The organism is Amaricoccus macauensis, from assembly GCF_014201905.1.
Classification (GTDB): Bacteria; Pseudomonadota; Alphaproteobacteria; order Rhodobacterales; family Rhodobacteraceae; genus Amaricoccus; species Amaricoccus macauensis.
Genome location: NZ_JACHFM010000002.1, coordinates 458,710 through 570,290, shown reverse-complemented (window position 1 = coordinate 570,290; position 111,581 = coordinate 458,710). Strand labels below are relative to the sequence as shown.

104 protein-coding genes and 2 tRNA genes (2 of these 106 only partly in view) are annotated in these 111,581 nt (G+C 68.9%); 55 read left to right on the top strand and 51 right to left on the bottom strand.

Going from position 1 to position 111,581, the window contains the following annotated elements; translation table 11 throughout:
* On the bottom strand, positions 1-925 hold the 5' portion of the coding sequence (locus tag HNP73_RS10270) for an aldo/keto reductase (protein WP_184148558.1). 71 nt of this gene lie to the left of the window's left edge; 925 of the gene's 996 nt are visible here — the first part of the coding sequence; it begins with the start codon at positions 923-925; the stop codon falls past the left edge of the window.
* Between the two features lie 272 nt (positions 926-1,197).
* Here HNP73_RS10270 and HNP73_RS10265 point away from each other — a divergent pair, with 272 nt between their 5' ends.
* Positions 1,198-1,767, top strand: a complete 570-nt coding sequence (locus HNP73_RS10265) for an HNH endonuclease (protein ID WP_184150597.1) — start codon at positions 1,198-1,200, stop codon at positions 1,765-1,767.
* Here the strand turns inward: HNP73_RS10265 and HNP73_RS10260 are convergent.
* Together HNP73_RS10260 and HNP73_RS10255 are read right to left on the bottom strand one after the other, a co-directional pair.
* Positions 1,740-2,213: a disulfide bond formation protein B gene (locus HNP73_RS10260; protein WP_184148557.1), complete on the bottom strand. Its 474-nt coding sequence runs from the start codon at positions 2,211-2,213 to the stop codon at positions 1,740-1,742. The two genes, HNP73_RS10265 and HNP73_RS10260, sit on opposite strands and share 28 nt — an antisense overlap.
* A complete protein-coding gene (locus HNP73_RS10255; protein ID WP_184148556.1) occupies positions 2,210-2,791 on the bottom strand; it encodes a VTT domain-containing protein in 582 nt (193 codons plus the stop codon). Before HNP73_RS10255 ends, HNP73_RS10260 begins: the two co-directional genes overlap by 4 nt.
* 104 nt (positions 2,792-2,895) lie before the next feature.
* Here HNP73_RS10255 and HNP73_RS10250 point away from each other — a divergent pair, with 104 nt between their 5' ends.
* The gene (locus HNP73_RS10250; protein WP_184148555.1) at positions 2,896-3,690 is read left to right on the top strand and encodes a neutral zinc metallopeptidase; all 795 of its coding nucleotides are present in this window, start codon (positions 2,896-2,898) and stop codon (positions 3,688-3,690) included.
* Between the two features lie 3 nt (positions 3,691-3,693).
* On the opposite strand, the gene HNP73_RS10245 is transcribed toward HNP73_RS10250, so the two are convergent.
* Entirely contained in the window at positions 3,694-4,008 is a 315-nt protein-coding gene (locus tag HNP73_RS10245) for a BufA1 family periplasmic bufferin-type metallophore (protein WP_246399713.1), read from the bottom strand.
* 159 nt (positions 4,009-4,167) lie between these two features.
* Between HNP73_RS10245 and ligD the strand changes: the two genes are divergently transcribed.
* The gene (ligD, locus tag HNP73_RS10240) at positions 4,168-5,022 is read left to right on the top strand and encodes a non-homologous end-joining DNA ligase (RefSeq protein ID WP_184148554.1); all 855 of its coding nucleotides are present in this window, start codon (positions 4,168-4,170) and stop codon (positions 5,020-5,022) included.
* Between the two features lie 40 nt (positions 5,023-5,062).
* The gene (locus HNP73_RS10235; RefSeq protein ID WP_184148553.1) at positions 5,063-5,560 is read left to right on the top strand and encodes a hypothetical protein; all 498 of its coding nucleotides are present in this window, start codon (positions 5,063-5,065) and stop codon (positions 5,558-5,560) included.
* Between the two features lie 58 nt (positions 5,561-5,618).
* On the opposite strand, the gene HNP73_RS10230 is transcribed toward HNP73_RS10235, so the two are convergent.
* Genes HNP73_RS10230 through HNP73_RS10210 form a run of 5 tightly spaced genes read right to left on the bottom strand, consistent with a single transcriptional unit; the run spans position 5,619 to position 12,139 of the window.
* Positions 5,619-7,817, bottom strand: coding sequence for a GumC family protein (locus HNP73_RS10230; RefSeq protein WP_184148552.1), 2,199 nt, complete (start codon positions 7,815-7,817; stop codon positions 5,619-5,621).
* Positions 7,818-7,825: 8 nt separating this feature from the next.
* Positions 7,826-8,923 (bottom strand): glycosyltransferase family 4 protein, encoded by a 1,098-nt coding sequence (locus HNP73_RS10225; protein ID WP_184148551.1) that lies wholly within the window; start codon positions 8,921-8,923, stop codon positions 7,826-7,828.
* Positions 8,920-10,023: a glycosyltransferase family 4 protein gene (locus tag HNP73_RS10220; protein ID WP_184148550.1), complete on the bottom strand. Its 1,104-nt coding sequence runs from the start codon at positions 10,021-10,023 to the stop codon at positions 8,920-8,922. Before HNP73_RS10220 ends, HNP73_RS10225 begins: the two co-directional genes overlap by 4 nt.
* Positions 10,020-11,000: a glycosyltransferase family 2 protein gene (locus HNP73_RS10215; protein ID WP_184148549.1), complete on the bottom strand. Its 981-nt coding sequence runs from the start codon at positions 10,998-11,000 to the stop codon at positions 10,020-10,022. The genes HNP73_RS10220 and HNP73_RS10215 overlap by 4 nt, the downstream gene beginning before the upstream one ends.
* A complete protein-coding gene (locus HNP73_RS10210) occupies positions 10,997-12,139 on the bottom strand; it encodes a polysaccharide biosynthesis/export family protein (RefSeq protein WP_184148548.1) in 1,143 nt (380 codons plus the stop codon). The genes HNP73_RS10215 and HNP73_RS10210 overlap by 4 nt, the downstream gene beginning before the upstream one ends.
* Before the next feature lie 369 nt (positions 12,140-12,508).
* On the opposite strand from HNP73_RS10210, the gene HNP73_RS10205 reads away from it, so the two are divergent.
* From HNP73_RS10205 to HNP73_RS10185, 5 genes are all read left to right on the top strand, one after another.
* A complete protein-coding gene (locus HNP73_RS10205; protein ID WP_184148547.1) occupies positions 12,509-13,786 on the top strand; it encodes an O-antigen ligase family protein in 1,278 nt (425 codons plus the stop codon).
* Complete coding sequence (locus HNP73_RS10200) at positions 13,779-15,986, top strand: right-handed parallel beta-helix repeat-containing protein (RefSeq protein ID WP_184148546.1); 2,208 nt, start codon at positions 13,779-13,781, stop codon at positions 15,984-15,986. Before HNP73_RS10205 ends, HNP73_RS10200 begins: the two co-directional genes overlap by 8 nt.
* 157 nt (positions 15,987-16,143) lie before the next feature.
* Complete coding sequence (locus tag HNP73_RS10195; protein WP_343063256.1) at positions 16,144-17,037, top strand: WecB/TagA/CpsF family glycosyltransferase; 894 nt, start codon at positions 16,144-16,146, stop codon at positions 17,035-17,037.
* Positions 17,038-17,136: 99 nt separating this feature from the next.
* Positions 17,137-18,978 (top strand): glycosyltransferase family protein, encoded by a 1,842-nt coding sequence (locus tag HNP73_RS10190; RefSeq protein WP_184148545.1) that lies wholly within the window; start codon positions 17,137-17,139, stop codon positions 18,976-18,978.
* 31 nt (positions 18,979-19,009) lie between these two features.
* Positions 19,010-20,461: a lipopolysaccharide biosynthesis protein gene (locus tag HNP73_RS10185; protein ID WP_184148544.1), complete on the top strand. Its 1,452-nt coding sequence runs from the start codon at positions 19,010-19,012 to the stop codon at positions 20,459-20,461.
* Between the two features lie 19 nt (positions 20,462-20,480).
* Here HNP73_RS10185 and glgX read toward each other — a convergent pair whose 3' ends face one another.
* From glgX to HNP73_RS10165, 4 genes are all read right to left on the bottom strand, one after another.
* Positions 20,481-22,562, bottom strand: a complete 2,082-nt coding sequence (gene glgX, locus HNP73_RS10180) for a glycogen debranching protein GlgX (RefSeq protein ID WP_184148543.1) — start codon at positions 22,560-22,562, stop codon at positions 20,481-20,483.
* An 88-nt stretch (positions 22,563-22,650) separates the two neighbouring features.
* Positions 22,651-23,337, bottom strand: coding sequence for an isochorismatase family protein (locus HNP73_RS10175; protein WP_184148542.1), 687 nt, complete (start codon positions 23,335-23,337; stop codon positions 22,651-22,653).
* Positions 23,334-24,026, bottom strand: a complete 693-nt coding sequence (locus HNP73_RS10170; protein ID WP_184148541.1) for a J domain-containing protein — start codon at positions 24,024-24,026, stop codon at positions 23,334-23,336. The genes HNP73_RS10175 and HNP73_RS10170 overlap by 4 nt, the downstream gene beginning before the upstream one ends.
* Positions 24,023-24,724, bottom strand: a complete 702-nt coding sequence (locus HNP73_RS10165; protein WP_184148540.1) for a VWA domain-containing protein — start codon at positions 24,722-24,724, stop codon at positions 24,023-24,025. Before HNP73_RS10165 ends, HNP73_RS10170 begins: the two co-directional genes overlap by 4 nt.
* A gap of 168 nt (positions 24,725-24,892) precedes the next feature.
* On the opposite strand from HNP73_RS10165, the gene HNP73_RS10160 reads away from it, so the two are divergent.
* The 5 genes from HNP73_RS10160 (at position 24,893) to HNP73_RS10140 (ending at position 26,729) form a co-directional block, all read left to right on the top strand.
* Positions 24,893-24,967: transfer RNA gene (locus HNP73_RS10160), tRNA-Asn, on the top strand.
* A 253-nt stretch (positions 24,968-25,220) separates the two neighbouring features.
* On the top strand, positions 25,221-25,373 hold the full coding sequence (locus HNP73_RS10155; RefSeq protein ID WP_184148539.1) for a transposase: 153 nt from the start codon (positions 25,221-25,223) through the stop codon (positions 25,371-25,373).
* Between the two features lie 335 nt (positions 25,374-25,708).
* Positions 25,709-25,939: a hexameric tyrosine-coordinated heme protein gene (locus HNP73_RS10150; protein WP_184148538.1), complete on the top strand. Its 231-nt coding sequence runs from the start codon at positions 25,709-25,711 to the stop codon at positions 25,937-25,939.
* Between the two features lie 26 nt (positions 25,940-25,965).
* Positions 25,966-26,175: a hypervirulence associated TUDOR domain-containing protein gene (locus HNP73_RS10145; protein WP_184148537.1), complete on the top strand. Its 210-nt coding sequence runs from the start codon at positions 25,966-25,968 to the stop codon at positions 26,173-26,175.
* Entirely contained in the window at positions 26,175-26,729 is a 555-nt protein-coding gene (locus HNP73_RS10140) for a DUF488 domain-containing protein (RefSeq protein WP_184148536.1), read from the top strand. The genes HNP73_RS10145 and HNP73_RS10140 overlap by 1 nt, the downstream gene beginning before the upstream one ends.
* A 13-nt stretch (positions 26,730-26,742) precedes the next feature.
* On the opposite strand, the gene HNP73_RS10135 is transcribed toward HNP73_RS10140, so the two are convergent.
* The 4 genes from HNP73_RS10135 to HNP73_RS10120 all read right to left on the bottom strand — a co-directional run bounded on the left by HNP73_RS10135 (position 26,743) and on the right by HNP73_RS10120 (position 29,970).
* Positions 26,743-27,483 (bottom strand): 2OG-Fe(II) oxygenase, encoded by a 741-nt coding sequence (locus HNP73_RS10135; protein WP_184148535.1) that lies wholly within the window; start codon positions 27,481-27,483, stop codon positions 26,743-26,745.
* Positions 27,480-28,079, bottom strand: a complete 600-nt coding sequence (locus tag HNP73_RS10130; protein WP_246399712.1) for a methylated-DNA--[protein]-cysteine S-methyltransferase — start codon at positions 28,077-28,079, stop codon at positions 27,480-27,482. Before HNP73_RS10130 ends, HNP73_RS10135 begins: the two co-directional genes overlap by 4 nt.
* Positions 28,080-28,186: 107 nt before the next feature.
* Positions 28,187-29,203, bottom strand: coding sequence for an AraC family transcriptional regulator (locus tag HNP73_RS10125; RefSeq protein WP_184148533.1), 1,017 nt, complete (start codon positions 29,201-29,203; stop codon positions 28,187-28,189).
* 59 nt (positions 29,204-29,262) lie between these two features.
* Positions 29,263-29,970, bottom strand: coding sequence for a CDP-alcohol phosphatidyltransferase family protein (locus HNP73_RS10120; RefSeq protein ID WP_184148532.1), 708 nt, complete (start codon positions 29,968-29,970; stop codon positions 29,263-29,265).
* 134 nt (positions 29,971-30,104) lie between these two features.
* Between HNP73_RS10120 and HNP73_RS10115 the strand changes: the two genes are divergently transcribed.
* The 4 genes from HNP73_RS10115 (at position 30,105) to iolB (ending at position 35,609) form a co-directional block, all read left to right on the top strand.
* A complete protein-coding gene (locus tag HNP73_RS10115) occupies positions 30,105-30,938 on the top strand; it encodes a MurR/RpiR family transcriptional regulator (RefSeq protein ID WP_184148531.1) in 834 nt (277 codons plus the stop codon).
* Positions 30,939-31,043: 105 nt separating this feature from the next.
* Positions 31,044-32,963: a bifunctional 5-dehydro-2-deoxygluconokinase/5-dehydro-2-deoxyphosphogluconate aldolase gene (locus HNP73_RS10110; RefSeq protein WP_184148530.1), complete on the top strand. Its 1,920-nt coding sequence runs from the start codon at positions 31,044-31,046 to the stop codon at positions 32,961-32,963.
* On the top strand, positions 32,960-34,789 hold the full coding sequence (iolD, locus tag HNP73_RS10105) for a 3D-(3,5/4)-trihydroxycyclohexane-1,2-dione acylhydrolase (decyclizing) (protein ID WP_184148529.1): 1,830 nt from the start codon (positions 32,960-32,962) through the stop codon (positions 34,787-34,789). The genes HNP73_RS10110 and iolD overlap by 4 nt, the downstream gene beginning before the upstream one ends.
* Before the next feature lie 13 nt (positions 34,790-34,802).
* Entirely contained in the window at positions 34,803-35,609 is an 807-nt protein-coding gene (gene iolB, locus HNP73_RS10100; RefSeq protein WP_184148528.1) for a 5-deoxy-glucuronate isomerase, read from the top strand.
* Between the two features lie 114 nt (positions 35,610-35,723).
* Here the strand turns inward: iolB and HNP73_RS10095 are convergent, their stop codons facing one another.
* Positions 35,724-36,773: a quinone oxidoreductase family protein gene (locus HNP73_RS10095; protein WP_184148527.1), complete on the bottom strand. Its 1,050-nt coding sequence runs from the start codon at positions 36,771-36,773 to the stop codon at positions 35,724-35,726.
* 214 nt (positions 36,774-36,987) lie between these two features.
* Between HNP73_RS10095 and HNP73_RS10090 the strand changes: the two genes are divergently transcribed.
* Complete coding sequence (locus HNP73_RS10090) at positions 36,988-38,028, top strand: aldo/keto reductase (protein WP_184148526.1); 1,041 nt, start codon at positions 36,988-36,990, stop codon at positions 38,026-38,028.
* 9 nt (positions 38,029-38,037) lie between these two features.
* Here the strand turns inward: HNP73_RS10090 and HNP73_RS10085 are convergent, their stop codons facing one another.
* From HNP73_RS10085 to HNP73_RS10055, 7 genes are all read right to left on the bottom strand, one after another.
* Positions 38,038-38,379 (bottom strand): tRNA-binding protein, encoded by a 342-nt coding sequence (locus tag HNP73_RS10085; RefSeq protein ID WP_184148525.1) that lies wholly within the window; start codon positions 38,377-38,379, stop codon positions 38,038-38,040.
* 64 nt (positions 38,380-38,443) lie between these two features.
* Complete coding sequence (locus HNP73_RS10080) at positions 38,444-38,911, bottom strand: phasin family protein (RefSeq protein ID WP_184148524.1); 468 nt, start codon at positions 38,909-38,911, stop codon at positions 38,444-38,446.
* A 45-nt stretch (positions 38,912-38,956) separates the two neighbouring features.
* Positions 38,957-39,778, bottom strand: coding sequence for a pyrroline-5-carboxylate reductase (gene proC / locus HNP73_RS10075; protein ID WP_184148523.1), 822 nt, complete (start codon positions 39,776-39,778; stop codon positions 38,957-38,959).
* A 72-nt stretch (positions 39,779-39,850) separates the two neighbouring features.
* Entirely contained in the window at positions 39,851-41,152 is a 1,302-nt protein-coding gene (locus HNP73_RS10070; protein ID WP_184148522.1) for an MFS transporter, read from the bottom strand.
* Between the two features lie 145 nt (positions 41,153-41,297).
* Positions 41,298-41,801, bottom strand: a complete 504-nt coding sequence (locus HNP73_RS10065; RefSeq protein ID WP_184148521.1) for a type III secretion system chaperone family protein — start codon at positions 41,799-41,801, stop codon at positions 41,298-41,300.
* 182 nt (positions 41,802-41,983) lie between these two features.
* A complete protein-coding gene (locus HNP73_RS10060; RefSeq protein ID WP_184148520.1) occupies positions 41,984-42,232 on the bottom strand; it encodes an accessory factor UbiK family protein in 249 nt (82 codons plus the stop codon).
* 107 nt (positions 42,233-42,339) lie between these two features.
* The gene (locus tag HNP73_RS10055; protein ID WP_184148519.1) at positions 42,340-43,416 is read right to left on the bottom strand and encodes an anhydro-N-acetylmuramic acid kinase; all 1,077 of its coding nucleotides are present in this window, start codon (positions 43,414-43,416) and stop codon (positions 42,340-42,342) included.
* Positions 43,417-43,520: 104 nt separating this feature from the next.
* Here HNP73_RS10055 and tyrS point away from each other — a divergent pair, with 104 nt between their 5' ends.
* The 6 genes from tyrS to ade all read left to right on the top strand — a co-directional run bounded on the left by tyrS (position 43,521) and on the right by ade (position 50,997).
* A complete protein-coding gene (gene tyrS, locus HNP73_RS10050) occupies positions 43,521-44,774 on the top strand; it encodes a tyrosine--tRNA ligase (protein ID WP_184148518.1) in 1,254 nt (417 codons plus the stop codon).
* An 86-nt stretch (positions 44,775-44,860) separates the two neighbouring features.
* On the top strand, positions 44,861-45,997 hold the full coding sequence (locus HNP73_RS10045) for an MlaE family lipid ABC transporter permease subunit (protein ID WP_343063255.1): 1,137 nt from the start codon (positions 44,861-44,863) through the stop codon (positions 45,995-45,997).
* The gene (locus HNP73_RS10040; RefSeq protein WP_184148517.1) at positions 45,994-46,806 is read left to right on the top strand and encodes an ATP-binding cassette domain-containing protein; all 813 of its coding nucleotides are present in this window, start codon (positions 45,994-45,996) and stop codon (positions 46,804-46,806) included. The genes HNP73_RS10045 and HNP73_RS10040 overlap by 4 nt, the downstream gene beginning before the upstream one ends.
* Before the next feature lie 10 nt (positions 46,807-46,816).
* Positions 46,817-48,535 (top strand): MlaD family protein, encoded by a 1,719-nt coding sequence (locus HNP73_RS10035; protein WP_184148516.1) that lies wholly within the window; start codon positions 46,817-46,819, stop codon positions 48,533-48,535.
* Between the two features lie 2 nt (positions 48,536-48,537).
* A complete protein-coding gene (locus HNP73_RS10030; protein ID WP_184148515.1) occupies positions 48,538-49,188 on the top strand; it encodes an ABC-type transport auxiliary lipoprotein family protein in 651 nt (216 codons plus the stop codon).
* Positions 49,189-49,278: 90 nt separating this feature from the next.
* Positions 49,279-50,997 carry an adenine deaminase gene (gene ade / locus HNP73_RS10025; RefSeq protein WP_184148514.1) on the top strand — a complete coding sequence of 573 codons (1,719 nt, stop codon included), beginning with the start codon at positions 49,279-49,281 and terminating at the stop codon, positions 50,995-50,997.
* Positions 50,998-51,019: 22 nt separating this feature from the next.
* Here ade and HNP73_RS10020 read toward each other — a convergent pair whose 3' ends face one another.
* Positions 51,020-51,901, bottom strand: a complete 882-nt coding sequence (locus HNP73_RS10020) for a DUF2218 domain-containing protein (protein WP_184148513.1) — start codon at positions 51,899-51,901, stop codon at positions 51,020-51,022.
* A gap of 129 nt (positions 51,902-52,030) precedes the next feature.
* Between HNP73_RS10020 and secG the strand changes: the two genes are divergently transcribed.
* Positions 52,031-52,555 carry a preprotein translocase subunit SecG gene (secG, locus tag HNP73_RS10015; RefSeq protein ID WP_184148512.1) on the top strand — a complete coding sequence of 175 codons (525 nt, stop codon included), beginning with the start codon at positions 52,031-52,033 and terminating at the stop codon, positions 52,553-52,555.
* 176 nt (positions 52,556-52,731) lie between these two features.
* Complete coding sequence (pyrG, locus tag HNP73_RS10010; protein ID WP_184148511.1) at positions 52,732-54,378, top strand: CTP synthase; 1,647 nt, start codon at positions 52,732-52,734, stop codon at positions 54,376-54,378.
* Between the two features lie 129 nt (positions 54,379-54,507).
* On the opposite strand, the gene HNP73_RS10005 is transcribed toward pyrG, so the two are convergent.
* Positions 54,508-54,969 (bottom strand): sigma-70 family RNA polymerase sigma factor, encoded by a 462-nt coding sequence (locus HNP73_RS10005; protein ID WP_343063254.1) that lies wholly within the window; start codon positions 54,967-54,969, stop codon positions 54,508-54,510.
* Between the two features lie 265 nt (positions 54,970-55,234).
* Here HNP73_RS10005 and HNP73_RS10000 point away from each other — a divergent pair, with 265 nt between their 5' ends.
* Genes HNP73_RS10000 through HNP73_RS09980 form a run of 5 tightly spaced genes read left to right on the top strand, consistent with a single transcriptional unit; the run spans position 55,235 to position 59,789 of the window.
* Entirely contained in the window at positions 55,235-56,455 is a 1,221-nt protein-coding gene (locus HNP73_RS10000; RefSeq protein WP_184148510.1) for an ABC transporter substrate-binding protein, read from the top strand.
* A 14-nt stretch (positions 56,456-56,469) separates the two neighbouring features.
* Positions 56,470-57,276, top strand: coding sequence for an ABC transporter ATP-binding protein (locus HNP73_RS09995; protein ID WP_343063253.1), 807 nt, complete (start codon positions 56,470-56,472; stop codon positions 57,274-57,276).
* On the top strand, positions 57,269-57,973 hold the full coding sequence (locus HNP73_RS09990) for an ABC transporter ATP-binding protein (protein ID WP_184148508.1): 705 nt from the start codon (positions 57,269-57,271) through the stop codon (positions 57,971-57,973). Before HNP73_RS09995 ends, HNP73_RS09990 begins: the two co-directional genes overlap by 8 nt.
* Positions 57,973-58,860, top strand: coding sequence for a branched-chain amino acid ABC transporter permease (locus tag HNP73_RS09985; protein WP_184148507.1), 888 nt, complete (start codon positions 57,973-57,975; stop codon positions 58,858-58,860). Before HNP73_RS09990 ends, HNP73_RS09985 begins: the two co-directional genes overlap by 1 nt.
* On the top strand, positions 58,860-59,789 hold the full coding sequence (locus tag HNP73_RS09980; RefSeq protein WP_184148506.1) for a branched-chain amino acid ABC transporter permease: 930 nt from the start codon (positions 58,860-58,862) through the stop codon (positions 59,787-59,789). The genes HNP73_RS09985 and HNP73_RS09980 overlap by 1 nt, the downstream gene beginning before the upstream one ends.
* 2 nt (positions 59,790-59,791) lie before the next feature.
* On the opposite strand, the gene HNP73_RS09975 is transcribed toward HNP73_RS09980, so the two are convergent.
* The 3 genes from HNP73_RS09975 to HNP73_RS09965 form a co-directional block, all read right to left on the bottom strand.
* The gene (locus HNP73_RS09975; RefSeq protein ID WP_184148505.1) at positions 59,792-60,646 is read right to left on the bottom strand and encodes a 1-acyl-sn-glycerol-3-phosphate acyltransferase; all 855 of its coding nucleotides are present in this window, start codon (positions 60,644-60,646) and stop codon (positions 59,792-59,794) included.
* The gene (gene olsB / locus HNP73_RS09970) at positions 60,643-61,425 is read right to left on the bottom strand and encodes an L-ornithine N(alpha)-acyltransferase (RefSeq protein ID WP_184148504.1); all 783 of its coding nucleotides are present in this window, start codon (positions 61,423-61,425) and stop codon (positions 60,643-60,645) included. Before olsB ends, HNP73_RS09975 begins: the two co-directional genes overlap by 4 nt.
* Before the next feature lie 23 nt (positions 61,426-61,448).
* A tRNA-Arg gene (locus tag HNP73_RS09965) sits at positions 61,449-61,524 on the bottom strand.
* 148 nt (positions 61,525-61,672) lie between these two features.
* Between HNP73_RS09965 and HNP73_RS09960 the strand changes: the two genes are divergently transcribed.
* Positions 61,673-62,986 (top strand): M48 family metalloprotease, encoded by a 1,314-nt coding sequence (locus tag HNP73_RS09960; protein WP_184148503.1) that lies wholly within the window; start codon positions 61,673-61,675, stop codon positions 62,984-62,986.
* A gap of 3 nt (positions 62,987-62,989) precedes the next feature.
* Here HNP73_RS09960 and HNP73_RS09955 read toward each other — a convergent pair whose 3' ends face one another.
* Both HNP73_RS09955 and HNP73_RS09950 read right to left on the bottom strand, forming a co-directional pair.
* Positions 62,990-64,888 (bottom strand): potassium transporter Kup, encoded by a 1,899-nt coding sequence (locus HNP73_RS09955; RefSeq protein WP_184148502.1) that lies wholly within the window; start codon positions 64,886-64,888, stop codon positions 62,990-62,992.
* 537 nt (positions 64,889-65,425) lie between these two features.
* Complete coding sequence (locus tag HNP73_RS09950; protein ID WP_184148501.1) at positions 65,426-66,346, bottom strand: hypothetical protein; 921 nt, start codon at positions 66,344-66,346, stop codon at positions 65,426-65,428.
* Between the two features lie 159 nt (positions 66,347-66,505).
* Between HNP73_RS09950 and HNP73_RS09945 the strand changes: the two genes are divergently transcribed.
* The 6 genes from HNP73_RS09945 to HNP73_RS09920 all read left to right on the top strand — a co-directional run bounded on the left by HNP73_RS09945 (position 66,506) and on the right by HNP73_RS09920 (position 71,151).
* Complete coding sequence (locus HNP73_RS09945) at positions 66,506-67,756, top strand: Zn-dependent hydrolase (RefSeq protein ID WP_184148500.1); 1,251 nt, start codon at positions 66,506-66,508, stop codon at positions 67,754-67,756.
* 46 nt (positions 67,757-67,802) lie between these two features.
* A complete protein-coding gene (locus HNP73_RS09940) occupies positions 67,803-68,120 on the top strand; it encodes a hypothetical protein (protein WP_184148499.1) in 318 nt (105 codons plus the stop codon).
* Positions 68,121-68,124: 4 nt separating this feature from the next.
* Positions 68,125-69,576, top strand: coding sequence for a dihydropyrimidinase (gene hydA / locus HNP73_RS09935; protein ID WP_184148498.1), 1,452 nt, complete (start codon positions 68,125-68,127; stop codon positions 69,574-69,576).
* 1 nt (position 69,577) lies between these two features.
* Positions 69,578-69,946: a hypothetical protein gene (locus HNP73_RS09930; protein WP_184148497.1), complete on the top strand. Its 369-nt coding sequence runs from the start codon at positions 69,578-69,580 to the stop codon at positions 69,944-69,946.
* A complete protein-coding gene (locus HNP73_RS09925; protein WP_425486630.1) occupies positions 69,943-70,770 on the top strand; it encodes an ABC transporter ATP-binding protein in 828 nt (275 codons plus the stop codon). Before HNP73_RS09930 ends, HNP73_RS09925 begins: the two co-directional genes overlap by 4 nt.
* Positions 70,771-70,833: 63 nt before the next feature.
* Entirely contained in the window at positions 70,834-71,151 is a 318-nt protein-coding gene (locus HNP73_RS09920) for an antibiotic biosynthesis monooxygenase family protein (RefSeq protein WP_184148496.1), read from the top strand.
* A 53-nt stretch (positions 71,152-71,204) separates the two neighbouring features.
* Here the strand turns inward: HNP73_RS09920 and HNP73_RS09915 are convergent, their stop codons facing one another.
* Both HNP73_RS09915 and HNP73_RS09910 read right to left on the bottom strand, forming a co-directional pair.
* Positions 71,205-71,651, bottom strand: a complete 447-nt coding sequence (locus HNP73_RS09915) for a DsrE family protein (RefSeq protein WP_184148495.1) — start codon at positions 71,649-71,651, stop codon at positions 71,205-71,207.
* Between the two features lie 193 nt (positions 71,652-71,844).
* A complete protein-coding gene (locus HNP73_RS09910) occupies positions 71,845-73,194 on the bottom strand; it encodes an MFS transporter (RefSeq protein ID WP_184148494.1) in 1,350 nt (449 codons plus the stop codon).
* Positions 73,195-73,546: 352 nt separating this feature from the next.
* Here HNP73_RS09910 and HNP73_RS09905 point away from each other — a divergent pair, with 352 nt between their 5' ends.
* A complete protein-coding gene (locus tag HNP73_RS09905) occupies positions 73,547-75,142 on the top strand; it encodes a lysine--tRNA ligase (RefSeq protein WP_184150580.1) in 1,596 nt (531 codons plus the stop codon).
* Positions 75,143-75,146: 4 nt separating this feature from the next.
* Here the strand turns inward: HNP73_RS09905 and HNP73_RS23655 are convergent, their stop codons facing one another.
* Both HNP73_RS23655 and HNP73_RS09895 read right to left on the bottom strand, forming a co-directional pair.
* Positions 75,147-76,325 (bottom strand): calcium-binding protein, encoded by a 1,179-nt coding sequence (locus tag HNP73_RS23655; RefSeq protein ID WP_184148493.1) that lies wholly within the window; start codon positions 76,323-76,325, stop codon positions 75,147-75,149.
* A gap of 88 nt (positions 76,326-76,413) precedes the next feature.
* Complete coding sequence (locus HNP73_RS09895; RefSeq protein ID WP_184148492.1) at positions 76,414-77,586, bottom strand: calcium-binding protein; 1,173 nt, start codon at positions 77,584-77,586, stop codon at positions 76,414-76,416.
* 151 nt (positions 77,587-77,737) lie between these two features.
* On the opposite strand from HNP73_RS09895, the gene HNP73_RS09890 reads away from it, so the two are divergent.
* The 3 genes from HNP73_RS09890 (at position 77,738) to speB (ending at position 80,485) form a co-directional block, all read left to right on the top strand.
* Positions 77,738-78,325, top strand: a complete 588-nt coding sequence (locus HNP73_RS09890) for a hypothetical protein (RefSeq protein ID WP_184148491.1) — start codon at positions 77,738-77,740, stop codon at positions 78,323-78,325.
* 293 nt (positions 78,326-78,618) lie between these two features.
* Positions 78,619-79,545: a polysaccharide deacetylase family protein gene (locus HNP73_RS09885; protein WP_184148490.1), complete on the top strand. Its 927-nt coding sequence runs from the start codon at positions 78,619-78,621 to the stop codon at positions 79,543-79,545.
* Positions 79,535-80,485, top strand: coding sequence for an agmatinase (speB, locus tag HNP73_RS09880; RefSeq protein WP_184148489.1), 951 nt, complete (start codon positions 79,535-79,537; stop codon positions 80,483-80,485). The genes HNP73_RS09885 and speB overlap by 11 nt, the downstream gene beginning before the upstream one ends.
* Positions 80,486-80,623: 138 nt before the next feature.
* On the opposite strand, the gene HNP73_RS09875 is transcribed toward speB, so the two are convergent.
* From HNP73_RS09875 to mprF, 7 genes are all read right to left on the bottom strand, one after another.
* Positions 80,624-80,812 (bottom strand): hypothetical protein, encoded by a 189-nt coding sequence (locus HNP73_RS09875; protein WP_184150737.1) that lies wholly within the window; start codon positions 80,810-80,812, stop codon positions 80,624-80,626.
* Positions 80,813-81,217: 405 nt separating this feature from the next.
* Entirely contained in the window at positions 81,218-81,913 is a 696-nt protein-coding gene (msrA, locus tag HNP73_RS09870) for a peptide-methionine (S)-S-oxide reductase MsrA (protein ID WP_246399710.1), read from the bottom strand.
* A gap of 11 nt (positions 81,914-81,924) precedes the next feature.
* Entirely contained in the window at positions 81,925-82,404 is a 480-nt protein-coding gene (gene msrB, locus HNP73_RS09865; RefSeq protein ID WP_184148487.1) for a peptide-methionine (R)-S-oxide reductase MsrB, read from the bottom strand.
* A gap of 68 nt (positions 82,405-82,472) precedes the next feature.
* Positions 82,473-83,378, bottom strand: a complete 906-nt coding sequence (locus tag HNP73_RS09860) for an alpha/beta hydrolase (protein ID WP_184148486.1) — start codon at positions 83,376-83,378, stop codon at positions 82,473-82,475.
* Positions 83,378-84,319 carry a glutathione synthase gene (gshB, locus tag HNP73_RS09855; RefSeq protein WP_184148485.1) on the bottom strand — a complete coding sequence of 314 codons (942 nt, stop codon included), beginning with the start codon at positions 84,317-84,319 and terminating at the stop codon, positions 83,378-83,380. Before gshB ends, HNP73_RS09860 begins: the two co-directional genes overlap by 1 nt.
* 82 nt (positions 84,320-84,401) lie before the next feature.
* Positions 84,402-85,790, bottom strand: coding sequence for a virulence factor family protein (locus tag HNP73_RS23905; protein ID WP_184148484.1), 1,389 nt, complete (start codon positions 85,788-85,790; stop codon positions 84,402-84,404).
* The gene (mprF, locus tag HNP73_RS09845; protein WP_184148483.1) at positions 85,787-88,402 is read right to left on the bottom strand and encodes a bifunctional lysylphosphatidylglycerol flippase/synthetase MprF; all 2,616 of its coding nucleotides are present in this window, start codon (positions 88,400-88,402) and stop codon (positions 85,787-85,789) included. Before mprF ends, HNP73_RS23905 begins: the two co-directional genes overlap by 4 nt.
* A 297-nt stretch (positions 88,403-88,699) precedes the next feature.
* Here mprF and HNP73_RS09840 point away from each other — a divergent pair, with 297 nt between their 5' ends.
* From HNP73_RS09840 to HNP73_RS09820, 5 genes are all read left to right on the top strand, one after another.
* Complete coding sequence (locus HNP73_RS09840; RefSeq protein WP_184148482.1) at positions 88,700-90,196, top strand: OpgD/OpgG family glucan biosynthesis protein; 1,497 nt, start codon at positions 88,700-88,702, stop codon at positions 90,194-90,196.
* On the top strand, positions 90,184-92,304 hold the full coding sequence (mdoH, locus tag HNP73_RS09835; RefSeq protein ID WP_184148481.1) for a glucans biosynthesis glucosyltransferase MdoH: 2,121 nt from the start codon (positions 90,184-90,186) through the stop codon (positions 92,302-92,304). The genes HNP73_RS09840 and mdoH overlap by 13 nt, the downstream gene beginning before the upstream one ends.
* Positions 92,305-92,401: 97 nt before the next feature.
* Positions 92,402-93,913: a Do family serine endopeptidase gene (locus HNP73_RS09830; protein WP_184148480.1), complete on the top strand. Its 1,512-nt coding sequence runs from the start codon at positions 92,402-92,404 to the stop codon at positions 93,911-93,913.
* Between the two features lie 59 nt (positions 93,914-93,972).
* Entirely contained in the window at positions 93,973-94,659 is a 687-nt protein-coding gene (locus tag HNP73_RS09825; protein ID WP_184148479.1) for a response regulator transcription factor, read from the top strand.
* A gap of 99 nt (positions 94,660-94,758) precedes the next feature.
* Entirely contained in the window at positions 94,759-96,141 is a 1,383-nt protein-coding gene (locus HNP73_RS09820) for an ATP-binding protein (RefSeq protein WP_184148478.1), read from the top strand.
* Positions 96,142-96,244: 103 nt separating this feature from the next.
* On the opposite strand, the gene HNP73_RS09815 is transcribed toward HNP73_RS09820, so the two are convergent.
* The 4 genes from HNP73_RS09815 to HNP73_RS09800 form a co-directional block, all read right to left on the bottom strand.
* Entirely contained in the window at positions 96,245-96,415 is a 171-nt protein-coding gene (locus HNP73_RS09815; protein WP_184148477.1) for a YdcH family protein, read from the bottom strand.
* A 62-nt stretch (positions 96,416-96,477) separates the two neighbouring features.
* A complete protein-coding gene (locus HNP73_RS09810) occupies positions 96,478-97,353 on the bottom strand; it encodes a DMT family transporter (protein WP_184148476.1) in 876 nt (291 codons plus the stop codon).
* A gap of 52 nt (positions 97,354-97,405) precedes the next feature.
* A complete protein-coding gene (locus HNP73_RS09805) occupies positions 97,406-98,137 on the bottom strand; it encodes a tRNA1(Val) (adenine(37)-N6)-methyltransferase (protein WP_184150576.1) in 732 nt (243 codons plus the stop codon).
* 68 nt (positions 98,138-98,205) lie between these two features.
* On the bottom strand, positions 98,206-98,427 hold the full coding sequence (locus tag HNP73_RS09800) for a putative signal transducing protein (RefSeq protein WP_184148475.1): 222 nt from the start codon (positions 98,425-98,427) through the stop codon (positions 98,206-98,208).
* Between the two features lie 112 nt (positions 98,428-98,539).
* Here HNP73_RS09800 and HNP73_RS09795 point away from each other — a divergent pair, with 112 nt between their 5' ends.
* A complete protein-coding gene (locus HNP73_RS09795; protein WP_246399781.1) occupies positions 98,540-99,478 on the top strand; it encodes a polyprenyl synthetase family protein in 939 nt (312 codons plus the stop codon).
* 11 nt (positions 99,479-99,489) lie between these two features.
* Here HNP73_RS09795 and HNP73_RS09790 read toward each other — a convergent pair whose 3' ends face one another.
* The 4 genes from HNP73_RS09790 to HNP73_RS09775 all read right to left on the bottom strand — a co-directional run bounded on the left by HNP73_RS09790 (position 99,490) and on the right by HNP73_RS09775 (position 104,930).
* Positions 99,490-100,380, bottom strand: a complete 891-nt coding sequence (locus tag HNP73_RS09790) for a DMT family transporter (protein ID WP_184148473.1) — start codon at positions 100,378-100,380, stop codon at positions 99,490-99,492.
* Entirely contained in the window at positions 100,380-101,678 is a 1,299-nt protein-coding gene (locus tag HNP73_RS09785) for an NAD(P)/FAD-dependent oxidoreductase (RefSeq protein ID WP_184148472.1), read from the bottom strand. Before HNP73_RS09785 ends, HNP73_RS09790 begins: the two co-directional genes overlap by 1 nt.
* Positions 101,679-101,776: 98 nt before the next feature.
* Positions 101,777-103,444, bottom strand: coding sequence for a hypothetical protein (locus HNP73_RS09780; RefSeq protein WP_184148471.1), 1,668 nt, complete (start codon positions 103,442-103,444; stop codon positions 101,777-101,779).
* Between the two features lie 58 nt (positions 103,445-103,502).
* Entirely contained in the window at positions 103,503-104,930 is a 1,428-nt protein-coding gene (locus HNP73_RS09775) for a hypothetical protein (protein ID WP_184148470.1), read from the bottom strand.
* Positions 104,931-105,016: 86 nt separating this feature from the next.
* Here HNP73_RS09775 and HNP73_RS09770 point away from each other — a divergent pair, with 86 nt between their 5' ends.
* The 6 genes in view from HNP73_RS09770 to HNP73_RS09745 are tightly spaced (each overlapping or abutting the next) and all read left to right on the top strand, a layout consistent with a single transcriptional unit that may run on beyond the window.
* The gene (locus HNP73_RS09770) at positions 105,017-106,126 is read left to right on the top strand and encodes a glycosyltransferase (RefSeq protein ID WP_184148469.1); all 1,110 of its coding nucleotides are present in this window, start codon (positions 105,017-105,019) and stop codon (positions 106,124-106,126) included.
* Positions 106,105-107,001, top strand: coding sequence for a glycosyltransferase family 2 protein (locus HNP73_RS09765; protein ID WP_221288445.1), 897 nt, complete (start codon positions 106,105-106,107; stop codon positions 106,999-107,001). The genes HNP73_RS09770 and HNP73_RS09765 overlap by 22 nt, the downstream gene beginning before the upstream one ends.
* Positions 107,001-108,413: an oligosaccharide flippase family protein gene (locus tag HNP73_RS09760; RefSeq protein ID WP_184148468.1), complete on the top strand. Its 1,413-nt coding sequence runs from the start codon at positions 107,001-107,003 to the stop codon at positions 108,411-108,413. The genes HNP73_RS09765 and HNP73_RS09760 overlap by 1 nt, the downstream gene beginning before the upstream one ends.
* Positions 108,410-109,417 (top strand): acyltransferase family protein, encoded by a 1,008-nt coding sequence (locus HNP73_RS09755; RefSeq protein ID WP_184148467.1) that lies wholly within the window; start codon positions 108,410-108,412, stop codon positions 109,415-109,417. Before HNP73_RS09760 ends, HNP73_RS09755 begins: the two co-directional genes overlap by 4 nt.
* The gene (locus tag HNP73_RS09750; protein ID WP_184148466.1) at positions 109,417-110,166 is read left to right on the top strand and encodes a sulfotransferase family protein; all 750 of its coding nucleotides are present in this window, start codon (positions 109,417-109,419) and stop codon (positions 110,164-110,166) included. Before HNP73_RS09755 ends, HNP73_RS09750 begins: the two co-directional genes overlap by 1 nt.
* A protein-coding gene (locus tag HNP73_RS09745; RefSeq protein ID WP_184148465.1) for a Wzz/FepE/Etk N-terminal domain-containing protein crosses the window boundary here: on the top strand, positions 110,163-111,581 show its 5' portion. Its footprint extends 834 nt past the window's final position; 1,419 of the gene's 2,253 nt are visible here — the first part of the coding sequence; the start codon lies at positions 110,163-110,165; its stop codon lies off the right edge, out of view. The genes HNP73_RS09750 and HNP73_RS09745 overlap by 4 nt, the downstream gene beginning before the upstream one ends.

Here is a 111,581-nt window from a genome sequence, read left to right as displayed (position 1 = left end):
GGATCGTCTCGATGCGCCGCAGGTCTTCGGCGTCAAGTTCGAGCTCGGCGCCGGCTGCCAGTTCCTTCAGGTGGCCGACGGTGCGGGTGCCGGGGATCGGCACCACCGCGGGGCTGCGCGCCAGCAGCCAGGCGATGGCGAGGGCGGCGGCGCTCGTGCCCATGTCGGCAGCGAGGCGGCGGAACTCGTCCGTGCGGGCGAGGTTCAGCGAGAGGTTTGGCTCGGTGAACCGCGGGTTCGACAGCATGAACTGCGAGGTCATGGCATGCTCGGGCGTCGGCGGCCGGTCGGTCAGGAGCGCGCGGGCAACCGGCGAAAAGGCGACGAGCGTGACCCCGAGCGCCTCGCAGGCCTGCACGAGGCCAAGCTCCGGCAGGCGGGTGGCGAGCGAATATTCCGACTGCACCGCGGCGACGGGCTGCACTGCGACAGCACGCCGCAGGGAATAGGGTGCGATCTCGGAGAAGCCGATCGCGCGGATCTTTCCGGCCTTCACGAAGCCGGCCATGGTCTCGGCCACGTCCTCGATCGGCAGCGACGGATCACGGCGGTGCACGTAGTAGAGATCGACCGACTCGACGCCGAGCCGCTTCAGGCTGCCGTCGAGTTCACGGCCGAGGTGTGCGGCGGTATTGTCATAGCGTCGGCGCCCATCAGCGTCGCGGGTGATCGCCCCCTTTGTTGCAATGCGGAATGGAGGCGGCCCCTTGCGGCCCCTGAGAAAGCTGCCGATGACAGTCTCCGAGACTCCCATGCCGTAGACGTTCGCGGTATCCACGTGGTCGATGCCGAGATCGAGCGCCGCCGCGAGAAGCGCGTGGGACTGAGGTTCCGTCGTCGGGCCATAGAAGCCGCCGAAAGACATGGATCCAACCCCGATCGCTGATACCTCCGGTCCGCCTGCTCCGAGCCTGCGCCGCTCCATGTGTCTCTCCGTGCATCGTTTTCCGGGCACGAGCTAGCCAATCGGTGACCGGCACCGCAAGGGCGAAGCTTCACGTCCCGCGCTGCGGCAAAATATCAGAGCAGCAACATTTAGCGCAAACGCCCGTACTGTTCACAAAATCGTCTCTATCTAGAGGCTTGTCAGCAAAACCCGACCAGATGTAGCCTGTACGTGGTCGTGCCGAAGCGCCGTACCCCATGGCGCGTCGCAGAGGCCCCGACGAGGATCCTTGGATGCTGCACTGCACGAACATGCCCAGCTTCGTCCGGCATCCCGGTGGCCTCCGGGATCATCCGGCGCTGGTGCTCAATGCGGACTTCCGCCCGCTCTCCTATCTGCCACTGTCGCTCTGGCCATGGCAGGAGGCGGTGAAGGCGGCGGTGCTCGACCGGGTGTCGGTGGTGGCGGAGTACGACACGCTGGTCCACTCGCCCTCCATCGCCTTCCGAATTCCCTCGGTGGTGGTGCTGAAGGAATACGTGAAGCCGGCGCGTTCCAGCGCCTTCACCCGCTTCAACCTGTTCCTGCGCGACGAATTCACCTGCCAGTACTGCCCGAGCCGGGAACATCTCACCTTCGACCATGTGGTGCCGCGCTCCAAGGGCGGGCGTACCACATGGGAAAACGTCGTGGCGTCCTGCGGGCCGTGCAACCTGCACAAGGGCTCGAAGACCCTGAAGCAGGCGGGCATGAACCTGCGGCGCAAGCCCGTCCGCCCGACCCCCGAGCAGTTGCAGAACATCGGCAGGAAGTTCCCGCCGAACCACCTGCACGAGAGCTGGATGGACTATCTCTACTGGGACGCCGAGCTGGAGGCGTAGGCCCGGAACCAGAGCCAGCCGAGCACGAGCGAGGCAATCGCGTTCCAGCCGGCCATGGAGATGCCAAGCCAGCTCCACGCGATCGCGTCGCAGAGCACGGTGGGCGTCGCGAGGATCTGGTCGAGGAGCGCCCCGGGGTCGCCGGTGACCGGCGCCGCCGACGTGCAACTCGCGGGACCCGCCCACCAGTGCTGTTCCACACCCACGTGGTAGCCGGCGATCACGGCGCCCGCGAGCACCACGAGCCCGGCGAGCAGCGCGAACCCGCGCACCGGCCAGGCCAGGATCAGGATCCCGATCAGGATCGCGATGCCGTGCGGCGCGCGTTGCAGCAGGCAGAGGTGGCAGGGCTGGAGCCCGCCGATGTACTGAAAGCCATAGGCCCCGAGAAGCAGCGCGAGCGAGCCGAGGGTCGGCCCGAGCGCCCGAAGTTGCAGAGTGTTCATCCGACCAATCCGACCAGGAGGAAGCCGCCGACCAGAAGCGCGACGGCGATGCTGAAGACAAGACCAAGGCGACGTTCGATGAAGTCGCGGATCGGCTCACCGTACTTCCAGAGCAGCCCCGCGATCAGGAAGAAGCGGATACCACGCGAGATCATCGCCGACACCGCGAAGATGAGCAGCGGAAAGTGGAACGCGCCGCTCGCGATCGTCACCAGCTTGAACGGAATCGGCGTCGCGCCCTTGATGATGATGAGCCATGCCCCGTACTTCGCATAGAGCTGCTCGAGGTGCAGGTACTGCTCCGAAATGCCGTAGAAGCGCAGCAGCGGCTCGCCGATCGCACTGAAGGCATAGTAGCCGATGGCGTAGCCGAGAAAGCCGCCGAGCACGGACGCCACGGTGCAGATCAGTGCCAGGCGCCATGCGCGCGAGCGATCCGCGATGATCATCGGGATGAGAAGCGCATCCGGCGGGATCGGGAAGACCGAGCTCTCGATGAAACTGACGGCTGCGAGCGCCCAGACCGCATGACGCGAGGATCCGAGCGACAGCGTCCACTCATAGACCCGTCGTAGCACTTGTTTCAGACCTTTGCGTCAGTGTCGCGCACAACCACCACGATGGCCCGCGACGCGTCAAGACCGTTCCGCCGGCGCCTCGCGGCATCGAGAGGGTAGCGGACATGACGAGGATTGACCCGACACACACGCCCTCGTCGACCGCTTTGCGCATCTGGTCGGTTCTTGCCGTCCTTTTCGGCCTTGCGGGGGTTGGTGCGGTCTGGGGCTGGGCGACGGCGCCCATGCGCGTCGTGCCCCCCGCTGCCGATCTCAGCTTCAGCAGCGAGGCGATCGCCCGCCGTGCCGAGGCGGCCTTTGCCGAGGCCGATGCGGCAACGAGGCGCGCGGTACCCGGTGCGAGGCGCGCGGAGCTCATGTTCTTCCGTGGCGCCACATCTTCGGTTTGTGCTGCCGGCGTGAGCGGGCGGGGCGTCTTCTACTGCCCGGAGACCGGCACGGCGGCCTTCGATCTCGGCTACCTCGAGTCGCTGGTCGCCCGTCTCAAGGGCGATGCCGAACTCGCGGTGGTGCTGGCGGCCGCACGCCTCGCGGCCGAGCACCGCCAGCGCGAGAGCGATATCCTCGACATGGCCGCGCTCGACATGATCGGCGCGCGCAAGAAGCGACGCACCGACATCATGCTGGGTCTGGCGTTGCAGGCAGACTGCCTGACCGGCGCCTGGGCGTGGGGGACCCGGTCGAGCCTCGGGGGAGTGCCGGATGCTTTCTGGGGCCGGCTGGTCCGCTCGACCCGGACGATCGCCGCGGATTTCGCGTCCGTCGGGCGGCCGATCCCGCCCGAGCTCGACACCTTCGGCGAAGGCACGGTGGAGGAGCGAGAGGCGGCGTTCCGGCGAGGCTATGCCGACGCGAGTGGCACGGCCTGCCCGAGCCCGGTGACGCTCGTGACACGCTGAGGCTCAGCCCCGATCGCGGGCCAGCGGCTGGATCGCGCCACGCCGCGGGGTGCCGTCGCCCTGCACCGGCAGGGTGATGGTGGCGCAGGAGCCCGCCGGAACCCAGACCCACGCATCGCCCTGAAAGTCGATCGTGCTCTTGCCCGGCCCGGATGCAAGACCCTCGTTCTGGCCGGCCTTCGCCACGCCGAAGCACTTCTCACGCTCCTGCGCCCGAACCGGCGCGACCGTGAGCCCGGCCGCCAGAAGGCCCGCGGCGACAAGCCCCGTGGCGACGAGCCGAGGGGCGAGAACCTTTGCCAGACTGAAACGCATCATCACCATATCACTCCCGGGCGGGGTCATCCTTCCGCGGGATCTTGGATACCACGCCCGTCCGGGCAAGTCGCCGCCGACGGATGCCGCCCGGCCGAGGCATATCCGCCACAACCGGAACCCCTGCCGGAACCCTGTGGCCGTCGCTTGCGTTCATTGCGGATGCGATCGCTGGCCCTTACCCATCCCGACCGGGTCTATTGGCCCGACGTCGGTCTGACCAAGCAAGGGCTTGCGGACTACTACGTGCGGGTCTGGCCGCGCATCGCGCCGCATCTCATCGACCGACCGATCGCACTCCTGCGCTGTCCGGAAGGGATCAACGGCACGTGCTTCTTCCAGAAGCATCCGTGGCGCGGCATGGGCGACGAGATCGAGGCTTTCGACGATCCGGGCGACTCGAGCGACGCACCGATCATCGCGGTCGATGATCTCGACGGACTAACGGCGCTGGTGCAGGGCGCCGCCCTCGAAATTCACACCTGGCAGGCGACGCGGGCCGATCTCGAGCACCCCGACCAGCTGGTGATGGATCTCGACCCCGGCGAGGGCGTGGACTGGCAGGCGGTGATCGACGCTGCCCGGGAAATCCGCGAGCGGCTGGAGGCGGCCGGGCTCGCCGCCTTCGTCAAGACGTCCGGGGGCAAGGGGCTTCACGTGGTCGCACCGCTCGTCCCGCGCGCAGGATGGGATGCGGTCAAGGCGTTCACCGACCAGATGGCGCACGCCATGGCGACGGAGGCGCCCGAGCGCTATGTGGCGACCGTCGCCAAGGCGGACCGCAAGGGGCGCATTCTCATCGACTATCTGCGGAACGGGCGCAACAACACGGCGGTGGTTGCCTGGGGCGCGCGCGCCCGGCCGGGTGCGCCGGTCTCGATGCCACTCGCGTGGGGCGAGCTCGGGACAGCGATCGGCCCCGATCATTTCACCGTGCGGAATGCCCCGGCCCGGCTTGACGCGCCCGACCCGTGGTCGGAGTTTCGCGACGCGGCCCGGCCGCTGCCAGCGGGTTAGGCCGGGAGCAGCCGCGTCCGACCTGACGGGGAGACGGCTGATGCGAAGCGCAGGCAGACTATCGGCGATGACCGCGGTGGCGGTGGTGGTCACACTTGGCCTCGGAACCGGCGTCCGGGCGGCGCCGCGGACGGTGGTGGAGGACCTCATCGCCGCGCAGAACCCTTGTCAGGGACTGCGGACCAAGCAGTTCGGAATGACGATCGGCGTGGATCGGCTGAAGGATGTGCGCCTCGACACCGCGACACTCCGGCTTGAAGGCGATCGCCTGTCGATGGATCTCGACGGGAGGCTCACCTGCGAGACGTCGCCCGACAGCGGCTTTTCCGGCGATGCAGCCGCCACGGTAGAAGCCGAAGCCGGACTTACCCTCGCCGATTGCGCAATCGAGACGATCGACGTGCGCCTCAGCGACTTCGGCGGCAGCCTCGGGCCGATCCTCGCGGCCTTCGCGCCGACGATCGAGGCGGAACTGAAGAAGAGCGCGGAGCCGAAGCTCCGCGACGCATGCCGCGACATTCGCGGCCCCGGCAACTGACGCCCGCTGGGGACACGGCCCGGGGACACGGCCCGGGGACACAGGCGGACGACCGCCGTCAGCGGCCGCCCGGGTAGTACTTGGCCAGCCGGCCGGCAAACATGCCCGCGTCGTGATAGCCGTACTGGGCGTGACGCGCGAGATCGACCGCATTCATCGTGGCGAGAATCGGCCCCGACGTCTGCGCACCGATCTCCGCCACCGCGAGATCGGCAGCGCGGCGGGGCGTCTTGCCCCAGCGCAGGACGAGGAGCGAGCGTTCGGCGACGCCGGCGAGGATTGCCGTCTCGGTGGTGGCGAGCACCGGCGCGCTGTCGAAGATCACCACCGCACCGCGCGCCTTTGCGACGCGGAGGAGTGCGGCCAGTTGCCGCGGCTCGCGCAAGGCGCCGAACGCCTCGGCACTGCCCCGGGTCACGAAGTCCACCCGGCTCACCGGGTCGTGACGGATGATCTCCTCGGCAGTCACGTCTCCGGCGATCAGATCGAGCAGGCCGGACGCGCCGCCGACGCCGAAGGTCTCGGCCAGGTGTCCCTGCCGCAGGTCGGTATCGACGAGCAGCACCTTGCGCCCGCCTGCCGCGAGTTCGAGCGCCAGTGCCAGCGAGAGGGTCGACTTGCCCTCGCCCGGAAGCGCCGAGGTCACGAGGATGCTCTCCGGCAGGACCCCGTCGTTCGATCGCTCCAGCGAATGGATGAGACCGCGCGCCGCCTCGGCGAACATGCCGCCGCGCCGCCTGCGCAGGGTCTCGCGCAGGTCTTCCACCTCGTCCTTGCCGAGCGCCGGCACGAGGCCGCCGCTCATCACGCCGGGCAGGCGCGCGAGCTGCTGCGGACTGCGCAGGCCTGTGTCGAGCATCTCGCACACGAGCGCGACGGTGAGCGCGATACTGCCGGCCGCCACCATGGCGCCGATCAGGTAGATGAGTTTGCCGCGGCCCGCAGGCTCGAGCGGCACCGACGCGGGCGACAGGATCTCGGCCTCGGCCACCGGCACGTCGCTCCTGCGGCTCAACTCGCGGCGCTGGTCCTCCAGCAGGTCGAGCGCCTTCTGCTCGCGGTCGACCGTCGAGGTGAGCGCCGCGAGCTGGTTCTGGGAACCGTTCAGCCGCGTGAGTCGTCCCCGTGCCTCATCGAGACCGCTCGCGTTGGCGACGCTTTCCCGGTCGAACGAGGCGAGCTTCGCCTGCAATGCCTGAATGGTGCGGTCGACCTCGCCGACGATCGCGCTCTGGGTCTCGCGGATCGAACTGCGGGCGTCGAGGACCGGCCCGTAGTTTTCGCCATAGACTTCGAGCAGGCGCTGAAGCTGGCTCTGCTGCTGTTGCAGGCTGCGGCGGAGCCCGGCCATGGCCTCGGTGTCGACCGCCTGAGCGGCCTCGGGCGTGCCGCGCCTTGCCTGCAGGCTGGCGAGCGCGGCCGCCGCGTCGGCGCTCTCCGTCGAAAGCTCGGCCTGCCGCGCGGTGAGCACGGAGATCGTCCGCGCCGCATCGCTGCGGGCATCATCGGAGACAAGGCCGGAGGAGTCGCGGAACGCCTTCACTTCGGTGAGCGCGCTTTCGAGCCGCTCCCGCTGCGCTTCGATCTGCGGCGCGAGCCAGGCTTCGGCCTCGCTGACGCGGCCCCGAACGCCGCTGTCGCGGGCATCGAGGTAGATGCGCACGAGAGCATTCGGGATGTCGGCCGCGAGCTGCGGGTCGAGCGAGCTGAAGCCGATCTCGATCACGTCGGTGGTGCCGCTGCGCCGCACGACGAGCCCGTTGTAGTAGCCCGCGATCACCTCTTCCATGATGTCGGCCTGGCTTGGCGCCACCGGTTCGGCTTCGCCCTTGAGCCACCGTTTGGCCCCGTCCACCCACGCGGTGAACGCCGGCACCGGCTTCAGGCTCGGGTTGAACTCCTCCAGCCGGTCGAGGTGAAACTCCTGAACCATCCTGACGGCGATCGGCCGGGCGAGCAGACGCTCGATCTCGGTGTTCGGGTCGAGCGGCGCCGGTCGGCTGTTGGGATCGGTCCCGAGCGCGCTGGTGATCGGCTGCTGGATCAGGAGCCGCGACTGGCCATAGTAGGGCCGTTCCATCCCGAGGATGGCCGGCAGCGCCAGTGCGGTCAGCACCGCACCGACGATCAGGATCAGCCAGATCCTGCGTCGGATGAGCCTGAACACCGAAAAGAGGTCGAGTTCCTCCTCCCGGAGCTGCACCGGCGTCGGCGCCGGACGGATCATGGATCGGGACAGCTTGTCGAAATGTGTCATACCGGTACTCACTCCGCCGGGATGGCGCGGGCAGTCTCGACGAGGCGGTCATAGAGGCCGTCGAGACGCCGCATGTAGGCGGACATACTGAAACGGGAGAGGAAGAGCGCGCGGCCCTCGGAACCAAGGCGGGCACGCTCGGTCGGATCGGCGACGAGGCGCGCGAGCGCCCCGGCAAGCGCCGACACGTCGCCGACGGGGACAAAACGGCCGGTCCGGCCGTCGGTGATGGCTTCTTCGTGGGCGCCGACGCGGGTCGTCACCACCGCGAGCCCATGGGCGAGGCCCTCGATCACCGCCATGGCCATGCCCTCGGAGTATGACGGCAGGACGAGGATATCGGCGTCGGCGCAGAGCGCGCGGGTATCGGTGAGCCCGAGCCAGCCCGGCATCGACACGCGGTTTGCAAGCCCGAGGCGATCCGCGTCGGCCCGGTAGCCCTCGACCGGACCGTCGCCGGCGAGGACCGCCTGCCAGTCGAGCGCGGCGAGGCTTGGGCTTGCCAGTGCCTGAAGCAACTCCGGCACGCCCTTGCGCTCGCTGAGCTGGCCGAGAAAGACGATACGGGGCGCCGCGCCCGGGCGACGGGGCGGCGTCTCCCCCGGATCGGGGACGCAGTTGTGAAAGATCTCGACGCGCTCCGCCGGCACCCCGAGAAGGCCTGTCATCGTGCCCGCATCGCGATTGCCAAGCACGATCACCCGCTCGGCGGCGGCGAACATGGCGCGGATCGCGGCCTGCAGGCGCGGCGAGCGGCGGGTATAGTCCCGGGCATAGTCGTAGTCGTGCAGGTGCAGGACATACGGCGCGCCGATCGACCGGGCGGCGGCGGTCAGCACGAGCTTGCGCGCGGTCGAGCCGCGACCGGCGATGTGGATATGCTGGATGCGCCTCGGCGCGGCAAGCCGGTCGCCTGCGAGCGTCGCAAGCGCCGCCGAGAGGCGGAGCGGCGAGCCCGGCACGGACCAGCGGGGACCACGGGTGTCGGTGACGAGATGTTCCACTCCACCCTCTGCCGCCGCATCGACGATGTTGCCGACCAGCCGGCCGATGCCACCGCCCCGCTCGCGGCCGCCGGAGACGTAGTGTCGGACCGTGGCGGTCATCGGCCGTGCTCCCTGATGATGCGGCGATAGAGGTCGACGGCATGGGCGCCAACGGTTTCCGGCGCGTTCGGGCCATCGGCCCAGGCGCGGGCCTGGGTGCCGAGCGCGGCCAGCCGCTCGGGTCCGTTCGCGAGGCTCGCGATTGCGTCCGCGAGGGCGGCGGGGTCGTCCGGCGGCACCACGAGGCCGAGGCCATTCGGCTCGACGGTGGCGCGCAGCTCCCCCACGTCGGTCACGATCACCGGCTTGCCGAAGGCAGCGGCGAGGTTCAGCACGCCGCTCTGCGATGCCTCGGAATAGGGCAGCACCACCGCGTCGCAGTCGAGAAAGAGCTGGGCGGTCTTGCGGTCCTCGACATAGCCGTGGTGCACCTCGTAGCGCGCCGGATCGCCCATTTCGTCGCGGAACATCATCGGATCGTCACCGCGCCCGGCGATCACCACGCGCAGATCCGGCACCCGGTCGCCCAGCGCCTTCTCCGCCCGGAGCAGCGTCGTCAGGCCCTTGTAGGCCATGATCCGACCGAAGAGCAGCAGGGTGAAGGGCCGGTTCAATGCGGGCCGCAGCCCCTCGTTCGCCGCAAGCTCGGTGTAGCGCTGGATCGAGGGATGCGCGAGGACATGCACCCGCTCGGCCGGCTTGCGGAAGCGATCGACCGCGAGCGTGCGCAGTCCTTCGCCATGGACGACGATGCCGTCCGACTGCCGCGCGATCATCGTCGTTGCCCAGTTCGGCAGGACTTTTGTCTCGTGATCGCCGGGGTGGACGCGCACGTCATGCACCGTCGTCAGGAGCGGGATCGGCCGCCAGAGCGGCGCGGCGAAGTTGAGCCAGATCGTGTTGTTGGACAGAAGATGCACGATACTCGGCTGCTCGCGCCGGACGAGCCGGGTGAGCGACATCAGAAACGCCGGATTCTTCGGGCTCGAGTGCCGCGGCCAGTCGAGCAGGCGCAGATCGACGCCCGGATGAAAGCAGCTCGCAAAGCTCGCATAGCGGCGCGCAGGAACGCCGAGGATCACCGGCACGTGCCGGGCGAGCCCGTTGGCGAAGGAGATCGTGTAGTCCTCGATCTCGGAGACCAGAAGAAGCGGCTTCATTCGGAACTCTCGGTCAGCGCGGCACCGGCGCCACGGGACGGAAGATCACGGGCGGTGACGAGTGTCCGGCGCACGCGGCGCGCGAGGTCCGCCTCGCCCCGGAACGTCAGGCCCGCCAGCAGCAGGCCAAGGCGCTCGCGGACGGTGACGCCCGAGAGCCGCGCGGCGGCCACATGATAAGGATGGTGGTCGGCGAGGCTCAGCCGTTCGGGCCGCCCCTGGGCAATCAGCCAGCGGTTCGTCACCTGCACCGTGGCCTTCCAGTGTGCCATGCGCTTGCGAAGCGTGCCCGCGTCCTCAGTCGCCCGGTACCAGGTGTTCTGGTGAATGCGGTAGGCGCCAAGCGCCTCCGGCAATGCCACCACCGGGCCGATGAAGGGCAGGATGCCGACGATCCAGGCGTCGGCCGAAATGCGGAACTCCGGCGGGATCGGCCCGGCCGCATACCACGCGCCCTTGCGCACGGCGAGCGCGGAGGTCAGCGGAAAGTCCCACCAGCCGGCGCTTCGCACCAGTTGCGGCACGAGATTGCCCGCGCCCAGCGTGCGCGGGATCGTCTTCATGACCAGCGTGCCATCGGAACGCATCGGTTGCAGACGATGGTAGACGAGCGCGGCCTCCGGATTGGCCGCGAACGCCGCATCGACCGCCCTGAGGCGACCGGGCAGGATCCAGTCGTCGGCGTCGAGGAACAGGAGCACGTCGCCGCGGGCAGCGCGCACCCCGGCGTTGATCGCCGCCGCCTGCCCCTGGTTCACCTGCAGCACCGTGGCGATCCGGTCGCCGTAGCTCGCGAGAACCTCGCGGGAGCCGTCGGTCGAGCCGTCGTCGACGACCACGATTTCCGTCTCCGGGTGGCCTTCGGCAAGGACGCTGTCGATCGCGCGCGAGACGAAGCCCGCGTAATTGTAATTGTTGATGATCACGCTCAGGCGCGGCGTCTGTGCCGCCGCTGACGATGCAGTGGCCTCGGTCATCCCGCGCTCCCCCCTGTCGCGACCGAGACGTCGAGGACGTCGGCCGGCAGGATCTCGGTGTCCATATCTGCGTCGATGGTCTGATCGTGGCCCTCGACATTCCGGTGAATGATGACTTCCGGTGTCACCGCGTCGAACGCGTCATCACCGACGAGCGACACCCCCGCGGCGACCAGACTACCGGCGATGACCTCGGACTCGGCCTTGAGTTTCATGCGATGCACGAGTGCGCCGCGCAGCTTCTCCTGAAGGTCCACGCGCCATTTCGCATCGGCCGACCGGAGATCGTACTCGCTTGACGCCTTATTCTGCTGCGCCCGCGCGGTGAAGGACTGGTTCTCGAGCAGGTCGCGCTGCAGCCGCGAGCGCTCGCGCTCCAGCTCCTGCACGCGCGGCAGCGGCAGGAGCCCCTTTTCATGGAGCTTTGTCGCAGTCTCGACCTCCGATTGCTGCGACTTCTGCTCTGCTTCCTGCAGTGTCGCCTGCTTCGCGAGAGTGTCGATCTCGAAATCGACGAGACTTACCAGATCCTCGAGGTGCGCGGCATCGGCGGCGCGCGTCGCGAGCTCGTCGCGCAACAGGTCGTCGTCAAGCGACAGGATCGACGCGGTGTCCTGCGGCGCGACGCCGGCCCGCGCCACACCCGCGGTGTCCATCTTCGGCGACTCGGTCAGGGCCGCCCGCAGGCGGGCGATCGACCCGTCGACGTCGACGAGCTCCGCGGCGTTGGTCTTGAACTTCGCCTTCAGCTCCAGCAGGGCCTCGGTGGTCGGCAGCTTCGGGTCACCGGAGCGGTCGACCCCGCCGGCGAGGACCAGCGCCTGCCGCACCGTGAGCCCGACGTCGAAGCCGATCGCGCCCGGACGGGCGACCGCCCCACCCACGTAGACCGGGCGGTAGGTCGAGACCTCCACCACGACAGTCGGCTTGCGGATGATCGCCTGATCGCTGAGCGAGGATTCAATGCGGTGCCGGATGGTGTCGAGGTCACTGCCGGCGACCATGACGCCGCCGATGTGCGGCAACATGATCCGGCCATCGGCGTTCACCTTCGCCTCGCGCCCGGCGTCATGATCCTCGGCGATGGAGACGAAGAGCACGTCGCCGCGCTGTACCAGATAGTCGGCGCGTGCCTGCATCGGCAACGCCACCCAGAGCGCGGGCCCGAGAAGCCACGCGGCAGACGGGTTGAACCCAACTCGCAACAAACCTGACACTGGCGTAACCGGACCCACTCATACGGATGCAGCCGCCACCATATCCCGGGCGCGCCCGCCGTTGAACGTGGCAACCGGGCTAAGGCGGGCCGCGGGCCTCACACCTTCGGTCGATCCCGGGCCACCCGGGGCCGGGAACCTTGGCCATTCGGATGAAGCGGCGGTCCGCCACGCCCGCTTGACCGCCGCGAGCCACTCGGGGGATCCTCGGCTGGTATTGTCGAGCTGCGCGGGTACCAAGGTGTTGTCGAGCCGCTTCTTCCGATCACGCCCCAGGCCGGGGCGCCGGTCATGAGCATCGTGGACCGGAGTGGGTCCGATGGCCCGGTCGTGCGCTGGCGCACGCTGGAGTGGCTGGGTGCCGGCCTCTGCCTCTTCATCCTCAGCGGGGCGATCTTTCCGCTTCTGCTGACCGGAGGTGCGACGTCCGTCGACGACGGCAGCCGCTCGCTGCTGCGGATCCTGCCGCTGCCGGTCTACGCGATCTCGGCCGGCCTTCTGCTGCGGCATCCGAAGCAACTTCTGGCGGCGGTCCGGCGAAACCTGCCGATGCTCCTGCTGATCGCGCTGCCGTTCCTCTCGGTGCTCTGGTCAGTCGGCCCGTCGGTGACGCTGCGCCGGGCGATCGGCCTCGTCGGGTCGATGTTTCTCGCCTACCTGCTTGCGATCCGCTTTACCCCGAGCCAGCTCCTGCTGCTCATCGTGGCGACGCTCGCGCCCTGCATGGTGTTGAGCGTCCTGCTCATGGGGGCGGTGCCGCATCTGGGCATCATGGAAGACGGAGCGGCACGCGGCGTCTTCATCCACAAGAATGTCCTCGGCTGGGCGGCGGCGCTCTCGACGGTGGGCGCGGGGATCATGCTGATCGATCGATCCCACGGCCTGCGCCTGTTCGGGCTTCTGGCACTGCCGGCGAGCCTCGCGTGCCTCCTCGCGTCAAAGTCGATGACCGGGCTGCTTGCCACCACCGCGGCCGTGGGGCTCATCTGGTTCTTTCTCGCCCTCGGCAAGAGCCGCGGCACCAGCCGCCTGGTGCTGATCACCGTCTTCCTGCAGTTCGTGGCGCTGGCCCTGCTCGCGCTCGGCGAGTTCCTCGTGCCGCTGCTCGAAGCCCTCGGCAAGGACGCGACCCTGACCGGGCGGGTGCCGCTCTGGCATCTGGTCGACGCGATGATCAGCCATAAGATCGTGCTCGGACACGGCTACGCCGCGTTCTGGACCCCCGGTAACGGCGATGCCTGGCGGATATGGGAGGCGATCGGCTGGCAGGCGCCGCACTCCCACAACGGCTACCGCGAGGTCCTGCTCGGCCTTGGCCTCGTCGGCTTCCTGACGCTCGGTGTCGTCCTCGTGCGCGCCTTCTGGCAGGGGGCGGTGCTCTACTGCACCCGGCCGTGGGAAGGCTGGCTCTGGCTCAACGTCTTCGTCGGCATGTACCTGGTGATGAACCTCACCGAAGCGATCTTCCTTTTGCAGAATGACCTCTTCTGGACGCTGTTCTCGGCGGTGATCCTGATGATTGCCCTGCGGTATCCCGAACGCACGCAGATGGACCCGGGGCATGGCTGACGCGCGCCGGCCGGCGGAATACACGTTCGCCACGCTTGTCGCCGCCGCCATCGGGATCATCTTCTGGGCGCAGACGGCCACCGTCGCGCGCGGGGCAGACTATGTCTGCCAGCCGCCCGGCGCGGCGCTGTCGGTCGCTCCGGACCTCTCTCCGCTGCCGAGTCTTACCGTCGAGGCGGGCGCGCTCTATGTTGCGCCCGGGGGCGACGACACCCGCAATGGCCGCCAGCCCGCGCCATCCGGGGACGACGGGCCGCTCGCAACGCTCGGGCGCGCGCGCGATCTGGCACGGGCCGACCCTGCGATCAGCCGGATCATCCTGCGCGGCGGCGACTACTGGCTGGACGCGCCCGTCACCTTCGGGCCAGAGGACAAGGGTCTCTCCCTCGGCGCTGCCCCGGGCGAGACCCCGATCCTGCACGGCGGGCCGAGGGTCACCGGCTGGACCGAGGATGCGGACTGCCGCTGGTCGGCCCCCCTGCCCATACCCGATGGAGTTTCTCCGGGATCGCTTTTCGCCGATGGCCGACAGGAGATCCAGGCGCGCTGGCCGAACCTGCCCGAGGGGGGCGGCTGGCGTGATGGCTGGCTGTTTGCCGCCGCGCCACCGGACGGCTCCGAATGGGAGGGCAACCTCCGCTTCCGCTTCCACGACGGCGACGTGCCGCCCCTCGATGGTGTCGAAGGTCTGACGGCGCACATTGTCGGCGGCTTCAATCCGTCAAGCCAGTGGGGCAGCGACACCCTGCCGGTGACCGGGATCGACCGCGACTCGCACAGCGTCACCACGCTTGGCACCGCATACTTCTTCACCGGCGACGGCAGCCGCTACTTCCTTGCCGGGCGCCGGGAGTTCCTCGATGCGCCCCGCGAGTGGTGGTACGACCCGGCCGCCCGTCGGGTGCACTACGTCGCGCCGCCCGGCGCGTCTCCCGCGACGTTTTCCGCAGGCACGCTGCCGACGCTCCTGACCCTCGACGGCGCCGACCGCATGAGCATCACCGGTCTCACGCTCCGGGACGGCTCGCCGATCGGCACCGGCAAGGTCGGGACCGACACCCGCGGCGGCGGGGCGATCCGCGTGGCGCGTTCCGCCGACGTCCACATCTCGGGGAACACCTTCGAGGATGTCGGCGTGGCGATCCACGTCACCGAGAGCCCAGCCGCGACGATCACCGGCAACCACATCGCCCATGTGGCGGGCAACGCCATCTACCTCGGCACCGACTACGGCAGCTTCGGCCGCTCGGACGGCGCCCTCATCGCCGGCAACCACATCAGCGACGTGGGCGAGGTCTACTTCGAGTCGGCCGGCATCTGGTTTCAGGCGACGACCGGCACGCGGGTCGCGCACAACCTGATCGAACGGGCGGCACAGTTCGGCATTGCCGGCGGCTCGCTCTGGGGGCCGGAGGATGCGGTCTACGACGCGGTGATCGAACTCAACGAGGTCCGTGACGCCAATCTCGCCACCGCCGACGGCGGGGCGATCAAGCTGATGGGCGAACAGGCCGACCCGCTGCGCAGCGTCATCCGGCAGAACCTCGTGACTGGCACCGACCAGTTGATGAACCGCCCCGACGGCAGCTTCTGGCCCGCCCGCTACGAGAGCGTCGACGAGTGGCCGACGCCGATAAGCTGGGCGATCTACCTCGACGGCAAGGCGAGCGGTGTCACGATCGAGAACAACCTCGTGCTTCGCAACGTCGCGGGGATCGGCCTGAACGGCGGCTGGTCGAACGTGGTCCGTGGCAACATCGTCGCCGCGGGCAGCGGCACCGCGATCCGCATCGACGACGGCACCGGCCGCGACTGGCACCCGCCCTGGGCCGAGCCGAACCTGATCTCCGGCAACCTCCTCCAGATCGAGACGCCGGGCACCCCGGTCACCTACGTCTACGCACCGGGCCACGGCGCGGACTATGCCCGCTTCGCCGGCAATCTCTACGCCGGCACCATCGACGACAAGAGCTTCAAGGTCTGGCCGGAGGTGATGGGGCACGGCAGCTACGGCAGTCCGGCAGACGCCGCCGCGGCGGGACTCGACGAGGGCAGCCGTGTGGTCCCGAACGCAGGCTTCGTCGATGCCGCGCAAGGCGACTACCGCCTGCGTGCCGACTCCGTGGCCCGCGCCATCGGCATCGGGGATTTCCCTCTCGATCAGATCGCCCCGACAGGCTGCGCCCGGGGCGAGTGCTGACCCCCGGCTTCATCCTCCGGTTCACAAGCGCGTGGAGCCGGATCAGCCCTTGGGTCACCCCCTTGCCCAACGCGCTACGTCGATTAGCCGACTGCCCGCCCGGGTCCCCGCCGCCTAATCTGGTTGCAATACCAAGTCAGAGCGATCGGAGTAAGCGGTGCAGCACCAAAAGATTTCCGCCGAGATGGCAGAGCCGCTGGGTGCGGCACCCGCCACTCTTGCCAGGTTCAACCGACACCCGGTGCCGTGGATGAACCTGCTGGGCGTGCGCGTCTCGGCCGTCAACATGACCTCGGCGGTCAGGAGCATCCTCGGCGCCATCGCCGCCGGGCGGAAGGGCTATGTCTGCCTGCGCGACGTCCACGGCGTCGTACGGTGTCAGAACGACGAGGCGTTGCAGCGCGCCCATAACCGCGCCTTCCTGGTGACGCCGGACGGCATGCCGCTCGTCTGGGCCCTGAAGGCCGCCGGTCACAAGTCCGCCGATCGTGTTTACGGCCCCGATCTGATGCTTGCGCTCTTTGACAAGGGCCGCGAGACCGGCACCCGGCATTTCCTTTACGGCACGACCCCGGAGGTGCTGGAAAAGCTCTCCGCGCGGCTGACCGAGGCCTATCCCGGCGCCGAGATCGTCGGAACCTATGCGCCACCGTTCCGGGCGCTGACCGAGTCCGAGAGCGAGGAAATCGCGGTGGCGATCAACGCCACGAAGGCGGACATCGTCTGGGTCGGCCTCAGCACCCCGAAGCAGGAGCTCTGGATGGCCGAGATGCGCCCGGCTCTCGATGCCGGGATGCTGATGGGCGTCGGCGCCGCCTTCGATTTCCACGCGGGCGTAAAGAGCCAGGCGCCGCGTTTCATCCAGCGGTCGGGCTTCGAGTGGCTCTACCGGCTCGCGAGCGAGCCGCGGCGGCTCTTCCGTCGCTACGCGGTGGTGATCCCGAGCTTCCTCAGCCTGGCGGCGCTGCAGGTCACCGGCCTGCGCGAGTTCCCGATGGCTCCGAGGTCGCCGGCGCCGCGACCGACCCTTACAGCCGTCCAGCGCAAGTGACCCGTGCCTGAGAGCACCGAGTAGCAGGATTGTCATGACGCCCGGCGATGGTTCGCGCCGGGCGCCGTACTTTACCGAGGGTAGATCGAGGGTAGATCCATGAGTTCCATCAGCACCGGCCCGAAACCGAAGCTCGTGTTCTTCCAGTGGGACCATACGCCAAACGCCGGCGCGGCGAAGTTTCTGCTGTTGCACATGCAGGACCACGTGAAATGCCTGTCGCAGTCCTTCGACGTGACGGTCGTGAACGAGGACTGCGACTTCGCCGAGGTCTGCGATCGCATCCAGCCGGACATCGCGCTCTTCGAGAGCGGCTACCGCACGCATGGCTCGCGGCGGATCGACATCCGCAACGTTCACGCCGACTCGAGCATTCCGAAGATCGGTCTGCACAACGGTGATCCCTGGTGCGACCGGCGGGCCGGTTTCCTCTCTGACATGGAGCATTGGGGGGTCGAGACGTTCTTTGCGATCTGCACCATGACGCCGGCCTATACGCCGGAGGCCGCCGGTCACTTCTTTGCCTGGCCGAACTTCATCGATCCGACGATCTTCCACGACTACGGGATCGACAAGACCGTGCCGGTGATGCTGGCGGGACAGTCGTATTGCCTCTACCCGTGGCGGCAGAAGGTCTATCCGCTCCTTGCCGGCAACTACCCCTCGCTCATCTGCCCGCAGTTCAAGTACGAGAGCCGCGCAGCGCAACGGATGTTCGTGGGCGAAGCCTATGCGCGTGCACTGAACGCGAGCAAGGTCGTGCCGACCTGCGGCACCATGGGCAAGGAGGTCGTGCGCAAGCATTTCGAGATCCCGGCCGCCATGTCGTGCCTCCTGACAGAGCGCACGCCCGGGCTCGAGATGGCGGGTTTCGTCGATGGCGAAAACTGCATCTTCGTCGATGGCGAGGACGTGCTCGACCGGCTCGATCATCTGTTCAGCCACCCCGAGGAACTCGAGCGGATCACCCGCGCCGGCCATGATCTGGTCCACGCGCGCCACACGCTCGCGCACCGGCCCCAGATGCGTGAGTGGTACGAACTCAGCCGCCAGCTTCGGCCGGGACAGCGCATCGTGCAGGAAAACCCGTTCGAGCCGCTGCGGATCGCCGACGCGGCCCATGCCCCGCAGCGTCCGCTGGCCATCACAGCGCTCGACCGCCTCGACATCGCGCGAGGCGACGCGGCGCTGTCGCGGGGCGACGTGGTCGCGGCGCGCGGGCACTACGACACGGCGCTTACCTACGTCACCTATCTTCCCGAGGCGCGCCTGCGTCTCGCCATCTGCGACCTGCTGGAAGGCAAGGCGCAAGCCGCGCTCGATCGCGCCAGCGACCTCGTCGGCACGACCACGATCGACTATGGCGCGGCCGACCCCGATCCGGCTGAATGGGCTTTCGTGCTCGTGAGCATGATCTGCCTCGGCCGGCTGGCGGACGCAGAGCGCCTCGTCGGCTGGTATCCGGCGCTGAAGGGGGGCGAGCTCGGCTATGTCCGGGCGGCGCTCGATCGCCTCGCGGGGCGTCCGGTGACGGCACCCGATGAGGCACCGTTCACCCGCGCCAGCGTTCACGCCCTGCCGCATCTCGGTTTCTCAGAATGGCTCGAACGGCTGGCGCACTGTGCCGCCGCGGCCGGGCAGGACGAAATCGCCCGGGCGTTGCGCGAGCAGGCGGCGCCGGTGGGCGGCGAGAAGCGTCGGCTGAAGGTTCGCGGCTATACCGGCATCGAGCGCGCCCTGCGCGTCGTCGGCCTCGGCACGGTGCTGCCGAATGTCCCGCCGCTGCCGGAGTTCGCGTTTCTCCCCCGTCTCGGGCGCAGCACCGCGCGCACGGTGCTGCGGAGCCGCTTCGGACAGCCGCTGAACCGGCTCCGGCAGAGGCTCATCGCCCTGCGGGAGAACGCGTCGCGCGACGGCAGACAGCATCGGACCTCGGTTTGACCCGCAGTACCCTTCTGGTCGCGAGGACCGCATGATCCGTCGCTCGATTGCGTTCTCTCTCATCGACAAGTACGCCGGCATCGTCCTCGGGCTCGGGACGATGGCGATCGTGTCGCGCATCCTCTCGCCTGAGGAGGTCGGCCTCTTCATGGTGGCGAGCGCCGCGGTGATCCTCATCGAGGCATTCCGGGACTTCGGCGTCGGCGCCTGCATCATCCAGGCACCGAAGCTGACGCCCGAACTCGTGCGGACCGCGTTCACCGTGATGGCGCTGCTCTCCGCCGTCTTCGCCGCGTTGCTCTGGCTGGGGGCAGCGCCCCTTGCCGCGTTCTATGGCGATCCACGGCTGACCGGCATGATCCACATTGCCACCCTCGGCTTCATTGCCGCGCCGGTCAGCAACCCGCTCCTGTCGCTCATGCGCCGGGATCTCGCCTTCAGCAGGGTCGCCGTCGTCAGCATCACCGCGGCAACGGCGAATGCGATGGTGACGATCGTGCTCGCAATCATGGGGTTCGGCGCGGCGAGCTTCGTCTGGGCCTCGGTCGCGGCGGCGGCGGTGATGGCGACCGGGGCCATCATCATGCGGCCGGAGCCCTGGGTCTTCCGGCCGACGCTCCGGGAATGGCGGCACGTGCTGCCGTTCGGAGCCTGGTCGAGCGTCGTGACGCTGCTCGGCCTGCTTTTCGACTACATGCCGCGTTTCATCCTAGGCCGGGTGATCTCGATTGCGGCGGTCGGGCTCTATTCCCGGGCGCTCTCGATCTGCCAGCTGCCGGACCGCGCATTGCTCTCGGCCGTCCAGCCGGTGGTACTGCCGGCGCTCTCCGCCCGGGCGCGGGACGGCGGCGACATGAAGGAGCCGTACTTTCTCGGGCTCGCCAGCATCACCGCGCTGCAGTGGCCGGCGCTCATCTGCCTCGCACTCCTGGCCGAGCCAATCGTGCGCCTGCTGCTCGGGCCGCAGTGGACCGAGACCGTCCCGCTCATCCGCATCCTGTCGCTGGCCTCGCTCTGTCTGTTTCCGTCCTATCTCACCTATCCGGTGCTGGTGGCGGTCGGCCGGGTGCGTGACCTTGCGACCGCAAGCCTGATCGCGCTGCCGCTCTCCATGGCGATCATGCTCGGCGCGGCGCACTTCGGCCTGACGGCGGTGGCGCTCAGCCTCTTTGTCACCGCACCACTGCAGGTGGGGGTCGGCGTCCACTTCGTCCGACGGCATATCCCGTTCGGCTGGGGCGAGTTCGTGCGCGCGCTGCGCCCGAGCGCGGTGGCGACCCTCGGCGCCGCGGCGGTTCCGGCGGCGCTTCTCGCCGCCTCCGGCGGCACCCTCGGCCTCGGGGCGATGGCTGTCGCCGTGGTCGGCTCGGCGATCGGCTGGCTCGCCGCACTCCGGTTCGGCCGCCATCCGCTTGATCCGGAGGTGCGCCTCGTGGTGGCGAAACTCGGCTCGATGATCGCTCGCCGGCGGCTGCGGGCCTGACACCCCGCGCGCGCCGCCGTCAGACTGAGAAGATCTGCAGGCTGCGACCACCCAGCACGACCTCGGCACCCGCAGCCTGCGGCTCGGCGTCGGAATCGATTGCCCCGGTGGCGCTGTCGAGCCGAAGACGCCAGCGCCGCCCCTCACCCGCATCGGGCAGGACGAAGGGCACATCCTCATGGGCGCCGTTCGAGAGCAGGAGCAAACCGTTGCCCCGGGCATCCGCCAACACCATCGCAATCGCCAGCACGTTTCCGTCGGTCCATTCCGCCTCGGTCATCGGCTCGGCATCGGTGCGGAGCCAGCGCACGCCGGGCAGGCCGCCTTCGCTGACCGGATCGCCCCGGAGCCACTGCGGTGAGGTGAGGAGCGGGAGTTCGCGCCGAAGCGCGAGGGCGCCGGCGACGAAGCCGCGAAACGCTTCCTCCCGCCCGGCCGGGCTCCAGTCCATCCACGCGAGCTGGTTGTCCTGGCAGTAGGCGTTGTTGTTGCCATCCTGCGTGCGGCCGTTCTCGTCACCCATCAGGATCATCGGCACGCCCTGGCTCACGAGCATCGTCGCCATGGCGAAGCGGCGCATCCGGTCGCGCAGATCGAGCACGCCTTCATCTTCGGTCGGCCCCTCGACGCCGCAGTTCCACGAGCGGTTGTCGTCGTGCCCGTCGCGATTGTCCTCGCCGTTCGCCTCGTTGTGCTTCTCGTTGTAGGCGTAGAGATCCGCGAGTGTGAAGCCGTCGTGGGCGGTGACGAAGTTGATGCTGGCCCACGGCCGCCGCCCGCGCCGGTCGAAGATGTCGCCCGAGCCGAGCACGTTGCGCGCGAAGCTGTCGACCGTCCCCTGATCGCCCTTCACGTAGGCGCGGATATCGTCGCGAAAGCGGCCGTTCCACTCGGCCCAGCCGGGCGGGAACGCTCCCACCTGGTAGCCGTGGTCGCCCAGATCCCAGCTCTCGGAGATCATCTTCACCCGGGCCAGCACCGGGTCCTGCGTCACCGCGTCGAGAAAGGGCGAGTTGAAATCGACGTTCTGCCGGTCGCGGGTGAGCGTCACCGCGAGATCGAAGCGAAAGCCGTCGACGTGGCACTCCTCCACCCAGTAGCGGAGCGAATCCATCACCATCTGCACCACCCGCGGGTGGCGCAGGTTCACGTTGTTGCCGCAGCCGGTGGTGTCGAAGTAGTAACGCGGTTCGTCGCCGAGCACGTAGTAGCTCGCGTTGTCGAGCCCGCGAAACGACAACGTCGGCCCGAGCTGGTTGCCTTCGGCGGTGTGGTTGTAGACCACGTCGAGGATCACCTCGATGTCGGCCTCGTGCAGCCGCTGCACCATGGTCTTGAACTCGGCGATGTCGCCGCCCGGCATCAGATAGCGCGGTGCTGGCGCGAAGAAGCCGATGGAGTTGTAGCCCCAGTAGTTCGCGAGCCCCTGCTCGACCAGATGGCGGTCGTCGAAGAACGCCTGGATCGGCATCAACTCGATCGCGGTCACGCCAAGCTTCGAGAGGTGCTCGACCACCGCGGGCGAGCCCAGTCCCTCGAAGGTCCCGGCAAGCGGCGGATGGATGCCCGGATGGCTCATGGTCATGCCCTTGACGTGCGCCTCGTAGATCACCGTATCCGACCATGCCCGGTTGCGCGGCCGCTCCGGTCCCCATGTGTGGGCCTGGTCGATCACCCGGGCCTTCGGCATCGCCCGCGCGCTGTCGCGCCGGTCAAAGGAGAGGTCCTGATTGCGGTGCCCGATTCGATAGCCGTAGAGCGAGTCGTGCCAGCGTACTTCGCCGGAAAGGGCGGGGGCATAAGGATCGAGCAGCAGCTTGTTCGGGTTGAACCGATGCCCCGCGTCCGGCTCGTAGGGTCCGTGCGCGCGCAGTCCGTAGAGCTGACCGGGCCGGAGGTCGGGGAAATAGCCGTGCCAGACTTCGTGGGTGAACTCGGGCAGCGCAATCCGGTCGGTCTCGCGCTTGCCCTCGGCATCGAACAGACAGAGTTCGATCTTCGTGGCGTTCGCCGAGAAGACCGCGACGTTGACGCCCGAACCGTCCCAGCTCGCGCCGAGGGGGAATGGCAAGCCGGCCGAGACGCGGGTCGCGGACGCCATGGTGAACCTCGTTTTTCAGGAATTCCTCGGGGTTAAGCCGCCACGGTCCACATGGTTCCAACACAAGTCGGCGGCGGACGCTCGCTCGTCAGGATGGCAGGAACGGCAGAAGCTCTTCAGTCTCCATCACACGGCAGTAGACGAGGTTGAGCGTCGCAAGCTCGGACGCGTGGATCTCGTCGGTCCCGGCAGCACAGGCATCCTCGACCAGGATGATCCGGAAGTTTTCGTCCGCAAGCCCACGCACCGTGGAGGAGATGCACTGGTCGGTCAAAACCCCTGCCACCACCACGTCCGTGATGCCGAGGGTCCTGAGCGCAAGACAGAGGCCGGTTCCGGCCAGCGCGCTGTCGCCGGTCTTGGTGGCCACGAACTCGCCCGGCAATGGCGCCACCAAGTCCGGGATCTGCGCCGCTGGCTCGGTGGCGAGGAGCGGTGCGTTTCCTCCGGCACGGCGGGCGCGCGGCCGGTCGCACCCGTCCTCGCGCCAGCTTCCCACCCTGACGTAAGCGACTTCGAGGTCGGCCCCGCGGAACCGGGCGAGCAGCCGCGCGACGTTCGGCACCACCACGTCGCGCATCCGCACATGAAACGGTGCCCAGGCGCGGTATCCGACAAGTTCGTCCGCTTCCAGCGTGGCGGGGTCGGGGAAATCCAGATAGACGTTCTGCACGTCGACCACGAGCAGAGCCGTGCGCCTCGGGTCGAGCTCGGGATCCTCCGGCTCGGGCCAGGCCTCGGTATAGAACGACCGGTGCCGGTGCTTCCAGCTCACGCTCCGCCCCCCTCGCCCGGGTCGAGCACGTCCTTCGCGGCGTTCAGCATCGCCGCGAGCGCATCCGAGCCGCCGAGGTCGGGATGCACCCGCCGCATCAGCCGGCGGTAGGCCGCGCGCACCTCGTCGAGGCTTGCCCCGGGCGTGAGGCCGAGCACGCCGTAGGCCTCCGCCTCGGTCATCGGCGCGCCCGAAGCCGCCCCACCCGGCGCGGCCTCGCCCCGCCGGCCGGCACGGTCCAGCCAGGCGAGAAGCAGCGCGAGGCTTTCCTCATCGCCCGCCGCCTCGAATGCCGCTGCGAGCGCGCGGATCGCATCCGGGCCGAGATCGCTGAGGCGCCGCCCGACGTCAGGCCCCTGCAACACCTCGCCGTCCATCTCGCCGCTCACGCGATCAAGCGTCATGCGGAGCCCCGCGCTCCGCACCTCGGCGTGCTCGGGGGCCGGCCGACTGGCCCAACCGGGCAATGGCCGGCTTGTCGAGGCTCGCCCCGTCGGCATGCCGCGCCAGAGCCAGAGCCCACCCAGCACCGCGGCCACCGCGAGGGGTACCAGCCGCAGCGCCGCGAAGACGGCCGCGAGAACGAAGACGAGGATCGCAAACGCACGCTCGCGCGGCTGGGTCTGGAAGAGGATGGCGATTGCCCCGAAGGCGAGGAGCGCGAGACTGGCCCAGATCGGGGCAGTCATGGCCCAAGGTCCGCGAGAAGCCGCCGCGCCCCCGGCGTGCCGCGCGCCTCGAGCGCGGCGAAACCGCCGCCCGCGAACGCGGCTATTGATCCGAGCAGATCGGCGAGCCCGGCGGCCGACCCCTCGTCGAACGGCAGATGCGCCCCGCGGGTCAGCCGGGCGATCTCGCTGAACGTCCGCGCCGCTGCCTTGTCGGCACCCTCCTGAAACAGGAACGCCCGCGTCCCGCGCAGGGCGAGACGCGCGGCCGCATCCGCGAGCAGGTCCGGGTTCTCCTCCATGGCATCGCCGATGAAGACCAGCGCGGCCACCGGCGCCCTCTGCCCGGCGCTTTCCGCGTGTTCGAGCACCCGGCCGATCTGCGTCCGCCCGCCGCGGCAGTCGATCCGGGTCATCAGCCGCTTCAGCTGCTGGGCGCGCTCCACCCAGCCGGATGCGCGCGCCTCGCCCACGCCGCGGTAATAGACAAGCTGCACCGCGAGCCCGCCCTCCCCGACCGCATCGAACATCGCCGCCTGCAGGTCGCAGGCGATGTCCCAGGTCGGCTGCCGGCTGAGCGTTGCATCGAGTGCGAAGACGAGCCGCCCCCGCGCCCCGGCACCGGGCCGGCCGATCGCCCGCGCCTCGGCGAGAAACGCCTCGACTGCCGAGCCCTGCTGCCGGGCGGGAGCGGCCGGCACATCGCGTCGCGTATTCATCGTGATGCCTTCATTCTCCACGCATGATCTGGCGACATCCCCGCACAATGCAAGGCACGCCGTCCGCTTGGCCATCGACTTGCGCGCAACATGAAACTCCCGGCAATTCCCGCTGGACGCCCGGAGTCGGCCTTGCTATAGGCTGCTCCACCCTCAAGGGGGCGGCATTCCGGCGTAGCTCAGCGGTAGAGCAGTTGACTGTTAATCAATTGGTCGTAGGTTCGATCCCTACCGCCGGAGCCAACTAAATCATATACATAGCGGGTGAATTGGTGAGGCTCTTAGGAGCCGAGTAGCCACTCGCAAATGCCTAAGGAGGCTACCTCCATGCTTTTCGGGCACGGAGGGAAAGCTGATGCACTGACGCTGCACACGTTGCTGGCGGACCGCGCACGGGAGGCCGAAGGGCTCGAATTCAAAGCAGCGCTCTCCTTGGCGTCGGAGCGCGACCGAAAGGAATGCCTGACCGACGTCTCGTCGACGAAGGCGCGGGCGCTTGCCTGCGCCTTCGCATGGTCTCTTCGCCACGCTGAAGCGCAGCTACGGCCGGGTTCGGGTCCGATATCGCGGCCTCGTTCGCAACGCCGCCGATCTCGACCTGCTCTGCCTCGCTCTCAACCTGCGCAGGCTCGACGTCCTCACCCGATGACACGGGCCGGGGCTCGCCGCCCCCAACCCGGGGACGGCCTTCCAGTGTCCCGCGCCTTCGGGACATCGACCCGCTATCTCCCCCGAAAAACCACCCGGCAACTGTCGATCGCCCCTCTACCAGGTTCGCAGAGGTCTCTCTGACACATGACCACGCCGCTCTCGTGCTCGCCATGGCCTTGGCGGCGGGATATTGATGCCGCTCTGTTGAGTGGGAATAAAAGGCACCTCCGGGTGGTCTTTAGCGAAGAGAGCAACATATCACAGTTCCCGGGGATCAGGTGACCGGTAAGCCCGGCAGCCCGGCCTCACAATACTGCATGGAGGGAATGAGAAATGGCTGATAGCTGGCTTCCGTCGCTCAGGACGGCAACGGCGCAGGAGGGGTTCGAGCTCGCGACGAAGCTGGCTCGCGTCGGTGTGAAGCTGACGCAGCCCTCGGCGGAGGTGCGGGACAGGGTGCGTGCCGCTTACGAGCAGGATGCGGCGCAACTGATCGCCTCGTCGCAGGTCATCGCCATCCATTTCCAGACGGTGGCCGCGGCCAACAACTATTGGCGCGACTGACCGGTCGGTCGCGAAGCGAGGCGGTCATGGACAGATTTGCGGTTGGCGATCATGTGAGCTGGAACTCGGAGGCCGGTCGCGTCACTGGCCGGATCATCCGGGTTCACCATGCGGATTTCGACTACAAGGGTCACACGCATCGGGCCTCGAAGGACGATCCGCAATACGAGATCAAGAGTGACAAGACCGACCACATCGCCGCCCACAAGGAAGGCGTCCTGACGAAGATCGACTGATGGCCGCACGGATCGTCACCATCGGCCATTCCAGTCGGAGCCTTGATGACTTCATCGACATGCTGCGCGCGGCCCGGATCGGGATGGTGATCGACGTGCGCGCCTTTCCCCGCTCGCGCAGCAATCCCGACTTCAACATCGACCGTCTGCCGCAGGAACTGGCGCGCGTGCAGATCGGCTACCGGCACATCCCGGCCCTCGGCGGCAGGAGGCCGAGGCAGCGGAGCGTCGACGAGAGCCTCAATGCGCTGTGGCGGGTTCAGAGCTTCCACAACTACGCCGACTATGCGCTCGGCGACGCGTTCGCGGCCGGGTTTCGTGAACTGGTCGAACTCGGCCGTGACCACCGGCTCGCCCTCATGTGCTCGGAAGCCGTCTGGTGGCGTTGCCACCGCCGCATCATCGCCGACCATCTGCTGCTGAACGGCCACGCCGTCGATCACCTGCTCGGGCCGGGGCATCTCGAACACGCCTCGCCGACGCCGGGCGTGGAGAAGGATCCGCTGGGACGCGTCATCTATCCTGCACCCCCGACCGTCGGCGGGGAGCAGTAACGCTTCCTGCCATTCACCGGGCGTCGTGGAAGATGACCCCAAGCGTGTGGCGCATCCCGGAACGCACGCGGCTGACCCCGTGGCGCAGGTTCACCCGGTAGGTGCCCTTCGTTCCCCGGACCGGGCGACTGTTGACCGCGAACGCGACCGCATCCCCCTGCCGGAGCGGGACGACCTCGACCCGGCTCTGCATCCGCGGTCGCTGTTCGGTCAGGGCGAACTCCCCGCCGGTGAAATCGCGATCCGGTTCGGAGAGAAGGATCGCGACCTGGATCGGGAACCACAGATCGCCGTAGAGATCCTGATGCAGACAATTGAAGTCGCCGGCGACGTACTGCAACAGCAGCGGCGTCGGCCGCGTCTGGCCGGCATCGTGGCACCGCCGCAGGAATGCGGCGTGGTCGTCGGGGAACCGCTGCTCCATCCCCATCCGCTCGCTCCATGCGTTGGCGACGCCCGCGAGGCGCGGATAGAGCGCCGTGCGGATGCCGCCGATCAGATCGGGCAGCGGGTACCTGAAGTAGCGGTACTCGCCCTTCCCGAAGCCGTGACGCGCCATGATGACGTGGCTTCGGAAATGGTTCTCGTCCGGATAGAGCGCGACGACGCCCCGGCATTCCTCCGGCGTGAGGAGCCCGGACAGGACGGCGCACCCGTAGCTGTCGAGATCCCCGGCGAGTGCTGTCCAGTCGAAGGCGGCAACCCGCGCCTCCGCGGAAACCGGGGCATTGGCGTCAACCACCAGCCGGTTCATGCGCGGGCCTCCCTGCGCAGCAGTTCGCGCTTGCGCCCGACACCCCAGCGATAGCCGGCCAGGTCGCCGTCGTTGCGGACGACACGATGGCAGGGGATAGCCAATGCCACCGGGTTGGCGGCGCACGCCCCGGCGACGGCGCGCGTGGCACGTGGCGAGCCGATTCGGCGGGCGAGCTCCGAATATGACACGCGCTCGCCGACCGGGATTTCCTGAACGGATTGCCAGACGCGCCGCTGGAACGCCGTGCCGCGAACATCGAGCGGCAGGTCGAGCCTGGTGCGCGGGCTCTCGATGAAGTCGCAAACCCGCGCGATCAGGGCGCGGGCCTCACGACCTATTTCACGGGCCATCTCACCGCGCATCTCATGGCCCATCCCGATCAGCCGCGCCCTCGGGAAGCGATCCTGAAGATCGCGCGCGAGATCATGCGGGTCGTCTCCGAGCAGGATCGCCACGACGCCCCGCGTGCTCGATGCCACAAGGATCGCGCCGAGGCAGGACTGGCCGAGCGCGAACCTGATTTCCTCGGTGGCACTGGCACCGGACACGCCGGAACGGGTCGGCGTACCGGGGTGCGGTTGTGTGATGATCATCATTGTCATCCCTGATGTCTCTGACTTGTCTTCTGGTCAGAGCTTGCCTCCGAACCGGGCCCGTCGCACTCCGATCCTTGCGCATTGAGCACGCCGGTCGGGGGTCCCTACCCTTGCGCCGCCCGGCGGAAGTCGGCCGGGGTCTTGCCGGTCCAGCGGCGGAAGGCCCGGCAGAAGCTCGACTCGTCGCGATAGCCGGAGAGGCTTGCCACGCGTTTCAGAGGCAGGTCGCTGCTGCGCAGCAGCTCTTCCGCGCGAACGCGCCGCGCCCGCAAGGCAAGATCGAGAACGGAGGTGCCCTCCGCCTGCAGGTACCGCTGCAGGCTGCGGAGCGAGATGCCGAAATGGCGGGCCACCTCCTCCGCGTCCCGCGGCTGGCCGAGGTTCGCGGCGATGAACCCGGCGATGCGCTGCGAGAGTTGCCGGTCCTGGCGATACTGCCGGGCCATGAGCGGGATCGGCCGTTGCAGCACGCGCCGGAGGGCCGCATCGTCCCGCACGACCGGCAAGCCGAGGTAGCCCGCGTCAAACCGCAGCTCCGCCGCGGTCGCGTCGAACGCGATCGCACCGCCGAACATCCGCCCGCAGACCTCGGCGTAGGTCGGCGCCGGAACCGGGAAGCGCGTGTCCGTGATCGCGATCCGCGAATCGGCGAGCCAGCAGGCGATGCCATGCAGGTTCCGCAGCAGGCTCATCAGGCAGAATTCCCGCAGGTCGCCGAGCTCCGCCCGTTCCTCTACCCGGACAACGGAGGTGCCGCCCTCGACCCGGAGACTGATGCTTACGTCGTCGGTCAGGAGCCCGTGGTGGCGTGTCCAGCGTCCGAGCGCCACGCCGAGCGTGGGCGAGGTCAGCGACGCACGCAGCAGCATCCCGTAGCTGCCCCAGGGCAGGCGCCGCGAGAACCAGCCAAGCGCCTCGTCATCAAGCTCGCGCATGGCATGGGCGGAGAGCGTCTCGAAGGCCTCGAGCGGAATGCGTGCGTCAGGATCGAGGTGCTGCGCCGACACGAGCCCCGCCGCGCGCAACGCCACCGACGGATCACGCCCGCGACGCGCATAGCCCCGGACGATGGCGGCCACGAAGGCAACCGGCGTCTGGGCGCGCGCCACTGATCTCGGCATCGGGTGGCCCTCTCGCGTGCGGCCCGGCTGACCGGCCACGCGACGCAAGGGCCCGGCCCCTAGCGGGCGCCCGGCATCTGACGCGTTGGCATAACCTGCATCAGGATACCGGCGAAGAGCAGCCAGAAGGAGGTTGCGAGCAGCCCGATCTTCACTGCCATCGGTGGCTCGAAGTGATTCCAGACCGACCAGCCGCCGAAGACCACCCAAAGCACGCACACCGCCAGCGTGAACGGCCGCCAGCGCACGGTTCGCACCGGATGAACGAATTTCAGCCAGGTGAACTGCGCGATGCCCATGGCGAGGATCGAGCCGGCGGTGACCCAGACCGGCGGATTGAAGGTGAGAAACACCAGAAGCGGCATCTGCCAGACCGCGGGAAATCCGACGAAGCAGTTGTCGTCGGCCTTCATGCGCACGTCGGCGAAGTACATCGCGCCGGTCAGCGCGATGAAGAGCGCCGCCACCAGCCCGAGATGCCACGGCAGGAGGCCGGTGTAGATGAGCGCATAGGCCGGGATGAAGACATAGGTCAGATAGTCCACGACGAGGTCGAGGATCACCCCGTCCCAGTTCGACGCATTGCGCTTGATATCGACCTTCCGGGCGAGCGGCCCGTCGATGCCATCGACGATCAGCGCGACGACGAGCCACCCGAACATCACGGGCCAGGCGCCTCGCGTGGCGGCAATGAGCGCCAGCAGCGCCAGCGCGGCACCGGAACCGGTCAACAGGTGGACGAGGAAGGCTGCGGGCTTGGTCTTCATGGCCTTCCTGCATTAAGGCGAAAGCGGCGATCGGGGAACCCCGGAACGCGCGAAGGACCTGCGGCCGGCATTTTCGGCTTTGGTCCACCGCGACCTTTGGAATACATATTCCATGAAGGCAGCACAGGTGGAAGATGGACGATGCATTGACGTCCGGCGCTCCGGACACACTGGACGCGCTCTATCGCGAGATTGCCGCACGTGGCGACGCTCTGCCGAAGCGGCTGCGACAGTGTGCCGACTACGTGACCGCCAATCCTGACCGGGTGGCGGTTTCCACCGTCGCGGAGCTGGCGCAGGCAGCCGAGGTGCAGCCTTCGGCGGTCATGCGCTTCTGTCAGGAGCTTGGATTCTCCGGTTTCAGCCAGATGCAGCGGCTGTTCCGCGAGGAGTATTCCCGGAAATGGCCGGACTACGCCACGCGGCTGCAGAACCTGCGGCGGACCGGTGAGGACGGGCCCGCGGTGCTGCTCGCCGAGTTCGTCGAGGCCGGACGCACATCGCTCGAGAACCTGACGAGCACGGTCGACATCGCCATGCTGGAACGCGCGGTCGATCTCCTCGCGGCCAGTCCACTCATCCATCTCGTCGGCTACCGGCGAGCGTTCCCGGTTGCGAGCTACCTCGCCTATGCGCTTGAAAAGATGGGGATTCCTTGTGTGCTGCACACGGCGGTCGGTCAGCTCCCGACCCGCCATGCGCTCCGCCCGGGAGATGCCGTCCTCGCGATCACCTTCGCGCCCTACAGCGCCGAGACCGTGACCTTCGCCGAGGCCGCCCGGGCCGGCGGCCATGAGGTCGTCGCGCTCACCGACAGTTTGTCGAGCCCGCTGCAACGCCTCGGGGTCGTGCCGCTTCTCGTCTCGGAGGTGGACGTGGGCGCGTTCCGGGCGCTCTCGGCAACCTTCGCGCTGGCGCTTGGCCTCGTCGTCGCGGTCGGTGCCCGCAGGGAGGACGACGCGAGCTGAGACCCGCCACTCGATTTCCCTGTTCCCCAAACAGAATATATATTCTATTTTTACCCTCAATCAGCGCAAACGATTCGTTTGCGCTCCGCAGGGGAGACGGAAGCCATGCCCGCACTCGACGTCATCACGATCGGTCGGTCGTCCGTCGACCTCTACGGCGCGCAGGTGGGCGGCCGGCTCGAGGACATGGCTTCGTTCCACAAGTACATCGGCGGCTCCCCCACCAACATCGCCGCCGGCACCGCGCGCCTCGGGCTGAAGTCCGGGCTGATCACAAGGGTCGGCGACGAGCACATGGGCCGCTTCATCCGCGAGACGCTGGCAGCCGAGGGCGTGGATGTGCGCGGCGTGCTCACCGATCCCGAGCGGCTGACCGCGCTGGTGCTCCTCGGCATCCGCGACCAGGAACGCTTCCCGCTGATCTTCTACCGCGAGAACTGCGCCGACATGGCGCTCTGTGAGGACGACATCGACCCGGCCCTCATCGCCGACACCCGGGCGGTGGTGGCGACGGGCACCCATCTCAGCCATCCGCGCACGGAGGCGGCCGTCCTGAAGGCCCTGCGGCTCGCACGCGAGAACGGCGCGCGCACCGCGCTCGACATCGACTATCGCCCGAACCTCTGGGGCCTCGCGGGCCACGAGGCCGGGGAAGAGCGCTTCATCGAGAGCGCCCCGGTGACCGCGAAGCTTCAATCGACGCTGCACCTCTTCGATCTCATCGTCGGCACCGAGGAGGAGTTCCACATCGCCGGTGGCTCCACCGACACCGTGACCGCCCTGCGCGCGGTCCGCGCCGTCTCTGACGCCACGCTGGTCTGCAAGCGCGGTGCGAAGGGCGCGGTCGCATTCACCGGCGCGGTACCCGACACCCTCGACGAGGGCGAGACCGGCCCGGGCTTTCCGATCGAGGTCTTCAACGTGCTCGGCGCCGGTGACGGCTTCATGTCGGGGCTGCTGAAGGGTTGGCTCACCGATCAGGACTGGCCGACCGCGCTGAAATACGCCAACGCCTGCGGCGCCTTCGCCGTGTCGCGCCACGGCTGCACGCCCGCCTATCCGTCGTGGGAGGAACTCGAATTCTTCTTCGAGCGCGGCATTCGCGATCCCGCGCTCCGCAAGGACGCCGAGCTTGAGCAGGTGCACTGGGCGACGAACCGGCTGAAGGAGTGGCCGGTGATGCGGGTCTTCGCCTTCGACCACCGGATGCAGCTCGAGTCGGTGGCGGACGAGTTCGGCGTCAGCCATCCGCACATCGGCGCGTTCAAGAAGCTCTGCCTCGACGCCGCGCAGCGGGTCGCCAACGGACGTGAGGGCTATGGCCTGCTCTGCGACGGGCGTCTCGGGCGCGACGCGCTCTATGCAGCCGCCGGCACCGGCCTCTGGATCGGCCGCCCGGTGGAGCTGCCCGGAAGCCGCCCGCTGCGCCTCGAGGACGAGATCGAGCCCGACTATGGCTCGGCGCTCTCGGAATGGCCGGTCGAGCATGTGGTGAAGGTCCTCTGCTTCTACCACCCCGGAGACAGCGCCGCGATGAAGGCGGATCAGGAGGCGACGGTCATCCGGCTCTTCCATGCGGCCCGCGCCAACCGGCTCGAATTCCTGCTCGAAGTCATCCCCTCCAAGGTCGCGCCGGTGACCGACACGACCTCTGCCGAAATCATTCAGCGATTCTACGACCTCGGGGTCTATCCCGACTGGTGGAAGCTCGAGCCGATGAAGACCGACGCGGCCTGGGCGAACGCCTGTGCCGCGATCACCCGCAACGATCCCAACACCCGCGGCGTCGTCGTGCTCGGCCTCGAAGCCCCGATCGAAGAGCTCGGCGCGAGCTTCGCGGCCGCGGCAGCGCATGATCTCGTGAAGGGGTTCGCTGTCGGCCGCACGATCTTTGCCGACGCGGCGCGCGGCTGGCTCTCGGGCGCGTTGACCGACGAAGCCGCCGTCGCCGACATGGCGGAAAAGTACAAACGCCTGTGCCGTCTCTGGGACGAGGCGCGGGCACTGAAGGGAGCCGCCGCATGAAGACGATCCGCCTCACCGCCGCACAGGCCCTCGTCCGCTACTGCGCCGCACAGCTCAACGAGGACGGCGTTCCGTTTCTCGCCGGTGCCTGGGCGATCTTCGGCCATGGCAACGTCGCGGGCATGGGCGAGGCGCTCCATGCGGCGGGCGACGCCTTCCCGACCTGGCGCGCCCACAACGAGCAGGGCATGGCGAACGCCGCCATCGCCTATGCCAAGGCCCTGAACCGCAAGCGGGCGATGATGGTCACGACCTCGATCGGCCCGGGAGCGCTCAACCTCGTCACCTCCTGCGCGCTTGCCCACGTGAACCGCCTGCCGGTGCTCTTCGTGCCGGGGGATGTCTTCGCGAACCGGGCGCCTGACCCGGTGCTGCAGCAGCTCGAGGACTTCGGCGACGGCACGGTCTCGGTCAACGACGCCTTCCGGCCGCTCAGCCGGTATTTCGACCGGATCATGCGGCCGGAGCAGCTCCTGACCGCCCTGCCCCGCGCCTTCGCCACCATGACCGACCCGGCCGACTGCGGCCCGGTGACACTCGCCTTCTGTCAGGATGTGCAGGCCGAGGCCTGCGACTACCCGGCCGCGTTCTTCGCGCCGAAGGAATGGCACCGGCGCCGGCCGCGTCCGGGGCTGCGCGAGATCAAGGTGGCGGCTGACGCGATCCGGGGGGCGAAGCGGCCGCTGATCATCGCGGGCGGCGGCGTGCACTACGCCGAGGCCGCGGCGGCGCTCACGAGCTTCGCGGAGAAGCACAACATTCCCGTGGGCGAGACGCAGGCGGGCAAGTCGGCGATGCCGTGGGACCATCCGCTCAATCTCGGCTCGGTCGGCGTCACCGGATCGTCGGCGACGAACGCGGTCGCCGAGGCGGCGGATGTGGTGATCGGGCTCGGCACGCGCCTTCAGGACTTCACCACCGGCTCGTGGGCGTTGTTCCGGAACGAGGACCGGCGGATCGTCTCGATCAACGTCGCGCCCTACGACACCCACAAGCACAATGCCCTGCCGGTGGTCGCGGACGCCCGTCTGGCGCTCGAGGAACTGACCGCGCTTCTTGGCGGCCATCGCGCGCCCGACATCGACGCGGGCCTGAAGCCCGGCTGGATCGAGGCGGTCGATGAGGTGACGGCAGCGCCGACCGGCAACGCGAAGCCGACCGACATGCAGGTGATCGGCGCGGTCCAGCGCGGCGTGGCGGAGGATGCCATCGTGGTGTGTGCGGCAGGCGGTCTGCCCGGCGAGCTGCACAAGCTCTGGAAGGCGGCGCGGGCGAACGGCTATCACCTCGAATACGGGTTCTCGACCATGGGTTACGAGATCGCCGGCGGTCTTGGGGTGAAGATGGCGCATCCCGACCGCGAGGTCGTCGTGATGGTCGGCGATGGCAGCTACATGATGCTGAACTCCGAGCTCGCGACGAGCGTGATGCTCGGGCAGAAGATCATCGTCGTGCTGCTCGACAATCGCGGGTACGGTTGCATCAACCGGCTGCAGATCGCCTGCGGGGGCGCGTCGTTCAACAACCTGATCGACACGGCGCGGCATGTGGTGCCGTCCTCCATCGACTTCGCGGCGCATGCCGCCGCGATGGGGGCGGGATCGGAGAAGGTGGGCTCGATCGCCGAACTCGAGGCCGCGCTGGGGCGGGCGCGGGAGAGCGACAAGAGCTATGTGGTGGTGATTGACACCGACCCCATGCCCACAACCGATGCCGGCGGTGCCTGGTGGGACGTGGCGGTGCCCGAGGTCTCGGACCGCGAGGAGGTCCGGGCGGCGCGGGCGCGCTATGAGACGGCCCGCGACCTGCAGCGTGTGGCGGACTGAGGGGAGAGAGCCCATGTCGAAACTCCTGCGCCGGCCGACCGGCACCACGGGGAAGGTTCATGACGTCACGCCGGCATCTGCCGGATGGGGCTATGTGGGCTTCGGCCTCTACCGGCTCGCGGCGGGTGAGACGGCGGCCGAAGTCACCGGTGAGACCGAGGTGATCCTCGTCCTTGTCGAGGGCAAGGCGCGGGTTGGAGCGGCGGGCGCGGATTTCGGCGAGCTCGGCGAGCGGATGGATGTCTTCGAGGCGACGCCACCGGCGGCGGTCTATGTGCCTGCCGGCTCGGACTGGACCGCGACGGCGACGACGGCCTGTACGCTGGCGGTCTGCACGGCGCCGGGGAAGCCCGGACGGGCGGCGCAGGTGATCGGGCCTCTCGGCATCACCACCTCCACGCGCGGCAAGGGGGCGAACACGCGGCATGTGAATGCGATCGCCATGGAGGAACGCGACGTCGCGGACTCTCTGCTCGTGACGGAGGTGTTCACGCCGCAGGGCAACTGGTCGTCCTATCCGCCGCACCGGCACGACGAGGACGATTTCCCGGCGATGACCTACCTTGAGGAGACTTACTATCACCGGCTGAAACCGGCGGCGGGTTTTGCCTTTCAGCGGGTCTTCACCGACGACTTGTCGCTCGACGAGACGATCTCGGTTGCTGATCATGACGTGGTGCTGGTGCCGAAGGGGCACCACCCCTGTGCCGCGCCCTATGGCTTCGATCTCTACTACCTGAACGTCATGGCCGGGCCGCTCCGGAAGTGGCGGTTCGCGAACCATCCTGACTTCGACTGGATCTATCAGCGGGATCTGTAGTCGGCGGAGCCATGGCGCGCGGGTTGCGCACCATGGACAAGCCATCGATCAACATTGGTAATACCCCTGACCACTCGCCGGAAGTCAGCTCCGGTTGACGCAGAGGCCCGAGTCTCAGACGCCGGGGTTGATCGACAGGAGCAGCTTCCCCGAGACCTGACGGGATTCGAGGCGCTCGAACATCGCCTGGGTGTCTTCGAGCGGAAAGACCTGCTCGACGTGGATGTCGAGTTCACCCTTCCGAATGCTTCCAAGCACTTCCGCGACGCCACGCGTCCAGGCCTCCGAATGGAAGTCGATATGGCCGAGATGGAAGCGGGTGAAGGTCAGGGACTTGCGCACCAGCCGTTCCCAGAGGTTTGGAAACGGTCGGCCCTCCGCCTCGCCGAAGCTCACGATGTGGCCGAGGGGGCGGATGAGCTCGAAACTGCGGTCGAGGATCGTCGCACCGGTCGAGTCGTAGATCTTGTCCACATGGCCGCCCGCCGCCGTGGCGATCGCCTCGACGAAATCCCGCTCGCTGCGGTTCACGACGGCCGTCGCGCCGACCGCGAGGGCGCGGGATTCCTTGCCGGCAGTGCCGATGGTGCCGAAGACCGTCGCACCCGCCGCCACGGCAAGCTGGGTCAGGCAGAGCCCGACGCCGCCGCCGATGGCGTGGATCAGGACCTTGTCGCCCGGGCGGACGGTGGCGACCGTGTGGAGCATGTGCCATGCGGTGAGCGCCTGCGTCGGGAGCGAGGCGGCGGTGGTGAGGGGCACGCTATCCGGGATCGGGATCACCCGTTCCACCGGCACGATGCAGTAATCGGCGAAGACCCCGGCCTCCTCGACGAAGGCCGCGATCCGGTCGCCGACGGCGATGCCCTTCACCCCTGCGCCGATCGCGGCGACGCGTCCGGCGAATTCCAGCCCGGCGACCAGCGGGTAGCCCTTCGGGTGCGGATAGGTGCCGCGCCACATCATCGTGTCGGCGAAGTTGCATCCGGCATAGCCGACCTGCGCGAGCACCTCTCCCGCGCCGGGGACGGGTACCGGCCGCTCGACGAGTTCGAGACTGCCCGGGGCGTCGGCGGTCGCCTGTCCCAGAAGCATCGCCCGCATGGTCTGCGCGCCACCCGGCGCGCTCGACGCCGCAACACTGGCCGCCTCATCTGTCTTCATCACGCATCAACTCCCTGCAGCAGTCCCGCTATGGTCCTCTGACGCAAGATAATTCTTTTATCGGGACAGTGTACTCAGTACGGTATGACGGGTTTGCGGCTTCCGCAAGCGGTCAATCCGCGATGCCCCCGCTTGCCACGCCCTGCGGCTGGCGGCGCTTGCACCGGCACGCGCGAAATGCTGACCTTCGCGCAAAAGCAGAGGGAGGGGTCGGATGGACTATCGGTATCTCGGGCGCTCGGGGCTCAGGGTCTCGGTCCTGACCATGGGGACGATGACCTTCGGCGCGGCCGGGAGCTTCACCAAGGTGGGCGGCGCCGACCTGCGAGAGGCGCAGCGGCAGGTCTCACTCTGCCTCGACGCGGGCGTGAACCTCTTCGACACGGCCAACGTGTACTCGAGCGGCAATTCCGAGGAATTCCTCGGGCGCGCCCTCGGCAAGCGCCGGCAGGACGTGCTCGTCGCCTCCAAGGTGCGCTTTCGCATGGGTGACGGCCCGAACGGCGAGGGCCTGTCGCGCTACGCCATCCTGCGCGAGGTCGAGGCAAGCCTGAAGCGGCTCGGCACCGACGTCATCGACATCCTCTATCTCCACGAGTGGGACGGCATGACGCCGCTCGACGAGACGCTGGGCGCGCTCGATACGCTGATCGCGCAGGGCAAGATCCGCTATGCGGGCGCGTCGAACTATTCCGCCTGGCACCTGATGAAGGCGCTCGGGGTGGCGGAGGCGCGCGCCCTGCCCCGGCTGGTGACGCAGCAGATCCACTACACGCTGGAAGCCCGTGAAGCGGAATACGAACTGGTGCCGATCGCCGTGGCCGAGGGTGTCGGCATCCTCGTCTGGAGCCCGCTCGCCGGCGGGCTGCTGTCGGGCAAGTACGGGCCCGAGACGCCCTCGGCACGGCAGGTCGCGGGCTGGCGCGAGCCGCCGATCCGCGACGTGCCCCGGCTCTGGCGCATCGTCGAGGCGCTGCGCGAGGTCGGCGGCGCGCATGGCGTCTCGGCGGCACAGGTGGCGCTCGCCTGGCTCCTCGGGCGGCCGGGCGTCACGTCGCTGGTGGTGGGCGGACGCAACGAGGAGCAGTTCCGCGACAGCCTCGCGGCGGTGGATCTGGTCCTGACATCGGAGGAGCGCGACCGCCTCGACGCGGTGAGCGCGCCGCCAGTGATCTACCCCTACTGGCACCAGAACTGGACCGCGCGGGGCCGCTTCGGGCCGGCGGATTTCACCGCCGAGCCGTCGGGGGGCTAGTACAGGGAGCTAGTGCAGTCGGGCGCCGGTCGGCACATCGCGTTCCGGGCTGATCAGGACGATGGCGCCCTCGGCGTCGGCGAGGCCGAGGGTCAGCACTTCGGAGCGGAACGGGCCGATCTGGCGTGGCGGGAAGTTGACGACCGCGAGGACCTGGCGGCCGACGAGATCGTCAGCGGTGTAGTGGGTGGTGATCTGGGCGGAGGACTTCTTCTCGCCGAGGCCCGGCCCGAAGTCGATCCAGAGCTTCCACGCCGGTTTCCGGGCTTCGGGAAACGGCTCGACCCGGACGATGCGGCCGACGCGAATATCGACCTGCAGGAAGTCGTCGAAAGAAATCTCGGTGGTCATTCGTGCGCTCCGCCCCAATCCGGCCCGCCCTTTAGAGCGTGCCGGGCGGGGCGGAGCAAGAGCATCAGCCCTGCTTCGTGGCCTTGTTGGCCATGTCGCGGAGCTCGGTCATGCTCTCGCGGATACGCGCGGCGACGATGTCGTAGGCGTCGGAGTTCGCCTTCTGGGCGCTCTCGGCCAGCGCCTGCATGTTGCCGATCGCCTTTTCGAAGGCCGCGCGGGCGAGATCGCCCTGAGCCTTCGCCGCATCGGCGTCTAGCTTCGTGGTGTCGAACGAACTCAGCTGCTTGCGGGCCTCGGACATCGTCTCTTCGAAGATCGCGACCTGCTTGCGGAACAGGTCCTGATAGCCGGCGGCGGCGGCCTTGTTGGCCTCGACCAGCGCGTCCATGTTCTTCTGCTGCGCGGCGACCATTGCGTCGGTATCGACGCCCGGGATCTTCAGGTTCGCGAGTTGCTTGCTGAAGTCGTTCTGTTTGAAGAATTCGGTCATCTTGTCTACGTCGAACGAGAAGGTCTTGGGATCGAACATGTTGGCTCTCCTTACTAGAATAGGCCGCCCCCGGCGGCCGGGCCTTCAGACAGCGAGCTCGCGACTGCGCGCAGCAGCTGCGGCAATGGCGCGAGACATCAGATCCACCAGTCCTTCGTCCGCCATCAGAACCTGAAGCGCGGCGGCCGTGGTGCCGCCAGGACTGGTGACATCCGTTCGAAGCTGCGCGGCCGGCGTCTCCGCGGCGGACTCTGCGAGAGCCCCCGCGCCGATGACCGTAGCACGCGCGAGTGACTGGGCCAATTCCGGAGCGAGGCCCTGAGCCACGCCGGCCGCAGCCATCGCTTCGATCAGAAGGAAGACATATGCCGGCCCCGAGCCCGACAACGCGGTAATCGCGTCAATCTCGGATTCGGTGTCGATGCGCACGGTGCGCCCGACCGCCGACAGCAGGTTCTCGGCGAGATCGAGCCCGGCGGCATCCACCGAGGCGTTGCCGATCAGCGCCGTGATCCCCCGGCCGACCGCGGCCGGGGTGTTCGGCATCGCCCGCACGATCGGCGTCCCCGCCCCGAGCGCGTCGCCGAGCGTCGCGAGCGTGGTGCCGGCGGCGATCGAGACGAAGAGGGTCCCCCCGCCGCCAAGCGCGGCCAGCTGCGGGAGGGCGGCGCCCATCATCTGGGGCTTCACCGCGAGGATCGCCACGGCGGGATCGGCCGGTAGCTCACCATTGAGGTTCAGACCCGCGGAGACGCGCGCCTCGAGGCCGGCAGACGGCTTTGGGTCGAGGACAGTCACGGCACTGGCCGGAAGGCCGCCCGCGAGCCAGCCGTCGAGCATTGCGCCGCCCATCTTGCCGCAGCCGAGCAAGACAAGCCCGCGCCGCGCAACCTCATCGAATTCCATGCGATCCCCCGCGGACACGACCGAGACCCTAGGGGGACCGCAGCCGGTTGTGAAGCCGTTTCGTCAGGCAGGCTAGCTCCGGCTGGCCCGCGAGGTTGCGGTCTCGCGCGCCATGCTGAGCGCGACCGCGCCGCAGAAGCCCACGATGGCGAAGATGTAGAAGCCCCACGGGTGCCCGAGGCCGAGACCGACGAGGAGACCGCCGAGCAGCGGGCCGACGATCGCCCCGACCCGTCCGACGCCCGCGGACATGCCGACCGCGGTGGCGCGCACCTGCGGCGGATGGCTGGCGGCGGTGAAGGCATAGACCAGCACCTGCGCGCTGAAGACGAAGCAGCCGGTCAGGAAGACCATCACATAGAGCGCCGCGATCGGCATGCGCACCGAGAGCGCCGCGAGGAAGATCGCCCCGCAGAGGAACCACAGGATGCTGCCGCGGCGGAGGCCGATGCGGTCACCGACCCGCCCGGCGACGAGCAGTCCGACCACGGCGCCGGCATTCAGCAGCATGAGGAACCACAGGCCCTGGGCGAGGCCGTAGTCCGCCTGCACCATGAGCTTCGGCAGCCAGGTGTTGAGGGCGTAGACCAGAAGCAGGCCGCAGAACGAGGTGACCCAGATCGCGAGGCTGTTGCGCAGGAAGCCCGGGCTCAGGAGCGTGCGGATCGGCACCTCGGCCTTCGCCGCCGGATCGATCACCGGGGCTTCGAGCGTGATGTTGTAGTGGTCGGCGACCCGGCGGGCGGCCTCGGGCTGGCCCTTGGCGAGCAGGAAGGCCGGCGATTCGGGCACATGGCGCCACATGACCGGCAGAAGCAGGAGGCCGGGGATCGCGCCGGCGAAGAACATCGCGCGCCAGCCGAGGGTGTCGAGGAAGACGAGCCCGAGGAGCGCCGTGGCGACGGCACCGACGTGGTAGCCGGTCATCATCGTCGTGCTGGCCTTGCCCGCGGCGCTTCGGCCGGAGAACTCGGTGACGAGAGCGATCGCCGTCGGCAGGCAGCCTCCGAGGCCCACGCCCGCGAGGAAGCGGTAGAGGCCGAGGCTGACCGGGCCTTGCGCGAACCCGCAGAGCATGGTCATGACCGAGAAGGCCGCGACCGCGCCGATCAGCGCCTTGCGGCGGCCGATGATGTCGGTGGCGGTGCCGATCGCCAGCGCGCCGAGCGTCATGCCGACGAGGCCGATCATCGAGATGAAAGTCGCCTGACCAGTGGTCATCCAGGGCGTACCGGCCGTGTCGTTGGTCAGCGTCGGAATGAGCGCGCCGAGAACCACGAGATCGAAGCCGTCAAGGATGATCGCCGCCCAACAGAGCGGCGCCACGAGTGCTGGATTGCCGAGGACTACACCTCGGCCGGATGCTGCAACCATTCTAGTTCCCCCGTGAAACGTCGTTCTTCGTGAGCGACATTTCCGGGGACACTACGCTGAAATACAGGGACGGAGCAACTGAGAGTCGCGCCGCCCCTGCACAAGCAAGTCGTTGAATTCTCTGAATTCAATAGATCACGTTCAGCTAAGCTCTGCCGTATGCTTCGGCCATGGCGATCGTGAGTGCCCGCTCGGGTTTCTCATTGCCCCAGGCAACAAGCTGGAACGCCGGATAGAAGCGTTCGCAGGCGTTTACGGCGGTGCGGACCATGTCCTGAATCTGCGCCTCGGTCGCGTGAGCGCCGCCGGCGAGGTTCAGGCTGTAGCGGTAGCCCATGAGCTTTTGTTCGCGCCAAAGCACGAAGGCACCGCTCCAGCAGACATCGTTCGCGAGGCCCATGGCAGTGTGCATCGCCGAGAGCCGGCGCACGGGTGGCGCCATCTCGAAGGCGCAGATCAGGCGCAGTGCCTCTTCGCGCTGCGACCAGGCGAGAGTCACGGAATACGTGCGCCAGGATCCGTCGATCGCCATGGCGATCTGGTCCTCGGCCACGCGGTCGAAATCCCAGGAACGCTCCTCGGCCATAGTCTCGACGATGTCGATCGGATGAAGATCCTCGTTGTCGAAGTCACGCTCGACAATGCCCATGCCCGCAGCCTCTCATTATGGCCACCGGCGGGGGTGTCACCCCGCGCAGTGGCGTGAGGTTAACAACAGGTCAGCCGGATTCTCGGCTTCCCTACAAGATATGGTGTAGCGTGCCGAGCGCACCTGTAAAGCGGAATCAATGTGCGCCCGCACAAAAGAATCGTGACAGCGTTAACGCAAAGTCAAGCTTTCGCGGCGGCCTCAAGAGCCGCGAGCCGCGCCTTCAGCGCCTCGTTTTCCTCGCGCGCCTTCTGCGCCATGGCACGCACCGCGTCGAACTCCTCGCGTGTCACGAAATTGCGCTCGGCGAGCCAGCGATCCACAAGGCCGCGCATGGCGGTCTCGGCTTCGGTCTTCGCTCCCTGCGCCACACCCATCGCGTTGGTGAAGAGGTGCGAGAGGTCGTCGAACATCTTGTTCCGGGTCTGCATCGGGCGGCTCCATGGCTTGCCAGTCCCGCTGCATATGGCGCCGCAGCCGGCGCTTGCCAAGATCCGGGCGGGACAGGGTCAGGATCAGAGCCCGGCTCAGAGGCGGATCAGGGGCGACTGATGCGCCCGCCCGACACTGGCAGCCGGGCGCCGGTGGTGGCGGACGCCGATGTGGGGAGACCGCGGAGCACCCGGACCGCGAGAAAGGCGAAGGCCTGGGCCTCCAGCATGTCGCCGTCGAGCCCGGCCGCCTCCACCGCCTCCACCGGTGCGTTCGATCTGGCACCAAGCATCGCCATCAGGGTCCGGTTCCGCCGGCCGCCGCCGCAGACGAGCCAGCGGGCGGGCGGTTCAGGAAAATGCCGCGCGCCCTCGATGACGCAGGCGACAGTGAGCGCCGCGAGCGTCGCCGCGCCGTCCTCGGTGGAAAGCCCGCGCACCGCGTCGAGAAAGCCGTGGAAATCCTGACGATCCAGTGACTTCGGCGGCGGACGGCGGATATAGGGATGATCAGCGAGACGGCCGAGCACCTCGCCGCACGCCCTGCCCGCCCCGGAGGTCGCGCCGTCGGCGTCGAACGCCGCGCCAAGCCGCTCGGAGAGAAAGTCGTCGAGCAGCGCGTTGCCCGGCCCGGTGTCGAAGGCAACGAGCGCGCCCGGAGCTTCCGGCGCGCACGCGCGCGGATCGACCCATGTGACGTTCGCCACGCCGCCGATGTTGAGGAATGCGACCGGGGCCGTGGCGCCGATCGTGCGCGCCAGCGCGAAGTGGAAGAACGGCACCAGCGGCGCGCCTTCGCCGCCCGATGCGACGTCGGCTGCACGAAAGTCCCAGACGACCGGCACGCCGGCCTCCGCCGCGAGACGGTCGCCACGGCCGATCTGGTGCGTCCCCCTGCCCTTCGGATCGTGCGCGAGCGTCTGGCCGTGGAAGCCTATGAGTTCCAGCCCGTCGAAGCCGGCGATCGCGGCGGCATGGGCTTCGCGCACCGCCGCCTCAACGGCGTCGAGGCCGGGCTCTCCCGGCCAGCGGCCGAGCGCCTCGCGCAGGAGCGCGCGGTCCTGCGGCTCGTACGGCCGGAACGCCGACGGTCCGAAGCTCGTCACCGTCTCGCCATCGGTTTCGAGCACGGCCGCGTCCACCCCGTCCATCGACGTGCCCGACATCAACCCCAAAGCCCGCATCCGCCGTCCTTTCGTCCAGTCTTTCGCCGTCGTTCGTCCCGGCCTTTCGTCCCGTCCGGAACCGCTATAGAAGGGCGCCCTCTGCCGTGGAAGGACCAGACGAGATGACCCAGCGCCCGAAGAGCGACTTTCTCCACGTGATGATCGAGCGCGGGTATATGCAGGACTGCACCGACCTCGAAGCCCTCGACGCGAAGCTCGTGGCCGGTGTCGTGCCGGCCTACATCGGCTATGACGCGACGGCCCAGTCGCTGCACGTGGGCCACCTGCTCAACATCATGATGCTGCGCTGGCTGCAGAAGACCGGTCACCGGCCGATCACGCTCATGGGCGGCGGCACCACCAAGATCGGCGATCCGTCGTTTCGTTCGGACGAGCGGCCGCTTCTGACGCCCGAGCAGATCGGCGCCAATATCGCGACGATCCGGGGTGTCTTCGCGAAGTACCTCGCCTACGGTGAGAGCGCCTCGGACGCGATCATGCTCGACAACGCCGAGTGGCTCGACGAGCTGAACTACCTGACGTTCCTGCGCGACATCGGCCGGCATTTCTCGGTGAACCGGATGCTGTCCTTCGACAGCGTGAAGTCGCGCCTGGACCGGGAGCAGCCGCTGAGCTTCCTCGAATTCAACTACATGATCCTTCAGGCCTATGATTTCCTGGAGATCCACCGCCGCGAGGGGTGCCTGTTGCAGATGGGCGGCTCGGACCAGTGGGGCAACATCGTGAACGGCGTCGATCTCACCCGGCGGGTGGCGGGCGCGGAGGTCTTCGGGCTCACCTCGCCGCTGCTCACCACCTCGGACGGGCGCAAGATGGGCAAGAGCGCGGGCGGCGCGGTCTGGCTCAACGCCGACATGCTCTCGCCCTATGAGTTCTGGCAGTTCTGGCGCAACACCACCGACGCGGACGTGGGGCGGTTCCTGAAGCTCTACACCGAGCTGCCGGTGGACGAGTGCGAGCGGCTGGGCAGTCTCGGCGGCGCGGAGGTGAACGCCGCCAAGGTGACGCTGGCGAACGCCGTCACAACGCTCTGCCACGGTGCCGCGGCGGCGGCGCAGGCCGAGGCGACGGCGCGCGCGGTCTTCGCCGAGGGCGGCGTCGGCGACGCGCTGGAGGTGGTGACGCTCTCCGCGGCCGAGGTGGGCGACGGGATCACGGTCAGCCATCTTGTCGTCGCCACCGGCCTCGTGAAGTCCGGCAAGGAGGCGAAGCGGCTGATTTCGGAACGCGGCCTGCGTCTCGACAACGAGGTCGTCGCCGATCCGAACGCCGTCGTGACGGCAGATGCGCTCGCGGGCGGGCTCAAGGTCTCGATCGGCAAGAAGCGTCACGCGCTGGTGCGGCTGGCGGACTGAACGGCGGTCTCTCCTCAATCTCTCCCGACCTTGCTCCGCGCGCGCCGGTCATGTTGAATGCGTCCTCTGGATAGCATGAGGCGGCTGTGGGGGACGCGACGATACCGGGCGCGGCGGTTGCCATCGAGCGGACCGGCGCCGGGGCGAGGGTGGTGCTTTCGGGCGACCTGAGTCTCGTCGGGGTCGAGACCATCTTCACCCGCCTCGGCGAGATCACCGGCCCCGGGCCGATCGTGGTCGATGGCACGGGGGTATCCGCGTTCGACACCTCCGGCGCCTGGGCAATCGCGACGCTGCGCCGGCGCCTCGCGGCCGAGGGGGTCGAGGTCCGCATCGAGGGGCTGGCGCCCGCGCGCGCCGGGCTGCTCGAAACCGTCGAGAAGAGCCTGCCGCCCGACCCGGTGGCCCCGCCGGCGACCAACGGCCTCATTCGCTGGCTCGAGGCCTTCGGTACCGACGTTGTCACCGCGTGGAGCACGTTCACCGAGCTGCTGGGGCTCTTTGGTGCGGTCATCGTGCGCGTGGGCGAGGCGTTCATCCATCCGTCGCGGCTGCGCTTCACGTCGATCGTCTTTCACATGCAGTCGGCCGGTCTCGCCGCGGTACCGATCGCCTCGCTCATGGCGTTCCTGATCGGCGTCGTTCTTGCCTACATGGGCGCGGTGCAGCTGCGGCAGTTCGGCGCCGAGATCTTCGTCGTCGACCTCATCGCCATCGCCGTGCTGCGCGAACTCGGGATCCTGCTGACCGCGATCATCGTCGCGGGACGCTCGGCGTCGGCCTTTACCGCCTCGATCGGCTCGATGAAGATGCGCGAGGAGATCGACGCCATGCGCACCCTCGGGCTCGATCCGATCCGCATCCTCGTCGTGCCCCGCGTGCTGGCGTTGCTGATCGTGCTGCCGCTGCTCGGGGTGGTGGCGGACCTCACGGGGCTGCTGGGCGGGGGGGTCATGGCGTGGCTGACGCTCGGCGTCTCGCCAGAGATGTTCATCGAGCGGCTTTCGGATAACATCCCCGTCGAACACTATCTGGTCGGTCTCATCAAGGCGCCGTTCTTCGCCCTCGTGATCGGGCTCATCGGGTGCCACCACGGACTGAAGGTCGAGGGCAATGCCGAGAGCCTTGGCAGTCTCACGTCGTCGTCGGTGGTGCTGGCGATCTTCATGGTGATCGTGCTCGACGCGATCTTCGCCATCTTCTTCGCGACGGTAGGGCTGTGAGGGCGGAGCGCCCCGGTGGGGCCGCGAGGGCGGAGCCTCCTGCCCCGCGCGAGGCGATCATCGAGGTTCGGGGCCTCGTGAACCGCTTCGGCTCGCAGGTGGTCCATAACGGGCTCGACCTCGATGTCTACCGGGGCGAGGTGCTCGGCATCGTCGGCGGGTCGGGGTCGGGAAAATCGGTGCTGATGCGCTCCATCGTCGGGCTGAACCGGCCGACGGCGGGATCGATCAAGGTGCTCGGCGTCGATGTGCTGAACGCGACGGAGCCGGAGATCGAGGCGGTGAGCCGACGCTGGGGCGTGCTCTTCCAGCACGCGGCACTCTTCTCCTCGCTCACCGTGCAGCAGAACGTCGAGGCGCCGCTGCGCGAGGTCATGCACGTCGTGGCACCCCTGCGCAAGGCGCTGGCGCGGCTCAAGATATCGATGGCGGGGCTGCCACCGGACGCCTGCGGCAAGTATCCGTCGGAGCTGTCGGGGGGCATGCAGAAACGCGCGGGCCTCGCCAGGGCGCTGGCGCTTGACCCCGCGATCGTCTTTCTCGACGAGCCGACGGCCGGGCTCGACCCGATCGGGGCGGATGCCTTCGACCAGCTGATCCGCGAGCTTCGCGGGTCGCTCGGGCTCACGGTCTTCATGGTGACCCACGATCTCGACACGCTGCATGCGGTCTGTGACCGCATCGCCGTCCTTGCCCACAGGAAAGTCATCGCGACCGGCACCATGGCGGACATGCTGAAGGTCAGGGATCCGTGGGTGCAGGAATACTTCCACGGGCCGCGCGCCCGGGCCGCGATGGCGGATGGCTGAGGGGACGGGAATGGAGACTCGCGCAAACTATGTGCTGATCGGCGCCTGCGCCCTTGTCGGCATCGTGCTCGGCCTCGCGTTCTTCGTCTGGCTCGCCAAGTTCCAGGTGGACCGGCAATACGCCTACTACGACATCATGTTCGACGACGTCTCCGGCCTCAGCCGCGCGTCGGATGTGCGGTTTGGCGGGCTGTCGGTCGGTCAGGTGATGTCGCTCGACCTCGATGTCACCGGCGGCGGGCTGGTGCGGGTGCGGGTCGAGGTGGACGCGGACACGCCCGTGCACGAAGGCGCCACGGCGCAGCTCCAGCCGCAGGGGGTGACCGGCGTGTCGCTGGTGTCCCTGACCGGCGGCGATCTGACGAAGCCGCTCCTGCGCGACGCGGCGAAAGGCGGCGTGCCGGTCATTCAAGGTCAGCGCTCGGTGGTGCAGTCGATCGCCGAGGACGCGCCCGCGCTCATCGCCCAGGCGCGCGTGCTCATCGAGGATCTGCAGGCGATCGTCAGCCCGGCAAACCGGGACACGGTCGCGAGCATTCTCGCCAATGTCGACACCGCCTCGGGCGAACTCGGGACCGCTATCGCCGGCGTGTCGTCGATCGCGGGGTCGGTCAGGACCGCCACCGGCGAGATCGCGGGCTTCACCGACCATCTCGGGCCGCTCGCCGAACAGGCCGGCACCACGATGCAATCCCTCACCGGCACGCTCGACGCGGCGAAGACCACGCTGCAGACGGCCGACGGCACGCTCGCGGCCATCGGCGGTGTCGCGAAGGTCGCCGACGGGATCCTGTCGAAGGACGGTACCGCCGCCGTCGCAGATCTCCGGGCGACCACGGACCGGCTGAAATTGCTGATGGAGCAGGTCGGCTCCGAGGCGCATGCGGTGCTGACCGCCTACGGCGACACGGCGACTTCCGCGACGAGCCGCCTCGACGAGCTGAAGACGACAATCGCCTCTCTCGACACCACGCTCGCGGGTGCCACGAAAACTCTCGCCTCGATCGACGCCGCCGCCAGCGGCGTCGATGGTCTCGTCCGGGGCGATGGAACGGCCCTCATCGGCGACGCGCGCACGACGCTGGCCTCGGTGCAGGCCTCGGCGAAGTCTGTCGAGACGATCACCACGACCGACCTGCCAGCCGTCGTGAGCGAGGTGCGTCAGGGGATCGCCGCGATAAACACCGCGGTGGCGCAGGTGTCGGGCGATGTCACCGGCGTGACCAGCTCCCTCGCGCCGCTGGTGACAAGCGCCGGGACCACCCTCGACACCGCGACCGGGGCGTTCCGAAGCGCGAACACGGCACTCGACCGGCTGGAGCCGGTGCTGACGGAGGCGACCGGCACGCTTCAGGCGGCGCGCTCGGCCTTTGGCACCGCCGATCGCATCATCGCCGAGGACGTATCGCCCGCGGCGGCCGACCTGCGCACCTCTGCCGCGCGCCTGTCGGACGCCCTGGAGGCGATGTCGGCGGACCTGCCGGCGGTGACCGGCGAGCTTCGGGCCGCCGTCGCGCAGGCCAACGCCACCGTGCAGCGGATCGACGCGGCGGTTCAGGCCAATACCGGGCCGATCGGCCAGTTCACCGCGCAGGGCCTGCCGCAGTTCGTGCGCTTCGCGCAGGAGGCGCAGGCGCTCGTCGCCCGCCTCGACCGGCTTGCCGCGCAGTTCGAGCGTGATCCGGCGCGGTTCATCCTGAGCCCGCCGGCCCCCACCTACAGGAGATAGCGATGTCCCCGACCCTGCCCCGCCGCATCGTGCCGCTGGTGCTCTGCGCCGCGCTGCTCCTGCTCTCGGCCTGTGCGGCCGCATCGACGCTGCGCAGCGCCTCGACACCGCTCGACACCTATGTCCTCAATCCGCTGCCCGCGCCGGCCGCGCCGGGCCGCAGCGGCTCGCGCATCGTCTTCGTCGCCGATCCGACCGCCCCGGCCGCGATCGCCGGCGACCGGATCGTCATCAAGCCCGAGGCGATCCGGGTGGCGCTCATCGGTGACGGCCGCTGGGTCGAGGCCCTGCCGGTGCATGTTCGCAACGTGCTCGCCCGGTCGCTGGCGAACACCGGCCGCTTTGCCTTCGTCACCACGTCGACCGTCGGGCCGCTGCCGGACTACACGCTCCTGACCGACATCGACGCGTTCCAGGCCGAATCGCTGCCCGGCGACGGCGCGCCGGCCCGGGTCGTCGTCTCGATGACGCTGACCCTGCTGCGCGACCTGGACGGCCGCCTCGTCGCCAGCCACAGGTTCACGAAGACCGCCGAGACGCCCGCGACGGACGCGCGCTCGATCGTTCTCGCCTTCGACGCCGCCAACGCCGCGCTGCTGCGCGAGGCGATCCCGTGGGCGAGTGCGACGATGACCGGCCGCGCGGGGATGTGACAAAGGGCCTGCCGTCGGGTCTTGCGGTCAGCTCTTGCGCTCCCTGGCCAACGCGCCGAAGCTCCCGCGCCCCAGCCGGAGACCCGAACCATGCCCACCCCCGACCTCGCCGCCGACAATCTGGAACGCCGCATCGCCCAGGCGCGGGGCGACGAGCCGGCCGATCTCGTGCTGCGCGGCGGCCATGTCTTCGATCTGGTGACAGGCGCGATGATCGAGGGCGACGTGGCGATCACGGGCGAGCGCATCGCCGGGATCGGCGCGGACTACGAGGGCAGCCGGGTGATCGACGTCAGCGGCCTCATTCTGGTGCCGGGGTTCATCGACACGCATCTCCACGTGGAGAGCAGCCTCGTCACGCCGCACGAGTTCGACCGCTGCGTGACGCCGCGCGGCATCACCACGGCGATCTGCGATCCCCACGAGATTGCCAACGTCATCGGCGTCGACGGCATCCGCTGGTTTCAGGAGGCATCGGCGCAGCTCGTCATGGACCTGCGCGTCCAGCTCTCGTCCTGCGTGCCCTCGACGGACATGGAGACCGCGGGCGCCCGCATCGAGGCGGCGGATCTGGCGCCGCTCATGGGCCATCCCTCGGGGATCGGGCTGGCCGAATTCATGAACTATCCCGGCGTCATCCACCGCGATCCCGGCGCGATGGCGAAGCTGCGGCTCTTTGCCGGCGGCCACGTGGACGGCCACTGCCCGCAGCTCTCGGGGCGCGACCTCAACGCCTACATCGCCGCAGGCATCCGCACCGAGCACGAGGCGACGACGGCGGCGGAGGCGCTCGAGAAGCTCCGCAATGGCATGCGGGTGCTGATCCGCGAGGGGTCGGTCTCGAAGGATCTCGACGCGCTGCAGCCGGTCCTGACCGAGGCGACGAGCGCCTATCTCTGTCTCTGCACCGACGACCGCAATCCGCTCGACATCGCCGAGCACGGGCATCTCGACTACATGATCCGCCGGCTGATCGCGCTTGGCACGGCGCCGCTCGCGGCCTATCGCGCCGCCTCGCTCTCGGCGGCGAGCGCGTTCGGGCTCACCGATCGGGGGCTGATCGCGCCGGGGCTGCGCGCGGACATCGTGGCGATCGACAGCCTGCGGGGCTGCCACGCCCGGCTGGTGCTCTGCGGCGGCAAGGTCGCGGACGCGGACGCCTTCGCCGCGCGCGAGACACTGGCGCCGATCGGGCGCAACTCGGTGCGCGCGCCGAAGGTGACGCCGCAGGACTTCCGCAACGGCGGCAACCGCACCGACACCGACGTCATCGGCATCGTCGAGGGCAAGATCATCACCGCGCACCTGCGCGAGGAGATCGCCATCGTCGACGGCGACAAGCGCCCGGACCCGGCCCGCGACCTGATGCGCATCGCCGTGGTCGAGCGGCATGGGAAGAACGGCAACATCGCCACCGGCTTCGTGCGCGGTTTCGGGATGCAGGCGGGCGCCATCGCCTCGACGGTCTGCCACGACCACCACAACATCGTCGCGGTCGGTGCCGACTACGCCGACATGGCGCTGGCGGCGAACCGGCTCTCGGAGATCGAGGGGGGCTTTGTGGTGGCGCGCGACGGGGAGATCCTCGCGGAGCTCGCGTTGCCCGTGGCCGGCCTCATGAGCCTCGAGCCGTTCGAGGCGGTGCGCGACCGCCTCGCGGCCCTGCGACAGGCGGCGCTCTCGCTCGGCGTGGTGCTGGAGGAGCCGTTCCTCCAGCTCGCCTTCCTCGCGCTGCCGGTGATCCCGGCGCTCAAGATCACCGATCGCGGGCTGGTGGACGTGGTGAAGTTCGAGATCATCCCGGGCTGAGCGCCCGGGTCGAGTCTTCCGGTCAGCCGCGGGTCCAGTCGAGGGACAGCTCCTCGCGGAAGGCGAAGCGCTGGAGGTGGCTCGTCGTCACCTCCTCGACGCGGGGGAGCGTCTCGGCATCCGCCGCCCGGGCCGTCAGCGTCAGGCGGTCGCCATCGACTTCGAGCGAGAGGCGTCCGAACGGGAACACCACCTCGCCCCGGCCGTCCTCGAAGCGCGCCTCGGTCTTGTGGCCGAAGTGCTTGCAGAGCTGTGCGGCGTAGCCCGCGGCCTTCGGCGTTTCCACCGTCGCCACGCTCTGCACCGCGTAGCTCGCCGTTTGCGTCGTGTCGGTCATCGTCTTCTCCACCTGTTGCGCGGCGGCGCGGATCGCCGCCGCGATGCCTTCGGCCTCGGCCGGATCGACCGGCCCGTGGGCAAAGCGGGCGCGGAGGGCCTGCCGGAGGGCAACCATGGCCTCCACGACAGGCTCCGGCCGCTCGTGCCGGTGTGTGCCGTGCCGATGGCGCGGCGCGCCCATGCGCGCGTCGAGCGCTTCGGCCGCCTCGCGGTTCGCCACGAGGAACGCCTCGCCCTCGGGCGTCAGGCGATAGCTCCGCCGGCCCCCGGTCGCTTCGGACGCGGCGTAGCCCATGTCTTCGAGCCAGGAGAGCGTCGGGTAGATCACGCCCGGGCTCGGGCTGTAGCCGCCGCCCATGCGCGCTTCGATCGCCTTCATGATCTCGTAGCCGTGGCGCGGGGTCTCGGCGATCATGCCGAGCACGATCAGCCGCAGGTCGCCGTAGTCGAATGGCCGGCGCCCGCGCCTGCGGCCTTCCGGCCCTTGCCCCGGTCCGGCCTCCCGCCGGTGGCCGGATGCGGCGAAGTGGCGGTCTCTCCCGCCATGTCTGAATGAATGTCTCATGGCCAGCAATATGAATGTCGTTATATCGACATTCAAGATACATCGGGATGTCCTTAGCATCGGCCCTCGACATCCCCCGCCGCAGGGGCTAGATCCCCGCGCGATCCAGAGTTTCAGGCCCGAGCCCCCATGCAAGCCGTTGTCCTTTCCGTCCACCTGATCCTCGCGCTCGCGCTCATCGTCGTTGTGCTGCTCCAGCGCTCCGAGGGCGGCGCCCTTGGCATGGGCGGCGGCGGCGGTGGCGGCGGCGTGATGACGAGCCGTGGCGCCGCGACGGCGCTCTCGAAGCTCACCTGGATGCTCGGCGCGGCCTTCGTGGTGACGAGCATCGCGCTCACGGTCATCGCCGCCCGCGACAGCCGCAGCGGCTCGGTGATCGACGGGGTCGATGCCCCGGTCCCGGCAGCCGGCGCGCCGGCCGTCCCCGACCTCGGCAATGATCTGCTGCCGAAGCTCCCCGGCGCTGACGCGGGCCCGGCCATGCCGCCGGCTCCCGATGCACCGGCATCCACGGCGCCGGCAGCGCCCGCCCCTGACGCATCGGCGCCAGCGGCGCCGCAGGCCCCCGCGGTGCCGGTGACGCCCCCTGCCGCGACGGCTCCGGCGACCCCGCCCGCCAGCGACGGCCCGGCAACGCCGCCGCCGGCACAGTAGCGCCAGACGGATTATCGTCCCTCGCGACAACCACTGGTTGTCGCACCCGGACATTCCACAGGATATTGCGAGAACTGCTTGCCGTCGCTGCGGCATTCCCGTACTGATTGAGTCCCGTGGACCGTCAGGTTTCGCATCCACTCGCGGCAGGCACCAAGGCACGGGAGCAGCTCTCAATGGCGCGCTACATCTTCATTACTGGCGGCGTCGTTTCGTCACTGGGCAAGGGACTTGCGTCCGCTGCCCTCGGAGCGCTGCTCCAGGCCCGCGGCTATTCGGTCCGCCTGCGAAAGCTCGACCCCTACCTCAACGTCGATCCCGGAACCATGTCGCCGTTCGAGCACGGCGAGGTGTTCGTGACCGATGACGGCGCGGAGACCGACCTCGACCTCGGCCACTACGAGCGATTCACCGGAGTCGCCGCCCGCCGCACCGATTCCGTCTCGTCGGGGCGGATCTATTCCAACGTCCTCGAGAAGGAGCGCCGCGGCGACTATCTCGGCCGGACGATCCAGGTGATTCCGCACGTCACCAACGAAATCAAGGACTTCCTGAAGTTCGGCGAGGACGAGGTCGACTTCATGCTCTGCGAGATCGGCGGCACCGTCGGCGACATCGAGGGCCTGCCGTTCTTCGAGGCGATCCGCCAGTTCGGTCAGGACAAGCCGCGCGGCCAGTGCATCTATGTGCATCTGACGCTTCTGCCCTACATGGCTGCCTCGGGCGAGCTGAAGACCAAGCCGACGCAGCACTCGGTCAAGGAGCTCCGCTCCATCGGCATCGCGCCCGACGTTCTGGTCTGCCGGTCGGAGATGCCGATCCCGCCGAAGGAGCGCGAGAAGCTCGCGCTCTTCTGCAACGTCCGGCCCGAGGCGGTGATCGCGGCGCAGGACCTGCGCTCCATCTACGAGGCGCCGCTCGCCTACCACAAGGAAGGCCTCGATCAGGCGGTCCTCGACGCCTTCATGATCTCGCCCGCGCCGAAGCCGAACCTCTCGAAATGGGAGGATGTGGTCGACCGTATTCACAACGCCGAGGGTGAGGTGAAGGTGGCGATCGTCGGCAAGTACACCCAGCTCGAAGACGCCTACAAATCCATCGCCGAGGCGCTGACCCACGGCGGCATCGCCAACCGGGTGAAGGTCCGGGCCGAGTGGATCGACAGCGAGCGGCTCGACACTGAGGTGGATATCGCGCCGCTTCTGGAAGGCTACAACGCGATCCTGGTGCCCGGCGGCTTCGGCGAGCGCGGAACCGAGGGCAAGATTCGCGCGGCGCACTTCGCCCGCGAGCGTCAGGTGCCCTATCTCGGCATCTGCCTCGGGATGCAGATGGCGGTGGTCGAGGCGTCGCGGAACCTGCTCGGCCTGACCGACGCCGGCAGCGAGGAGTTCGACCGCGAGGCCGGCGCGCAGCGCTACACCCACGTCATCTACCACCTCAAGGAGTGGCTGGAGGGCAACCGGACGATCAAGCGCGAGGTGTCCGACGACAAGGGCGGCACCATGCGGCTCGGCGCCTACAATGCCACGCTCGTTGCCGGCAGCCAGGCGGCGGCGATCTATGACACGACGTCGATCTCCGAGCGCCACCGCCACCGCTACGAGGTCGATATCACCTATCGCGACAAGCTCGAGGAATCCGGCCTGAAGTTCTCCGGGCTCTCGCCGGACGGACGACTGCCCGAGATCGTCGAGATCCCCGGCCATCCGTGGTTCATCGGCGTGCAGTTCCACCCGGAGCTGAAGTCGAAACCCTTCGCGCCGCATCCGCTGTTCGCCGATTTCGTGCGGGCGGCGAAGGACCAGTCGCGGCTGGTCTGATCGCGGCGGGTCTGACCGGCCCCGATGCCGGCAGGCGCCCGCCCCTGTGGGCCGCCGGCGGTCGCCCTCCGGCCGGCAGGGTTAATCCTCTTGTTACAGCGACATCCCGCACTGACCTGAGAGTTCGCTTCAAGACTGGGTTTCCTCGCCGAGCTCCACCAGAAGCGCCACGCGCGCCCGGCTGAGGCGGCTCTTGACCGTCCCGACGGCACAGTCGCAGATCCGTGCAGCCTCCCCATAGGAAACCCCGAGCATTCCCACGAGGACCAGCACCTCGCGCTGGGCCTGCGGCAGGCGGGAGATCGCGGCGCGCACCTCGTGGACCTGCGCACTCCACTCCTGCGGCGCGTGGGGGCCCGAGCCCGCCTCGCGGACCTCGATCCCCGTCATCTCGCGCCGGGACTTCGCGACACCGGAGAGGAAGGTGTTGCGCATGATGGTGAAGAGCCACGATTTCAGGTTCGTTCCGGGCTCGAAGCGATGCAGGTTGGCAATCGCCTTGGCCAGCGTCTCCTGCACCAGATCATCCGCATCCGACCGGCTGCGGCAAAATGTCCGGGCGAAGGCACGGAGGGCGGGGATGAGTTCCACCACCTCTCCGGCCTTGATGCATCCGGCGCTTGTCTCTGCGCGATGCTCTTTTTCGCTTCTGATGGTCACGGGGAGGCTTCTTTCCTCTCGAACCCTGGCGTCTCGGCAAACGCCCTGCGACCGGGGCCAGTTCCGGAGACCGGCCCGGCCGGGGGCCGTTTCTCACCGGGCCCGGATTTTTCGTTGACGCGGACGGTCGAGCCCTTACGCTCCAGACCAAATTGAAACCCGGTAACGACCGGGGTCCCAACGGGAGACTTTGCAGATGCGTACCCCCTGGCTCGCCGCCGCGCTTGCGGCCACTGCTGTCCTGCCCGCGGTCGTCCTGCCTGCCGCTGCGCAGGGTGTATCGGACGGCAAGGTCAAGATCGGCATCCTGAACGATCAATCCGGCGTCTACGCCGACTTCGGCGGCAAGTCGTCGGTCGAGGCGGCGAAGATGGCCGCCGAGGATTTCGGCGGCAAGGTGCTCGATGCGCCGATCGAGATCGTCTCCGCCGACCACCAGAACAAGCCCGACATCGCCTCGAACATCGCGCGCGAGTGGTACGATACCGAGCAGGTCGACTCCATCATGGAGCTCACCACCTCGTCGGTGGCGCTCGCGGTGCAGGGTCTCAGCCAGGAAAAGAAGAAGATCGACATCGTTACCGGCGCCGCGACCACCGATCTCACCGGCAAGGCCTGCTCGCCCTACGGCTTCCACTGGGCCTATGACACCCACAGCCAGGCGGTCGGCACGGGCGGCGCGCTGGTGAAGGCGGGCGGTGACAGCTGGTTCTTCATCACCGCGGACTATGCCTTCGGCTATTCGCTGGAAGAGCAGACCTCGACCTTCGTCAAGCAGGAGGGCGGTCAGGTGCTCGGCTCGGTCCGGGTGCCGCTCTCGACCACGGACTTCTCCTCGTTCCTGCTGCAGGCCCAGGCTTCCGGGTCGAAGGTGGTCGGCCTCGCGAATGCCGGGCTCGACACCTCGAACGCGATCAAGGGCGCAGCCGAATTCGGCATCGTCGCCGGCGGCCAGCGTCTGGCGGCGCTGCTCTTCACCCTTGCGGACGTGCACGGCCTCGGCCTCGACGCGGCACAGGGGCTCTCGCTCACCGAAGGCTTCTACTGGGACCGCGACGATGCATCGCGTGAGTTTGGCAAGCGCTTCATGGAGCGCACCGGCAACATGCCGAACATGATCCACGCCGGCACCTACTCCGCCGTCCTGCAGTACCTGAAGGCGATCGAGGCCGCGGGCACCGACGAGACCGAGGCCGTGGCGAAGAAGCTGCACGAGATGCCGGTCGAGGACGTCTTTGCCGGCAAGGGCACCGTCGGGCCGAATGGCCGCATGTTCCACGACATGTACCTGATGGAAGTGAAGAAGCCCGAGGACAGCAAGGGCGACTGGGACTATTACAACGTGCTGGCCACCATCCCGGCGCAGGAAGCCTTCATCGACCCGGCAAAGAGCGGCTGCCCCCTCGTCACGCAGTGACGGGAGGGATGGCGGTGTCCGACGTGACGCCCCTGCGCCAGCGTCGCGCGAAGGCCGGCGAGCCGGTGCTTTCAGCGCGGGGCCTGCGGAAGGAGTTCGCCGGCTTCGTGGCGGTCAAGGACGTGAGCCTTGACCTCCACGACGGCCAGATCAAGGCACTGATCGGTCCGAACGGTGCGGGCAAGTCGACGGTCTTCAACCTGCTGACGAAGTTCCTGAAGCCCACGGCCGGCACCATCGCCTTCATGGGTCAGGACATCACCCGGCTCGACCCCGCGCGCGTGGCGCGGCTCGGGCTGGTGCGGTCGTTCCAGATCTCGGCGGTCTTTCCGCACCTGACGGTGCGCGAGAACGTCCGGGTGGCGCTGCAGCGGCCACAGGGCCTCGGGCACCAGTTCTGGCTCGGCCTCGGCTCGCTGGAGCGACTCGACGCCCGCGCCGACGAGCTTCTCGCCGACGTCGGGCTCACCGAACACGCCGGGCATCTGGCGGCCGATCTGTCCTACGGACGCAAGCGGGTGCTCGAGATCGCCACCACGCTCGCGCTCGATCCCCGCGTCCTGCTGCTCGACGAGCCGATGGCCGGCATGGGGCACGAGGACGTGGGCCATGTGGCGCAGCTGATCGCGCGGGTGGCGGAAGACCGGGCCCTGCTCATGGTCGAGCACAACCTCAAGGTCGTCGCCGACCTCTGCGACGAGATCGTCGTCCTGCAACGCGGCGAGATCATCGCCGAAGGCGACTACGCCACCGTCAGCCGCAACCCGCAGGTACGCGAAGCCTACATGGGAACCGCCTACATCGAGGACGGCCATGGCTGAACCCCTGCTCGACCTTCGCGACCTGAATGCGTGGTACGGCGAAAGCCACGTGCTGCACGGCGTCGACATGAGCGTCGGCCGTGGCGAGACGGTGACGTTGCTCGGCCGCAACGGCGTCGGCAAGACGACGACGCTGCGCGCGATCATGGGCATCGTGCGCAAGCGAACCGGCACCATCCACTTTGACGGCAAGGACCTCCTGAAGCTGCCGTTGCACCGCACGGCGCACGCCGGAATCGGCTTCGTGCCGGAGGAGCGCGGCATCTTCTCGACGCTCGACGTCATGGAGAACCTGATGCTGCCGCCGGTGGTGGCCGAGGGCGGCATGTCGATCGAGGAAATCTTCACGCTGTTCCCGAACCTGAAGGAACGGCGCTCGAGCCCCGGGACCAAGCTCTCGGGCGGCGAACAGCAGATGCTGGCGATCGCCCGGATGCTCCGGACCGGCGCCACCATGCTGCTGCTCGACGAGCCGACCGAGGGCCTCGCGCCGGTCATCATCGACCGGATCGGCGACGCGCTCGAAAGCCTGCGGGCGCGCGGCATGACGATCCTGCTCGTGGAACAGAACTTCCGCTTCGCGTCACACATCACCGACCGGTTCTATGTCATGGAGCACGGCGCGATCAGCACCACCTTTCCGGTGGGTGAGCTTGACGCGCGGATGCCGGAACTGCAGCAGCTCCTGGGGGTCTGATGATCACGGTATTCGGCGTTCCGATTCAGGCGTTGCTCGGACAGCTCCTCGTCGGCCTCATCAACGGCTCGTTCTACGCGATGCTCTCCCTCGGGCTCGCGATCATCTTCGGCATGTTGCGCATCATCAACTTCGCCCACGGCGCGCTCTACATGCTCGGCGCGTTCGTGGGCTACCTGATGCTGGCGCATCTCGGGATCGGCTACTGGGCAGCGCTCGTCCTCGCGCCGCTTACCGTCGCGATCTTCGGGATGGTGATCGAGCGGCTTGCGCTCAGCCGGCTCTACCGCGTCGATCCGCTCTATGGCCTGCTCTTCACCTTCGGCCTCGCGCTCGTCATCGAGGGCAGCTTTCGCTACTACTTCGGCGTCTCGGGCCAGCCGTATCCGACCCCGAAGGCACTCGCGGGCGGCACCAACCTCGGCTTCATGTTCCTGCCGAACTACCGGGCGTGGGTGGTGGTCGCCTCGCTCATTGTCTGCACCGCCACGTGGTTCCTGATCGAACGCACCAAGCTCGGCGCCTACCTGCGCGCCTCCACCGAGAACGCGACGCTGGTGCAGGCGTTCGGCGTCAACGTCCCCGTGCTCCTGACCGTCACCTACGGCATCGGCTGCGCGCTGGCGGCGCTGGCCGGCATCATGGCGGCGCCGGTCTATCAGGTGAGCCCGCTCATGGGCTCGAACATCATCATCGTCGTCTTCGCGGTGGTGGTGGTGGGCGGCATGGGCTCGATCCTCGGCGCCATCGTCACCGGCTATGCCCTCGGGCTCGTGGAGGGGCTGACCAAGGTGTTCTACCCCGAAGCCTCCAACACGGTGATCTTCGTCATCATGGCAATCGTGCTGCTTGTGCGACCCGCCGGCCTCTTCGGGAGGGATGCCTGATGCGCGGGACTGAAAAGGCGCTCGTCGCCCTCGGCGTGCTGGCCCTCGTCGTGGCGCCCTTCTTCTTCTACCCGGTCTTCGTGATGAGCATGCTCTGCTTCGCGCTCTTCGCGGCGGCGTTCAACCTGCTGCTCGGCTACACCGGGCTGCTCTCCTTCGGCCACGCGGCGTTCTTTGGCGGCGCGGCCTATTTCACCGCGCATTCGGTGAAGGTCTGGGGGGTGCCGCCCGAACTCGGCCTGCTGATCGGCATGGCCGGCGCGGCGCTGCTCGGGCTCATCATGGGCCTTCTCGCCATCCGGCGGCAGGGCATCTATTTCGCCATGGTGACGCTGGCGCTGTCGCAGATGTTCTTCTTCTTCTGCCTGCAGGCGCCGTTCACCCATGGCGAGGACGGTATCCAAGGCGTGCCGCGCGGCCATTTGCTCGGCTTCATCGACCTCTACGTACCGCTCAACATGTACTATTTCGTCCTCGCCGTGTTCCTGATCGGGGTCTTCGCGATCTGGCGCATCGTGAATTCGCCGTTCGGCATGATCCTGCGCTCGATCCGCGAGAACGAGCCACGGGCGATCTCGCTCGGCTACGGCGTCGGGCGCTACAAGCTCGCGGCGTTCGTCATGTCGGCGGCCCTCGCCGGGCTTGCCGGCGGCCTGAAGTCGCTGGTTTTCCAGTTCGCGACCCTGACCGACGTCACCTGGCAGATGTCGGGCGAGGTGATCCTGATGACCCTGCTCGGAGGCATCGGCACCATGGTCGGGCCGATCGTCGGCGCCGGGCTCGTCATCGCGCTGCAAAATTCGCTCGCCACCTCGCAATTCCCGGTGACGGTGGTGACGGGCGCCATCTTCATGATCTGCGTGCTGGTGTTCCGTCGCGGCATCGTCGGCGAGGTGATCGCCTTCGCGAAGCGGTACGGCAGCCGGTAGCGTCAGGCGTCGAAGCCCGAGCGGACCGCGGCCTCGGCGGCCTGCGCCAGTTCCTTGCGCCCGGCGAAGTCCGCCGGGTGCAGGGCAGGATGGAAGGTCAGCTCGACCGTGCCGCCGACCGAGCGGGCCAGCACGTCGCGCATGTGGTGGGCGAACTCCATCTCGCCCCACCAGCCGTAGAACGATGACGGCAACCCGGCGGGCGGGTGAAAGCGGATCGTCACCGGCTGTACCGCCACGCGACTCTTGATCTCCGGTGAGAAGAAGACGCCGAACAGTGCTGACTTGAATGGCAGAATCCGTTGCCCGTCGGTGCTGGTGCCCTCGGGGAAGATCGCCATGCGGTCACCGCGGGCGAGACGGGTCAGCAGCTCGGCCTCCTGCGCCTTGGCCTGTGCCGGCCGGCGGTCGATGAACATCGTGCCGATCGCCCGGCCAATGAGGCCGACTCCCGGCCAGTCGCGCACCTCGGCCTTGGAGACGAGAAACGGCGCCGCCGCCCGCTGCAGTGCCCAGATGTCGATCCAGCTCGAATGGTTCGCGACGAAGGCGCCGCCCTCGCGCATCGGCTCGCCGCGCTGGCGATAGCTTAGCCCGAGGGAGCGCAGCGCCTGCGCCGCCCAGACCTGCACCACCGCCGGACCCATCGCAGTCACCGGGCGCCGGGCGATGCGCTCCGCCAGCCAGTCGGCACCGCGCGCGATCAGGAAGAGCCCGAAAAAGCCGACGAGCGCGAGAGCCGCCCAGACCAGCCGCAGGCGGAACCGAATCCGCTCGCCGCTGGTGAGCGGCGGCAGTGCAGGGGGCGCCGCCCCGTTCCAGCGCGCGCGCGGTGTCTTTCCGACCGCCTCGCTCACGATTTCCTCCGGCCCCGTTCGTAGAACGCCCGGTAGCGCTCGGTCATCCGGGTGGTGTCCATGATCACGCAGACGTCTATGGTGTTGAAGGCATGGTCCACGTAGGCGCCTTCGCCGACGAAGCCGCCGAGCCGCAGATAGGCCTTGATGAGCGGCGGGATCGCCTTCTGTGCCCGGGCTGCGTTCACCGCATCCTGGGGCATCCGGTTCATCTCTACGTAGTGCTCCGGCCGCGCCCGCGCCCGCAGATCCGGCGGCGCGAGGTGGGTGTGATGGAGATAGGACAGCGCCTCCGCCAGCGCATCGACATCGGTGCCGGGAAAACTCGCCACGCCGAACAGGAGTTCGATGTCGCGCTCCAGCACATAGGCCGCGAGCCCGTTCCAGAGCAGGTGCATCCCCGGCCCGCCGCGATGCTCACGCGCCACGCAGGAGCGGCCGAGCTCGACCACCCGGCGCCCGGACTTCGCAATCGGTGAGAGGTCGTATTCGGACGCGCCGTAGAACCCCGTGCCGGCCTCCGCCACCTCGCCACGCATGAGCCGGTAGACACCGACCACCCGGTCGAGCGGATCCGCGACCCGCTCCCCCGTCTCGAGGATCAGATGATCGAAATACGGATCGAAGTCGTCCCACTCCCGCCGGAGGGTCCGCTGTTCGGCGCTTGCCTCCGCGCCCATCTCCTCGACGAAGACCCGGAAACGCAGCCGCTGCGCGGCTTCGCGCTCCTCGGGCGTTTCCGCGAGCTTCACTCGATACCGGTTCGCCTCGATTTCCATGAGTCCCTGCGCGCGGCTCCGCGTGGCGATCCCGGCGCGATTCGAACGCGCGACCTGACGCTTAGGAGGCGCCCGCTCTATCCACTGAGCTACGGGACCGACGCCCGTGCTCGTAGGCGCGGCCCGCAGATTGGTCAACCCACCCTGACACCGGCAGCCACAACGGCCATGGCACCAACGCCGGTTCGGGGCGTTTTGTCTTGCTGCCAGACGGTCCCCGGGGCAGAGGTTAACGACAATGGCTTGCGTGAGATCAGGAACCCTGGCGCGGACGGCCGCCGCCCTCGCGCTCACCGCGGCGCTCATGCAGGCGTGCACGCCGATGTCGTCGCTGACGGCGTACCCGGCCTCGGTTCCCGAATGGGGGCTCGTGCATGCGTCGGGCGGGGTCTACCAGGACCGGGCCCTCTCGGCCTATGTGAACCGCGTCGGCTTGGCACTCGTGGAAGCGGCGGGCCAGTCTCCGGGCGGCTGGCGGTTTCTGGTGCTCGACACACCGGACTCCAATGCCTTCTCGTTGCCCAAGGGGCGGATCTACGTCACCCGCGGGATGCTGGCGCTCGCCAATGACGAGGCGGAACTCGCGACGGTCCTCGCCCACGAAATCGGCCACGCGGTCTCGGGCGACGCGGAACGGGCACTTTCCGAACACGATCGTCGGGCGGCCGAGCTCCGGGCCGACCGGCTCGGCATGAGCTATCTCGAAGCCGCCGGCTACGATGCGCGGGCGCAGGTCGACTTTCTGCGGACGCTTCTGCGAAACCATCGGCTCGCCGGCGAGCGTTCCGCGACCGCAGCGGGAGGGCCGGACCACCCTGCCCTCGTCGACCGGCTGGCGATCGCCAGTCGTGAGGCCGCGGACGCGCCACCGGGACGGCGCGAGCACGCAGCCTATCTCGCCGCGATCGACGGGCTCGCGTGGGGGAGCGGACCGGCCCAGGGCATCGTCCGGGGAAAGACCTTCTTCCATCCCGATCTTGGCTTCGCCATCGACGCCCCCCCGGGATACGTGCTCTCCAACCGGGCGGACGCGGTGATGGCGGCCGGACCGCGTGGGGCGGTCTTCCTGCTCGACAGCGTGCCCAATCCCGGCAGCAATCCGGAGGACTATCTCGCGCATCACTGGGTGCCGGAGATCGGCAAGGGCATCATCGCCGAGCCGATCTCGGGGCTGCGTACGACGCGCCTGAACGGCCTGCTGGCCGCTCAGGGCCGGCTGGTGCTGCGCGGCGATCACAGCGAGCGGGTGGCGGACCTCACGGTGATCCGCCTCGGGGACCGGTTCTATCGGCTGACCGGCCTCTACCAGGCCGGTGACAAGACCGGCGAGCAGGTCCTGGCCAAGGCGTCCGTGAGCTTTCGCAAGCTCGGTCGGACGGAGGCGAGCGCCATCGAGCCACTGCATCTCCGGGTGCATCGGATCGTCGCTGGCGAGGATGTGGTCGCGCTCGCCGAGGCAATGCCCGTCAAGGCGCCCCGCAGGACCTTCGATCTGCTGAACGGGCTGACACCGGGGACGGCCTTGCAGGTCGGCGACGAGGTGAAGCTCGTCGTCAGGTGAGCTTCAGACCACGAACTGCTGGCCGAGTTCGAGCACCCGGTTCGATGGCAGGCGATAGAAGCTCGTGGCGTCGGTCGCGGCCTTCGTCATGGCGATGAAGAGCTTGTCCTGCCAGAGCGGCATCGACGCGCGATCGGTCGCCGGGCGGAACGAGCGTCGGTTGAGGAAGTACGACGTGCTCATCATCTCGAGCGCCAGCCCCTCCTTTCGGGCGAGCGCGAGCGCCCGGGGCACGTTCGGCACCTCCATGTAGCCAAAGGTCAGCCGGATCCGCCAGAACGTGTCGCTGATCTGTTCGAGGGAGAGCCGGTCGGCGTCTGGCACCCGCGGCATGGTGGTCACCTGCACCGTGACGATGACGTTGCGACTGTGCAGGACGTGATTGTGCTTGAGGTTGTGCAAGAGTGCCGAGGGCGCGACCTCCGGGTCGGAGGTGAGAAACACCGCCGTCCCGGGCGCCTGCACCGGTTTCGACTTCTTCAGCATCGCCACCAGCTGTTCGAGCGGCACGCTGCCGGTATGGGCCTTGCGGTTGACGATCGCCGTGCCGCGCACCCAGGTCGTCATCAGAAGGCCGATGATCGCGGCGAAGATCAGCGGCACGAAACCGCCGTCGAAGAGCTTGAGCAGGTTCGCGCCAAAGAAGGTGAGCTCGATCGTCACCAGCGGCACCATGACGACGATGCAGAGGAGCAGCGGCCATTTCCAGAGGGTGCGGAACACCACGAACCCGAGCAGCGAGTCGATCAGCATCGCGCCGGTGACGGCGATGCCGTAGGCGCTGGCAAGCGAGGCGGAGCTCTCGAAGAGCAGCACCAGACCGATGACGATCACCATCAGCGTCCAGTTCACCAACGGCATGTAGATCTGGCCGACCTGGCTGTCGGAGGTGTGCTGAATGTCTAGGCGCGGAAAGAGGCCGAGCTGCACTGCCTGCTGGGTGAGCGAGAAGGTGCCCGAGATCACCGCCTGACTGGCGATCACCGTTGCGCAGGTCGCGAGCAGCACCAGCGGCACCAGCCCCCAGGATGGCGCCATCAGGAAGAACGGGTTGTGAACCGTCGCCGGGTTGGCCAGCACCATGCTGCCCTGCCCGAGGTAGTTGAGCGCGAGGGCCGGGAAGATCAGCGAGAACCACGCGGTGCGGATCGGCCCGCGCCCGAAGTGGCCCATGTCGGCATAAAGCGCCTCGGCACCAGTGACAGCGAGAAAGACCGAGCCCATGACCACGAGCGAACCGGTGCCATGCAGGACGATGAACCTGATCGCCTCGTACGGGTTGAAGGCCGTGAAGATCATCGGCCGGTCGCCGGCGTGATAGAGCCCGAGCGCCCCCACCACCAGGAACCACAGGACGGTGATCGGGCCGAAGAACACCGAGATCCGCGCCGTGCCGCTGCTTTGCGCCCAGAACAGGCAGGTCAGAATCACCACCGTGACCGGCAGAACCCATGCATCGAAGTGTGGCGTCACGAGCTTCAGGCCCTCGACCGCCGACAGCACCGAGATCGCCGGCGTGATCGCGGCGTCACCGTAGAAGAGCGCGGCACCCGCCACACCGAGGACGAAGAGCAGCTTCGTCCGCTTGCCGAGCGCCTGCTGGGCCAGCGCCAGCAGCGAGAGCGTACCACCTTCGCCGCGGTTGTCCGCCCGCAGGATGAGGACGACATATTTCAGGGTGACGATGAGAATGAGGGTCCAGAGCAGCAGCGAGACGATGCCGATGACCTCTTCCTCGGTCAGACCGTCCCGGCCGGCGGCGGCAAGCCCTTCGCGCATGGCGTAGAGCGGGCTGGTGCCGATGTCGCCATAGACGACACCGACCGAGCCAATGACGAGCTTCCAGAAGGAAGCCTGGGGCCGGTGTTCAGACTCGGCCTCGGCCTCTGTACTCGTCGCCATGCGATTCCTCTCGTCGTTGAGCGGAGCGGCTCTCTAGCGTCCCCGCTTTCGTGCGACAAGCCGCATGGTCGCGCAAGAGTGAACCCGCTCAGAGAAGGCGATCGACGATCTGTCCCGCGAGGTAACCGTTGCCGGCGGAGAAGGCCCGCGCCGCCGCCACGGCCCGCCCGGGCGGCGGCATGTGGGCAAGCTCGACGAACCCCTCGGCACGCAGGCCCGGCGGGACCCCTTGCCGGCCCGCCGCGGCTGGACGGCGATCCGCGCCACGACATCGACCCGGCCCCCCAAGGCACCGGGTCGCAGGTGTTTCGTGCGGCATTCCGTCCCCCCGCAGACATCCCCGAAACTGCCCGGAAGGCTAGCGCAGGACGCCGCGCTTGCGAAGATCACGGTAAAGGATCGGTTAACGCCATGTCGCGCCGCGGCAACGGGCAGAACCAGAAAGATCGGCCAACGAGCTGATTTCAGGATGGGTTACCGGGAGGCGCGCGCTCACTTGCCCGCGCACCCCGGCTTCCCGCACGCCCGGCTTGCCGCCTAGGAGCAGGCGGCGTCGAGCGTCACGTGGCCGCGGTCAACGCCCGTCACGGTCACCCGGCAGGCCTTCTCGCCGGAGGCGACATCAACGGTCTCGCCGACGGCGACCTCCTGCGTCGCGATGCCGTTGATGGCAATCCGCGCGCTCTGCTGATCGACGGCGGAGACGAAGACCCGCACCGCGCCGTCAGCGAGGACTGCGACGGCACCCGGGGAGGTGCCCTCGACCTTCGGCAGGTCGCTGCCGCAGCCGCCGGTGAGGCTCGCGTGGCCACGATCGACCGCCGCCAGCGTGAGCTGGCACTCCTCGCCTCCGGCCTGGAACGGCGCTGTTTCGCCGACCTTGAGGGTCATGGGTTCCCCGTCGATGTAGACGAGAGCCTCGCCGGCTGCGTCATCGACCCGGGACACGAAGACCCGTGCCGCATCGGCGAGTGCCAGCGTCTCGCCGGCTGCGGTGCCCGCCGGCAGGCCTGTCGCATGTCCCTCCGGCGCTGCCGCACCCGCCTGCGGCACGTCTGCGGCCGGGTTCGCGGCGGGCGCGGCGGCGAGGCGCTGCTGCAGCCGCTCGAGGCCGCCCTGAAGTGCCGCGACGCTCGACGCGCCCGCGGCATTCACCGTGTCGCCGAGCCGCGTGCCGAGATCGGCGAGGTTGCCGCCCAGCCGGTCACCGAGGCCCTGCACCGCATCCGCGCCGGACTTCACGTCCGCGGACACCGCATCGACGCGGGTTCCGAGTTCGGCCACCCTGGCATCGAGCGCAGCCGCACGTTCGGCCTCGGCCTTGCTCGCCGCATCGAGGCGCGCGCTCACCGCCTGATCGATCTCCTTGAGGCTCGGCCCCCCCGAGCCGGCGATATACCCGACAAGCAAGCCTACAAGCAGCAGGCATGCCGCGCCGAGAAGCGTGTTTCGCGACATTCTTTCCCTCCGTCTGTCATGTGGGCGCGGTCGGTCGGTGCCGATTCCCCCCGCTGAAGTCTACCCGTCACCCGCCGGGGCGCAGCAGCCGAATTCGGGGCGCTTGCGCTCCGGCCTGCGCATGGCAAGGATGGCGGCAGGTGACATCGGGAGTCTCGAATGGCCGCACCCAGCGACAATCTGAAAATCGACGGCGGCCGGCTCTGGGACGCGCTGATGGAGATGGCGAAGATCGGACCGGGTGTCGCGGGCGGCAACAACCGCCAGACCCTGACCGACGCCGATGCCGAGGGCCGCGCGCTCTTTCGCGGCTGGTGCGAGGACGCAGGCATGACGCTCGGGGTCGACGCGATGGGAACGATGTTCGCGACCCGCCCGGGCGAGGACCCGGACGCCCTGCCCGTCTATGTGGGCAGCCACCTCGACACCCAGCCGACGGGCGGCAAGTACGACGGCGTTCTCGGCGTCCTCGGCGCGCTGGAAGCGGTGCGCTCGATGAACGATCTCGGGATCCGCACGAAGCATCCGATCGTCGTCACGAACTGGACGAACGAGGAAGGCGCGCGCTTTGCGCCCGCGATGATGGCCTCGGGCGTCTTCGCCGGGGCGATCGACCTCGAACACGCCTACGGGCGGACGGATCTCGACGGCAAGCGCTTCGGCGACGAACTGGAGCGCATCGGCTGGAAGGGCGACGAGCCGGTGGGCGCGCGCGAGATGCACGCCTATTTCGAGCTGCACATCGAGCAGGGTCCGATCCTCGAGGCCGAGGAGAAGGACATCGGTGTCGTCACCCACTGTCAGGGGCTCTGGTGGCTGGAATTCACCCTGACCGGCAAGGAGGCGCACACCGGCTCGACGCCCATGGAGATGCGGGTGAACGCGGGCCTTGCCATGGCGCGCATCCTCGAGGCGGTGCAGACCGTCGCGATGAGCGAGCAGCCGGCGGCGGTCGGCGGCGTCGGCCAGATGAAGTTCTCACCGAACTCGCGCAACGTGCTGCCGGGAACGGTGATCTTCACGGTCGACATCCGCACGTCCGATCAGGCGAAGCTCGACCGGATGCGCGCAGCCATCGAGGCGGAGGCGTCAAAGATCTGCGCGGCGCTCGGCGTCACCTGTGCGGTGGAGGCGGTCGGGCATTTCGATCCGGTGACCTTCGCCCCCGAACTCGTGGAGCGGGTGCGACGCGCGGCCGACCGGCTCGGCTACACCCATCGCAATATCGTCTCGGGTGCCGGCCATGACGCCTGCTGGGCGGCGAAGGTCGCGCCCGCGACCATGGTGATGTGCCCCTGCGTCGACGGCCTCTCCCACAACGAGGCGGAGGAGATCACGCCCGAGTGGGCGGAAAAGGGCGCGAACGTGCTCTTCCACGCGGTGCTGGAGACGGCGGAGATCGTCGGGTGACATCCGCTCTCCCCTCTGCCGCTCCGGGGTCCGCCGAGGTCGGCGGATGAGCCTCGGGGATCTCCTGATCATCGCGGGAAGCGGGCGGGTCGAGGTGCCGGCGGTGGCGCCGGCATTCGGATCGGGATCCGGTGCGGAGGTGGCGGTGTCATTCGATCCTCCCTCGACCGCGACGCTGCATGTCTACGCCCGCGAGATCGCCGACGGGGATCTGACGTGCAGCCTCGGGGCGCGGCGGGCGGCGGTGAGGATGGACCTCGCGCTCGCGGCGCGTATCGTGGCGGAAGGTCTGGCGCGGGGGCTGACGCTGCCGCAGGACGAGGCAAGGGCGCTCAGAGAGGCGCTCGGCGAACCACAGGGGTAAGGACATGTCGACGGTCATCAAGGGCGGCACCATCGTCACCGCCGATCTCAGCTACCAGGCGGACGTGCTGATCGAGGGCGACCGCATTGCCGCGATCGGAGCCGATCTCGAGGGCGACACGGTGCTCGACGCCACCGGTGCCTACGTGATGCCGGGCGGGATCGACCCGCATACCCACCTCGAGATGCCGTTCATGGGCACCTACTCGTCTGACGACTTCGACTCCGGGACGCGCGCGGCGCTCTCGGGCGGAACGACGATGGTCGTCGACTTCGCCCTGCCCGCACCGGGCGAGTCGCTTCTCGATGCGCTGAAGGTCTGGGACAACAAGTCCGGCCGGGCGCATTGCGACTATTCGTTCCACATGGCGGTCACCTGGTGGGGGCCGCAGGTCTTCGAGGAAATGAAGGCGGTGACCGAGAAGGGCATCAACACCTTCAAGCACTTCATGGCCTACAAGGGCAGCCTGATGGTGAACGACGACGAGATGTTCGCGTCGTTCCGCCGCTGCGCCGAGCTTGGGGCGATCCCGCTCGTCCATGCGGAGAACGGCGACGTGGTGGCCGAGCTTTCCGCCCGGCTCCTCGCCGAGGGCAACACCGGGCCGGAGGCGCACGCCTACTCCCGCCCCGCGCAGGTCGAGGGCGAGGCGACGAACCGCGCGATCATGATCGCCGACATGGCGGGCGCGCCGCTCTACGTGGTGCATGTCTCCTGCGAGGACGCCCACGAGGCGATCCGGCGGGCAAAGATGCTCGGCAAGCGGGTCTGGGGCGAGCCGCTGATCCAGCATCTGACGCTCGATGAGAGCGAGTATTTCAACAAGGACTGGAACCACGCGGCCCGGCGCGTGATGTCGCCGCCGTTCCGCGACAAGCGCCATCAGGACTCGCTCTGGGCCGGGCTCGCCTCGGGCACGCTCTCCTGCGTCGCCACCGACCACTGCGCCTTCACCACCGAGCAGAAGCGCTTCGGCGTCGGCGACTTCACGAAGATTCCGAACGGCACCGGCGGGCTTGAAGACCGGATGCCGATGCTCTGGACCCACGGTGTGGAGACCGGGCGGCTGACGCCGAGCGAGTTCGTGGCGGTCACCTCCACCAACATCGCGAAGATCCTGAACTGCTATCCGCGCAAGGGCGCCGTGCTCGTGGGTGCGGACGCCGATCTCATGGTGCTCGACCCGAAGAAGGAGAAGGTCATCGCCGCCGCGACACAGCAGTCGGCCATCGACTACAACGTCTTCGAGGGCCAGCGCGTCCGCGGCCTGCCGCGCTACGTGCTGTCGCGCGGCCGGGTCATGGTCGACGACGGCGAGCTGAAGCCGAAGGAAGGGCACGGGCAGTTCGTGGCGCGGCCTCCCGCCGGGCCGGTCTCGACGGCGCTCTCGACCTGGAAGGCGCTCACCGCCCCGCGCCCGGTGGAGCGGGCCGGCATCCCGGCGAGCGGTGTCTGACATGCTGACGCGACTGGCCCTCGTTCTGCTCGCGGTGGTCCTTGCCGGCTGCGCCGGGAGCCGGATGCCGGTCAACGTCGCGACGGCCGACGGAGCCGAGCGCTACACCGGCGAACGGACGCGCGGCAGCCGTGATGCCTTTGCTCTCACGGCAAAATCCGGCGCGCTCTGCGAGGGGGATCTCTACCCGACCACCGACACGACGACCGGCATGCCGGCCGCCTTCGGCGGTGTCAGCTGCGACGACGGGCGCATCGGAATGCTGCTCTTCGGCGGCGCGCCGTCCGCCGCTGGTGGTTCGGTCAGCGGCGTCATCGACCAGAAGAAGGTCGGCGGACGCTGGGGTGGCAGAACCGGAGGCGCGGTTTGACCGTGGGCCGCGTGACCGAGACGTTGGCCGAGAGGCGAGCAAGCGGCAGGCCGGTGATCGAGGCGCGCGGCCTCGGCCTCACCTTCCAGACCGCCGACGGGCCGGTTCATGCGCTGAAGGACGTGGATCTCTCGATCAGCGCCGGGGATTTCGTCAGCTTCATCGGCCCGTCCGGCTGTGGCAAGACCACGTTCCTGCGCATCGCCGCCGATCTGGAAACCCCGACTTCGGGCACGATCTCGGTGAACGGCATGACCCCCGCCGAGGCACGCGAGGCGCGGGCCTACGGCTACGTCTTTCAGGCGGCCGGACTCTTCCCGTGGCGCACCATCGGGGGAAACGTGTCGCTGCCGCTCGAAGTCATGGGCTATCCACAGGCCGAGCGCCGGGAACGGGTCGCCCGCGTGCTCGACCTGGTGGAGCTGGCCGGCTTCGAGAAGAAATATCCCTGGCAGCTCTCGGGCGGCATGCAGCAACGCGCGTCCATCGCCCGCGCGCTCTCCTTCGACGCGGAACTCCTGCTGATGGATGAGCCCTTCGGCGCGCTTGACGAGATTGTGCGCGACCGCCTGAACGAGGAACTGCTGAAGCTCTGGGACCGGACGGGCAAGACCATCGCCTTCGTCACGCACTCGATCCCCGAAGCCGTCTACCTCTCGACCCGGATCGTGGTGATGAGCCCGCGACCGGGTCGGGTGACGGACATCATCGAAAGCCCGCTGCCGCGCGAGCGGCCGCTGCACATCCGCGAGAGCCGCGACTTCCTCGACATTGCCGCCCGTGTCCGAGACGGGCTGAGGGCGGGGGTCGGCGACGTGGTGTGAGCCGCCCTATGCCGCGGAGCGTGCGGACCTGCTAGAGTGACCCCGAGGAGGAGGATGCCAGCCATGCCGACCATCGCCCGCGACGCCACCCACCAGACAGTCATCACCACGTTCGAGGTGATGCCCGGAACCTGCCACGATCTCGTTGACCTGCTCCGCGCCGCCTATGACGAGTTCATCAGCCGCCAGCCCGGCTTTCTCGGAGCAGCGCTGCATGTGAACGATGCCCAGACGCGCGTGGCGAACTATTCCCAGTGGCGTGACCGCGAGGATTTCCTCGCCATGCTCCGCTCGATGGAGATGCGCCGCCGCAACCGCGAGATCAGCGCGCTCTGCAAGAGCTTCGAGCCGGTGATGTACGACGTCGCGGAGGTCTTCTGACCGCCGGGAAGTTGCGAGAGCCCGGGAGGGCTCTCGTCGTCTTGCCCCCCGCGTCAGGGGTGCAGGTAGGCGAAGCCTTCCTGTTCGAGGCGGGCGATCTCGGCGACGCCGCTCGGCACCACGTCCTCGTCCTTCGCGCCATAGAGCTCGTCGAGGGTGATGTTGCGCGAGCGCAGCGTGTTGGCGCAGATCAGGAACCGCACGCCGTCAGCCCGCAGCGCGTCGATCTTCGCGGCGAGTTCCGGGTCGGTCTCGGCGTCCGCGAGCAACTGCAGCCCGTCACCGTGGCCGACCACCACGAGTTCGATGTTGTCACGTCCGACCGCGGTGATGTGGTTCCGCACGTTGGCAAGGAAGTGCTTGTAGTAGTCCGGATTCGTCGAGCCGTTGTTGTGGTAGACGACCTTCTGCGGCGGCATCTCCTGAGCGATCGCCGGAACGGCGGTCACGGCGATTGCGGCGGCGAGGGCGATGGATTTCAGAATGCCGGCGACTGTCATCAAGGAGCTCCTGGGGATGGAGTGATCGTTACGAGAGACTGGAACACGTTCCGTACTCGTCAGTTTTCTTGACCCTTCCCGGGAGCCGGTCAACCGGCCGATAACCTTTTCGGAAACACCAGCGCGAGAGTGTTACCTCCATGCCGCGGTTGCACACGAAGCCGTGACCGGACGGCAGCCGTGGCCTCGCGACTCAGCGTTCGATGTCCACGTCCCGCGTCTCGCTGCCCATGAGCATGGCCACGAGGGTCAGCACCCCCATGGCGCTCAGGTAGACCCCGACCCAGAACGGGCTGCCGCCGCCGTGGCTCCAGAGCGCGACCGCGATGAACGGTGCCACCGCCGCACCAAGGATCGAGGAGACGTTGTAGGCGATCCCCGACCCCGTATAGCGCACGTTCGACGGGAACAGCTCCGGCAGCAGCGCGCCCATCGGCCCGAAGGTCATCCCCATGAGCGAGAAGCCGAGGATGAGCCAGGCCATCACGCCGACGAATCCGCCCGCGAGCATCGGCACCCAGAGCAGGCCGAAGGCGATGATGCCGAGCGTCACGACGATCAGCGTGCGCCGCCGGCCCCAGCGCTCGGCCCAGGGGCCGGAGAGGAAGGTGAAGACGCCGAAGAAGCAGACGCCGGCGATCATCATCAGCACGAAGCTGCGATAGTCATAGCCGAGCCCCGGCAGCGGCGCCGTGACGGCGGCCCGGCCATAGGACAGCGAGAACGTCGTCATCAGGTAGAAGAGCACATAGGTCGCCAGCATGTAGAACGTGCCCAGCACCAGCTCCCGCCAGTGGTCGCGGAACGCGGCCGCGAGCGGCAGCTTCTGCACGTGACCGCGCTTCACCGTCTTCTCGAACGCGGTACTCTCCACCAGCGACAAGCGGACCCAGAGACCGACAATCACCATGACCGCGGAGAACAGGAACGGGATCCGCCAGCCCCAGCTCAGAAACGCCAGCGACGGGCGCGAGGGATCGTCCGAGGGCAGCAGCGCCGCGATGAGAAGAAAGAGGCCGTTCGCGATGATGAACCCGAGCGGCGCGCCGAGCTGCGGGAAGGTGCCGTAGATCGCCCGCTTGCCCTTCGGCGCGTTTTCCGTCGCGACCAGCGCCGCCCCGCTCCACTCGCCGCCGAGCGCGAAGCCCTGCGCGAGGCGCAAGACCACCAGCAGGAACGGTGCGAACCATCCGACCGAGGGATAGGTCGGCAGGCAGCCGATCAGGAACGTGGCGATCCCCATGGTCAGGAGCGCGCCGACCAGCGTCGCCTTGCGGCCGCGCCGGTCGCCCAGATGGCCGAAGAAGACCGCCCCGAGCGGCCGCGCCACCATGGCCGCTCCGAAGACCGCGAACGAGGCGAGCAGCGCCACCGTCTCGTCGCCCGCCGGGAAGAACAGGTGCGGGAACACCAGCACCGCCGCCGTCGCGTAGACGTAGAAGTCGTAGAACTCGATCGTCGTGCCGATCAGGCTGGCGAGGATCACCCGAGAGCGGGGATTGGCTGGCCGCTCGGACCGGGCCGTGTCGATCGTGCTCGCCATCACTTCCTCCTGCGGCCGGGGGGAGGCGCATGGCTCCGGCCCTTCGGGGTCGCTACCCGCGTGAGGAGCGGCCGGTTCGTGCGCCCCGTCCGTCCGATGCAGGCGGAAACGGGGGGCTCCCCCGGAAACGGTCCCGGTCGGCAGACGCGGGACCAGAGGGGATCCCCGCGCGCTCTATCCGACCGAATGACCAGCCACAATGCTGCGTCCGCACGACATATGTCGGCCATCCTTCCCGCACATGCCGCCTCCGGGCTCCGTGGAACGAATGATTCCGGGCCCTTGACCCCCAGGGATGCGTTCCCTAGAGCCGAAGCTCACTTCGGCGGAAACATTTGGGGGCATGAGGCCAATGGACGCGGTGCGCGCAGCGGCGATGGAGTCGAAGGCATGGCCCTTCGAGGAGGCCCGGCGGCTGCTCGAACGCTACAAGGACGGGCCGCCCGCCAAGGGCTACGTGCTCTTTGAAACCGGCTACGGGCCGTCGGGGCTGCCGCACATCGGCACCTTCGGCGAGGTGGCGCGCACCACGATGATCCGGCGGGCCTTCGAAACGATCTCGGACATCCCGACCCGGCTCATCTGCTTTTCCGACGACATGGACGGCATGCGCAAGGTGCCCGACAACGTGCCGCACCCGGAGATGCTGCGCGAGAACCTCCAGCGGCCGCTCACCGCCGTACCGGACCCGTTCGGCGAGTACGAGAGCTTCGGCGCCCACAACAACGCCATGCTCCGCCGCTTTCTCGACACCTTCGGCTTCGAGTACGAGTTCATCTCGGCCACGGATTTCTACAAGTCCGGCCAGTTCGATCCGATCCTGCGCCGCGCGGCTGAGCGCTATGACGCGCTGATGGAGGTCATGCTCGCCTCGCTCCGCGACGAGCGCCAGCAGACTTATTCGATCTTCCTGCCGATCTCGCCCAAGTCCGGCCGGGTGCTCTACGTACCGCTGAAGGAGGTGAATGCCGCCGAGGGCACCATCACCTTCGACGACGAGGACGGCGAGGAGATTACGCTGCCGGTCACCGGCGGCAACGTGAAGCTGCAATGGAAGCCCGACTTCGGCGCCCGCTGGGCCGCCCTCGACGTCGACTTCGAGATGTACGGCAAGGACCACTCGACCAACACGCCGATCTACGACCGGATCTGCGAGATCCTCGGCGGCCGCGCGCCCAACCACTTCACCTACGAGCTCTTCCTCGACGAGAACGGCGAGAAGATCTCCAAGTCCAAGGGCAACGGCCTCACCATCGACGAGTGGCTGACCTACGCCGACCCGGAAAGCCTCTCGTACTTCATGTACGGCAAGCCCAAGACCGCGAAGCGGCTGCATTTCGACGTGATCCCGAAGAACGTCGACGAGTACCACCAGCAGCTCCGCGCCTTCGAGGGGCAGGACGCCGGCCAGCGGTTCGCCAACCCGGTCTGGCACATCCACCGCGGCCAGCCGCCGGCTTCCGACATGGTGGTGAGCTTCGCGATGCTGCTCAATCTCGCCAGCGCCGCGAACGCCAACGACAAGGACGTGCTCTGGGGCTTCATCCGCCGCTATGCCCCGGACGCGAGCGCCGAGACCCATCCCGGGCTCGACGCCTCCGCCGGCCACGCGGTGCGCTACTTCGAGGATTTCGTCCGTCCGGCGAAGATCTATCGCCACGCCGACGCCCACGAGGTCGCAGCCCTGACCGAGCTTCGCGACAAGCTCGCCGCCTGGGACGGCCCGGCGGACCCGGAAGCCTTGCAGAACCTCGTCTTCGAGGTCGGCAAGGCCCACGGCTTCGAGCCGCTGCGCGCATGGTTCGCCGCGATCTACGAGGTGCTGCTCGGCGCGGCGCAAGGCCCGCGCTTCGGCGGCTTCGTGGCGCTCTACGGCATCCCCGAGACCGTGGCACTGATCGACACGGCACTCGCCGGCAAGCTGGTGAACCCGCCGGCGGACGCCTGAACCCTCAGAGCACGAAGTCGTCCGCCGCGAGTGAGGGCGCGCCAAGAACGCGGATCGCGAAATCCGCCGCGCCGTCGCCGTCCACGTCGCCCGAGACGAGACCGCCCGCGTAGCGCAGCTCGCCGGCGGTGTCGTGGAACGCCTGCGCGCCGATGTAGCGGAAGGCATCGTTGCCCGCGTGATCGGTCCGTGCGTCGATCTCGCCGACGTCGATCAGGTCGCCGCTCGCGAAGTCCGCGATCGTGTCGCGCAGCGCCGGGCGTGACGCACCGCTGCGTGTCAGGACGAAGGAGTCCGCCCCGGCCCCGCCAGCCAGCCAGTCGGCGCCCGCATCGCCCAACAGGACGTCGTCGCCCGCGCCACCGTTCAGCCGGTCGCGGCCGGATTCGCCCAACATCGTGTCATTGCCGAGCCCGCCGAACACAGTGTCCGCCCCGGCCCCCCCAAAGAGGAAGTCGCCACCTCCGAGGCCGAAGAGAGCGTTGGCCCCGTCGTTGCCGTTGATCCAGTTGCGCGTGCCGTTTCCCCAGCCTGCCGCCGCATCTGCGACGAGCGCCATCATCTCGACGTTGATCGGCAGGCGGTAGTCCTCCGCGGCAACGACCATGTCGCGACCACCGTCGGCCGCTTCCGCCAGGCGGTCGCCGTCGACCACGTCGAAATAGAAGTCGTTGCCGGCCCCGCCGATCAGCGAGTCGTTGCCATCGCCGCCCCGAAGCGAGTCCCGCCCGGCGCCGCCGAGGAGCACGTCATCGCCGGAGCCGCCATGGAGGTCGTCGTGTCCGCCGCCACCGACGAGCCTGTCATTGCCGGCGCCGGAAACGAAATGATTCGCGAAGCCGTTGCCACGAAACGACACATCTCCGTCCATCCGCTCCGCATAGTCCGCCAGGTAGGCCCGCCACCGCACCGGATCGTCGTAGCGCGCGCCGACCACCGCCTCGCCACCGATGGCGACATCGACGGCGCTCACCCGCCCCGCCACGTTGCCTCCTGACGAGAAGCTGAACCGGCCGTGGTAGGTCTCTTGCAGGCTCTGGCCCGCAAAGACACCACCGGTGATCGCCGCGTTGAATTCGAGCAGGCTTCGGGTCGCGGTGACGAGCTCGATGTCCGCAACCTCATAGGCAGGAGACTGGTTGGTGATCCCGGCCGCGTCGTAGAGCCAGACATATGTGGTCATAAAAAAGGTTCCCCCCCGGGCTCAATGCCCGGGGAGCATTACATGAAACCATTGATTGGCGGGGAAGAAACCCACCCCGCCAGAGCGCTCAGAGTACGAAATCGTCCGCCGTGAGGGTCGGCGCGCCGAGCAGGCGGATCACGAAGTCCGCCACCCCGTCGCCGTCCACGTCCCCCGAGAGCAGGCCGCGGGCATAACGCAGCTCGCCCGCCGTCTCGTGGAACCCTTGCGAGCCGATGTAGCGGAAGGCGTCGTTGCCGCTGTGGTCGGTCTGCGCGTCCATCCGTCCGAGATCGATCACGTCGTTCGGCCCGAAGTCGGTGATGGTGTCGCGCAGCGTCGGACCGGAATCGCTCGGGCGCGCGAACGAGAAGATGTCCGCGCCGCCGCCGCCGATCAGCCAGTCGCCATGAGCGCCGCCTTCGAGCACGTCCTTGCCGGCGCCACCGATCAGCCGGTCACGGCCAAAGCCGCCGAGGATCGAGTCGTCGCCGATACCGCCCACCAGCGTGTCCGCCCCGGCAAACCCCGCGAGCGCGTCGCCTCCGGCGAGACCATAGAGGACATTCGCCTCGCCGTTGCCGGCCATCCAGTTGCGCGTCCCGTTGCCCCAGCCCGAGACCGCATCGGCGACCAGCGTCAGCATCTCGAAGTTCTCGGGCAGCCGGAAGCTGACGGTGGCGGCAACCGTGTCACGGCCCCCGTTGGCGGCCTCTGTCAGGCGGTCGTCGCCGTCGACGAGGTAGAAGTCGTTGCCGGCGCCGCCGACCAGCGTGTCGCTGCCGGCACCGCCCTTCAGGTCGTCCTGACCCGCGCCACCGAAGAGCACGTCATCGCCCGCGCCGCCGTCGAAGCTGTCATTCCCGCCGCCGCCGACGAGCCTGTCGTCGCCCGCCCCGGACTCGTACCAGTTCGCCCAGGCATTGCCGCGGAACGACACGTCGCCGTCCATCCGATCAGCAAAGTCGCCGTTGTACGCGCGGACCCGCACCGGGTCGTCATAACGCGCGCCGAGGACCGCCTCGCCACCGATCACGACCTCGACGGAATTGACCCGCCCCGCGGGAGAGTTGCCCGTGAGGTTGAAGCGGCCGTGGTAACTCTCGCGCACACTCTCACCGGTGAAGACTCCGGCGGTGACGGAGCCGCTGAACTCGAGCAGGCTGCGCGTTGCCGTGGTCAACTTCACATCCGGCGCCGAGTAGGCCGGCAGCTGGTTGGTGATTCCGGCAGCATCGTAGAGCCAGAGATAGGTGGTCATGGGTGGGGGTCCTTCAGTCGCAAAGCCCGGGCACTGTCGCACGCAACCATTGACAGGTGGAAGGAGCCGCGGCCACTCGCGGCGCGGACGCGCGTTAACCCGCCGTTCACGATTTCGATGCTATCCCCCGAGGATTGCCGCGGGGAAGCCGATGAACATCCAGATTGCCCACCGACCGAGCCTCGACCTGATGCCGACTGGCTTCGCCGAGGGGCTCGACGACTGGTCCTGTGGCGACGGCACGCCGGCGAGCCGCAGCTATGCCGGCGCCCCGAACGCCGATCTGGTCGAGGACGCCGACTTCGGCACCTGCCTCGAGCTGCGCACCACCGTCCCCATGCAGCGCCTGCGCTACATGGCGGAAGTCCCGATCCGTTTCGGGCATTTCGTCGAGGTGTCCGCGCGGCTGAAGATCGTCTCCGGCCCCCTGCCCCTCGTGCGGATCTCGGCCTTTGCCGGCGGCCGCCCCGGCCAGCACATCGTCGAGCTGCCCGAGACCGGCCCGGTCATCGGCATCGCGTCATACGACACGGTCTTCGGGGTGAGCGCGGTCATCGGCCCCGAGTTGCGCGCCGGCGTCCACATGGTCTGGGGCGACCGGGCACGCTATGCCCACATGGGCCTCGACCTGCTGAGCGAGACCGGCACGGTCGCCCGCATCGACCGGATCGAGATCCGCGAGGTCACACGCCGCTTCCGGCCTCTCGGCCCGATCCTGCCCGGCTTCCAGGATCTCTGACCCGTTTTCCCTCGGGCGGAAGCCACCAAACGGGGCAGACCCGCCGCACCGTCTAGCCACACCCGGCCCGCCACATCCGGGTCGCCAAATCCCCGGCCCGCCACACCCGGATCGCGCCAATTCGCGTCCCTCTGGCGACACGGCAGGTCGCAAACCCGTCGCGCCGCCTGAAACCCCTGCGGAGCGGACATGACAGGAGCCCGCGCGAACTTTCCCGTTCCTTGCGCGGCACAAGCCCCCTAGGCTCCGCCTCGGCACCCTGGCCCCGCGGCCATGCACCGAGGTCTCCCGCGATGCTGCTTCAACCGCTCCCGTGGCCCGATGGCAAGAAGCTCGCCGCCGCCATCACCGTCGATGTCGACGCCGACGGCCTGATCCGCAACGCCCGGCCGACGACGGCCACCTGCGCCTCGCGCCGGTGTCCATGGGCCGCTACGGCCGCCCCCACCGTCGCCGTGCCGCGCATCCTCGACACCTACCGCCGCCGCGGCCTCAGGCAGACCTTCTTCATGCCCGGCCGGGTGATGGAGGCGTACCCCGCCACCGTCGAGGCGATCCGCACCGGCGGCCACGAGATCGGCCATAACTCCTGGCGCCTCGAGGACCGACCGGCCACTCCGACGAGCGCGAAGACCGAACCCTTCAGCCGCGCCCTCGACACCCACGTCCGCATGACCGACCGGAAGCCCCGCGGCTACCGCGCCCCGGTCTGCAACCTGACGCCGGGCCTTGTGCGCCGCCTGATCGTCAAGGACTTCCTCGACGACAGCTCGCTCATGGCCGACGAAATGCCCTGCGTCCTCGCCACCGGCCCGGGCACGCTCATCGAGCTGACACCGCACTGGGGCAACGACGACCGGCCGCCGTTTGCCCACTTCGAGGAAATCGGCCACCTGATGCCGGTCCGCGGGCCTTCCGACGGGCTCAGCGCGTTCTTCGAGGAATTCGAGGCGATGCACGCCTACGGCTGCCTGGGGATGCCGGTGCTGCACCCCTTCCCCACTGGCCGCCTCGCCCGCTGGCGCGTGCTGGAACGCTGGCTCGAAGCCACCCTCGAAGCCACCCTCGAAGCCACCCTCGAAGCCGGTGACGCATGGTTCGCGCCGCTCGAAGACGTTGCCGGCCACGCGCTGGCGCACCGCGACCTTCTCCGCATCGACGACCTCGCGGACGTCGTTCCCCGACCCCCTCATGACCGGAGCCTACCCAATGGCGCATGACCCCCAGAGCGGCCGGCTGAACCTGCCCTTCGTCGGCATCTCGACCTTCGGCAAGTCGCCCTACCAGCCCGACTGGAGCGCGATCGACGCGGACGTCGCGATCCTCGGCGCCCCCTTCGACTTCGGCACCCAGTGGCGCGCCGGCGCCCGCTTCGGCCCCCGCTCGATCCGCGAGGCCTCGACGCTCTTCTCCTTCGGCCACGGCGGCGCCTACGACCACGAGGACGACGTGACCTACCTCGAAGGTGTGCGCATGCTCGACATCGGCGACGCCGACATCGTCCACACCGACACCGAGACGAGCCATGCCAACATCGAGGCGGGCGTCCGCGCCATCCTCGCCGCCGGCGCGCTGCCGGTGGTGCTCGGCGGCGACCACTCGGTCAACATCCCCTGCATCCGCGCCTTCGCCGATCAGGGTCCGATCCATATCGTCCAGATCGACGCGCACCTCGATTTCGTCGACGTGCGCCACGGTGTCCGCCACGGCCACGGCAACCCCATGCGCCGCGCCGCCGAACAGGACCACGTCACCGGCCTGACCCAGCTCGGCATCCGCAACGTCTCCTCGACGACGAAGGAAGGCTACGACGCCGCCCGCGCCATGGGCGCCGGCATCCTCTCGGTCCGCCAGGTCCGCGCCCTCGGCATCGACGCTGTCCTCGCCCGCATCCCCGAGGGGGTGAACTACTACGTCACCCTCGACATCGACGGCTTCGACCCCTCGATCGCGCCCGGCACCGGCACACCGTCCCACGGCGGCTTCATCTACTACGAAGTCCTCGAACTCCTCGCCGGCCTCGCCAGACGCGGCCGCGTCACCGGCATCGACCTCGTCGAAGTCGCTCCCGACTACGACCACACCGGCACCACCGCGATCCTCGCGGCGCAAATCCTCTTGAACTTCATCGGCAGGATCTTCGCGTCACCGACAAGGTAAGCCGCATCGTCACATCACCAGAGGACGTTGCGATCATCGCCGATCCGCAACGTCCTCGCAGGGGGTTGGCGCGAACGGATACCGCCGCCCCCCAGTCGAAAGACCTCTCGACCGCTTTGCAGATGCTCAGGGGCAGGTTCAGCGCATCAACGCCGCCGCCGCCGAAGACGTCGCAGCATCGCCGGTAGTCCGGAATTGATCGCCACCCGAGCCGTCGAGCATCGTGTCCACGGTCGCACCGTCGCAGATGAAATCCCGGCCAACTGCGCCGAAGGTCCAGTCGTCCGCGACGCCGGCCATTCGGTCGTTGCCACGTTCGCCAGACATGCCACCGGCCAGATGTTCCGGTGCCTCGCAATGAAAGCGAACCTCATATCGCTTCCCCCGCGAAAGAGGCTGCGGCCTTTCTCAGGATGTCGGCAGGGAGACGGGAAGCTGCGCCGTAGGCGCGTGATGTCAATGCGCCTACGCTCCCGAACTGCGCGATTGCGTCGAGGCAGAGGGAGCCAGTATCGTTGAGCATGATTTCGGGCCGCAGCGCGCTCCATGCGCGATGCGGTGTGAAACCGGGCCGCTCCGACTGCTTCTACCGCAAGCTCTGCCGCGCTCACCGCACTGCCCGCGGGCAGGGGTTCGGTCCGCCGAACGGCGACTCCGGCTCCGCGGATCACCTGTCCAGCCCGATCATCAGGCGGGAGGAAATCCACCTCGCCGCCATGCGCGGCAATGCCCTCAGTTCGACAGCGTCTCCTCCGGCACCAGCACCGGGTCCGTGCGGTAGAGCGCCGGGAACAGACGCTCGAGGGCGGCGAGCTTCGGCAGGTCGTTGATGACGATGTAGGGCTGGGTGGGATTCAGCGTCAGGTAGTTCTGATGATAGCCCTCGGCCGGGTAGAACGCCGCGCCGGGCTCGATGGTCGTCGCGACCTTTTCGGCGTAGACCCCGGCCGCGTCGAGCTGGTCGATGTAGGCCTTCGCCACCTTCGCCTGCTCCGGCGACTGCGGGAAGATCGTCGAGCGGTACTGTGTGCCCACGTCCGGACCCTGACGGTTCAGCTCGGTCGGATCGTGCGAGGTGAGGAACACCCGCAGGATTTCACCGTAGCTGATCTCGGCCGGATCGAACGTCACCTCGACGGATTCCGCATGACCCGTCCGCCCGGAGCCCACCGCCTGATAGTGCGCGGTCTTCGCGTCGCCGCCGGCATACCCCGAGAGCGCGTTCTCCACGCCCTTCACGCGCTGGAACACCCCCTGGATGCCCCAGAAGCAGCCGCCTGCCAGCACCGCGACCTCGCGCCCCGGCGCGGCCGGCTGATCGAGTGTGGGCGCGGGCAAGGCGATGCCCTCCTCCGCCCGCCCCGTCACCGGCGCCACCATCAGCATCGCCGCAAATCCGCCTGCCAGCGCGATTGCCCCGGTCCGCATCGCCGATCTCCTCATGCCGCGGCCGGTCGGAAGCCGAGCGCGACGCCGTTCATGCAGTAGCGCAATCCGGTCGGCTTCGGTCCGTCGTCGAACACGTGGCCGAGGTGGCCGCCGCAGCGGCGGCAGTGCACCTCGGTCCGCACCATCCCGAAGGTCCGGTCCTCCGTGGTGCCGATCGCCGCCTCCAGCGGTTGCCAGAAGCTTGGCCAGCCGGTGCCACTTTCGAACTTGGTCTCCGACGAGAAGAGATCGAGGGCGCATCCGGCGCAGGTGAAGACGCCCGCGCGGTGCTCCTCCAGCAACGCGCTGGTGAACGGCTGTTCCGTCCCCTCCTCGCGCAGCACGGCGTAGGCCTCGGGTGACAGCATCGCCCGCCACTCCGCATCGGTGCGCGTGATCTCGAAACCCGTCGCGGCGCGAGTGCCGCGGGGCGCCACCGTGAGCAGCGCCGCGCCGGCAACGGCGCACTTCAGCAGAAATCGTCTGGTCATCGCACCTCTCCGTCTGCCCGACCCGCACGACAAGGGTGCGCGCTTTGCCGCGCCACGGGAAGAGAGGCTCACGGCTTGTTGAGACGGCTGGACACGAAATGCGCGGCGCGGGCCAGCGCCGCCTCCGCCTCGGGAAGAACTCCGACGAAGCCCTGCCAGACATGCGGCAAGCCGCGCCAGAGGTCGAGCTCCACCGTGACCCCATCGGCGCGGAGCCGCTCCGCCATGCCGCGCGCGTCGTCCAGCAGGATTTCCGCCGTGCTCGCCTGGATCAGCACCGGCCCGGCGCCGGCGAAGTGCCCGCGGATCGGCGAAGCCCGCGGGTCGGTGGGATCGGCGCCGGCGAGATACAGCTCGCAGACCTCGCCGATCCGCCGCGCCGGCAGCAGCGCATCGCGCCAGGCCAGCCGGCGCAGGCTCGCACCGCTGAGGGTGAGGTCGGTCCACGGGCTGAACGCCACCACCCCGGCCGGTGGGCGGTCACCGGAGGCAATGATCTCGTGCAACAGCGCGAAGACGAGACCCCCTCCGGCACTGTCGCCGCCGAGGACGATCCGCTCCGCCGGCCAGCCCTCGGCCCGCAGGGCACGCCAGACGGCACTGGCATCCTCGATCGCCGCCGGAAACGGCGCCTCGGGCGCGAGGCGGTAGTCGGGCAGCACCGCTCCCGTCCCGGCGGCCAGCGCGAGAGTCGCCACCATTGAGGCATGGGTCGCGGGCGAGCCGAGGCAATAGGCGCCGCCGTGCAGCCAGAGCAGCAATCCCGCGTCCGGGACGGCAGCGGGGCCGGGATCGAGACGCCACGCCGAGATGCCCGCAACGGCCGCCTCGCGCCAGACCGCGCCGGGGGGCCGCGGCAGCAGAGCCGCGTCGCGCTCCATCTGCGCCCGCGCGTCCGGCACCGAGGCCGTGGCGAGGCGCCGCTTCATGGTCGACCGGAGCCAGAGGTCGAGCGCAATGAGGCGCAGCGACATCAGCCGCGCCGACGCTCGATCGCCTCCCAGATCTTGCCGGTGGCGTTGATCCCGTCGAAGCGCTCAAGCTCCTGCAGACCGGTGGGTGAGGTGAGGTTGATCTCGGTCAGCCAGTCGCCGATCACGTCGATGCCGACGAAAATCTGGCCCTTCTCGCGCAGCAACGGACCAATTGCCGCGCAGATCTCCAGGTCACGCTCGGTCAGCCCCACCGCCATCGGCGTGCCGCCCGCGTGCATGTTCGAGCGCGTTTCGCCCTCGAGCGGGACGCGGTTGATGGCGCCGACCGGCTCGCCGTCGATCAGGATCACCCGCTTGTCACCGTTCGAGACCGCGGGCAGGAACTTCTGGGCGATGAGCGGCTCGCGGTTGATGCCGGTGAAAAGCTCCCAGAGCGAGGTGAAGTTGCGGTCGTTCGGGTCGAGCCGGAACACGCCCGCGCCGCCGTTGCCGTAGAGCGGCTTCAGGATGATGTCGCCGTGCCGCGCCTTGAACGCCTTCAGCGTGTCGAGATCGCGCGCGATCATCGTCGGCGGCGTCAGATCGGGGAAGGTGGTGACGAGCAGCTTCTCGGGGTAGTTCCTGACCCAGAACGGATCGTTCACCACCAGCGTTCCGGGCATCAGCTGCTCCAGCAGATGCGTCGTCGTGATATAGCCCATATCGAAGGGCGGGTCCTGGCGCAGCCAGACCACGTCCTGCGTGGCGAGATCGATCGTTTTCTCCTCGCCGAGGGTGAAGTGGTTGCCGACCTCGCGGCGCACCTCGATCGGCCAGCCGGTGGCAATCACCCGGCCCTCGTCGAGAGCGAGGCGGTCGGGGGTGTAGTAGAAAAGCTTGTGGCCCCGCGCCTGCGCCTCCTCCATGATTCGGAAGGTGGAATCGGCGGAAATGTTGATCCGCTCGACTGGGTCCATCTGGACGGCGACGTTCAGGGGCATTCTCTCGCTCCGGCTCCGGCACGTTGGCACTCTTGGCCGACCGCCGCCGGACGCGCAAGCCCGGGCGGATGGCTGCGCACCGCTATGGGCTGGCGGCGGGTGGCGCGGGCGTGGCCCCCTGGCGCCGCTCGAAGCCGTCGATGATCTTCTCTGCCAGCGCCTGATAGTTGCCGTCGAAGTGGTGTCCGCCCTTCGTCGTGACGATCTCGACGCCGGTGCCCTCCAGCGACGGACAGGCGCTGTCGGTCTCGCCGTCTCCGTGGACGCACTGGACGATGGCGGGCGGCAGCTTCGCCAGGGCCGGGCCGGTCGGCCTGGCCGTGGAGGAGGCCTTGCCGAGCCAGCCCGAGACGGTGATCTGCCAGTCGGCCATGGTGGCGAGCCCGAGGAGGGAAACCTGCGCGACCTTTGCCCGCGCCTCGGGCGGGATCGTGAGATAGGCGTCCGGCAGCACGTCGGCCCCGAAGGAGTAGCCGACGAGGATCACCTTCGGCACCTTCCACCTGTCGGTGTAGAGATCGATCAACCGGGCAAGTTCGGCCCCGGTCTCCTGCGGCGTGCGCGCGGACCAGAACCAACGCAGGGTGTCGAGCCCGACGGTGGGCACACCCTCGGACTGGAGGATGCCGGCGATCTGCTTGTCGAGATCGCGCCAGCCACCGTCACCGGAGAGGACGATCGCCATCACGCCGAGCGTCGGGGTGGTGGCGAGTTCGACCACTGCCGCAGCATCCCCCGTGCCCGCGGCTCGCGCCACCGCCGCGGCGACCGCGTCGCTGAAGACGGGTGAGAGCGAGCCATCGGCCGCGTCTGTCCGGAAGTCGACGCCCGCCCCTGCAAGGTCGCCCAACCGACGGGCATTCTCGGCCGTGGCGCTCGCGCTCAGGACCACGGTAAGGGGCGCCGGCTGGGCGCCCGCGGGCAGAGCGTAGACCCAGCCGGCGCTGCCTTCGGTCCGCGGTTGCTTCGTGCAGAACGGCGTGGTGAGCGGCACCCCGTCGGCGGGATCGGCCGCGATCGCCGCCCCGAGCGTGTCGGCCGGCGTCTGGGCGAGGATGCTGATGGCAAGCGCCCCGCCCTGCCCCGTCCCCGCGACGATCGGCGCATGGAAGGTGGTCGCCCCGGTCGCCCGCTCGAGCTGATGCCCGAGGCTCTCGAAATCGGCCACCAGATAGACGCAGTCCTTGCCTTCGCCATCGAGCGCCGCGAGGTAGCGCGGCAGGTCGATCCCGACCACCGCCGCGCCCTCGGCGCGCAACCGGACCGCGCGGGCGTGATCCTCGGAGTTCCACCCGTTCTCGGAGGAAAAGAGCATGACCGAACCCTGCGCCGGGCCATCGGGCAGCAGAATTTCCGGATCGGGGATTTGGCCGGTGTCGAATGTGGGCCGGTCGTCGGCCACCGCCGGCGAGGCCAGACAGGCGACCCCTGCCCAGATTGCGGCGCGCAAGGCGGGGGTGCGGCGGGTCACTTCTCTTCCTTCGATCGCTTGCCGATCAGGCGGGTGGCGTCGATCAGCACCAGCGCGGGCGCGGCGCCGCCCGCCACTGCCAGGTAGCGCGCCCGCCACTCCGGCTGAAGTTTGTTCTTGAAGCTGCGCAATCCCTTGAAGTTGTAGGACGACACGCCCTCCTCGTAAATCGCCCGGCCGAGCCGGTTCCAGAGCGGTGCCGCCTCACTGTCGGTGAAGCCCGAGAGCGGCGCCATGCCAAGGTCGAACCAGCGCACGCCGCGCTCCTTCAGGATCTCGCAGAGCCGCAGGAACAGGAACTCCATGGCGATGTTCGGCATGCCCTCCACATGGCGCATCAGGTCGATCGCCACTTCCTCGCCGACCGACGTGGTCATGAGCGTGGCGAAGGCGACGATGTCTTCCCCCGAGCGCATGACGGCCACCGGCTGCTGGCAGATGTAGTGCGCCTCGAAGGCGCCGAGCGAGAAGCCCTTCTCCGCCGCCCCGCGCTCGGCGAGCCAGTGGTCCGAAATCCTCCGGAGCCGCCTCACCACCTCCGGCACCCGTTCGGGCGGCAGGATCTCGACGGAGAGCCCCTCGCGCGCGCCACGGCTGAGGGTGTTCCGCCAGCCGGACTTCTTGCCGCCGGAAAGGCTGAAGGTCTCGAGATCGACCCGCGCCTGCTCGCCCAGCTTGTAGAAGCGCAGCCCCGCGTCGGCGTAGAGCGCGAGCTGGGCGGGGGACGTCTCGTAGAACACCGCCCGGGCGCCCCCTTTCCGGGCCAGTTCGACGAATCGCCAGATCAGTTCCGGCCACACATCGGGCGGCCCGACCGGATCGAAGAGCGCGATCCAGCTGCGCCCCTGCCGGCCGTACATGATGAAGCCGCGACCATCCTCGGAGAAGAGCAGCCGCTTGTCGCCCATGCGCACCAGGTTCGCCGACGCGACCGGCTGCGCCTCGACGATGGCCACCGCGCGGGCGATCTCCTCCGTCGTCGCCGCAAGGTCGTCGTCGCGCACCGGGCGCAGCAGTGACCAGACAGCCACCAGCCCGGCGAGGAGCGCCGCGCCGAAAAACGCCCGGATGCCGCGCGGGGCCTGCGCCGAGACCTCGAACCGCAGGAAGCTCTCCGTCCCGACCTCCGCGTGGCGAAAGACGAAGTGCAGGATCACCCACGCGGCCACCATCACCACGCCGACCGCCGCGATCCACGGCGGCGACAGGGACTGCGCGACCAGCCGCGCCTTCCGGTCGAACTCGCGCCGCGACAGGAGAAGCGCAATGGCGAAGACCGCGAGAATCGCCGCCTCGTAGATCGCCACCGCCTTCACGAGCGACAGAACGAGCGCCCCGAGGGCCGCCGCCAGGGCCGCCCACCACGCGCCGTCGAGCCGGAACGCCAGACCGCGGGCGGCGATCATCAGCACCGCGCCGAGGATCGACGCGATGAGATGCGCACTCTCGATCACGCTCAGCGGCAGAAAGCTTGCGAGCCATTCAAGGTCGATGCCCCGCGCCGGCGTCACCGCGGAAAAGACCAGCATGGCGCCGAGCACCAGCGAGAAAGCGGCGAGTACCTGTGGCACGAGCCCGCCCACGGCCCGCAGCGCCGCCGCCGCCGGCCCTTGCGCCGTCAGCCGACGCGCCTCGACGAGCGCGAGGCCGATGCTGGAGAAGGCCAGCGGCAGAACCTGGTAGATCAGCCGGTAGAGGGCAAACGCCGCGAGAAGCTCCGCCGGTGGCGCGACGCCACCCAGCGCCGCAAGCAGCACGGCCTCGAAGACCCCGAGACCCGCCGGGACATGGCTGAGGATGCCAAGCACGAGCGCGACCGTGTAGACCGGCAGGAAGGCGGAATAGCTGATCGTCCCCGCCGGCATCAACACCCAGAGCGTGCCAGCCGCCGACGCGGTTTCGAGCGCGGTCACAAGGAACTGGCGCAGGACCAGCGAGCGAGACGGCAACTCGACCGCGCGGCCGCCGCAGAACGGCAGCACGATGCGACGACCGGCCAGGGCGACGAGGGCAGCCCCACCCGCCAGTGTCGCCGCGGCGATGAGGTGAACCATCCCGACCGGAACGCGCGTGACCGCCGCGAGCGCGGACCCGGCCCAGAACGCGCCGACCGCCCCCGTGAGCGCCACGCCGATTCCGAACGCCGCGGTGACAAAAACCACCACGCGGGCAATCTCGACCGTGCTGAAGCCCAAAGGCGCGTAGTAGCGCATGCGGATCGCGCCACCGCTGAGCGGGCCAAAGCCCGCAGTCTGCGCCACCGCATAGGCAGCAACCGCACCCGGAGCAATTCGATTCCAGGGCTGACGGCGTCCCAGCGCCTCGAAGGCGTGGTAGTCATAGAGCGTCAGAAACAGGAAGCTCGTGGCGGTCAGCAGGACGGCTGCCACGAGACGATGGGGCGGAGTCCCGACGATGGCAGCGATCACCGCGGAATAACTCGTCTCCGACGCCAGCCGTACCAGCGCAAAGAGCGCAAGACCGACCATGAGGAGCGAGAAGGTCGCCCATATCGCGGATTGGTGGCTCTGCGCCCAGGCGGTCAGCCGATGAAACGCTCCCGCGGTGCCCGTGGCAACTCCCTCGCCATCACGATCGGGCGCAGAAGGCATGGGGAGCTCCTCTCGCACAGTGCTTGCCGTCCCGGGCAAGATAACCGCGGCGCACTTGCGCCAGATTTACCTCGCGTGAAAGATCCTTAATGAGGGCGACGCGAGTGATCCATGGCCAGTGTGTCCGATTCTTCGCCGGGGGACTGCGCCAACTCGCGGAAGCGAAGACGCATCCCTTGCGGCTCCGGCCGGGTTATAATGTTATCGACACGACGCGGAGGGGGCGTGGTGAAAGATTCGGTTTGCTTTCGCGGCCTCGGGGGCTCACGGGAGCCGTTTACGAGTGGAGGTCCCCTGATGCAGCGGCGAGATTTTCTCGCGGGAGCCGCGGCCATAGCGCTGGCGACCCGGGCGGGTGCATCTCTGGCACAGGAGCCGACGTTCTCGCGGTCGGTCGTGCTTGATCTGGCACGCGATCTTGCTTCGAAGCCGTTCGCGGCGCCGACGCCGGTGGTTCCCGAGCCGTTCGCCTCGCTTTCGGCAGCGGACTACGCCTCGATCCAGTTCCGGCCGGAGAAGCGATTCTTCGTTGATCCGCCCACCGGCTTCGCGGTCGAGCTGCTGCATACCGGCTTCATCTACACGGTGCCGGTCGAGATCTCGATGGTCACCGGCGGCGTGGCACAGCAGATCGCCTACTCGCCGGACTTCTACGATTTCGGCCCGGTTCCGCCGCCAGCCGACCCGACGGCCCTGCGTTTTGCCGGGTTCCGCGGGCTGAAGGCGCTGAACCAGCCCGACCAGCTCGCGCCGTTCACCATCTTCGCCGGCGCGAGCTATTTCCGCGCGGTGTCGAAGAACCAGGCCTTCGGCCTCAGCGCCCGCGGCCTCGCGATCGGCACCGGGGAGGCGAAGGGCGAGGAATTTCCGTTCTTCCGCGCCCACTGGATCGAGGAGCCGGGCGAGGACCGGATGGTCGTCCATTCGCTCCTCGACGGTCCGAGCGCCTCGGGCGCCTACCGTTTCACCATGCGACCGGGGGACCCGACGAGCTTCGACGTGGAGGCGACGATCTTCGCGCGTGCCGACATCGAGCACCTCGGGCTCGCGCCCCTCACCTCGATGTTCCTCTTTGATGCCAAGGATCACGGCGAGCACGACGATTTCCGCCTCGGCGTCCATGATTCCGACGGTCTGGCGATGTGGAACGGCTCCGACGAGCGGCTATGGCGGCCGCTGCACTCGCCTCGGCTGCTCCAGATCAGCGCGTTCTCCGACTCCGGGCCGCGTGGCTTCGGCCTCATTCAGCGCGAGCGCCGCTTTGACCAGTATCAGGATCTGACAAATCAGTTCCAGAATCTGCCGAGCCTCTGGATTGAGCCGATCGGTGACTGGGGCCGCGGCCATGTGGTCCTGATCGAGATCCCGTCGGGTGACGAGATCCACGACAACATCGTCGCCTACTGGCGCCCGGTACAGCCGATCGCAGCGGGTTCCGAGATATCCCTCACCTATCGCCTCACGTGGGGATGGGATGTTCCTGACCTGCAAGGGCTTCTCAAGATTTCCGGCACGCTCTCAGGCGCCGGCCCGAACGGGCGTCGGCGATTCGTCGTCGATTTCGCCGGAGAGGGCCAGCAGACGCCGGTGCGTGCCTCCGCGGTGCAGCTCGTCGCACAGGCGAACCCCGGCAGCATCCATGACGCGGTCGTTTCCGAGAACCCCGAGGTGAACGGGCTGCGCCTGCAGTTCGATCTTGATCCCGGCAATTCCGATGTGGTCGAGATGCGCGTCGAGCTTCGCTCCGGCGAGCGGCGGATTGCCGAGACTTGGGTGTATCGATGGAGCACGTGACCCTTGCCGCCGGCCCGGACGCGCCCCTGCCGCGGCAGGAGCCGATGGCAATGCCGACCCAGTCGCTCAGATCCTATGACAAGCGCCAGCGTCACCGGCTGAAAGGCGAGCCGCGGGTGCGTCTGGCACGGGCGGCGCTCGCGCTCATCACCATTCTCGGCACGATCTTTCTGACCCACCAGATGTATCTGGTGCTGCAGGTCGGCGAACTGACCGGGGTCGAGCGGGTGATGCTCGTGCTCTTCGTGATCAACATCGCCTGGATCGGTCTTGGCAGCGTCTCGCCGCTGATGGGATTTCTCCTCGGTGCAGGACATCGCGAGGTGGCCGACGGCCCGCCGCCGACCAGGCGGACCGCGCTGCTGATGCCGACCTACAACGAGGATCCGGCCCGGATCTTCGGCGCCGCCATGGCGATGATGCGGGCGATCCATCGCAAGGGCGCGGGCGACGTTTTCGACCTCTTTCTGCTGAGCGACACGAATCAGTCGAAATACTGGCTCGCCGAGGAAGCCATGGTTGCCGCGGCCCGGGAGGACCCGGAGATCGGTCACCGGGTGTTCTACCGCCACCGGGGCCGCAATCTGCGCCGCAAGGCCGGCAACATCGAGGACTGGGTCGAGCGCTGGGGCGACGCCTATCCGCACATGCTGGTGCTCGACGCGGACAGCCTGATGGAGGCTGACTGCATCATCGAACTCGCCCGCCGCATGGAGGCGGATGACGAGCTCGGGATGTTGCAGACCTCCCCCAATCTCATTGGCGGCGAGACGCCGACCGCGCGGGTGCAGCAGTTCGCGAGCCGGGTCTACGGCGGGGTCCTGACCCGTGGCCTGCGCGCCTGGTTCGGCAACGCCGGCAACTACTGGGGCCATAACTGTATCATCCGCACCAAGGCCTTCGCCGAGTGCGCCGGGCTGCCGCAACTGTCGGGCAAGCCGCCGTTCGGCGGCCTGATCCTCAGCCACGATTTCGTCGAGGCGGCGCTGGTGCGTCGCGGCGGCTGGGCGGTGCGCATGGCCGACGACCTCGGGGGCAGCTACGAGGCCGCGCCGCCGAACCTGCTCGAACTCGCGCAGCGCGACCGGCGATGGTGTCAGGGAAACCTCCAGCACACGCGGCTGATCGGCACGCCCGGCTTTCATCCCCTGAGCCGGATCCACCTCGCGATGGGGGTGATGTCCTACCTCTCGTCGCCGCTCTGGCTGCTGTTCCTGCTCGCCGGCATGTCGCTGGCGCTGCACGCCTATCTGGTGCCGCCGGACTACTTCCTCGACCAGTGGTCGCTCTTTCCCGACTGGCCGCGCATCGACCCCGAACGCGCCATGGCGCTGTTCGGGCTCTGCATGCTGGTGCTCTACGCGCCGAAGCTCTTCGGCACCGCCTCGTTCCTGCGCGAACGCGGCTCGCGCGGCCTGCGCATCAGTTCGGTCTTCGGGCTCATCGTCGAGGTTCTGCTGACCGCGCTGGTTGCGCCCATCATGATGCTGGTGCAGACAACCTCGATCGCCCAGATCATCACCGGTGCCGACAGCGGCTGGCCGAGCCAGGCGCGGGACGCCGACCGGGTTCCGTGGTCGGTGCTCTGGCGCTTTCACCGGCGGCACATCCTCGCCGGTGTCATTCTCGCGGTCGCCGCCGGCGCGATCTCGTGGCGTCTGCTCGCGTGGATGAGCCCGGCACTCCTCGGGCTCGTGCTGGCGATTCCGCTCTCGGCCTTCATGGGGAGCGCCCGGATGGGGCGCGCCTTGCGCCGGATGGGCCTGCTCACCACGCCGGAGGAGCGCAATCCGCCGGCACTGGTGGCAGAAGCCGTCGCCGAGGCGGAGACGCTGCGCGACCGCGCCCGGGTGCCGGCCGGGCTCAGCGAGCTCCTCTCCGACCCTGCGGCCCTCGACCGGCATTTCGCCTGGACCGATCCGCCGACCGCCCGCCGGCCGGGCGAGCCGGACGCGGCGCTTGCCAGCGCGCTTCTCAAGATCGCCGACGGGCTCGGGCTCGATGCCCTCGATCCGCGCGAGACCTACGCGGTGCTCGCCTCGCCCCCGACCCTCGCGGGACTCGCGCCCCCGCCCATGGCACGCGCTCAGGCGCGCGCCAACATGTAGCTTATTTAATCTTCGCGCGACGGCGCCGTCAGATGCGGAACCGATGTTGTCCCTGGACGCTCCCGAAGGAGCGAGAGCAGACAGAGGTTTCGTTCCCATGACGCGACGCGCGACATTCACCCACTCGATCCCGGTCACCGCGACCGCGATCGCGGCGGCTTCCGCCGCCTGGATCGCCTGGACCCCCGTGGCAACTGCCGATACCGAGGCGCCGAACGCAGTCGCCGATCTCGTTGAGCGCGTGAGCCCGGCCGTCGTGACCGTGCTTGCCACCCAGGATGATCAGCGGGCCGCGAACGACAATGGCGGCCGCATGCGTGGCCCGCAGGGCCAGTCGCCCTTCGGCGAGGGCTCGCCGTTCGACGAGTTCCTGCGGCGGTTCGGCCTTCCCGACGGTCCCGGAATGCCCGGCCCGTTCGGCCAGAACAACGGCCCGCAGCAGCCGGACCGGCCGCAGGGCGTGGCACTCGGCTCGGGTTTCGTCATCGAGGGCGACGGGCTCATCGTCACCAACAACCACGTGGTCGATCACGCCGAGAGCGTGAAGGTGCGCCTGTCCGACGATCGTGAATTCGATGCGAAGGTGATGGGCACCGACGAGCAGACCGACCTCGCGCTCCTGAAGATCGACGCGAAGGACCTGCCTGAACTCGCGCTCGGCGACAGTGACGCGGTGCGGGTCGGCGAGGACGTGATCGCGGTCGGCAACCCGTTCGGCCTCGGCGGCACCGTCACGCGCGGCATCGTCTCGGCGCTGGCCCGCGATATCTCCGCAGGACCTTACGTCGATTTCATCCAGACCGACGCGGCGATCAACCACGGCAACTCCGGTGGTCCGCTGCTCAACCTCGAAGGCGAGGTCATCGGCGTCAACTCGGCGATCTACTCCCCGAACGGCGGGTCGGTCGGCGTGGGCTTCGCGATCCCGTCAAACACCGTCAAGACCGTCATCGCCCAGCTCGAGGACAAGGGCTCGGTCGAGCGCGGCTGGCTCGGCGTCTCGATCCAGAACGTGACGCCCGAGATCGCCGCGGCGATCGGCATGAAGGACGAAAAGGGCGCACTGGTCTCCGAGGTCATCGCAGCCGGGCCGTCGAATGGTGTCCTGAAGAACGGTGACGTGATCCTCTCGTTCGACGGCAAGCCGGTCGACTCGAGCCGTGAGCTGCCGAAGCTCGTCGCCGCCGCGGCGCCGGACGCCACGGTGAAGATCGACGTGCTGCGTCAGGGCAAGGAAGAGACCCTCTCCCTGAAGCTCGGCCGCTTCGACAACACCAAGGTCGCGTCTGCCGAGAGCGATCAGCAGCCGCAGGCGAGCGCTGCCTCCGACAAGCTCGGTGTCACGCTCGAGGCGATCACCCCTACCGCCCGTGAGCAGCTTGGCCTCGGCGACGACGTGGACGGTGTCGTCATCACCTCGCTCGATGGCACCGGCCACGCCGCCAATGCGGGCCTCGCGGTCGGCGACGTGATCCTGCAGATCGGCAGCACCGAAGTGCGCTCGCCCAGCGACGTGGATCGTGCGATCGCCGACTCGAAGAGCGACGCCGTCCTGTTGCAGATCGAACGCCGCGGCGCCAAGATCTTCGTCGGTGTGAAGCTGGCCTGATGCCAGCCTGAGGCCGGCCCCGACGGGCCGGCCGACCCCGAACCGGGAGCCCAAAGCCTATGTCACGCCGCATTCTCGTCGTGGAGGACGATCAGGACACCCAGGCGTATCTCGCCAAGGCCCTGCGTGAGGCGGGCTATACGGTGGAGGCGACCGCCTCGGGGCGTGACGGTCTCGTTCATGCGATCGGCGGTGGCTTCGACGCCATGGTGATCGACCGGATGCTGCCCGACCTCGATGGCCTCTCGCTCGTCCGGTCCGTCCGGGCCGCGGGGATACAGACCCCGGCGATCCTGCTGACTGCGCTCAGTGCCATCGACGAACGGGTGAATGGCCTGCGCGCCGGCGCTGACGACTACGTGGTGAAGCCCTTCTCGTTCGCCGAGCTTTCCGCCCGGCTCGAGGCGGTGCTGCGCCGGCCGGCCGAGACCAAGGCCGAACAGACCCAGATCGCTTGCGGCGATCTCGAACTTGACCTCATCGCCCGCACTGCACGGCGCGGCGACCGGCGGATCGAGCTCTTGCCGCGAGAGTTCCAGATGCTTGAATACCTCATGCGCCGCCAGGGGCGCGTCGTCACCCGGACGATGCTTCTCGAAGGCGTGTGGGACTACCGTTTCGATCCGCGCACCAACGTCATCGACGTCCACATCTCGCGGCTGCGCCGCAAGATCGACGCCGAAGGTGAACAGGCGCTGATCCACACTGTTCGCGGCGCTGGCTACAAGCTGGCTGCTGCGATCTGAAGGCGGAGGGTGGCAGGACCCACCCTTGACGCGCAATATGCTCCGGCCGCCCCACACCCCTCACCCCGTCGGCCGGGGTTTGCTCCGAGGACGCGCTAGTTGACACCCCTTCTGCGCAGCGCCACCCTCCGCCTGATCCTCACCCATCTCGTCCTCGTCGCGATCTCGACCGGCCTCGTCCTCGGCTTTCTCTACTGGCGCGTCGGCGGCGTCATCGACGAGGAGCAGCGCGCAGTGGTCGATGCCGAGATCACCGGCCTGCTCGACGACTACGGCCGGGACGGCGTGCCCGCACTCGCGGCCGCGGTCCAGAGCCGCCTCGCCACGCCCCCCGACCGGGACGCGATCTACCTTCTCGCGGACACAAGCGGACAGCGGATCGCCGGCAACCTCTCCGGCTGGCCCGCAACCCTCGCGCCCGGCGTGGGTTGGGCGACCCTGAGCCTCTACCGCACCGATCGCTCCCACCCGACCCGGATCTCCGCCCGCTCCGTTCGCCTGCCGGGCGGCGAACTGCTGCTCGTCGGCCGCGACGTCGCCGCCCGGGCGGCATTCGACCGCACGCTGGGCCGGGCGCTGGTCTGGGCGCTGGTGGCGATCCTCGGGCTTGCAGTCGCCACCGGCTGGCTTCTCTCGCGTCTCGTTCGCAGCCGGATTGCGGAAGTCGATGGCGCGGCGCGGGCGATCATGGACGGGCGCCTCGACCGGCGGATCGGCCTGCGTGGCACCGGCGACGAGTTCGACAGGCTTGCCAGTACGCTGAACGCCATGCTGGACCGGATCGAGATTCTGGTGAGCGATCTGCGCACGGTTACCGACAGCCTCGCCCATGACCTGCGCACCCCCCTCGGCCGACTGGTTCGGCACCTGGAGGGCGCGGCCGACGACGGGCTCCCGGCCGAGACACGGCAGCGTCGGATCGAATCGGCCCTCGGCGAGGCAGAGGACGTGCTCGCGACGGCGACCGCGCTCCTCGACATCTCCCGCATCGACGCAGGACTTGGCAGCGATCAGTTCGGCGACGTCGATCTCGGTCGCCTCGCGACAGACGTCAGCGACCTTTACGAGGCGGCGGCTGAAGACCGTGGCCTCCGGATCGCCGTCCGCACCGAGGCAGGGCTCATGGTGCGCGGACACGACCAGATCCTGGCGCTTGCCGTCTCGAATCTGGTGGACAACGCCCTGAAGCATGCGCCGGCGGGGTCGATAATCACCGTGTCGACGGAATCCCGCGACCCTCACGCTGGCCCTGCTCTCGTCGTCGCGGATCAGGGCCCGGGAATTCCCGAGGCCGATCGCACCCGCGCTCTCGACCGCTTCGTGCGCCTCGACCCGAGTCGGAGCGGCCCGGGCACCGGCCTCGGCCTCGCACTCGTCGCCTCAGTGGCGCGGATGCACGGTGCGACCATCGAGCTTGGAGACAACCAGCCTGGCCTCAGAGCGGAACTGCGCTTCCCGGCAGGCCGGGGGGCAGAGGTCTGATCAGTTCCGGCTGAAAAATGCCGACCGAAGCTCGAGGCTTCGGCCGGTGCAGGCTGCGCTTTGGCGGGGGCATTCTGCCCTGACTGAAGCGCGGATCGGCGCCCTAGGCCTGAACGGCCAGACGCTCGATTTCTTCCTTGAGATGTAGCTTCCTGAGCTTGAGGTGCTTGATAGCGAGGTCGTCGCTTGAGAGCTTCTTCTGTTCCTCCTCGATCTCCACGGAAAGCGCCTGGTGCTTTTTCCGCAGCTCGCTGAGGTGAGAACCCATGCTCATGCCTTACCTCCTAGGTCGGTTGATGCCCAACGGTATCACTAGAACATGGATTCACACGTCTGTCACGCAGCCCGAACTCGCGGGATTGCGAGGTCGCGCAACCGCATCGGATCGACGAGAGTGGCCATTCCGCCGAGCGCGATCGCCACAAGGCCGAGCAGGGCGAGCGGGGTCACCGTCTCACCGAACCAGAGGAAACCGACCGCCATGGCGGTGATGAGGTTGAAGTAGAGAAACGGCGCGAGCTGCGCCGCGTCGGCCCGCTGGTAGGCGGCGACGGTCAGGAAATGACACGCGGCCGAGAGGCTGCCGAGCAGGAGCACGCCGACGAGAAGCGCCGGCGTGAGCAGCGGCAGACCACCCGCGAGAGCAAAGGGCGCGAGCATGGCCGAGCCCAGCAGCGACTGAACCGCGAGGGTCGAGAGCGCATCGGTCTGGCTTCGCGCGCCCCGGGTCGCGGCGAGATACGTGCCAAGGAGCGCGCCGCCGACGAGGGCGAAAACCGACCCGAGCTCGATCCCCGCTTCGGGGCGCATCAGAATCGCGGCACCGAGGCAGCTCAGCGCCGAGCCGACAAGCCGCGGCAGCGTCGGCGCCTCGCGCCAGACGAGGATCCCGAGCAGGCCCGAGACGATCGGCGCGATCAGGAAGCCACCCACCGCCTTTGCCATCGGCACCATGCCGAGCGCGGCAATGAGCGCGGTCATCGCCCCCATGACGAGCGCCGTCCGCGCCACCTGCCCCAGCCGGTCGTCCCGCGCGACCTCGATCCGCCGGCCGCTCGCCCGCGCCACCATGAGCGCGATGAGCCCGGCCGAAAGGTACCGGACGAAGGCGATCATCATCGGGGAGTAATCCGCCGAAAGTGTCTTCGCTACCCCGTCTACAGCCGGCGTCAGAATCATTGCGAGAATCAGAAAGCCAACGCCGGCATTCATCTCGTACTCCCTGTACTCTTTCCTGAAGCCACGGATCCTGGTTCAGATCAGGTTAATATTCCGTGACCCGGACACACCCACTCACCCACAACCCTCCTGCCCCCCGCAGGATACTCAACGCAGCACTGCTATAACTGCCAGCGGCCGGACTGTGCGAGGCCTCTTCGTGCAGGGTAAACGCCGGCCAGAGCCGGATTTCCCCGCCGCGTCCCTTTCGAGCCGAAACGAGGATCCGCCGCGCCGGTGCTCCCGGCCTCGGCGATACCGGCAGGATGTCGATGCTTCCCGCGCGCCCCGACAGCGCCGCGAGGATTTCGCCGAGGCGCGCCGGCGCGTGGATGATCGCAAGCCGCCCCCCCGGGCGCAGTCGCCGCAGCCCTGCGTCGAGCCAGTCGGAGAGCTTCGCCTCGCCCTCCCGGTGCGCCGTATCACGCCCCGTGTCCCGCGCGGGTGCGCTCCCGGACGGGTGAAACGGCGGGTTCATCAGCACATGATCGAAGCTTGCCGCCCGAAGCTCCGGCGGCGGGCGCGCGACGTCGCCTTCCAGCACGGTGAGCGCGATGCCGTTCTCCGCCGCATTGCGCCGGGCCAGAGCCGCATAGGCCGGCTGGATCTCGAGCCCGTGCAGGGCGAGCCCCTCCACACGACGACCGAGGCAGAGCACCGCGGTTCCGGCGCCGCAACCCAGTTCGAGGACGCTCTCGCCCGATTCCGCCGGCACGAACGCCGCGAGAAGCACCGGGTCGATCGCCGCGCGATAGCCATCGCGCGGCTGCCAGATCATCAGGCGCCCGTCGAGAAAACCGTCGCGGGTCAGCTCCGGCACGCCGTCCCCGATGACGCCGGTCGGCGTCACTCCAGGAGGCAATCGCCCACTCCGTTGTCCTTCAGAATCGCCCGCGCCCGGAACAGATCGCGGTCCGCCACCATCATCCGGCGGGGGAGCAGTCCAATCGACCCTTCGAGCACGCTCATGTGGACGTCCAGAACAAAGCAGTCTATATCCTCGGCCCGCAACAAAGCGGTGCTGAAGGCGATCACTGTCGGGTCGTTGGTGCGCAGGAGTTCCCGCATGAGACCCAACGTAGAGGCCACCCCACGCGAGGTCGAGGCCCAAGCGACCGATGGCCGCCCCGAGCCCCAGACATCGCCGCTGGAGGCGCTGACCTCCGAGCTCTCCGGTGACATGGAGGCGGTGAACAGGCTCATCCGCGAGCGCATGGTGAGCGAGAACGCGCCCCGCATCCCGGAAGTCACCGCGCATCTGGTGGAGGCCGGCGGCAAGCGGCTCCGGCCGCTGCTGACGATCGCCGCCGCACGGCTCTGTGGCTACTCGGGCGAGCACCATCTGCACCTCGCCGCGGCCGTCGAATTCATCCACACCGCGACGCTCCTCCACGACGACGTGGTGGACGAAAGCGAGCGGCGCCGGGGCCGGCCCACGGCGAATCTGCTCTGGGACAACAAGTCGAGCGTGCTCGTCGGCGACTATCTCTTCGCCCGCTCGTTCCAGCTCATGGTCGAGATCGGCTCGCTTCGCGTGCTCGACATTCTGGCGAACGCCTCGGCGGTGATCGCCGAGGGCGAAGTGCTGCAGCTGACCGCCGCCTCGAACATCGACACCAGCGAGTCGATCTACCTGCAGGTGATCCGAGGCAAGACCGCGGCACTGTTCGCCGCGGCGACCGAGGCGGGCGCCGAGGTTGCTGGCGCCTCGGGGGAGCAGGTCGCGGCACTGGCCGCCTACGGCGACGCGCTCGGCCTCGCGTTCCAGATCACCGACGACGTGCTCGACTACGGCGGCCGCTCCGCCCGGCTTGGCAAGAACGCCGGCGACGATTTCCGCGAGCGCAAGCTTACCCTGCCGGTGATCCGCGCCATCGCGGCCGGGGGCGAGGCCGACCGGCCGTTCTGGACCCGCACCATCGCGCGCGGCGACCAGCGCGAGGGCGATCTCGAGGAGGCGCTGTCGCTGATGGCCCGGCACCGGGCGCTCGAGAGCGCGCACGAGACCGCGCTCGCCTACGCCGCCCGCGCCCGCACCGTGCTCGCGTCGGTGCCCGCGCATCCGCTCCGCGATCAGCTTGAGACGCTCGCCGATTTCGTGGTCTCCCGCGCCGCCTGAGGCCGCCAGCCTCAGGCCCCGAGAACCAGGAGCACGATCCCGGCGCAGACCAGCGTGATGCCGGTGGTTTCGCGCAGGCTTGGCCGCTCGCCGAAGGCGAAGCGTGCGGTCAGCCAGTTGAAGACCAGCTCCACCTGCCCCACCGCCTTGACCTGCGCCACCGGCACCATCGTGAACGCCGTGAACCAGCCGAGCGAGGCGAGCATTCCGGCCGCACCCACCAGAGACTCGAGGCGCCATTCCCGCAGCACCGCCCGGATGCCTCCCTCGCCACGACGCCAGATCCAGACGGTCAGCATCACCGACTGCGCAATCGTCACAAAGGCAAGGGTCACTGCCGGGCGGATCAGAAACTCGCCCGTCTCCGGCAGGGAGAGCGAAGCGGCCCGGTAGCCGATCGCCGCGACCGCGAAGGACGCACCGCAGGTGAGGCCGAGCGCCGCCGCCCGGTTCATCGCCCCGCCCGCCAGGCCGCGCGACGCCGAGAGCAGCACGAGCCCGGCGAGGCTCACGAGGATGCCTGCGACCGCAAGCACATGCATCCGGTCACCGAGGAGGATGAGGCCGAGGAGCGCGGACTGCACCGTCTCGGTGCGGGCGAAGGTGTTGCCGACCGCGTAGTTCCGCAGGCTGAAGAGATGCAGGAGAAGGAGCGTCCCCGCGATCTGCGCCACCGCCCCGACCAGCGCCCAGAGGACGAATGTGACCCCGATCCGGGGCAGGCCGATGCCGCGATACCAGAGCAGCGCCAGCACCACCGCCACCGCCCAGGGTGCCGCGAAGAGGAAGCGCGCGTAGGTCGCGCCGACGATGCCGACCCGCGGCGTGAGGGTCTTCTGCAACGCCGTGCGGCCGTTCTGCAGGAAGGCTGAGGCAACCGAAATCAGGACCCACAGCGGCATCAGAGACGGTCCCGCATGGCATACCAGCTCATCGCCAGCACGAGGGCCGGCCAGCGCAGCAGCGCGCCGCCGGGAAACGCCGGCTGCGGGATGCTCGCAAAGAGGTCGAAGCGCGCCGCTGTCCCGCCGACCGCCTCGGCGATCAGCTTGCCCGCGAGCGTGGCGGTCGCCACACCCTGCCCGGAGTAGCCGGCTGCGGAGAGCACGTTGGGCGCCAGCCGCTGGAAGGCCGGCATCCGGTTCACGGTGATCGCGAGCGTGCCGCCCCAGGCGTAGTCGAGCGCCACGTCGCCGAGGTGGGGGTAAATCTCCCGAAGCCGCGGACGCACCCGCGCGCCGATGTCGGTGGGGAACCGCCAGCCATAGCTCTCGCCGCCGCCAAAGAGCAGCCGGCCGTCAGACGAAATCCGGTAGTAGTTGACGACAAACCGCGAGTCCGCGACCGCCACGGGCTCGGCCAGCGGCGGGGTGTCGAGCGGTGCCGTGGCGACGATGAAGTTGTTGATCGGCATCACCCTTGCCGCCACCGCCGGCACGAGGTCACCAACGTAACCATTGGTGGCGAGCACCACGTAACGCGCCCGCACCGACCCTGCAGCGGTGTGCACCACCGAAGGGTCGCCCGGGTCAATCGCCGTGACCCGGCTCGTCTCATGGATCCGCACCCCGGCACTGACGACGGCGCGCGCGAGCCCGAGCGCATAGGCGAGCGGATGGAGATGGGCCGCACCCCGGTCGATCGTGCCGCCGAAGTATGCGTCTGTCCCGAGCAGGGCGCCGATCTCGCCCGCGTCGAGCGGCGTCACGAGGCCGTAGCCGTATTCGCGCGCGAGCTTTTCGGCGGCGGCGTGGTACTCCGGGACATAGGCCGCCCTGTGCGCCGCCGCGACGATGCCGTCCTGAAGGTCGCAGTCGATGCCATGCCGGGCAATGAGCCCCCGGACCAGCGCCTTCGCCTCTTCCGCGAGCTCCCAGAGGGCTCGCGCCGGCGCCACACCCAACCGGGCCTCGAGCCACCCCTGATCCTGCCGCTGTCCGGAATGCACCTGCCCGCCGTTTCGCCCGGAGGCACCGGAGCCGACGCGGCTGGCCTCGATCAGCGCCACGGAGAAACCGGCCTCCGCGAGGTGAAGTGCCGCCGAGAGGCCGGTGTAGCCACCGCCGACAACACAGACGTCGGCGTCGATGGTGCCGGCAAGCGGCGGAAACCCCGGCAGGAGCGGCGTCGAAGCCGCATACCAGCTGGCGGGATACGATCCGGGCCGGTCGTTTGCGGTGAGAAGATCGAGGCGGGGCATCGGGAGCCTGTGGACGGGAAAAGAGGCCGGTGCGGCGTCTCTCCCCGTCTAGTCCCGGCCCCGACCCGACGGCAACCCCGGGAGACGCCGGAACGGGATCAGGCGGCGGTGACCCCCCTTGGCGGGGTAATCCATGTGGATGCACCGGCCGCATTCGTCGCGGTGACTGCGCAGGTGAGCACGCCTCCCGGTGCCGAGGGCGTAAAGCTCGCGCCCGTCGCTCCGGCGACGTCAGCACCATTCAGCTGCCACTGATAACTCCAGCCGATCGTCTGCGGCTTCGCGAACCAGGTGCCGCGAATGACGGCGCAGGGCCTGCCGGCCACCGCGTCACCCAGCATGGGCGCACTGCCACGGTCGGCGACGGGTGCGTGGTCGGGCATCGTCCGCTTCCAGATCGCCACGTCCCAGACCCGCACGACGGTGGTCTGTCCCGGCTGGACCCGGACCTCCACATCGACCGCCTGCGCCGCGGCCGCAGCGGCCTTGGGCAGGATGTAGCCCACGGAGCGCCAGTCGCCTGCGCCCACCCGGTCGCTCGGATCACCGGTACAGCCCACCCGGCTGGTGAAGTTCAGAAGGTCGAGCTTGTCGAGCTGCCCCGAGACCTGTCGCGCGGAAAACGTCCCGTCGACGCAATCGCCTGTGGCGAGTGCCATTGCCACGCCGGGCGCGGGGACCTTGAGGATCGCGGTCGTGGCACTCGAGACGGCGGAAACGCTGATCTCGACCGCCGGCCGCCCGGCTTCGGTGACGCAGGCGAAGCTCACCGCGCCGTCACCGGAGGCGCGCGAGCCCAGCCAGCCGGCCGGCACCTGCCCGGTCGCCGGCGCGTTCACCGTCCCGGTCGCTCCGGTCATGGCAATCGGTGTGAGCGCGTTCCGCGCGAGATAGGTGATCGGCCGGGGCGGATGGAACCCGGCCATGACCGGCAGCAGCGCATCGCGGACGGCAAGATCGCCGGCTTCGGAGAAGTGCACCCCGTCAGTGGTCTGTGCCGCCCGGTCGAGGAGCAGGAGGTCGCCCCGGATCACCTTCACCGCCGGATCGCTGGCATAGGCCGCCGCCGCGGGCAGAAGCTCGACAAGGTTGCCGGTCCAGCTTCCCGGGATGATCCAGACCACCTTGTGGCCGAGCGCCTTCGCGGCCTCGACCACCGCTGTCGCCTCGGACCCGGCCGCCGCCGAATAGTTGGTGCCATGGTGATACCAGACCACGCCCTTGCCCCAGGCGGCGGTCAGCGCGTTCAGGAACGGGATCTGCCGCCACGCCCAGTTGGCGTTCTTGCCGGCCGCCGCGAGGTTGGCGCCGGGCGGCGAGAAGAACCGCCCGTCGAGCCGCGCAAGCGTGCGGCAGGCCCACGATCCCTGCGAATAGAGCGGATCGGAGTTCGAGTCGCCAAACACGTAGACCGGAATCGGATCGTCCGTCCCGGTGCCGACCGGTGTCGATGGCTCCGTCGGAGTGGTGCCGTCCGCGAGCCGTACCCCGATCGCGTCGAGCGCCGCGACGCTGCCGCTGTGGACGCCCGCCCCCAGCAGGCCGGCGATCTCGTTCAGGGCCGCCATGACGAGCCCGTGACCTCCCGCGCCGCCAAGCCGCCGGCTGATCTCGTTCAGCGCGCCAACCCCCCGGCGGTGCCCGGACGAGCCACCCATGAGCACCGCCCATTCGTTCAGCCCGGCGATGGTCAGGCGGTGCCCGCCCACGCCCCCCTTCGTCCGGCAGATCGCATTGAGCGCCTGCACCTTCAACCGTGTCGCCATGACCGAAGCCTCCCGCTGCGGCACCCGGGTGGCCGGGCGCTCCTAGAGGCGCGCGAGCCTAAGCGCGTCCCGACTGGGTTGCGGCACCGGGCGCCCGGGCGCGCGGTTCGCCCCGCCAGTCGCCCACCGCCGCGCCCACTCCGAAGAGGAAGGCGAGAAACGGTCCGAAATCCGCGCTGATCCCGGTCAGAAGGCTCCCGGCGAAGGGCGCAACCCATGCCCAGCGCACCCCGCCGAGCAGAAGCCGCGCCTCTGGATCACCCCCGAGCGCCCGCCGGGTCATCGTCCGCAGCAGGAAGCCGTAGTAGAGGCAGCCGCCGAGAACGCCGGTCGCGGCGAAGACCCCCACGACCGAGGTCGACGCCCGGGTGGACCCGACCCCGAGCCCGAGCCCGCCGGTGGCGAGGAACGCCCGCCACGATACCTCGGTCCAGGCGCTCCGCTCGGCGAAGGACGCAGACGCCGCCTTTTCGACCACCGTGGCCTCGAGGATCGCCGCCGCCGGGTCGAGGAGGTGCGGCAAGATGACAAAGATCGCCGCCAGCCCGGAGAGGGCGCCAATCGCGGCCCAGGCCTCGGGTGCGAGGCCGCGCCGGCCCGGGGCCCGGCGTTTGAGTGCGGCCGAGCGCCAGCCCCATTCAGCGACTGCCGCGCCTCCGAGCACCGCCAGCGCGGCATAGGCCGCCGTCGAGGTCGAGAGCGCGACGCAGGCGAGAAGTGCCACGAGCAGCGCCGGCACGCCGCGCCGTCGGAGCCAGCCGTCCGGCAGCGCCCGGCGGAGGAAATAGAGCAGCGACAGGTAGCCGACGCAGAGCAGGCCATACGCCGCCGCCTCCGACATGAGGCCGACAACCCGCTTCGTCCCCATGATCGTGTGGGTGACGTGGAGCGCGTAGCTTGCGGTGCGAAACGGCTCCAGGAGTGGCGCGACGAGTAGAACCGACGTGGCGAGGTCCAGCAGCCCGGTCACGACCGCGACTGCGCCACCGAGCACGAGGGCCCGGAGGGCGTGCTGGCGCTCCGCAGGGCGCCCGAGCACCCTCGCATAGGCGAACGCCACGAGGATGGAGGTCAGCAGATAGGCAAGCTGCGACAGGTTCTGCGCCGATGGCGCCAGCGGCATGGGCGCCAGCACCTCGCCGCGATAGGGCATGACGATCGCGCCGGCAAAAATCCGCGGCAGGAAGACCGTCGCGACCAGCGCGACCACCGCATAGGCCGCGAGCAGCAGCATGCCGCGCGGCGCCATCGCGAGCCGCGCCATGCCGGCGAGCCCGCCGTGCGACACCGCGCAGCGCAGGCAGAGCAACACCCCGAGCATCGGTGCCGGCGTCAGGGCGAGGCCGCCACTCGCCGCCACCGGCAACACCGCCAGCGAGCCGAATGGCAGCAGCATGAGGTGCAACGTCACGAGCCGCCGACACCCCGGCCCGGCAAAACCCCAAAGGGCCAGCACCCAGAATCCGATCATTGGCACCAGCGTCATCGGGTCTCCTTCCGGCGGGCCCGGAGGAGATACCGTGAGACACGTTATGGTTGTATTAACCTAACCTGCGCCCAATGGCGGGCATCGTGTCAAGAGCAATCCCCCCCGTTGAGTCCTGCCGCAGCGCCGAGGTCGCCAGCCTCCCGGACGCGCTGATCGCACAGCGCACCCTTCCGGTCGCGGTGAACGCCCGGGTGGCCGTCACAGGTGAAGGCGGGGTGCGCCGTGTCGCGGTGGAGCTCATGCGCGCGCTCGACAGCCTCCTGCCCGAGTGCGGGTATGCTCCGCTCACGCGCCTCGCGCCGGCAGGCCCAGCACCACGCCTCTGGGAACAGACCGGGCTGCCCCTTGCTGCCCGTGGCCGACTGATCCTCGGCTTCGGCAACCAGGGTCCGGTTTTCACCCGCAATGCGGTCACCATGATCCATGACGCGCAGGTCTTCGCCAGCCCGGATTCCTACGCCGCCGGCTTCCGTCTCTGGTATCGGGCGAGCCTGCCGCTCATTGGCCGGCGCCACCGGCGCATCCTCACCGTGTCGCACTTTGCGGCGGGCGAACTCGTCCGCTTCGGCATCACCCGACCCGAGGCGATCACCGTCATTCCGAACGGCGTCGATCATATCCTTCGCCCGGACCCGGACGGCGACGTCCTCGAGCGCCTCGGCCTCACGCCCGGCGGCTATGCCTGCGCGCTCGCGAGTACCCGGGCGCACAAGAACATCCCCATGCTTCTGGCGGCTTTCGCCCGCCCGGAAATCGCCCACGTCCGTCTGGTCCTCACCGGCCGCGCCCGCCGCGAAGCCTTCTCCGAACCGATCCCGCCAAACGTGGTGCTCGCCGGGGAGGTCACCGAGGCGGAGCTGCGCGCGCTTCTGGAGGCGGCGCTCTGCCAGCTCTGTCCCTCCACCACCGAGGGATTCGGCCTGCCGCCGCTCGAAGCCATGCGCCTCGGCACGCCGGCGATCATCGCGCCTCTCGGGGCCCTGCCCGAGACCTGCGGGACCGCGGCACTTCACGCCCCGGCAGACAGTCCCGCCGCATGGGCTGCCGTGGTCCGGCGTCTCGCGGCAGATCCCGGCGAAGCCCGCGTCCGGGGTATTGCCGGGCGCGACCACGCACGGCGCTTCACCTGGGCCCGCGCGGCGGCAGCAGTCCTCGCCGTCCTGGAGGCCGAATGCCCGGACCCCGCCCGATGAAGCCACCGCGCCTTGCCCTCATCGTCGCGAGCCGCGGCCGGCCCGATTGCCTCGCCCGCTTCGCCGAACGTCTCGGGCTGCAGACCCGCCAGCCCGACCGGCTGATCCTCTCCGTCGCCGGGCCTGAAGACCTTCCCGCCACCCTGCCGGCGGGCGCCGAGATCGTGACCGGCACCGCCGGCCTTGCCGCGCAGCGCAACCGCGCCCTCGAACGGGTGCTCGATGACTGCGAGCTGGTTGCGTTCTTCGACGACGACTTCGTGGCGTCCTGTCACGCCCTCGAAGGCATCCAGCGGATCTTCCTCGCCTGGCCCGACGTGGTCGGCGCCACCGGCCGCGTCATCGCCGACGGGGTCTCCACGTCGGGCATCCCGCTCGCGGAGGCCGAGCATCTGGTCGACGCGGCCGACGCCGCCGGTCCCGGCGATCTGCGGCCGCGCGCGAACCTCGACGGTCTCTACGGCTGCAACATGGCGTTCCGCGCCGGCGCGATCGGCGCCACGCGCTTTGACGAACGCCTGCCACTCTATGGCTGGCAGGAGGACGTGGACTTCGCCGCCCGCCTGCTGCCACGCGGCCGGCTGGTGCTCACCCACGCCTTCGGCGGCGTCCACTGCGGGGTGAAGACCGGCCGCACGCCCGGCCTCCGCCTCGGCTATTCGCAGGTGGCGAACCCGGTCTATCTCGCGCGCAAGGGAACCATGCGGCCACTCCGCTCCGCCCGGCTGATCGCAAAGAACCTGATCGCGAACCATCTCCGCGCGCTCTCGCCCGAGCCATGGGTCGACCGTCGCGGCCGGCTGCGCGGCAACTGGCTGGGGCTTGCCCACGCACTCTCGGGCCAGCTCGACCCCGAGCACGTCCTGAGGCTCTGATGCTGCCCGCGCCCGCTCCCCGCCGCTCGGCGCTCAGGATCGGCGGCTGGGTCGTCGCCGCGCGCATCGTCCCGCAGGCGAGCGGGCTGTTCCTGCTGGTCCTCGGTGGCCGCTTGCTCGCCCCCGAGACCCTCGGCAGCTTCGTCCTCGCCTTCGCTGGTGCCGAACTCCTCCGGACCCTCGTCCGCGCCGGCTGGCGCGAGGCGGTCGTTCTCGATGAAACGGGTGCGGCGACGCCGGTCATCCTCGCCATCGCCATCGCCCTCGGCCTCATCGCCCAGCCCGTCGCGCTCGGCGCCGCCGTCGCCGCCGCGCAGGTCGCCGACACCCCCGATCTCGCTCCCGCGCTCGCTCTGCTCGGCCTCTCGATACTTCCGCTCGGCGCCGCCGCGGTCTGGGAGGGCGTGCTGCTGCGGCGTGGCGAGGCCGACCGCGCGGCGCGACCGCTCATCGCCGCCGAGATCGCCCAGTCGGCGATCGCGGCCGGGCTGCTCGTCGCCGGATGGGGCATTCTCGCGCTTGCCATCGCCCGGGTCGTCCGCGCCGTCGTTCTGGCCGCGGGTCTCGCCACCGCAAGCGGTGAGCATCGGCTCTCCCTCGACCTCTCCCGCGCGCGGGCCCTGCTGCCCGTCTCGGGACACGTCACCCTCGCCTCGCTCGCCTCCCTCGCCGGCACCTCCGGCGCCGACCTCGTGGTCGGCCTCGTCCTTGGCCCGGCCGCCGTCGCCCTCTACCGCATCGCCGCCCGCATCGCCGGCGCCGTCGGCGAAGTCGTCACCGAGACCACGCGCGTCCTCGCCTGGTCGTCGCTCGCCGGCCGCGGTCCGCTCACGGCGCCAGCGGTCGCCCGGCTCTTTGACGGCGCATTCGTCCTCACCGTCCCGGTCTTTCTCGGCCTCGCGCTGACGGCGGGGTCACTCGTCGAGACCCTGCTCGGACCCGCGTGGAGCGAGGCCGCACCGGTTCTCGCGATCCTCGCGGTCGCGAGGCTTCTCGCCGTCCCGGTGGCACTTGCCACACCCATCCTCGCGAGCCACGGCCGCACCCGCGTCCTGCCGCGCCTCGCTACAATCCTCGCGGCAACGGGCCTCGCCACCACGCTGATCGCCGGGCCCCACGGCGTCATCGCGGTCGCCTTCGCGCAAACGCTGACCGCCGCGCTCGGTACCGCCGCGACCGTCGTGCTCCTTCGCCCGATCGCGCCGATCCCGGTGCTCCTGCCCGGAGCCTCGACGCTCGCCGCCGCCGCCGCCCTGGGCCTCGCCGTGCCGCTCGCCGCCGCCGGTCCCGCTCCCGCAGCCCTCGCGCTCCAGATCGCCACCGGCGCCCTGCTCTGGGCGGCCTACCTCCGGTTCTGCCGGCCAACCCTCACGGCCGAGTTCCTGCGCACCGCCCGGACCCCTCAGTCATGATCGCTGCGCCCCCCGCCACAGTTCCAGCCGCGCGCGCCGCTGATCTCGACATCGCCCGCGCCCTCGGCATCACCCTCGTCGTCGCCGGACACGCCCTGATCGGTGTCGAGCGGGCGCTGGGAGAGACCCCGGGCGGGCGCTTCGCCATCGTCGTCATCTACGCGGTCCACATGCCGCTCTTCTTCTTCCTCTCGGGCCTGCTCGCGCGCTCCGCCCTCACCGAGCCACCGCGCACCTTCGCCCGCCGCCTCGCGAGCCGCTTCGTCTGGCCCTACCTGCTCTGGAGTCTCGTCATCCTCAGCTTCCACGCGAGCTTCAGTGACGTAACCAACACCCGGGTCGAGGCGGTGCATCCGCTCCGCGTGCTCTGGGCGCCGCCGTCGGTGATGTGGTTTCTCTATGTGCTCGGCGGCTCGCTCGCCCTCGCACGGCTGCTCCGGCCGCTGCCGGTCGCCGCCACCCGGGCAATCGGTTGCGCCCTCATCCTCGTGGGACTCCTGCTCGCGGACCGCACGCCCGACGCCTGGCTGCTCCCCTATCTGCGCTTCACCGGGCTTCTCCTCATCGCGACCACCCTCGACCCGGCGCGGATACGCGGAGCCGCAGCCAACCCGGCCGCGCGGGTTTCCGCTCTCGTCCTCCTCGCAAGCGGCACCGCCTTCGCCGCGCTGGCCGCCACCGCCCCGATCGCCGGCTATCCGGCGGCCGAGGTCCGCTATCTGCCCGCCGCCGCCGGCGGCATCCTTCTCGCCCTCGCCGCCAGCGACGCCCTTGCCCGCACCGCTCTCGCCGGTGCCGTCGCCAGAATTGGCCGACAAACGATGCCGATCTTTCTCACCCACGTCCTCGTCCTCGCGGCCCTGCGCATCGCCCTTGTCCACGCCGGTGTCACCGACCGGGGCCTCATCCTCGCAGTCATCATCCCGGCAGGCGTCCTCCTGCCCCTCGTGGCCGCCGGGTTCGCACGGCGCCTCGGCGCCTCACGCCTGCTCGGATGGTCGTGATGCCGGTGCCTGCCTTTGCAAAGCGCCTCGCGGGCACCGGCCTCGGCCTTGCGCCGCACGCCCGCCACGACCGCTGCGTCTACCTCCTCGGCCACATGCGCTGCGGCTCGACGGCGCTCTCGAACGTGCTCTGCGCCCACCCCGCCATCTCCGGCTATGGCGAGAGCCACATCGACCACGGCGCGCCGGCCGCGCCCGGCCGCCTCATCCTGAACCAGATCGGCGCCGGCCGCTGGAAACCGGGCGCCCGGTTCCTCTTTGACAAGATCCTGCATGACGGGCTCGACGTCGACGTCCCGACGGCGTTCTTCACCGGGCGGGCGATCTTTCTGACCCGCTCGCCGGCACCGGCGATTGACTCGATTCTCGCGCTCTTCGCGTCCCTCGACAGCCGCGACTACCCCGACGCTACCAGCGCGGCCGCCTACTACACCGCCCGCCTCGCCCGTCTCTCCGAGCTCTGGGACCACTTCCCGCCGGAGCGCCGACTCGCGCTCCGCCACGAGTCGCTCATTGCCGCGCCAGAGGCAGCGCTCGCGCGCCTCACAGACTTTCTCGCGTTGGGTCCGGCACTCAAGAACGCCTATCGCGCCTCCCCGACCCGCCCGGGCGCGGGCGACCCCCTCGCCGGCCACCGCAACCGCATTGCGGCCGCAGACCCGAGCCCACGGCACGTCGCATTTTCCCCGGACGAACTCGCTGCCGCCGAGGCCGCCCATGCCGCCTTCATTGCCCGGACCGAACCGTGAAACACGATCCGAAGCCCCTGCGCCTGCGCCCCCCCGAGGACGAGGACGATCTCGTCGGCCTGCGCGAACTCGCCTCGCGCCTCTGGCGCGGCCGATGGACCATCCTGCTCGCGGGGCTGCTCACGGCCGCCCTCGCCGCCGTCGTCACCGCACGGCTGCCCGACCGCTACACCGCGACCGCACGGGTGATGTTCGCAGCCGAGAAGCCCAACGTCATCGACCTGAAGGACATCCTCGCCGACCCGGCCTTCAGCAAGGACACGCTCCAGAACGAGATCGAGGTGCTGCGCTCGACCAGCCTCGTCGATGCGGTGGTGGCCCGGCTCGACCTCACCGCCAACCCGGAATTCAACCCCGCTCTGCGCCCCGGGAGTCGACTTTCCGGGTGGCTCCATGACCTGACGCCGCCGGACTGGCTCGCCAGCCTCGCACTCCGCTTCGCTCCCGACGTCGACACTCCACCGCCCCCGGACGCTGCCCTCCGCGAGCGCCTGCTCGTCACCGGAGCGGTCCTCGAGGCGCTGACGCTGCGCCCGATCGACGGCACCCGCGTCATCGAAATCGCCGTCGCATCCGGCCGGCCCGCAACGGCAGCCGCGATCGCCAACGCAATCGCCCGACAGTATCTGATCGACCAGCTTGCCACGAAGACCGACACCACGCGACGCGCCACCGAATGGCTCGCAATCCGTGTGGAGGACGCCCGCACCCGGGTGCAGGCCGCTGAGGACACCGTCGAGGCCGCCCGGGCCGACCTCAGCGACCACTCCGGCCAGGGCCTGGACATCTCCGAGCAACAGCTCGCCACGCTCAACGAAGCGCTCGCCGCCGCCCGGGGCCGCACGGCGCAGGCCGACGCCCGTCACCGCCGCCTGTCCGAGGCCCTCGCCGGCGGCACCGACCTCGCGTCGGTGAACGAGTTCCGCGACGCCCCGCCGATCAGCGCGCTGCGTGAGACCGAAGCCGGCCTCTCGACCCGCCTTGCCGGACTCTCCCGGCGCCATCCGTCGCGGCGTACGCTCGCGGCCGATCTTTCCGAGACCCGCCGCCAGATTCAGGCCGAGGCGGCGGCAATCGTCAATGCCGCCGGTCTCGACGCCGAGGCTGCCCGGGCCGAGGAAGCCTCCCTCGGCACCACCGTGCGAAGTCTCGAGACCAAGACCCTCGGCCAGGCGCGCGACGACCTCAGCCTGCGCCAGCTCGAACGCGAGGCCGAAGCCAGCCGGCTGATCTACGAGACGATGCTGAACCGGCTCAAGGAAGCCTCCGAACAGGTGGACCTGCAGGCGCCGAACGCCCGCATCCTCTCACCCGCCGAGCCGCCCCTCGCACCCGACCACAGCCGCCGGCTGCTGATCGTGGCCCTCGCCGGCCTCGTGGGCCTCGCCGCCGGCACCGCGCTCGCCCTGATCCTC

What these genes read in the sequence shown, in the direction of transcription:
- HNP73_RS10265 (WP_184150597.1), top strand. Translation starts at nt 1,198, where the DNA reads ATGCCCAGCTTCGTCCGGCATCCCGGTGGCCTCCGGGATCATCCGGCG.
- HNP73_RS10260 (WP_184148557.1), bottom strand. Translation starts at nt 2,213, where the DNA reads ATGAACACTCTGCAACTTCGGGCGCTCGGGCCGACCCTCGGCTCGCTC.
- HNP73_RS10250 (WP_184148555.1), top strand. Translation starts at nt 2,896, where the DNA reads ATGACGAGGATTGACCCGACACACACGCCCTCGTCGACCGCTTTGCGC.
- HNP73_RS10245 (WP_246399713.1), bottom strand. Translation starts at nt 4,008, where the DNA reads ATGATGCGTTTCAGTCTGGCAAAGGTTCTCGCCCCTCGGCTCGTCGCC.
- ligD (WP_184148554.1), top strand. Translation starts at nt 4,168, where the DNA reads ATGCGATCGCTGGCCCTTACCCATCCCGACCGGGTCTATTGGCCCGAC.
- HNP73_RS10235 (WP_184148553.1), top strand. Translation starts at nt 5,063, where the DNA reads ATGCGAAGCGCAGGCAGACTATCGGCGATGACCGCGGTGGCGGTGGTG.
- HNP73_RS10230 (WP_184148552.1), bottom strand. Translation starts at nt 7,817, where the DNA reads ATGACACATTTCGACAAGCTGTCCCGATCCATGATCCGTCCGGCGCCG.
- HNP73_RS10225 (WP_184148551.1), bottom strand. Translation starts at nt 8,923, where the DNA reads ATGACCGCCACGGTCCGACACTACGTCTCCGGCGGCCGCGAGCGGGGC.
- HNP73_RS10220 (WP_184148550.1), bottom strand. Translation starts at nt 10,023, where the DNA reads ATGAAGCCGCTTCTTCTGGTCTCCGAGATCGAGGACTACACGATCTCC.
- HNP73_RS10215 (WP_184148549.1), bottom strand. Translation starts at nt 11,000, where the DNA reads ATGACCGAGGCCACTGCATCGTCAGCGGCGGCACAGACGCCGCGCCTG.
- HNP73_RS10210 (WP_184148548.1), bottom strand. Translation starts at nt 12,139, where the DNA reads ATGCAGGCACGCGCCGACTATCTGGTACAGCGCGGCGACGTGCTCTTC.
- HNP73_RS10205 (WP_184148547.1), top strand. Translation starts at nt 12,509, where the DNA reads ATGAGCATCGTGGACCGGAGTGGGTCCGATGGCCCGGTCGTGCGCTGG.
- HNP73_RS10200 (WP_184148546.1), top strand. Translation starts at nt 13,779, where the DNA reads ATGGCTGACGCGCGCCGGCCGGCGGAATACACGTTCGCCACGCTTGTC.
- HNP73_RS10190 (WP_184148545.1), top strand. Translation starts at nt 17,137, where the DNA reads ATGAGTTCCATCAGCACCGGCCCGAAACCGAAGCTCGTGTTCTTCCAG.
- HNP73_RS10185 (WP_184148544.1), top strand. Translation starts at nt 19,010, where the DNA reads ATGATCCGTCGCTCGATTGCGTTCTCTCTCATCGACAAGTACGCCGGC.
- glgX (WP_184148543.1), bottom strand. Translation starts at nt 22,562, where the DNA reads ATGGCGTCCGCGACCCGCGTCTCGGCCGGCTTGCCATTCCCCCTCGGC.
- HNP73_RS10170 (WP_184148541.1), bottom strand. Translation starts at nt 24,026, where the DNA reads ATGACTGCCCCGATCTGGGCCAGTCTCGCGCTCCTCGCCTTCGGGGCA.
- HNP73_RS10165 (WP_184148540.1), bottom strand. Translation starts at nt 24,724, where the DNA reads ATGAATACGCGACGCGATGTGCCGGCCGCTCCCGCCCGGCAGCAGGGC.
- HNP73_RS10150 (WP_184148538.1), top strand. Translation starts at nt 25,709, where the DNA reads ATGGCTGATAGCTGGCTTCCGTCGCTCAGGACGGCAACGGCGCAGGAG.
- HNP73_RS10145 (WP_184148537.1), top strand. Translation starts at nt 25,966, where the DNA reads ATGGACAGATTTGCGGTTGGCGATCATGTGAGCTGGAACTCGGAGGCC.
- HNP73_RS10140 (WP_184148536.1), top strand. Translation starts at nt 26,175, where the DNA reads ATGGCCGCACGGATCGTCACCATCGGCCATTCCAGTCGGAGCCTTGAT.
- HNP73_RS10135 (WP_184148535.1), bottom strand. Translation starts at nt 27,483, where the DNA reads ATGAACCGGCTGGTGGTTGACGCCAATGCCCCGGTTTCCGCGGAGGCG.
- HNP73_RS10130 (WP_246399712.1), bottom strand. Translation starts at nt 28,079, where the DNA reads ATGATCATCACACAACCGCACCCCGGTACGCCGACCCGTTCCGGCGTG.
- HNP73_RS10125 (WP_184148533.1), bottom strand. Translation starts at nt 29,203, where the DNA reads ATGCCGAGATCAGTGGCGCGCGCCCAGACGCCGGTTGCCTTCGTGGCC.
- HNP73_RS10120 (WP_184148532.1), bottom strand. Translation starts at nt 29,970, where the DNA reads ATGAAGACCAAGCCCGCAGCCTTCCTCGTCCACCTGTTGACCGGTTCC.
- HNP73_RS10115 (WP_184148531.1), top strand. Translation starts at nt 30,105, where the DNA reads ATGGACGATGCATTGACGTCCGGCGCTCCGGACACACTGGACGCGCTC.
- HNP73_RS10110 (WP_184148530.1), top strand. Translation starts at nt 31,044, where the DNA reads ATGCCCGCACTCGACGTCATCACGATCGGTCGGTCGTCCGTCGACCTC.
- iolD (WP_184148529.1), top strand. Translation starts at nt 32,960, where the DNA reads ATGAAGACGATCCGCCTCACCGCCGCACAGGCCCTCGTCCGCTACTGC.
- iolB (WP_184148528.1), top strand. Translation starts at nt 34,803, where the DNA reads ATGTCGAAACTCCTGCGCCGGCCGACCGGCACCACGGGGAAGGTTCAT.
- HNP73_RS10095 (WP_184148527.1), bottom strand. Translation starts at nt 36,773, where the DNA reads ATGAAGACAGATGAGGCGGCCAGTGTTGCGGCGTCGAGCGCGCCGGGT.
- HNP73_RS10090 (WP_184148526.1), top strand. Translation starts at nt 36,988, where the DNA reads ATGGACTATCGGTATCTCGGGCGCTCGGGGCTCAGGGTCTCGGTCCTG.
- HNP73_RS10085 (WP_184148525.1), bottom strand. Translation starts at nt 38,379, where the DNA reads ATGACCACCGAGATTTCTTTCGACGACTTCCTGCAGGTCGATATTCGC.
- HNP73_RS10080 (WP_184148524.1), bottom strand. Translation starts at nt 38,911, where the DNA reads ATGTTCGATCCCAAGACCTTCTCGTTCGACGTAGACAAGATGACCGAA.
- proC (WP_184148523.1), bottom strand. Translation starts at nt 39,778, where the DNA reads ATGGAATTCGATGAGGTTGCGCGGCGCGGGCTTGTCTTGCTCGGCTGC.
- HNP73_RS10070 (WP_184148522.1), bottom strand. Translation starts at nt 41,152, where the DNA reads ATGGTTGCAGCATCCGGCCGAGGTGTAGTCCTCGGCAATCCAGCACTC.
- HNP73_RS10065 (WP_184148521.1), bottom strand. Translation starts at nt 41,801, where the DNA reads ATGGGCATTGTCGAGCGTGACTTCGACAACGAGGATCTTCATCCGATC.
- HNP73_RS10060 (WP_184148520.1), bottom strand. Translation starts at nt 42,232, where the DNA reads ATGCAGACCCGGAACAAGATGTTCGACGACCTCTCGCACCTCTTCACC.
- HNP73_RS10055 (WP_184148519.1), bottom strand. Translation starts at nt 43,416, where the DNA reads ATGCGGGCTTTGGGGTTGATGTCGGGCACGTCGATGGACGGGGTGGAC.
- tyrS (WP_184148518.1), top strand. Translation starts at nt 43,521, where the DNA reads ATGACCCAGCGCCCGAAGAGCGACTTTCTCCACGTGATGATCGAGCGC.
- HNP73_RS10035 (WP_184148516.1), top strand. Translation starts at nt 46,817, where the DNA reads ATGGAGACTCGCGCAAACTATGTGCTGATCGGCGCCTGCGCCCTTGTC.
- HNP73_RS10030 (WP_184148515.1), top strand. Translation starts at nt 48,538, where the DNA reads ATGTCCCCGACCCTGCCCCGCCGCATCGTGCCGCTGGTGCTCTGCGCC.
- ade (WP_184148514.1), top strand. Translation starts at nt 49,279, where the DNA reads ATGCCCACCCCCGACCTCGCCGCCGACAATCTGGAACGCCGCATCGCC.
- HNP73_RS10020 (WP_184148513.1), bottom strand. Translation starts at nt 51,901, where the DNA reads ATGAGACATTCATTCAGACATGGCGGGAGAGACCGCCACTTCGCCGCA.
- secG (WP_184148512.1), top strand. Translation starts at nt 52,031, where the DNA reads ATGCAAGCCGTTGTCCTTTCCGTCCACCTGATCCTCGCGCTCGCGCTC.
- pyrG (WP_184148511.1), top strand. Translation starts at nt 52,732, where the DNA reads ATGGCGCGCTACATCTTCATTACTGGCGGCGTCGTTTCGTCACTGGGC.
- HNP73_RS10000 (WP_184148510.1), top strand. Translation starts at nt 55,235, where the DNA reads ATGCGTACCCCCTGGCTCGCCGCCGCGCTTGCGGCCACTGCTGTCCTG.
- HNP73_RS09990 (WP_184148508.1), top strand. Translation starts at nt 57,269, where the DNA reads ATGGCTGAACCCCTGCTCGACCTTCGCGACCTGAATGCGTGGTACGGC.
- HNP73_RS09985 (WP_184148507.1), top strand. Translation starts at nt 57,973, where the DNA reads ATGATCACGGTATTCGGCGTTCCGATTCAGGCGTTGCTCGGACAGCTC.
- HNP73_RS09980 (WP_184148506.1), top strand. Translation starts at nt 58,860, where the DNA reads ATGCGCGGGACTGAAAAGGCGCTCGTCGCCCTCGGCGTGCTGGCCCTC.
- olsB (WP_184148504.1), bottom strand. Translation starts at nt 61,425, where the DNA reads ATGGAAATCGAGGCGAACCGGTATCGAGTGAAGCTCGCGGAAACGCCC.
- HNP73_RS09955 (WP_184148502.1), bottom strand. Translation starts at nt 64,888, where the DNA reads ATGGCGACGAGTACAGAGGCCGAGGCCGAGTCTGAACACCGGCCCCAG.
- HNP73_RS09950 (WP_184148501.1), bottom strand. Translation starts at nt 66,346, where the DNA reads ATGTCGCGAAACACGCTTCTCGGCGCGGCATGCCTGCTGCTTGTAGGC.
- HNP73_RS09945 (WP_184148500.1), top strand. Translation starts at nt 66,506, where the DNA reads ATGGCCGCACCCAGCGACAATCTGAAAATCGACGGCGGCCGGCTCTGG.
- HNP73_RS09940 (WP_184148499.1), top strand. Translation starts at nt 67,803, where the DNA reads ATGAGCCTCGGGGATCTCCTGATCATCGCGGGAAGCGGGCGGGTCGAG.
- hydA (WP_184148498.1), top strand. Translation starts at nt 68,125, where the DNA reads ATGTCGACGGTCATCAAGGGCGGCACCATCGTCACCGCCGATCTCAGC.
- HNP73_RS09930 (WP_184148497.1), top strand. Translation starts at nt 69,578, where the DNA reads ATGCTGACGCGACTGGCCCTCGTTCTGCTCGCGGTGGTCCTTGCCGGC.
- HNP73_RS09920 (WP_184148496.1), top strand. Translation starts at nt 70,834, where the DNA reads ATGCCGACCATCGCCCGCGACGCCACCCACCAGACAGTCATCACCACG.
- HNP73_RS09915 (WP_184148495.1), bottom strand. Translation starts at nt 71,651, where the DNA reads ATGACAGTCGCCGGCATTCTGAAATCCATCGCCCTCGCCGCCGCAATC.
- HNP73_RS09910 (WP_184148494.1), bottom strand. Translation starts at nt 73,194, where the DNA reads ATGGCGAGCACGATCGACACGGCCCGGTCCGAGCGGCCAGCCAATCCC.
- HNP73_RS09905 (WP_184150580.1), top strand. Translation starts at nt 73,547, where the DNA reads ATGGACGCGGTGCGCGCAGCGGCGATGGAGTCGAAGGCATGGCCCTTC.
- HNP73_RS23655 (WP_184148493.1), bottom strand. Translation starts at nt 76,325, where the DNA reads ATGACCACATATGTCTGGCTCTACGACGCGGCCGGGATCACCAACCAG.
- HNP73_RS09895 (WP_184148492.1), bottom strand. Translation starts at nt 77,586, where the DNA reads ATGACCACCTATCTCTGGCTCTACGATGCTGCCGGAATCACCAACCAG.
- HNP73_RS09890 (WP_184148491.1), top strand. Translation starts at nt 77,738, where the DNA reads ATGAACATCCAGATTGCCCACCGACCGAGCCTCGACCTGATGCCGACT.
- HNP73_RS09885 (WP_184148490.1), top strand. Translation starts at nt 78,619, where the DNA reads ATGCTGCTTCAACCGCTCCCGTGGCCCGATGGCAAGAAGCTCGCCGCC.
- speB (WP_184148489.1), top strand. Translation starts at nt 79,535, where the DNA reads ATGGCGCATGACCCCCAGAGCGGCCGGCTGAACCTGCCCTTCGTCGGC.
- HNP73_RS09875 (WP_184150737.1), bottom strand. Translation starts at nt 80,812, where the DNA reads ATGTCTGGCGAACGTGGCAACGACCGAATGGCCGGCGTCGCGGACGAC.
- msrA (WP_246399710.1), bottom strand. Translation starts at nt 81,913, where the DNA reads ATGCGGACCGGGGCAATCGCGCTGGCAGGCGGATTTGCGGCGATGCTG.
- msrB (WP_184148487.1), bottom strand. Translation starts at nt 82,404, where the DNA reads ATGACCAGACGATTTCTGCTGAAGTGCGCCGTTGCCGGCGCGGCGCTG.
- HNP73_RS09860 (WP_184148486.1), bottom strand. Translation starts at nt 83,378, where the DNA reads ATGTCGCTGCGCCTCATTGCGCTCGACCTCTGGCTCCGGTCGACCATG.
- gshB (WP_184148485.1), bottom strand. Translation starts at nt 84,319, where the DNA reads ATGCCCCTGAACGTCGCCGTCCAGATGGACCCAGTCGAGCGGATCAAC.
- mprF (WP_184148483.1), bottom strand. Translation starts at nt 88,402, where the DNA reads ATGCCTTCTGCGCCCGATCGTGATGGCGAGGGAGTTGCCACGGGCACC.
- HNP73_RS09840 (WP_184148482.1), top strand. Translation starts at nt 88,700, where the DNA reads ATGCAGCGGCGAGATTTTCTCGCGGGAGCCGCGGCCATAGCGCTGGCG.
- mdoH (WP_184148481.1), top strand. Translation starts at nt 90,184, where the DNA reads ATGGAGCACGTGACCCTTGCCGCCGGCCCGGACGCGCCCCTGCCGCGG.
- HNP73_RS09830 (WP_184148480.1), top strand. Translation starts at nt 92,402, where the DNA reads ATGACGCGACGCGCGACATTCACCCACTCGATCCCGGTCACCGCGACC.
- HNP73_RS09825 (WP_184148479.1), top strand. Translation starts at nt 93,973, where the DNA reads ATGTCACGCCGCATTCTCGTCGTGGAGGACGATCAGGACACCCAGGCG.
- HNP73_RS09815 (WP_184148477.1), bottom strand. Translation starts at nt 96,415, where the DNA reads ATGAGCATGGGTTCTCACCTCAGCGAGCTGCGGAAAAAGCACCAGGCG.
- HNP73_RS09810 (WP_184148476.1), bottom strand. Translation starts at nt 97,353, where the DNA reads ATGAATGCCGGCGTTGGCTTTCTGATTCTCGCAATGATTCTGACGCCG.
- HNP73_RS09805 (WP_184150576.1), bottom strand. Translation starts at nt 98,137, where the DNA reads ATGATCTGGCAGCCGCGCGATGGCTATCGCGCGGCGATCGACCCGGTG.
- HNP73_RS09800 (WP_184148475.1), bottom strand. Translation starts at nt 98,427, where the DNA reads ATGCGGGAACTCCTGCGCACCAACGACCCGACAGTGATCGCCTTCAGC.
- HNP73_RS09795 (WP_246399781.1), top strand. Translation starts at nt 98,540, where the DNA reads ATGGAGGCGGTGAACAGGCTCATCCGCGAGCGCATGGTGAGCGAGAAC.
- HNP73_RS09790 (WP_184148473.1), bottom strand. Translation starts at nt 100,380, where the DNA reads ATGCCGCTGTGGGTCCTGATTTCGGTTGCCTCAGCCTTCCTGCAGAAC.
- HNP73_RS09785 (WP_184148472.1), bottom strand. Translation starts at nt 101,678, where the DNA reads ATGCCCCGCCTCGATCTTCTCACCGCAAACGACCGGCCCGGATCGTAT.
- HNP73_RS09780 (WP_184148471.1), bottom strand. Translation starts at nt 103,444, where the DNA reads ATGGCGACACGGTTGAAGGTGCAGGCGCTCAATGCGATCTGCCGGACG.
- HNP73_RS09775 (WP_184148470.1), bottom strand. Translation starts at nt 104,930, where the DNA reads ATGACGCTGGTGCCAATGATCGGATTCTGGGTGCTGGCCCTTTGGGGT.
- HNP73_RS09765 (WP_221288445.1), top strand. Translation starts at nt 106,105, where the DNA reads ATGCCCGGACCCCGCCCGATGAAGCCACCGCGCCTTGCCCTCATCGTC.
- HNP73_RS09760 (WP_184148468.1), top strand. Translation starts at nt 107,001, where the DNA reads ATGCTGCCCGCGCCCGCTCCCCGCCGCTCGGCGCTCAGGATCGGCGGC.
- HNP73_RS09755 (WP_184148467.1), top strand. Translation starts at nt 108,410, where the DNA reads ATGATCGCTGCGCCCCCCGCCACAGTTCCAGCCGCGCGCGCCGCTGAT.
- HNP73_RS09750 (WP_184148466.1), top strand. Translation starts at nt 109,417, where the DNA reads ATGCCGGTGCCTGCCTTTGCAAAGCGCCTCGCGGGCACCGGCCTCGGC.